The organism is Marinobacterium sp. YM272, assembly GCF_050908845.1.
Taxonomy (GTDB): Bacteria; Pseudomonadota; Gammaproteobacteria; order Pseudomonadales; family Balneatricaceae; genus Marinobacterium_D.
In genome coordinates this window covers 1,559,388-1,674,730 of the sequence record NZ_CP194171.1, presented here as the reverse complement: position 1 = coordinate 1,674,730, position 115,343 = coordinate 1,559,388, and the positions used below count along the sequence as shown (strand labels likewise).

At 59.1% G+C, this 115,343-nt stretch carries 76 protein-coding genes, 1 tRNA gene and 1 riboswitch (2 of these 78 cut by a window edge); of the genes, 23 read left to right on the top strand and 54 right to left on the bottom strand.

Annotated elements, in window-relative coordinates:
* The 6 genes from ACQUQP_RS07570 to ACQUQP_RS07545 form a co-directional block, all read right to left on the bottom strand.
* On the bottom strand, positions 1 to 19,715 hold the start of the coding sequence (locus ACQUQP_RS07570) for an LEPR-XLL domain-containing protein (protein ID WP_432698192.1). The gene continues 20,956 nt to the left of window position 1, outside the view; the window shows 19,715 of its 40,671 coding nt (coding positions 1-19,715); its start codon is at positions 19,713 to 19,715; its stop codon lies beyond the left edge, outside the window.
* Between the two features lie 331 nt (positions 19,716 to 20,046).
* The gene (locus tag ACQUQP_RS07565; protein WP_432698191.1) at positions 20,047 to 22,011 is read right to left on the bottom strand and encodes a DEAD/DEAH box helicase; all 1,965 of its coding nucleotides are present in this window, start codon (positions 22,009 to 22,011) and stop codon (positions 20,047 to 20,049) included.
* Positions 22,012 to 22,047: 36 nt separating this feature from the next.
* Positions 22,048 to 22,836: a SapC family protein gene (locus ACQUQP_RS07560; protein WP_432698190.1), complete on the bottom strand. Its 789-nt coding sequence runs from the start codon at positions 22,834 to 22,836 to the stop codon at positions 22,048 to 22,050.
* Between the two features lie 57 nt (positions 22,837 to 22,893).
* Complete coding sequence (locus tag ACQUQP_RS07555) at positions 22,894 to 25,047, bottom strand: efflux RND transporter periplasmic adaptor subunit (protein ID WP_432698189.1); 2,154 nt, start codon at positions 25,045 to 25,047, stop codon at positions 22,894 to 22,896.
* Positions 25,048 to 25,064: 17 nt separating this feature from the next.
* Positions 25,065 to 26,930: an HlyD family efflux transporter periplasmic adaptor subunit gene (locus ACQUQP_RS07550; RefSeq protein ID WP_432698188.1), complete on the bottom strand. Its 1,866-nt coding sequence runs from the start codon at positions 26,928 to 26,930 to the stop codon at positions 25,065 to 25,067.
* Positions 26,931 to 27,187: 257 nt separating this feature from the next.
* Positions 27,188 to 28,111: a LysR family transcriptional regulator gene (locus ACQUQP_RS07545; protein ID WP_432698187.1), complete on the bottom strand. Its 924-nt coding sequence runs from the start codon at positions 28,109 to 28,111 to the stop codon at positions 27,188 to 27,190.
* 123 nt (positions 28,112 to 28,234) lie between these two features.
* Between ACQUQP_RS07545 and ACQUQP_RS07540 the strand changes: the two genes are divergently transcribed.
* Complete coding sequence (locus ACQUQP_RS07540; protein WP_432698186.1) at positions 28,235 to 28,936, top strand: CoA transferase subunit A; 702 nt, start codon at positions 28,235 to 28,237, stop codon at positions 28,934 to 28,936.
* Positions 28,937 to 28,980: 44 nt separating this feature from the next.
* On the top strand, positions 28,981 to 29,637 hold the full coding sequence (locus ACQUQP_RS07535; RefSeq protein WP_432698185.1) for a CoA transferase subunit B: 657 nt from the start codon (positions 28,981 to 28,983) through the stop codon (positions 29,635 to 29,637).
* A 425-nt stretch (positions 29,638 to 30,062) separates the two neighbouring features.
* Here ACQUQP_RS07535 and ACQUQP_RS07530 read toward each other — a convergent pair whose 3' ends face one another.
* Both ACQUQP_RS07530 and ACQUQP_RS07525 read right to left on the bottom strand, forming a co-directional pair.
* Entirely contained in the window at positions 30,063 to 30,317 is a 255-nt protein-coding gene (locus tag ACQUQP_RS07530; RefSeq protein ID WP_432698184.1) for a CG2 omega domain protein, read from the bottom strand.
* Between the two features lie 104 nt (positions 30,318 to 30,421).
* Complete coding sequence (locus tag ACQUQP_RS07525; RefSeq protein ID WP_432698183.1) at positions 30,422 to 31,030, bottom strand: TetR/AcrR family transcriptional regulator; 609 nt, start codon at positions 31,028 to 31,030, stop codon at positions 30,422 to 30,424.
* Between the two features lie 91 nt (positions 31,031 to 31,121).
* Here ACQUQP_RS07525 and ACQUQP_RS07520 point away from each other — a divergent pair, with 91 nt between their 5' ends.
* The 4 genes from ACQUQP_RS07520 (at position 31,122) to ACQUQP_RS07505 (ending at position 37,097) form a co-directional block, all read left to right on the top strand.
* Positions 31,122 to 32,159, top strand: a complete 1,038-nt coding sequence (locus tag ACQUQP_RS07520) for a Rieske 2Fe-2S domain-containing protein (RefSeq protein WP_432698182.1) — start codon at positions 31,122 to 31,124, stop codon at positions 32,157 to 32,159.
* 383 nt (positions 32,160 to 32,542) lie between these two features.
* The gene (locus tag ACQUQP_RS07515; RefSeq protein WP_432698181.1) at positions 32,543 to 33,589 is read left to right on the top strand and encodes a YCF48-related protein; all 1,047 of its coding nucleotides are present in this window, start codon (positions 32,543 to 32,545) and stop codon (positions 33,587 to 33,589) included.
* 6 nt (positions 33,590 to 33,595) lie between these two features.
* Positions 33,596 to 36,016: an efflux RND transporter permease subunit gene (locus ACQUQP_RS07510; RefSeq protein WP_432698180.1), complete on the top strand. Its 2,421-nt coding sequence runs from the start codon at positions 33,596 to 33,598 to the stop codon at positions 36,014 to 36,016.
* Between the two features lie 139 nt (positions 36,017 to 36,155).
* Positions 36,156 to 37,097, top strand: a complete 942-nt coding sequence (locus tag ACQUQP_RS07505; protein ID WP_432698179.1) for a LysR family transcriptional regulator — start codon at positions 36,156 to 36,158, stop codon at positions 37,095 to 37,097.
* A gap of 84 nt (positions 37,098 to 37,181) precedes the next feature.
* Here ACQUQP_RS07505 and ACQUQP_RS07500 read toward each other — a convergent pair whose 3' ends face one another.
* From ACQUQP_RS07500 to ACQUQP_RS07490, 3 genes are all read right to left on the bottom strand, one after another.
* Positions 37,182 to 37,496: a hypothetical protein gene (locus ACQUQP_RS07500; protein WP_432698178.1), complete on the bottom strand. Its 315-nt coding sequence runs from the start codon at positions 37,494 to 37,496 to the stop codon at positions 37,182 to 37,184.
* Positions 37,497 to 37,823: 327 nt separating this feature from the next.
* The gene (locus ACQUQP_RS07495; RefSeq protein WP_432698177.1) at positions 37,824 to 38,696 is read right to left on the bottom strand and encodes a hypothetical protein; all 873 of its coding nucleotides are present in this window, start codon (positions 38,694 to 38,696) and stop codon (positions 37,824 to 37,826) included.
* A 496-nt stretch (positions 38,697 to 39,192) separates the two neighbouring features.
* Entirely contained in the window at positions 39,193 to 40,083 is an 891-nt protein-coding gene (locus ACQUQP_RS07490) for a LysR family transcriptional regulator (protein WP_432698176.1), read from the bottom strand.
* Positions 40,084 to 40,202: 119 nt separating this feature from the next.
* On the opposite strand from ACQUQP_RS07490, the gene ACQUQP_RS07485 reads away from it, so the two are divergent.
* Complete coding sequence (locus ACQUQP_RS07485) at positions 40,203 to 40,976, top strand: ferredoxin--NADP reductase (RefSeq protein ID WP_432698175.1); 774 nt, start codon at positions 40,203 to 40,205, stop codon at positions 40,974 to 40,976.
* Between the two features lie 332 nt (positions 40,977 to 41,308).
* On the opposite strand, the gene ACQUQP_RS07480 is transcribed toward ACQUQP_RS07485, so the two are convergent.
* The 4 genes from ACQUQP_RS07480 to ACQUQP_RS07465 form a co-directional block, all read right to left on the bottom strand.
* A complete protein-coding gene (locus ACQUQP_RS07480; protein WP_432698174.1) occupies positions 41,309 to 42,946 on the bottom strand; it encodes an arylsulfatase in 1,638 nt (545 codons plus the stop codon).
* A gap of 39 nt (positions 42,947 to 42,985) precedes the next feature.
* The gene (locus tag ACQUQP_RS07475) at positions 42,986 to 44,170 is read right to left on the bottom strand and encodes an MFS transporter (RefSeq protein WP_432698173.1); all 1,185 of its coding nucleotides are present in this window, start codon (positions 44,168 to 44,170) and stop codon (positions 42,986 to 42,988) included.
* Positions 44,171 to 44,348: 178 nt separating this feature from the next.
* On the bottom strand, positions 44,349 to 45,728 hold the full coding sequence (locus ACQUQP_RS07470) for a DUF1329 domain-containing protein (protein ID WP_432698172.1): 1,380 nt from the start codon (positions 45,726 to 45,728) through the stop codon (positions 44,349 to 44,351).
* 12 nt (positions 45,729 to 45,740) lie between these two features.
* On the bottom strand, positions 45,741 to 47,411 hold the full coding sequence (locus ACQUQP_RS07465) for a DUF1302 domain-containing protein (protein ID WP_432698171.1): 1,671 nt from the start codon (positions 47,409 to 47,411) through the stop codon (positions 45,741 to 45,743).
* A gap of 352 nt (positions 47,412 to 47,763) precedes the next feature.
* On the opposite strand from ACQUQP_RS07465, the gene ACQUQP_RS07460 reads away from it, so the two are divergent.
* Complete coding sequence (locus ACQUQP_RS07460; RefSeq protein WP_432698170.1) at positions 47,764 to 48,855, top strand: amidohydrolase family protein; 1,092 nt, start codon at positions 47,764 to 47,766, stop codon at positions 48,853 to 48,855.
* Positions 48,856 to 49,017: 162 nt separating this feature from the next.
* On the opposite strand, the gene ACQUQP_RS07455 is transcribed toward ACQUQP_RS07460, so the two are convergent.
* From ACQUQP_RS07455 to ACQUQP_RS07405, 11 genes are all read right to left on the bottom strand, one after another.
* Positions 49,018 to 49,392, bottom strand: coding sequence for a fumarylacetoacetate hydrolase family protein (locus tag ACQUQP_RS07455; protein WP_432698169.1), 375 nt, complete (start codon positions 49,390 to 49,392; stop codon positions 49,018 to 49,020).
* Positions 49,393 to 49,539: 147 nt separating this feature from the next.
* Positions 49,540 to 50,595, bottom strand: a complete 1,056-nt coding sequence (locus ACQUQP_RS07450; RefSeq protein WP_432698168.1) for a fumarylacetoacetate hydrolase family protein — start codon at positions 50,593 to 50,595, stop codon at positions 49,540 to 49,542.
* Between the two features lie 140 nt (positions 50,596 to 50,735).
* A complete protein-coding gene (locus ACQUQP_RS07445) occupies positions 50,736 to 51,710 on the bottom strand; it encodes an NAD-dependent epimerase/dehydratase family protein (protein WP_432698167.1) in 975 nt (324 codons plus the stop codon).
* Positions 51,707 to 52,693 (bottom strand): fumarylacetoacetate hydrolase family protein, encoded by a 987-nt coding sequence (locus ACQUQP_RS07440; protein ID WP_432698166.1) that lies wholly within the window; start codon positions 52,691 to 52,693, stop codon positions 51,707 to 51,709. The genes ACQUQP_RS07445 and ACQUQP_RS07440 overlap by 4 nt, the downstream gene beginning before the upstream one ends.
* A 43-nt stretch (positions 52,694 to 52,736) precedes the next feature.
* The gene (locus ACQUQP_RS07435) at positions 52,737 to 53,315 is read right to left on the bottom strand and encodes a cupin domain-containing protein (protein WP_432698165.1); all 579 of its coding nucleotides are present in this window, start codon (positions 53,313 to 53,315) and stop codon (positions 52,737 to 52,739) included.
* Between the two features lie 19 nt (positions 53,316 to 53,334).
* Positions 53,335 to 54,138, bottom strand: coding sequence for a cyclase family protein (locus tag ACQUQP_RS07430; protein ID WP_432698164.1), 804 nt, complete (start codon positions 54,136 to 54,138; stop codon positions 53,335 to 53,337).
* Between the two features lie 94 nt (positions 54,139 to 54,232).
* A complete protein-coding gene (locus ACQUQP_RS07425) occupies positions 54,233 to 55,366 on the bottom strand; it encodes an FAD-dependent oxidoreductase (protein ID WP_432698163.1) in 1,134 nt (377 codons plus the stop codon).
* A 26-nt stretch (positions 55,367 to 55,392) separates the two neighbouring features.
* A complete protein-coding gene (locus ACQUQP_RS07420; protein ID WP_432698162.1) occupies positions 55,393 to 55,737 on the bottom strand; it encodes a Rieske (2Fe-2S) protein in 345 nt (114 codons plus the stop codon).
* Position 55,738: 1 nt separating this feature from the next.
* Positions 55,739 to 56,665, bottom strand: a complete 927-nt coding sequence (locus ACQUQP_RS07415; RefSeq protein ID WP_432698161.1) for a VOC family protein — start codon at positions 56,663 to 56,665, stop codon at positions 55,739 to 55,741.
* 45 nt (positions 56,666 to 56,710) lie between these two features.
* On the bottom strand, positions 56,711 to 57,868 hold the full coding sequence (locus tag ACQUQP_RS07410; RefSeq protein WP_432698160.1) for an alpha/beta hydrolase family protein: 1,158 nt from the start codon (positions 57,866 to 57,868) through the stop codon (positions 56,711 to 56,713).
* Positions 57,869 to 58,094: 226 nt separating this feature from the next.
* Positions 58,095 to 58,170 (bottom strand) — tRNA-Thr (locus ACQUQP_RS07405).
* A gap of 201 nt (positions 58,171 to 58,371) precedes the next feature.
* On the opposite strand from ACQUQP_RS07405, the gene ACQUQP_RS07400 reads away from it, so the two are divergent.
* From ACQUQP_RS07400 to ACQUQP_RS07380, 5 genes are read left to right on the top strand one after another with little or no spacing between them, the layout of a single operon-like run.
* Entirely contained in the window at positions 58,372 to 59,481 is a 1,110-nt protein-coding gene (locus tag ACQUQP_RS07400; protein ID WP_432698159.1) for a 4Fe-4S dicluster domain-containing protein, read from the top strand.
* Positions 59,478 to 60,326 carry an FAD/NAD(P)-binding protein gene (locus ACQUQP_RS07395; RefSeq protein ID WP_432698158.1) on the top strand — a complete coding sequence of 283 codons (849 nt, stop codon included), beginning with the start codon at positions 59,478 to 59,480 and terminating at the stop codon, positions 60,324 to 60,326. Before ACQUQP_RS07400 ends, ACQUQP_RS07395 begins: the two co-directional genes overlap by 4 nt.
* A complete protein-coding gene (locus ACQUQP_RS07390; RefSeq protein WP_432698157.1) occupies positions 60,326 to 61,135 on the top strand; it encodes a sulfhydrogenase subunit delta in 810 nt (269 codons plus the stop codon). Before ACQUQP_RS07395 ends, ACQUQP_RS07390 begins: the two co-directional genes overlap by 1 nt.
* Positions 61,125 to 62,423, top strand: coding sequence for a Ni/Fe hydrogenase subunit alpha (locus ACQUQP_RS07385; RefSeq protein WP_432698156.1), 1,299 nt, complete (start codon positions 61,125 to 61,127; stop codon positions 62,421 to 62,423). Before ACQUQP_RS07390 ends, ACQUQP_RS07385 begins: the two co-directional genes overlap by 11 nt.
* Entirely contained in the window at positions 62,420 to 62,947 is a 528-nt protein-coding gene (locus ACQUQP_RS07380; RefSeq protein WP_432698155.1) for a hydrogenase maturation protease, read from the top strand. Before ACQUQP_RS07385 ends, ACQUQP_RS07380 begins: the two co-directional genes overlap by 4 nt.
* Here the strand turns inward: ACQUQP_RS07380 and ACQUQP_RS07375 are convergent.
* The gene (locus tag ACQUQP_RS07375) at positions 62,884 to 63,711 is read right to left on the bottom strand and encodes an ATP-grasp domain-containing protein (RefSeq protein WP_432698154.1); all 828 of its coding nucleotides are present in this window, start codon (positions 63,709 to 63,711) and stop codon (positions 62,884 to 62,886) included. The two genes, ACQUQP_RS07380 and ACQUQP_RS07375, sit on opposite strands and share 64 nt — an antisense overlap.
* 340 nt (positions 63,712 to 64,051) lie before the next feature.
* Positions 64,052 to 64,696 (bottom strand): TetR/AcrR family transcriptional regulator, encoded by a 645-nt coding sequence (locus tag ACQUQP_RS07370; protein ID WP_432698153.1) that lies wholly within the window; start codon positions 64,694 to 64,696, stop codon positions 64,052 to 64,054.
* Between the two features lie 279 nt (positions 64,697 to 64,975).
* Between ACQUQP_RS07370 and ACQUQP_RS07365 the strand changes: the two genes are divergently transcribed.
* A complete protein-coding gene (locus tag ACQUQP_RS07365) occupies positions 64,976 to 66,181 on the top strand; it encodes a multidrug effflux MFS transporter (RefSeq protein ID WP_432698152.1) in 1,206 nt (401 codons plus the stop codon).
* Between the two features lie 40 nt (positions 66,182 to 66,221).
* Here ACQUQP_RS07365 and ggpS read toward each other — a convergent pair whose 3' ends face one another.
* From ggpS to folX, 5 genes are all read right to left on the bottom strand, one after another.
* Positions 66,222 to 68,507, bottom strand: coding sequence for a glucosylglycerol-phosphate synthase (ggpS, locus tag ACQUQP_RS07360; RefSeq protein WP_432698151.1), 2,286 nt, complete (start codon positions 68,505 to 68,507; stop codon positions 66,222 to 66,224).
* 523 nt (positions 68,508 to 69,030) lie between these two features.
* Entirely contained in the window at positions 69,031 to 70,302 is a 1,272-nt protein-coding gene (locus tag ACQUQP_RS07355) for an HDOD domain-containing protein (RefSeq protein ID WP_432698150.1), read from the bottom strand.
* A gap of 152 nt (positions 70,303 to 70,454) precedes the next feature.
* Positions 70,455 to 70,529, bottom strand: a riboswitch (cyclic di-GMP riboswitch).
* Positions 70,530 to 70,772: 243 nt separating this feature from the next.
* Entirely contained in the window at positions 70,773 to 71,480 is a 708-nt protein-coding gene (gene folM / locus ACQUQP_RS07350) for a dihydromonapterin reductase (protein ID WP_432698149.1), read from the bottom strand.
* Positions 71,470 to 72,585 (bottom strand): inorganic triphosphatase, encoded by a 1,116-nt coding sequence (locus ACQUQP_RS07345; protein ID WP_432698148.1) that lies wholly within the window; start codon positions 72,583 to 72,585, stop codon positions 71,470 to 71,472. Before ACQUQP_RS07345 ends, folM begins: the two co-directional genes overlap by 11 nt.
* 42 nt (positions 72,586 to 72,627) lie before the next feature.
* On the bottom strand, positions 72,628 to 73,002 hold the full coding sequence (gene folX / locus ACQUQP_RS07340; RefSeq protein ID WP_432698147.1) for a dihydroneopterin triphosphate 2'-epimerase: 375 nt from the start codon (positions 73,000 to 73,002) through the stop codon (positions 72,628 to 72,630).
* Positions 73,003 to 73,534: 532 nt separating this feature from the next.
* Here folX and gap point away from each other — a divergent pair.
* From gap to ACQUQP_RS07325, 3 genes are read left to right on the top strand one after another with little or no spacing between them, the layout of a single operon-like run.
* Positions 73,535 to 74,545, top strand: a complete 1,011-nt coding sequence (gene gap, locus ACQUQP_RS07335) for a type I glyceraldehyde-3-phosphate dehydrogenase (protein WP_432698146.1) — start codon at positions 73,535 to 73,537, stop codon at positions 74,543 to 74,545.
* A 4-nt stretch (positions 74,546 to 74,549) separates the two neighbouring features.
* On the top strand, positions 74,550 to 75,998 hold the full coding sequence (gene pyk, locus ACQUQP_RS07330) for a pyruvate kinase (RefSeq protein ID WP_432698145.1): 1,449 nt from the start codon (positions 74,550 to 74,552) through the stop codon (positions 75,996 to 75,998).
* 47 nt (positions 75,999 to 76,045) lie between these two features.
* On the top strand, positions 76,046 to 76,501 hold the full coding sequence (locus ACQUQP_RS07325; protein WP_432698144.1) for a methylglyoxal synthase: 456 nt from the start codon (positions 76,046 to 76,048) through the stop codon (positions 76,499 to 76,501).
* Between the two features lie 20 nt (positions 76,502 to 76,521).
* Here the strand turns inward: ACQUQP_RS07325 and ACQUQP_RS07320 are convergent, their stop codons facing one another.
* From ACQUQP_RS07320 to ACQUQP_RS07295, 6 genes are all read right to left on the bottom strand, one after another.
* Positions 76,522 to 81,648 carry a diguanylate cyclase domain-containing protein gene (locus tag ACQUQP_RS07320; protein WP_432698143.1) on the bottom strand — a complete coding sequence of 1,709 codons (5,127 nt, stop codon included), beginning with the start codon at positions 81,646 to 81,648 and terminating at the stop codon, positions 76,522 to 76,524.
* Positions 81,648 to 82,364 (bottom strand): hypothetical protein, encoded by a 717-nt coding sequence (locus tag ACQUQP_RS07315; RefSeq protein ID WP_432698142.1) that lies wholly within the window; start codon positions 82,362 to 82,364, stop codon positions 81,648 to 81,650. Before ACQUQP_RS07315 ends, ACQUQP_RS07320 begins: the two co-directional genes overlap by 1 nt.
* Entirely contained in the window at positions 82,364 to 83,170 is an 807-nt protein-coding gene (locus ACQUQP_RS07310) for a gamma-glutamylcyclotransferase family protein (protein ID WP_432698141.1), read from the bottom strand. Before ACQUQP_RS07310 ends, ACQUQP_RS07315 begins: the two co-directional genes overlap by 1 nt.
* 313 nt (positions 83,171 to 83,483) lie before the next feature.
* Entirely contained in the window at positions 83,484 to 84,431 is a 948-nt protein-coding gene (locus ACQUQP_RS07305) for a substrate-binding domain-containing protein (protein ID WP_432698140.1), read from the bottom strand.
* Positions 84,428 to 87,049 (bottom strand): PAS-domain containing protein, encoded by a 2,622-nt coding sequence (locus ACQUQP_RS07300; RefSeq protein WP_432698139.1) that lies wholly within the window; start codon positions 87,047 to 87,049, stop codon positions 84,428 to 84,430. The genes ACQUQP_RS07305 and ACQUQP_RS07300 overlap by 4 nt, the downstream gene beginning before the upstream one ends.
* Before the next feature lie 10 nt (positions 87,050 to 87,059).
* Positions 87,060 to 87,794, bottom strand: a complete 735-nt coding sequence (locus tag ACQUQP_RS07295; RefSeq protein ID WP_432698138.1) for a response regulator — start codon at positions 87,792 to 87,794, stop codon at positions 87,060 to 87,062.
* Positions 87,795 to 88,157: 363 nt separating this feature from the next.
* Between ACQUQP_RS07295 and pgi the strand changes: the two genes are divergently transcribed.
* Both pgi and ACQUQP_RS07285 read left to right on the top strand, forming a co-directional pair.
* Positions 88,158 to 89,825 (top strand): glucose-6-phosphate isomerase, encoded by a 1,668-nt coding sequence (gene pgi / locus ACQUQP_RS07290; RefSeq protein WP_432698137.1) that lies wholly within the window; start codon positions 88,158 to 88,160, stop codon positions 89,823 to 89,825.
* An 11-nt stretch (positions 89,826 to 89,836) separates the two neighbouring features.
* Positions 89,837 to 90,799: a carbohydrate kinase family protein gene (locus tag ACQUQP_RS07285; protein WP_432698136.1), complete on the top strand. Its 963-nt coding sequence runs from the start codon at positions 89,837 to 89,839 to the stop codon at positions 90,797 to 90,799.
* 57 nt (positions 90,800 to 90,856) lie between these two features.
* On the opposite strand, the gene gntR is transcribed toward ACQUQP_RS07285, so the two are convergent.
* The 9 genes from gntR to edd form a co-directional block, all read right to left on the bottom strand.
* Positions 90,857 to 91,876 (bottom strand): gluconate operon transcriptional repressor GntR, encoded by a 1,020-nt coding sequence (gene gntR / locus ACQUQP_RS07280; RefSeq protein ID WP_432698135.1) that lies wholly within the window; start codon positions 91,874 to 91,876, stop codon positions 90,857 to 90,859.
* A 76-nt stretch (positions 91,877 to 91,952) separates the two neighbouring features.
* Positions 91,953 to 92,456 (bottom strand): gluconokinase, encoded by a 504-nt coding sequence (locus ACQUQP_RS07275; RefSeq protein ID WP_432698134.1) that lies wholly within the window; start codon positions 92,454 to 92,456, stop codon positions 91,953 to 91,955.
* A 10-nt stretch (positions 92,457 to 92,466) separates the two neighbouring features.
* Positions 92,467 to 93,789, bottom strand: a complete 1,323-nt coding sequence (locus ACQUQP_RS07270) for a TRAP transporter large permease (RefSeq protein WP_432698133.1) — start codon at positions 93,787 to 93,789, stop codon at positions 92,467 to 92,469.
* Positions 93,782 to 94,363, bottom strand: a complete 582-nt coding sequence (locus tag ACQUQP_RS07265) for a TRAP transporter small permease subunit (RefSeq protein ID WP_432698132.1) — start codon at positions 94,361 to 94,363, stop codon at positions 93,782 to 93,784. Before ACQUQP_RS07265 ends, ACQUQP_RS07270 begins: the two co-directional genes overlap by 8 nt.
* A gap of 62 nt (positions 94,364 to 94,425) precedes the next feature.
* A complete protein-coding gene (locus ACQUQP_RS07260; RefSeq protein ID WP_432698131.1) occupies positions 94,426 to 95,439 on the bottom strand; it encodes a TRAP transporter substrate-binding protein in 1,014 nt (337 codons plus the stop codon).
* Positions 95,440 to 95,804: 365 nt separating this feature from the next.
* Positions 95,805 to 96,536, bottom strand: coding sequence for a 6-phosphogluconolactonase (gene pgl, locus ACQUQP_RS07255; RefSeq protein WP_432698130.1), 732 nt, complete (start codon positions 96,534 to 96,536; stop codon positions 95,805 to 95,807).
* On the bottom strand, positions 96,529 to 98,001 hold the full coding sequence (zwf, locus tag ACQUQP_RS07250) for a glucose-6-phosphate dehydrogenase (RefSeq protein ID WP_432698129.1): 1,473 nt from the start codon (positions 97,999 to 98,001) through the stop codon (positions 96,529 to 96,531). The genes pgl and zwf overlap by 8 nt, the downstream gene beginning before the upstream one ends.
* A 205-nt stretch (positions 98,002 to 98,206) precedes the next feature.
* Positions 98,207 to 98,836 carry a bifunctional 4-hydroxy-2-oxoglutarate aldolase/2-dehydro-3-deoxy-phosphogluconate aldolase gene (locus ACQUQP_RS07245; RefSeq protein ID WP_432698128.1) on the bottom strand — a complete coding sequence of 210 codons (630 nt, stop codon included), beginning with the start codon at positions 98,834 to 98,836 and terminating at the stop codon, positions 98,207 to 98,209.
* 20 nt (positions 98,837 to 98,856) lie between these two features.
* Positions 98,857 to 100,689, bottom strand: a complete 1,833-nt coding sequence (gene edd, locus ACQUQP_RS07240) for a phosphogluconate dehydratase (RefSeq protein ID WP_432698127.1) — start codon at positions 100,687 to 100,689, stop codon at positions 98,857 to 98,859.
* A gap of 1,232 nt (positions 100,690 to 101,921) precedes the next feature.
* Between edd and ACQUQP_RS07235 the strand changes: the two genes are divergently transcribed.
* Genes ACQUQP_RS07235 through ACQUQP_RS07225 form a run of 3 tightly spaced genes read left to right on the top strand, consistent with a single transcriptional unit; the run spans position 101,922 to position 105,254 of the window.
* A complete protein-coding gene (locus tag ACQUQP_RS07235; protein WP_432698126.1) occupies positions 101,922 to 103,373 on the top strand; it encodes an ATP-binding protein in 1,452 nt (483 codons plus the stop codon).
* Positions 103,366 to 103,890, top strand: coding sequence for a hypothetical protein (locus ACQUQP_RS07230; protein ID WP_432698125.1), 525 nt, complete (start codon positions 103,366 to 103,368; stop codon positions 103,888 to 103,890). The genes ACQUQP_RS07235 and ACQUQP_RS07230 overlap by 8 nt, the downstream gene beginning before the upstream one ends.
* Positions 103,887 to 105,254 (top strand): sigma 54-interacting transcriptional regulator, encoded by a 1,368-nt coding sequence (locus tag ACQUQP_RS07225; protein ID WP_432698124.1) that lies wholly within the window; start codon positions 103,887 to 103,889, stop codon positions 105,252 to 105,254. Before ACQUQP_RS07230 ends, ACQUQP_RS07225 begins: the two co-directional genes overlap by 4 nt.
* 32 nt (positions 105,255 to 105,286) lie before the next feature.
* On the opposite strand, the gene ACQUQP_RS07220 is transcribed toward ACQUQP_RS07225, so the two are convergent.
* The gene (locus ACQUQP_RS07220; protein ID WP_432698123.1) at positions 105,287 to 105,847 is read right to left on the bottom strand and encodes a PRC-barrel domain-containing protein; all 561 of its coding nucleotides are present in this window, start codon (positions 105,845 to 105,847) and stop codon (positions 105,287 to 105,289) included.
* Positions 105,848 to 106,320: 473 nt separating this feature from the next.
* Between ACQUQP_RS07220 and ACQUQP_RS07215 the strand changes: the two genes are divergently transcribed.
* Entirely contained in the window at positions 106,321 to 108,441 is a 2,121-nt protein-coding gene (locus ACQUQP_RS07215) for an ATP-binding protein (protein WP_432698122.1), read from the top strand.
* A 121-nt stretch (positions 108,442 to 108,562) separates the two neighbouring features.
* Here ACQUQP_RS07215 and ACQUQP_RS07210 read toward each other — a convergent pair whose 3' ends face one another.
* The 5 genes from ACQUQP_RS07210 to fadB form a co-directional block, all read right to left on the bottom strand.
* On the bottom strand, positions 108,563 to 110,233 hold the full coding sequence (locus ACQUQP_RS07210; protein WP_432698121.1) for an electron transfer flavoprotein-ubiquinone oxidoreductase: 1,671 nt from the start codon (positions 110,231 to 110,233) through the stop codon (positions 108,563 to 108,565).
* A gap of 392 nt (positions 110,234 to 110,625) precedes the next feature.
* Positions 110,626 to 111,555, bottom strand: a complete 930-nt coding sequence (locus tag ACQUQP_RS07205; protein WP_432695985.1) for an electron transfer flavoprotein subunit alpha/FixB family protein — start codon at positions 111,553 to 111,555, stop codon at positions 110,626 to 110,628.
* Between the two features lie 10 nt (positions 111,556 to 111,565).
* Positions 111,566 to 112,315: an electron transfer flavoprotein subunit beta/FixA family protein gene (locus ACQUQP_RS07200; RefSeq protein ID WP_432695984.1), complete on the bottom strand. Its 750-nt coding sequence runs from the start codon at positions 112,313 to 112,315 to the stop codon at positions 111,566 to 111,568.
* 51 nt (positions 112,316 to 112,366) lie between these two features.
* Entirely contained in the window at positions 112,367 to 114,145 is a 1,779-nt protein-coding gene (locus ACQUQP_RS07195; protein WP_432698120.1) for an acyl-CoA dehydrogenase, read from the bottom strand.
* A 52-nt stretch (positions 114,146 to 114,197) separates the two neighbouring features.
* Positions 114,198 to 115,343: the 3' portion of a fatty acid oxidation complex subunit alpha FadB gene (fadB, locus tag ACQUQP_RS07190; RefSeq protein ID WP_432698119.1), read on the bottom strand. It continues 975 nt past the right edge of the window; the window shows 1,146 of its 2,121 coding nt (coding positions 976-2,121); its start codon lies off the right edge, out of view; it ends in the stop codon at positions 114,198 to 114,200.

Genomic DNA, 115,343 nt, shown 5'->3' with positions numbered 1-115,343 from the left:
GCATTAGCGCCTGCGGCCTGGTAACCCACCAAGCCGCCCCCGGCAGTGGCGGTGTCGGCCTTGGCATAATGGCGGCCCTCAGCGGTCACACTCACTGAACCTGATTCGGTGATATCGCCGTCCATATAGGCGACTACGCTGCCGCCGACTTCAGCAATCGAGTTAACGATCGCTACCGCGGCCAACAGAGCACCGCCAGCGGAGTCAACCTCGGAGTCGGCCCGGTTCTTCTGCCCGATGTGGTGTGCATCTACGGTAACGGTACCGGCCGCGACCTCAGCGTTTGAACCCAGACCCGCGCTGACATCGGCAGAGCTGGTCACCTTACTGATCGCCTTGGCGCCGGAGCCTGCCCCCAGCAGACTGATGTTGGTGATGGAAGCGTCGGCCTGGGCGTAGTTCTCGCCGGTGGCTGTGACCGTCAGGCTGGCGGCATCGCTGTCATCGTCAACCAGTTCACCGTCGAATTCGGCCAGTACCGCACCGCCTATCTCGGCAGTCGGCAACATGACGTTAATGGACACCGACAGCGAGCCACTACCGCCATCGGTATTGGCGGTAGCGAAATTATGACCGGTTGCAGTGACCGCGACGGTTCCGCTGCCCGGCAGATCGATGACGGCATCCGAGCCAACACTGGCTTCCACATCGGCCTGATCGGTGACCTGGGCGAAGGCATCGGCGCCCGCCCCCGCTGCCAGGCCGACAGCAATAGCCAGCGCATCGGCGTCGGCATTGTTGTTACCGCTGGCGGTCACAGTCAGTGAACTGGCATCGGTCACATCACCGTCCATTGTGGCGTATACGCCACCACCAACCAGGGCCTGCAGACTGGAGCCGGTAATGCCGACGATGCCGCCGGAGCCGGCGTCAGAGTCTGTTTCAGCATCATTGTCGCCAGTTGCGCTGATTGTTACCGCGCCACTGGTGGTCAGGTCGCCGCTAGCACCGACAGAGGCTGAGACGTCAGCTTCTGAGGTTACTTCCGCCGCTGCACCGGTGACCGAGAGGCCCAGTGCGCCGATACCAACCGCCAGGGTATCGGTCTCGGCACGATTTTTCCCTGTAGCGGTCACGCTGATGCTGCTGGCATCGCGTACTTCTCCGTCGAGCGAGGCATAGACACCACCGCCAACCTTGGCCTGACTCAGGAACACCGAAGCACCGGCCAGGATGCCGCCGGCTCCACCCTCAATGCTAGCCTTGGCCTGATTGCCAACGCCGTTATAGCCAGCCGAAACAGTTACGGCTCCGGTGGTCTCGATCACCGCAGCGGAACCGACCTCAGCCTGAATGTCGGCGTCACTGGTGACTTCGGAGATCGCCTGGGCACCGGCGCCGCCGGCCCCTAAAGAGACCGAAGCCACAGTTACGTCGGTCTCAGCGGTGTTTTCGCCGCCGGCGGTCACATTCAACAGGGAAGCATAACTACCCTCGGTCATCTGACCGGCAAAACCGGCATAGACACCGCCTCCGACCTTCGCCTCGGGCAGCATTACTGCGATCGACAACGCCAGTGAACCTGCGCCGCCGACAGTCTTGGCGTAGGCGTTGTTGTCTCCGGTGGCGGTGACAGTGATCGGCGCACCGCTGATATCCAACAGCGCGTCACTGCTGACGCTGGCGCTGACATCGGCGTCTTTAGTGACCTCGGCGTAGGCATCAGCACCTGCCCCTCCCGCCAGGCCTACGGTGATTGCAAGGGCATCGGTACGGGCGTCGTTGTTGCCAGTGGCTGTCACGGTAAGCGCCGTGGCATCGGTCAGATCACCATTCATGGCGGCGATTACGGCACCACCGATGCTGGCGCTCAGAGAGGAGCCGGAGATGCCTACAATGGCGCCGGAGCCTGCGTCGCTATCACTGCGGGCATCGTTGTCACCGGTGGCGGTGACGGTTACCGCACCGCTGGTGGTGATATCAGAATTGCTTCCGATGCGGGCAACGACGTCAGCCTGATTGGTAATCTCAGATATGGTTCCGGTACCCGCGGCGCCAAAACCTGCTCCCAGGGCAACCGCCAGAGAATCGGCATCAGCATCATTGCGACCGTTTGCAAGTACCTGCAACGAACTGGAACCGGTAACGTCGCCATTGAATTCGGCCTTCACTCCGCCAGCAATCGTCGCCTTGGCGAGCATCACGGAAACCCCGCCGAGGATGCCGCCGGCTCCGCCTTCGGCTTTGGCGACGGCGTAGTTCATGTCACCACTGTGGTGAGCATCAAGCTTGATGGCGCCAGCACTTATGCTCACATTGCTACCGACCACCGCTTCAACATCCGCGGTATCGTTGATCAATGCCACTGCGTCAGCTCCGGAGCCACCAGCGCCCAGAATCGATACTGCTACCACCAGCGCCTGTGCATCGGCCTTGTTGGAAGCATCGGAGGTCAGGGTAACGTCGCCTGCGGTAATCGAAACCGCGCCATCCATTCCGGTCTGCACCCGGCCGCCGATCTCTGCTGTTGGCAGCGATACACCGACCGACAACGCATAGAGGCTGACGGCAACGCCATCGGTGTCCGCAGTAGCGGTGCGGTCGGCGGTGGCATCGAGGTTGAGAGCCCCACCTCCAGTCACAGTTACCGTGGTGAGCGCCCCCTGTGAGGCCTCACCAACCTGGGTGCCGATAAAGGCTTCGGTGTTGCTAAGGACCTTGGCATTGGCGATGGCGACGTCCGCCGCCGCAGCAGCGCCAAGCGCCACACCAACAGTCTTCGCAGTGGCGTTTTCGGTGCTGTCGGCCTTCAGATCAACGGAGTTGGCACTGACTGTGGTGCTCTCACCGATGTAGGCAAGGGTGTCTCCCTCAATAATGGCGTCAGTCTGGGTGTAGGTGACCGAGATTCCACCGGCGATGCCAATACTTATCGGCGTTGCGGTGGCGGTAAAGATCGAGGTCGCAAAGATATCCAGCGGGCCACCGGTCAGCGTGACATTGGTGGTACCTGCCGGAACTTCGCCAGCCTGAGTACCGAGATAAGCCTCGGTGGTTCGATCGACACCTGCGTAAATCACCGAACCGGATCCTGCACCGCCGGCGCCCAGTGCAACCGACGTCACATCAGGCAGAGCAGTGGCGGTGGAGTCAGCGGTAACCGACATGGAGCCGGCATTGACGGTCAGGCTGCGATCGCCAAAGGCACGGGTGGCACCGCCAATGGTCGCAGAAGCGTTGACGATGGAAACCGAGAGCCCGACTGAAGCCGCTGCACCGATACCGTTAGCCTGGGCAATATAGGTGCTGTCAGCATCGATACTGACATCATTGCCGATGGCGTTGAGGGTTGAAGCACGGGCATAGGCCTGTACCGTGCTGTCGATGTCGGTCACGGCGTTGACACCGGTCCCCGCCAGACCGAACGCGAGCGTGGCGGATACAGCTGTGGCGTTAGCAATGATGGTCTGGTTCGCATCGGCATCGATGAGGATGTCACCCTCGCCATTCGCGGTCAGGGTACTGTAACGCGCAGCTGCCGTGACGGTGTTTTCAATATCGTTCTCGGACAGCGCTATACCGATGGCTACACCGGCAAGCCCGGCGGAGATGGAAACGGCAACAACATCGTTGGTAAATTCAGAGTTATCGTGGGCTTCAACGGTAAGATCGCTGGCTGAGGTGACGTTGGAGTTGCCGGTAATCAGTGCCTTCAACGCGGAGTTGGTGACGTTGCGTGCGGAGGCGCCGGCGCCACTGGCCGAAACCCCGATTGAGATAGATACCGCCAGGGCGATCGCATCGACCGTCACATCCAGATTGGAGAGCGACTCTGCATTGACGATCACGGAGCCCTGTTCCGAGGTTACCTTCGAGTTATGTATCTGGGCGCGGGTCTCACTGTCATTGCTGTTAGAGGACTCGGCAGCGGCCACCGAGATAGAACCACCGACGTAGGAGCCGCTGATCGCCAGGCTCACAGCCTTGGCATCAGCGGTCAGGGTCATATCATCGACAGCGGTGACCTCCACATCCTTGGCGACCACTGAGTGATCTTCACCGCCAGCGCCGTCGATGTCGGCCTCAACCAGGCCTTCCATGGTATTTGAGGTCAAGGCCGCGGTCAGCGAACCGGCCAGGGAGAAGGTGCCAGAAGCGGCTACAGAAATAGCTGCCGCCACACCGAGGACATCGAGTTCAGCGGCCGACTTGGCATCGACCAACAGTGCGCCACCGATATCAACCGACGAGCTGTAAACCCCAGCACGCACCGTACCGTCATAGATATTGTCAGCCAGCGATGCCGCCACGGAAATCGACACAGCCACAGTACCCGAAGCGCCAACAGCCACGCTGGCAGCAATAACGTCGGTATCGATAAAGGTGGTATCGCGAGCAACCAGGCTCAGGCCACTGAGACCTCCGCTGGTATTGGTGAAGTGACTGCCGGCTGTAACCAGGGCTTCGGTCAGGTTTGTGGTATTCACCGTCGCCTGCGAGATGCCAAAGGCGATGGATGGCGCGACTGTACCACTGGCGGCCACTGAAACGGCGGCGCCGACCGACAGAGTCTCGATGTCAGCAGCTGAATGTGCCAGCACCTGGGTTGGCGCGTCGCTGGTGAGATCCACCTCGCTGCCTGAGATCACAGACCGCACGCTGCTGCCGAAGTTGACGGTGGTCAGCGCCACGGCGCCGGCCAGCGAGACCGCTGCGGTACCACTGGCAGCAACGCTGGCAGAAGCCGCGACAGTCGTGGTGCTCAGCAATGCCTGATCGTAGGCGGTGATCGACAGGGTGTCAGCGTCCAGGTCACTGCCATTGGTGACAGAGGCCTCAATGCTGTTGTTCATTTCCGTGGTCACATCTGCGCCGCTGCCGGCGCCGGAGAGTGCGAAATCACCACTGGCGGAAACCGAAAGCGCAGCCGAGATACCCGTGGTGGTTACGCTGGCACGCTTGTCGTCAACATCCTCCAAATCACCATCGGTATTGGCATCGATGAAGTTGGCGGCATTGAGAGTGATATCGTCTGCGCCAACAGTTGAGCCATCAATCGACGCCAGCAGATCATGACTGACGCTGGTTGTCGCGGTACCCACGCTGATCGCCAGACCTATCGCAACGTTGGACGAGGCCGAAACCGTCACACTCGCCGATACGAAGGTGGTATCTACGGTGCTTATATCGATCGCCTCCACCAGCACATCCCCCGCGCTAGTGAGGGTGGAATCTTCGATCACCGCCTCGGTGTTGCCGCCGGCAGCCGCCGTGGCAACCACTACGCTCCCTCCCACGCCGAGCGAGAAGGAACCCGCCGAGGCTGAAGCACTGACACTGGCCGCCACCGCGCTGGTGGTGATATCAGTGGTATTCCAGGCCTGTACGGTGACATCGCCCGGATCGGTGATGGTCGAGCCGGTGATATTAGCGGAGGTAAGCGCCTCGGTCGTGATGCCGTCGACGGTTTCACTCATCGCCACATCCGCGGTCACTGCAGAGATCGCCACCGAGATCGCCGCGGTGTTACCGAACGACAGGCCGACCGAAGCCGATACAGCGGTCGTGGTAAGGGTCGCATCGTTGGTCGCGGTAACAATGACATCGCCCACGCTGTTGACCGTCGATGCATCAATGGTCGCCTCGACCCGGTTAAGCAGCAGGTTATCTACATCACTGCCGGAACCCGAAGCACCGATGGCAATTTCACCACCACCGGCAGCGGATATCGAAGCTGCTACAGCGGTGGCCGTGATTTCCGCATCGTTGAGTGCGGTCACACTCAGCAGGCCGTTACCTGCGTTGATGACAGAACTTTCTTCAACGGCAGCAAGCAGCTCACTCCTCAGGGTATTCTGAGACACTGACACCGCGACCGAAGCCGCAATAGATGCAGAGCCGCCACTGCTGATTGCCAGACCGACCGAGGCGGCGACAACAGTGGAGGTGATGTCTGAACTGTCCTCGGCATGAACAGAGATACCACCGGTACCGGTGACGGTGCTGGCCGAAATTACCGCAGCTACGGTGTTACTGAGATCGTTTGCGGCACCGGCACCCGAGCCAGCAAAGGAGAAAGAGATATCACCGCTGGAAGCGGAGACACTGGCCGCCACACCTGTGGAGGTGATGCTGGTCTCTGCATCTGCGGTAACCGACACCGAGGAGCCGCTGACCGTAGATCCATAAATACCTGCCTCGGTCAGACCGGAGGACTCGTTAAGGGCTGCAATAATCGAAACCCCTATCGCGAACGAAGCCGAGCTACCGACCGATACGGCAACGCTGGCGGCCACAACCGTGGCATTGAGTTCAGTTTCATCAATGGCATCGATAGTGACAGCACCGGTGGCCGTGACCGTGCTGTTTTCGATCACTGCGCGTGACTCGCCAGTGTGGTTGTTGCTGGCACCAGCACCTGCTCCCGCGATAGTGCCGGAAATGTTACCGGAAGCACCGATGCTGACGCTGGCAGCGAAGGCTGTAACGCTGGCATCAACCGAAGAGTTCAGATCGATATCGACGCTGCCGCCGGTCACGATGGTCGAGGCGAGAATTCCGGCAGTAACACTGGTGCCAATTTCATTGGTGGCCGCTGCAGCACTCACATCAGCGCCGAACGAGATAGTACCGTTGGAGGCCGTGATGCCTACTGCCACCGAACCAGAGGTGGCATCGATCATGGTGGTGTTGCTGGCACTGATCACTACACTGCCGACGGATTCATCCTCCGGCGTTGTGCTATTGCGGATTACCGACTCAACCAGGCCGTTAACGCTATTCTGTACCACCGCCACGGTAACGGAGGCGCCGACAGTAATGGTACCGCTGCTGCTCGCGGTGATATTCAACGTGGCAGCAAGCCCGAGCACATCGATGGTACCGGCGGAATCAGCATTGATGTTCACCTCACCGTCGACCAACAGCGTGCTGCCATCGACCCTGGCCCTGGTCTCTGTGTCGATGATGTTATCGGCCGTGGCTACGGTAACAGTAAGACCGATGGAGCCGCTGCTGCCGCTGGTGATCGCAGCGGATGCGGCGACCACATTGGCGTTAATCGTCGCGCTGTTGGTGGCATCGATATCCGCATAGCCACCGAGAGTCAGTGTCGAGCCATTGATCGCCCCAGCGTCAATGCTATTGCCTATGTCGTTAAGGGCACCGGCGCCCGTACCTGTGCCATTCAGGGCGTAGGAGCCACTGTTGGCCACAGTAATCGCCGCAGAGACCGCATTGGTACTGATGGTAGCGGTGGATTCAGCATCGGCGGTGAAGTTGTCCGTGGTCACAGTTGAACCGTCAACCACAGCCCTGGTGGTGTTGTCGACATAGTTCTTGGCGTCGGTGGCGGTAATGCTCAATCCACCGCCGCTACCGCCACTGCTGGAGCTGACACTGATCGAGGCGGCAACGATATCCGCCGTTATCGTTGTATTGTCGGTGGCCGAAAGGCTGACGCTGTCGCTGACACTGACACTGTCAGCGGTGAGGCTGGCGCCGCCTTCGATAACGGCTTCGACAGTGTTATCGATATCGTTGCGCGCCAGCGAAACGTCGGCTGAGAAAGTGGCCGACGTACCACCGGAGGAGGTGCCAATGCCCAGGGATGCGGAAACCGCCAGGGCATCGATGGTGGCATTGGAAAGTGCTGTCAGCTCGGCGCTACCCGCTTCGCTGGTCACCTGTATGTCGTTGATCGCCGCGCGGGCGGTATTTTCGATATCGTTGTCGGCATAGGCCACACCGATATCACCGGACACCGAGGTACTGCTTGAGCTGATTGAGAGGCTGAATGCGGCAGCAGCAGCATCAGCGGTGATTTCCGAATTGTCGGTCGCGCCCAGAATCAGATTGCCTCCAACGCTAATGCTGGCATCGGTGTCAGCGATATCCTCTATCTCGGCAACAGCCGAACTGGTGATCGTGTTAAAGGTCAGGGCGCCCGTAGCAGCGGCGCTGATCGAGCTGGAACTGCTGGACTGGGACAGTGACAGAGCAATACCAAATGCCAGCGCGTCAATGGTAGAACCGGTCTCGGCGGTGACACTGAGCGCACCGTCGGCAGTCACGCTGGTTGACGACAGAAGCGCTTCGGCGGAGGAGTCAATCTCGTTAACTGCAACCGCAAAGCCGAGGGCTACACCTACATTAGTGCCGTCGTTGGATACCGCGACAGAGACCGCAGCAGCACCTGCAGTGGCCGTGATATCTGCCGTATCGGTGGCAGTCAGCGTCATGTCACCCGAGATGTTGAAGCTGCTCGGGTCGATAACTGCTTTGGTCTCGGATGAGATGAAGTTGCCAGAGCCTGAACCGGCACCCGTCAGAGCCAGGGTGCCGCTGTTGGTCAGTGCACCGGCGATACCGAGGGTAAATGCATCGATAATGCCGCCAGCCGTGGCACTCACGGTAACATCGGTAGTGATCGGATCGTCATCGTCGTCCAAGCCGATGGCGCTGACATTCTGCAGCTCCGCGGTGACGGTACGAGTGATATGGTTCTCAGCGGCCGCAGCACCGACAGCGATAGACCCCAGGCTGCCATTGTCGCCCGTGGACACCGCCAACGCGCCGGAGCCAGCGTCGGCATCGATGCTGCTTGTATCACTGGCCAGGACTGTGATGCTGCCACTGGCGTTCAGCACCTTGATGCCCGAGGGGTTCATGATTCCGGCTTCGGTGGTTGCGGAGATAAAGTTGCCGGAACCCGAGCCAGCCCCGCCGAAAGCATCGCCACCGCTGGTGGATACCGCTGCGGAACCGGCAATGGTCAGCGCATTGATCTCGGCATTATTATTGGCAGCGGCGCTGAAGTTTCCGGAGGTTATGCCGGTATCTGTCGCTTTGGCACTGATGGTCTGCGTAAGATCGTTAACTGCCACTGAGGCGCCGACAGAGCCGGCTGTGGTGCCGTCACCACTGGTGATTGTTATAGCCACACCACCGGCATCGGCGGTGATGCTGGAGTTATCATCGGCGGTTAGGGCAACGGCCCCCGTCGTGGAAACTGTACTGTTGGCACCGATCTCGGCGCGCGATGCGGTCTCGACGATGTTGACAGTCACCGCGCCAGCGCCGGCGAAAACCACCGAGCTCGACTGGTTATTGTTGCTGGAGGATCCGGTGTCGATCACGCCGGCTACCGCGATAGTAACCGCGTCGATATCGACTTTCGCATCCGTGTCGAGGCGAACACCTCCGTCAGCAGCGTTCAGGGTGTTCTCGCCAAGCGCCCGCGCCCAGACAAAATTGTCGACCTCGTTGACGGTAACCGACCCGGTAACTCCGGCATCACCGCCCACGGTAATAGCCAAGCCGCCCGTCACATTGGTGAGGTTGGTTTCATCCGCACCGCGCAGCAGGATACCCTGGTCGTCATTGGGATCCGTGTTAACTTCGTTAACGTCGGCATCGACACCCAGGGTGGCCTGGGTTGCCCCCTTGAGCACCGCAACGCCCACCGAGGCGGCGATGCCGACCTGGGTGCCGCCATCGGAACTACTGCCGCCGGATCCGCCGCTGTTACCGCTGTTGTCCGAACCGAGAGAACCGGAGGCCGCCACGGCCACCAAGAGCACATTCTCGTAACTGGTCGCGGTAACCGCCAGACCTCGGATAGATTCGCTGCCCTGATCACCATCGCCGTCGAAAATGCCATCCCTTACGTCGACCGCAGTGCCGTTACCGCCAGCACGAATATCGGCTCCATCTCCAACGATCGCCAGCGTGTTGTCGATATCGACGAGAACGCCAACGCTGATACCCACCGAGCTGCCGCCGCCGAATGACAGGCCCAGAATACCCGCAGCACTGTCGATGGTGGTCTTACTGTTGGCGGCGACGACAACGCTGCCGTCTGCATCGATATTTGCTGTGCCAGCTTCTACCTCATCTGCATTCGGATCCCTGCCAACCAGCGCACGGGTATCGGTCAGATTAACCAGCACGTTAAGTCCGCCGGCACCGGAGGTACTGTCACCCGCCCCGGCGTTAACCGTCAGTTGGAAGAACTCCTCCTGACCATCGGCCTCAACGATGATGTTGCCGCCGGCATCGACGAGTGTTGGAACGTCCACATCGTCTGAGGCTGAAATGATCGCTTCAGTCGTCTTGGTCACCACCGTCACATCAAGGCCGACACCGACCCCGGCGCCCTCTTTCTGGGTACCGAGGGCGATGGCCAGAGCACCGGCAAAATCGATGATATGAGTGCTGTCCCCGGCAACGACTGATACATCCTCATCAGCGGTAACCTGAGCCCCTGCACCGATGCTGGCGCGGGTGACCGGTGTAAAGATATTGATTGCTGCGGAGCCTGCTCCCGCATCACCGCCCGAACCTATAGCTGCACCGATCACCAGGGTAGTGATATCGATGCCGGTCGACGCATCGTCAATAAACGGGGAAATAATTTCCAGGGGTACTATCGAGGTCTGGGCCGACACGTTGACACTTCTGCCGGTACCAAGACCGCTGTCGGCATCAACGGTTGCTCCCGCGCCGATGCTGGCAAATGTCTCGGTATCCACGAAGTTCACGCCGACCGCAGCACCGACGGTTGTATCGCTACCATTACCACCACCGCCGCCACCGCCAGTGGTGCCGAACGCCAGGGCACCGCCGCCTGCTATGTTCTGGATACCGATATTCTGACGCGCCAAAACGTCCACATCACCGCTGAGTGCCGTCAATTCCGCATCGTCAGCAATAATGGCGCTCACGGTGTTGGGGTCAGCCGCCGAACCGATGACATTTATGCCTACTGCACCGGCGATACCATAATCCGCGTTATCACCGGAGCTACCGGTTCCGCCATTGCTACTGCCGCTACCGCTGCCGGTTTGAACCGCGCCACTACCGGCCAGCGCCAGGGTCTTGAATTCGTTGAACTCGCCGTCGGTGGTACCGGCCTCCACCCTGACCGATCCAGCCGTGGTGGAGCCATTACCGAGACGTGCGGTGGTTTCCATCAACGCAACATTGAATGCCACTGCAGCACTGACAGTATCGGCGGAGGTGTCGGTAAACGCGAGACTGATCGCCTCGGTCTGGGAGTCCGCATCACTGATTGCCTTAACGACGAGATCGCCCTCAGCATCGATGGTGACCCCATCGGCGATCTCGGCACTTACATCTGAAACGATTACCGAACCGGCCAGGGATCCGGCTACCCGCAATACACTACCGGAGGTCTGAGTGCTGGACTGCTGGGCATTTCCGCCCTGACCACCCGGATTGCTTGTTTGATTCTGAGATTGCTGATTCGCCCGTGCCACATCGGTTTGCGGTGTGGGCTCCGTCAGCGAACTGTTGGTGCGCGTATTGACGAAGCTGGTCTGACTTGAGGTCTCTTCCTGAGCGGTACTGCCGCCGCTGGATTTGGGTTTCGAGCCAGTAGCACTGCCGGTCGACAGTGCTGTCGCAGTGATCAGGCTACCGGCCTCGACTTTGACGTCGTTGGCCGTAGATTCACCGGTTGAGACATCGCGCGCCAGCGATGCGGTGGTGTCGTCCTCAACCCAACCCAATGACAGCGCTATGCCAACCCCCGTCTGACCGCCATCAACCTCGGCATTGGCTTCGGTTGCCATAACCAGGCCGGCATCGGCAGTGATCGAGAGGTCACCACTTACATCAAGAGCAGCCCCATCCAATACTTTGGCATTGGTGGTGTTGTCAGAGATACCAAGAGCGAGTGATCCACCCACCGAGGTACCGCCACTCGATGCGGCACCCGCCTGGGCCAGAGTCACTGTTCGGTGACTGCTATCCGCGTCAACGCCAAGATCATTGGCACCGGTCACAGTCGCCAAGCTATTGATCTGCGCAGAGGTATCATGCGCTGCGTAGGCGATGGCGAAGGAAAGACCAACACCGGTCGTTGATCCGGTAGCCGCTGTTCCCGGCAAGGCACGTGTCAGCGTATATGTGGTCGCTTCTGCGTGAATACTTGAGGCGCCAACATCGCTGTTGCCGTCGTTATCGGCATCATTGATAACAATGACGACGTTATCAGCATCCTCGGCATCCTCGCCGAAGGACGCCAGGGTCTCACCCCTGGCGATATTGACGGCGACAGAACCGGCCACACCGGTCTTACCGCCAGCAGCACCAGAGCGTGCATCCACATTTGCACCATGACTGGCGTTGATCAGGGCATGGTTAGCACCTGTGCCTGCGTCAATCAGCTCGATGGCATCACCAACCAGCGCCTTTTCATAACTTTCGGCCAGCTTCAGTTGGCCATCCTCGATGATGGCGTAGTAAGTGGTGTCATCAGCCAGCGGCGTGATGGCTGTGCTGGCGGGCCCAACCTCGTAGCGCACCGCATCGCCGGTGGTGAGTCCGTTAGTGTCATCAAAATCAATTTCAAAACGGCTTTCAGCAGGGTTAAAGGTAAAAGCGTCAAACCCGGCCGCTGAGCGGTCCAGCTCATGCGCACCGCCGAGTCCCTGATCGCTGAGATCGATAGCCTTGCCGTCGTTGGCGTCATCTGCGCTGGCGGCAAGCTTGATAAAGCCATCATCACCGACGATCACGTAGTAGGTTTCGCTGTCGCTCAGTCCATCGATAGCGGTGCCACCGCCATCACTGTAGACAACCTCCTCACCGGTGGTAAAAGGATCTTCAAGCTCGCCTACATAGATCGTATCGTCGTCTACGTTGACGACCTGTTTCTCGGTAACCTCAAAGTCGTATTCGCGTTCGGCCATCACCGCTTCTGCGGATACTCCATCACCTTCAACGCTGGCGTCCGTAATAGTTGCCTTGTTGTTGATATTGGAGACGTTTACGCCTACTGCAGCCCCGATATTGGTATCGCTGGCACTGTTACTGGCGGCACGGCCGTCGGCCAGCGCAGCCGCATCGGCGTTGGACTCGCTTCTAACGCTGACCGAATCGTCCGCTACGACATTTGCGGCATCACCCTGCCCTGCAATCTCGGCAACGGAAGAGCTATTGGAAATATTGATAGAGATTGCAGCGGCGACGCTCAAAGATCCGCTTGAGGTCGACGTATCGGGCGAAGACTCCTCAGTACCACCGGTGCTGTTGGCATGTCCAACCTGACTGTCGGTCTGGTTCTGAACGCCGTTTTCTTCAGTACCTTCCGCCCCATCTTCCTTCTCGCCGGTGGCACTAGCCGTTGCGGAGGACTGGCTGGAAGTGAGCGCACGCGACAACACGGTCACGCCACCGGCAGAGGTGGTGACCTCACCCGCGATGCGGGCAAGCACGCTATCTTCGGCAATAGTCAGGGCCAAAGAGGCACCAATCGCTGCCTTGGTGGCGTCGGCGCTGCCTTCGGCATCGGTGGCGGTATCAGCCTGCAGGGAGGCTGAAACGGAAACATCGCCTGAGCCGCTTATAACAGCCGTATCATCGATCAGAGCCGTTACACTGTTCTGGATAACCGCAATAGCAACCACCGGGGTGACCGCAGTCCCCCCCTCGGAGCCACCGATAACATTGGCATTGGCTTCATGCTCCGCATTTGCAGTAAGGGCCAGCTCGTCGATGCTGGACACTGTTGCCAGGTTGGCAACGGTTGCAGAGGTGGTGGTATCGGCTGCGTTGACCGCAACGGAGGCACCAACACCGATGGTGTCGCCGGTTTGCGATGACTGCTCTGTTTGACTGCCCTCGCCATTTGATTCGGAGGTTTGCTCTTCGTCGGCTTCACCCTTTTCCTGAGCTGCTTCAGCCGATGCCAGGCTACCGGTGTTCGAGTCGGCCATGATGGTCACCGACCCGCCAGACATATTCGCGGTCACCTCTGTTGAACCGTCACCAAGCGAAGCCTTCGTCTGAATATCAGAAAGATTGAGCGCGAAGGAACCGGCGACACCCAGGTCACCACCGCTGGCACCTGAAGTCGACTTGGCATAGAAATCATGCATGGCATCTTCGTCGCGCTCAAACATCAACGCGGTGATGTTGAGTCCGTCCGACGTGATGCTTGCATCGGTAACAGTGGAGTCGACGGTACCATTGGCAAAGTTAAGAGCCACTGCAGCGCCCACCGAACCGGAACCGCCATCCGCGGCCTCCCCGCTGGCTTCTGCGCCGGCATCGAAGTTACCTTCGGCAACACTGGACACCTCGCCGTCCGCATTGACAGTAACGCCATCAATCTTCGAGCTGACATCCAGAGAGCCGATATTCAGACTGATCGCCGCAGCCACAGCTATTGGACCGTCTGCAGTCTCTGCATCCGGCGCTGATGTCGTCTCTGTGCCTGAACCTTCAGAGGTACGGGACGCAGTCTGAGTGTTGGCGGTGTTGAGCTGGCTCTGTGAGGCGTCGTTTACGCCATTGTCGTCGGCTGCGCTTCCTTCATCCTCTTCTTCCGCCCCCGCAGCCGAAGCCTCAGCTTCGGTGCGTGATGCAGCAGCTCCCTGTGCCAGAAGGAATAAACCGCCGCCGCTGGAGGTCAGACTACGCAGCAGGGTTGCAGATACCGAATCCTCGGCAACTGTTAGCCCGAACGATATGCCGATGGCCGCGCTAGAGCCGGTGGTATCGCCCTTGGCTGTGGTGACCGTCTCGGCAACATGGAGGGCGTGTACCGTCAGATCGCCGGTAATTGTAAGAGCCGTACCCTCAGCTACTGAAGCGAGGGTGTCATTCTTCGCAACGGAGATGGCAACGACAGGCGAAACCGCTGTCCCCCCCTCGGCGCCGCCTTCGACATCGGTACGCATACCGTAGGTACCGTCTGCGTCGATCAGGATATCATTGGCGCCATTCACCAGGGCCGTACCGGCAAGGGCTGCGTCAGTACTGTTATCCGCTATGTTCAGCGCGAAGGAAGCACCAACACCGATATTGCCGGCGTCGGACTGTTGCGCGCCGGCATCGGCACCGGCGAAGGTATCGGAAGTTGCAGTCGCGGCCAGGATGCCGACGTCAGAATCACCATCATCACCATCCTGCATATTCAGCGTCGAGCCCTCGCCGAGGCTTGCGCTGGCGTTAATCTCCGCCACGTTAATGGCGATTGAGCCAGCGATGCCAAGATTGCCGGCGCTCGCTCCGGAGGTGGCATCTGCTGCGGCCCGGCTGGTGGTTTCGATCAGGGTATGATCGCCGCCGCCGGGGCTGGTAAGTTCGATAGTCTCGCCGTCGAACGCCTCGTCGCGGCTTTCGGCCAGCGACAGCTTGCCGTCCTCGACAACCGCGTAATAGGTCGTGCCGCCGGTCAGTCCGCCGATATCGCCACCACCGCCGTTTTGATAAACCACTTCATCGCCGGTGCGCAGGAAGTCGACCTGATCGGAGGTCAGCAGGAACAGATCCTGCGCCGGATCGAAGGTCATGACGGTTCCGTCCTCGGCAACGCCGTCGGAGGAAACGGTCAGTGTATGGCCAGTACCAGCACCGACGCTGGTGAGATCGATGGCTTCCGGATCGGGCTGCGTCGCATGCGCCTCGCTATCAGCCAACTTGATGCGGCCGTCTTCACCCTGAATCACATAATAGGTGTCGCCGTCGGTCAGGCCTTCGATGTCAGTGCCGCTATTGTTATGGTAGATAACCGCATCGCCGGTCGACAGATCTTCAGCGGCATCGCCCAACAGGATCGAATTATCGACGATATCGACCACTTTCGGATAAAGGTCGTCGTCAGGATTGAAGGCCAGGACGTCGCCGTCCTCGGCAACGCCGTCGGAAGAACCGGTCAGTGTATGGCCCGTACCGGCGCCCACACTGGTGAGATCGATCGCTTCCGGATCGGCCTGGATCGCTTCCGCCTCGGTCTCGGCCAGCTTGATGCGGCCATCCTCGGCCTTGATTACATAATAGGCAGTGCCGTCGGTCAGACCTTCGATGTCAGTGCCGCCGCCGTTATGGTAGATAACCGCATCGCCCGCCGTCAGGTCGTTTGCCGCATCGCCCAGGAAGATCGTATCGTCGCTGACATCGACGACCTTGCGCGAGTCAACCGACAGATCGAATTCACCCTCGGCCATCCCTGCTTCCACCAGCAGACCATCACTGGTGATGGTGCTGTTGCCGGTGCTTGCTGTCGTCTGCACGTCGGCATAGTTGATCGCCACCGCGGCACCGACAGTGCCAGAGGCGCCATCGGCGGCACTGCCATCGGCAATGGCATGTGAATCCACGTTACTCAGCGCCTGCAGGGTGACAGAGTCATCGGCAGTGATCTGGACTGCGTCGCCAAGCTCGGTACCTATCTCGGCATTCTGGACATTGATGGCGATACCGGCAGCCACCGACATGGAGCCATCTCCAGACGAGGCATCAGGTGCGGTGGTGGTGCCGGATCCTGAGCCGCTGCGATCCGTCGCCTGTTCATTTGCGAAGTCTGTTTGAGCCTGGCTTTGCTGATTAACCTGATCGTCATCCGCCGCGTCTCCGGTGTCCTCTTCGGCAGCACCAGCCGCACTGGCGCTGGCTTCTGTGCGGGAACGCATGATGCCGGCGGATGCAAATGCCAGGGCTCCCCCGGTGGTGGTGATATCACGCAGCAGCCGCACCATTGAGGACTGCTCATCAATAGTCAGAGCGAAGGATGCACCTATTGCAGCATTACCGCCTTCTGCATCCCCCTCGGCTTTGGTTGAAGCATTACTGGTAAGGCTGGACTCCACATCGATATCACCGGCAAAGGTCAACAGATCACCGGTGCCGATGGCAGCTTCGGTATCGCTGAACAGCATCGTGATCGCCACAACCGGTGTCAGGACAGTAGCCGATGATCCAGCCGCTTCGGCACCACCCACAGCGGTGGTATCAACCGTCTGAGTGCTGCGGGCACTGACAAAGAGCGCATCTCCGTTAGTAAGCAAAGCGCCGTCATCGACGACGGCACGGGTTTGAACATCGACAATGGCAAGCGCAACCGACGCACCTATACCCAGGCTTTCCGCCGTCACGCCATCCTCATCCGGAATAGCGCTGGTGATGATGTGAACATTAGAATCGGAGTCTATGGCCAGATCCGATCCCATCAGATTTACCGTTCCCCCAACCAGGGCCTCGACGCTGATGGTCACCGTATGGATCGCCAGAGAGCCGGCTACGCCGGTCTGGGCAGAATCGCCACTGCCTGACGTTGCCTCTACCGAGAACGTATCATCGGCATCCATAAATGCAGAGACGGCCACCCCATCCGCTGCCGAAATGCTGCCGCCGGTAATTGAGCTGGAGACAGTGGGATCAACTATTCCGATCGCTACCGCGACGCCGACGCCAGTGGCGCCAGAGCCTGTGTTCGAGCCATTGGCGGACGCGTAAACACTGTCGTTGCTGATGGCGACAACATTCAGGCTGCCAGCAGAAGTGATCGCACCGCTTGTACTGATGGATGTCGTCGTGGTCGGGCGATAGTCGGAAACGACTACGGCGCCAGCAAAGTTGACAGACCCTTCGCTGGTTTCAGCATTATTGCCGGCAAGCTGTTCTTCAGACTCATTGCTGCCGCCGTTTGCTTCAGCACCTCCGGCGGTCGAAGTTGCTGTGGTCTTTATATCTGCAAGAAGTGCGGAAACTAAATCAATCGAGGCAGCATCAATGCCACTATTCCCGGTAACGTAGACCCCGGTATCGGCATTGACCACCGTCACTGCCACAGAGGCACCCGCGTCGCCAGCCGAGCCATCCGCTTCGCTGGTCACCCCCATATCGGTCGCGGCATTAAGCGTTAAAGCGCCATCCGCACTGATATTGCTGTCGCCATAAACACCGACAGTAGAGTCAGTGAATAGGGTGGTAATGGCGATAGCTGCATCCAGCGTTGCCTGATCATCGTCGCTATCAGCAGCATCGTCCGCAATAATGGTGAAATCCACCAGGGTATCGATATCGACCGCGCCCGTTGCGGACAGGCTACCAGCCGCCAAAGCGTTATCAGCATCGCCAAGTGTTACCAACGCTTTAGGCAGCGCAACCACAAGCGCGCCACCTATAGGTCCAAGATCAAAAGAAGAGGCAGTAATATCGGTGAATGCAGTAGACGACAGCGCGACATCACCGGCTGAAGCGACTACCGAGCCAAGGACTTCGATTTCGGCATGGGGAGCCGCAAGGATTACACCTTCGCTCAGCTCAACCGGTATCAATCCGTTACCGCTGGCATAAGCATCAAATTCGACCGATGTACCTGTGACCGAGGCCCCTTCCTCCACAGTGATCTGTTCAGTATTGATGTCGATGATGCCTGCTGTGAAGTCTGCGTTGGTGGCACCATCGAAGATGACGTGGTCTAATCCCGCGTCTCCGTTGACGGTAAAGCTTGCGGCACCGAGGTTCACCGCTCCTTCGACGGTAAGAATATCGCCCTGTACATACGCAATTGGATCCAGGAAACCCAGGTCAAGCGAGATATCGCCCACATAGTCATCAAGATTCGGGAAAACGCCGTCATCAGCCCCCATGTTTATGGTGAGGCTGTTTGTTGGTGTAGCGAAGTCAACACTTTCGAAGGTGCCCAACGAATCGATATAGACTCTTCCGCCACTTTGCGTGACTGTTGCCTCGTCAGATGCTGCTGACAGGTCCACCATCACATCACTGGCAGTCCCACCGACAGTGATCGGTTCCAGCCCCGCATAGAACAGGATATCGCCATCTCGCTCCATGGTTCCCGAATGGGCATCGAAGGCGGTATAGCTGACGCTGTCATAGATACCGCCTGACAGCTCCATACTGTCAAAACCACCCTCGCCGCCATCCAGCACACCAGTCAGCGAGCCGGTGGCGGTAACGATAAAGTAATCCTCGTTATCGGCCTGGCCCTGCAGGTTTTCGATGGAGTCAAAGAATACACCGGCCACATTACCGGCATCGGCGCCATCGATGGTCCAGGTGGTGTTCTCGGACGGGCCGACCAGCGTATCCATCCCCCCTTTGCCGAGAATATTGATCAGCCCTGCCGCACCGGCATCCACGGCATCGATGTAGAAGGTGTCGTTGGCGGCGGAACCTTCCAGGTCTATGTCACCCGCCAGCCCCAGACGGTAGCTGCCGAATGCGGAGGTGCCCGCGGCGTCGATATCGACAAAGTCATCGTTGGCGGCAGAATCCCAGATGCGGATCGCCTGACCGGCCCCGGTATCGTTGACGAAGGCTCGCACGACGACACTGGTGCTGTCCTCAACCGATTCGACCCCACTAAAACTGATCAGGCCGGTTTCAAGACCGGCCGTTTGAGCAACCACACCACTGGTTTCAGTCAATGCCCTCAACACCGACTGATCCAGTCCCGAGCCCGTCAATATCAACGAGTCCTCGCCGCCATCACCGTCAAAATAGATCGGCAAGCCATTCATGAAGCCGTCGGATACATCGATGGTCAGGCGGTCGGAGCCACTGCTGCCGGTTATGCGAATTTCGCTGGTTTGCTGCAGCGCCCGTTCATTGACCAGCTCACCGGTATCATCATCGTAGATCTTGTAGAGCTGGGTCTGATCGTCGTAACTGAGGGTGAAGGCATCGCCATCGGTGCCGGTCATCTCGGCGCTGAGCGGAATAAGATCAGCGGACAGCAGATAGCGCGGTTCGATCGCTTCGAGTTTAACGGCGGATACTGAAACGGGACGCTTGAAGCGGTTTATCCAGGATTTTCGCTGGACACGGTTGCTGCCCCGACCGCTACGGCTGAAAAACTGGTGTCGGGTTCGCCCTGCCAGCCAGGACAGAGTAGGAAATGAATCGGACCGGAATTTCGGCTTGAAAGCCGGGATGACGTTGCTAAAAAACCGGTTACCCTTTGCAGACTCTTTCTGCATACCGAACGGATGAGCCATTACATCCCCCAACCCTTTACGGGTTTTATTGTCGATTCGGTGTCATGCCCCTCCTACTACCTGAGCAACTACGCAACACTGAACAATCCATTGAATACCGACGGAAGGGCCTGAATTCCGAATATCGATTTAATAAAAGGCCCTGCACCGTTTAAAGAAATTCCTAGGCTGGCAGACTAGACCAGCTGACTGTAAATTTCCTGCACAACCAAACGCTTGTATGAAGCAGATCACAGATGCTGTTTCATAGGTGTACCTCTTAGGTAACAAACGCAGTACACACACAAAACAAATGGCTATCTTCTGACGAGAAAAGTGATACCTATTGGCATCATTCGACCCCGCCCGCGAATGCAAGCAGGTTGACCAATTTATGATCCTGACGCAGAAGGTCCCGTCTGGTGCGGGAATGCGAGGCTTCCGCGCGTTTTTGTGCCTTGCGAAGCAATCTCAGGCGCACGGCGTCGGATGAGGAGAGACTGGCGAGCGAACTGGAAAAACTTTCATGGAACAATTCGAGGATAGCGTCTTCCATCGACAGTATGGCCTCACAACTGCCTGGCTGCCCCCGGCGGGCACAACGCCCCTCAAGTTGCCGGTCGATACGGGCCGAATCATGGCGTTCAGTCAGGATCACATGCAGCCCGCCACGCTCAATAACCGTTTCGGGTAATGCGATATCCACACCCCGTCCTGCCATATTGGTCGCTACGGTAATCCGCCCTGCCCCGCCTGCCTGGGCAATCAATTCGGCCTCCATGGCATCGTTTTCCGCATTGAGAACGGCGTGTTCAAGTCCCATCTGAGTGAGACATTCGCTGACCGCCTGCGAGGCGATAACTGAACGCGTCCCGATCAGCACCGGTCTCCCGGCTTGGCTTTCCTCGCGCGCGCGTTCAGTGATCTGCTGCCACTTGGCTTCCTCTGAATCAACGACACGCGCGGGTAATCTGAGCATCAGCGAACGGGTATTTGGCGGGATGCGCACCACCGGCAGGCCATACACATGCCAGAGTTCACTGCGTACCTCTCGTGCGGTACCTGTCATACCGGATAGTTTCAGGTAACGACGGAAGAAACGCTGATAGGTTATCCGCGCCATAACCTCGTTACGCGGCGTCACCTCCACCGCTTCTTTCACTTCGATCAGCTGATGCAGACCATCGGACCAGGAGCGATCCGGTTGAATACGCCCCGTATACTCATCGACGATCTGCACCTTGCCTTCAAGCACCAGGTAGTGATCCCCGCGTTTGAACAGGTAGAGCGCCGACAACGCCTGACGTACCGACTCTTCGCGCCGGATCCGGCTCTCCCAGATCCCCCCGAGTTCGTCGGTCAGTTCTTCGAGATATTCCTGCCCCTTCCGGGTCAGTTCGATACGACGTTCGGTGGCGCGCAGCCGGTAATGAACATCTTCGTCAAGCGCCTCGGCCAGCTGCAGAGCGGTGCCGGCCCAGGCTTTTTCCGCCTCGACATCGCTCTGACGGGAGATAATCAGTGGGGTTTTGGCTTCATCGACCAGTACGCTATCGGCTTCATCGACGATGGCGAAATGCAGGCCCCGCATCACCAGCCGGGATTCCGGCGCCTCTTCGCCAAGCAGGTTGCGGATGCGTCGCCTCATATCACTGGGTTTGCCCGCCAGGGTGACCCGGTCACGCAGATAGTCGAATACCAGCTCTTTGTTGGAGCAGTAAACGATCTCCGTCGCATAGGCCTTGCGCCGCGCCGCCGGCTCCATACCGCCCTTGATAACGGCAACCCGTATGCCCAACGCGGCGTACAGCGGCGCAAGATTCTCGGCATCTCGCTCGGCGAGATAGTCGTTTACGGTCACCACATGCACCGGTATGCCCGCCATCGCCGCCGTAGCAGCAGCGAGAGAGGCGGTCAGGGTTTTACCTTCACCGGTATCCATTTCAGCCAGATGGCCGCCCAACATCGCCAGGCCACCCAGCAGCTGTACATCATGATGTCGCAAGCCAAGGTGGCGCCTGCACAGCTCACGGATGAGCGCAAAGGCCCTGTACCTGGCGCGGGAACGCACGCCATCGCGGCGCAAGCTCATTCTGACACTCTCGACTTCCCGGGCCAGCCCGGCTTCGTCGAGAGGTTCGAATTCCGGCTCAAAAGCGTTAATACGAGCCAGGGCGGAGCGCATACGCGCCCCGTAGGTCAGGCTCCAGAACCTGACCGGCAGGGATGCCACCGCCGTAGACAGGCGCTCCTCCCAGCCGTCGGTACGATCATCCCGTTCCGCACTGTACGAGAGACGTACCTCCGGCAGGAGCATTGACTGAGGAGCCCTGGCTGTCACGGTGAGTGCTCGTTACTGCACAGTTTCAGTGGATCCTGCGGCTTCGTCGGTCAGCACCGGCGCGTTGCTGTCTTCCGCCGGCTTGGTTGCCATCAGACCCACCATATCGTTGAAATGACGCAGCGAGTAAAGGTGCATGAAGGTGCACTCCAGCTCGTCGGTCTTCATCATTTTGGCCAGGTCTTCCTGACCGATCTCTTTCAACTTCTCGCGATTCACCACCTGAAAACCGGACAGCGAGCGTTTTTCACCCTCGGCCAGGTTGAACTGCGCCTGCATCGGCTGCAGCAGATCCAGCTCTTTCAGGCGTTTGCAGTAGGCCTGGGTACGCTGGAAATGGGCCTGGTACTCCTGCAGGAAGTTGAGCACATTTTTCAGGTACTGGGTCTGGGTGCCATCGGAATCGAACAGACGCTCACCACGACCATCCCGGTTGGCCCCTTCAAATCCTTCATCGATATTGAGGATGAACTGCTTGCCCGAGGGATCGCTGGAGAAAACAAACGGGTAACGTCGCACAAAGGCGGGGATATATTTGCCTTTCCATAGGCCGTCGTCACCGACGAAGAGGTTTTCGTTTTCCCGTGCTCCAAGAATCACTGCCGGCATCACGGACTCTTCGTTGCCTGCGAAAACGATCGGGTACTCGGCTGCCGCCAGCGAAAACTCCACGGCAGTCAGCGGTACAGAGTTCACCTCTTTGGAGAATGCGTAGGAGTTACCGGTCTTGACCGACAGGTCACCGTGTTTCTCCTGACTAACGGGTACGGCAGTGTTATAGAACAGCAGTTGTGTAGCCATGGTTACTCTCCTTTCCTTGTTTTAAGCCCGCCCCTTCTGGAGTGCGGTCTTGCTCTTTCACACGCTGAAATAGCGCAGGAATACCTGCATCATCCCGCGGTAAAGGCGCGCCGCTACCGGCTCGCTACCGTGAGAAAATCTGACATAGACACGGTCCCCGTAGGTGGCCACATCCGGTGCATCTGTCAATCTCAGATCCAGTCGCAACAGGCTTTCCAGCGCCTGTATCCGTCCGGGACCGGCAGCCGGGTCCAGCGGGATTTCACCGCCCCCCTCCGTCGCCAGCACCAGGCTCGGCAACTCCGTGGACAGGGCTGGTTCATCGCGGACGATCCGGGCGCTGTATTCTGTCTGCGGCGATGCCGCGAAGCGCACACTCAGGCCCTGGGTGTTGCGTCGTACCTGGTCGGCACTGTTTTCATTCACCACCACCCGTATCATCGGGTCCTGGAAACTGGCCACGTAGGCCAGAGGATCACCGCGGCGGATGAAACGACCGATCAGGTCTTTGTATTCGGGCAGAATGAGATACCCCTGCTCACCGCTTCTGACGATCAACTCTTTGGCCCTGACCCTGGCCGCATCCAGGTTAGCCCGCGCCTGTTTCAGCTCCTCGCTGACCACCCTGGCGGCAGCCTGGTCCACCTGTTGCTCGGCCTGTAAGCGTAGTTCAAGTTCCGCAATACGCGCCTCCAGCATCGCCAGCTGGGCGGCGTGTAAAGGATCATCCAGTCGGATCAAGGGGGTTCCGGGTTGAACCTCTTCGCCGGGCTCGACCAGCAGCTCGACCACCACGCCATCCGCGCCGGCATTCACAGCGGACTGCGGATTCGTCGCCACGTAGCCCTGAGCCAGGGTGTTGTAGGGCACAGGGATGAAAAACAGCACTGCGACGATCAGCATCAACACCGCGGCGGTCATACCCAGGGCCCTGCCCCGATGCCGCCGCAGTGCAGGACTGGTCAACAGGTACCAACCCTGCTTGAGCAGCGGCAACACCAGCATCAGGAATACCGCCCAGATCGCCAGCGCCACCCCGACCGCGTACAACTCCATCGACACCAGCAGCACAATAATGGCGAAGGTAATGAAGAGCCGGTACAGGAAGGAGGAGATCGAGTAGGTCAGAAACCAGAAGCCTTCTCGCGGGGCGGTCACCGGCGATTCGGCATGGGACAGGCCAAAGGCGTAGCGCTGTATCAGATACCCTAGGTAGCGGTTGCCACGGGGCGCCAGGTTGGGGATTTCCAGCAGGTCGCAAAGTACATAGTAACCGTCGAACTTCAGTAGCGGGTTACCGTTAAACAGCAGCGTCGACACGCCGCCTATTAACATGACGTTAAAGGCAAAGGCCCGAACTATGCCCTCTTCCGCCGATACCCAGACCACCATGGCCAGGGCGGCCAGAAAAATCTCGGTCAGTATGCCGGCGCCCGCCACCAGTGCTCGCTGCCACTTGCTGTGAAAAGCGATACTGTCGGAGGCATCCACGTAGGGCACCGGCATAAATACCAGGAACATCAGGCCGATTTCATGGACATCGCCGCCCCAGCGCTTGATGACATAGGCATGCCCCAGTTCATGCAGCGCCTTGGTGCAGGGGTAGGCGATCAGCAGTAGCAGCAGGTTTTCCGTCGCCAGTACCCGGTCAAACACGTTGGCGGTCAACTCATCCCAGTGCAGCGCGGTCAGCGTACCAGCGTAAGCCAGTACAGCGAAAAACAGCAGCGCACCGAACCAGGAGATAAACGGGCGCACCAGTGGCAGGGTCGCGTTGAGGAAGTCGTCCGGATCAAACACCGGCAGGCGCAGCGCCAGCGGATTGAGCACGCTGCGGATCATTTTCTGCCGCTTCATTTTACGACTACGGTCGGACAGTTCGACAATATCGGGCGGTACGTCGCCATAGAGAACATCAGCAGAATAGAGCTTGCCGAGCAGGCCGATCATTTCATCCTGGGTGATCGCATCCGCATCAAGCCGCTCACACACCAGCTCCCAGATCTCTTCCACACTGCGGCTGCCGTCCATCAGGGAGATCACCTGATAGACCTCGGGGGTAAAGCGGTGGAAGCGCCCGGAGGTACGATCCTGGAGGACATACCAGAGCCCACCGCGAAAATGATGCCGGTAGATATTGGCGTGCGAGCGTAACCGCGGTTTGAACTGGGCAACCCTGTACCAGGAGGCGCTATACCAGGAACGCTGCATCTACCTTCGCCCCCGCCTCATGGCAACCAGCGCCAGAGCGCCAGCCGTATCCAGTTGAGGGTTTTCTCGCCCCAGATGCGAATCAGCAAGCGCCGGTCGATATCCGTCCGGGCGACGCCTTCCATACCGGGGCGAAGATCGCTATTGCCCGCATCCAGCAGGGCTTCCACGCGGAAGAAGTTACGTCCCTCTCCCTGGGTCGCCATCGGGGTGACACGTTCGATACTGTAGGGCAGCTCGGTCTCCGGCATCGCCGAGACACGCAGAATGCCGCGCTGATCCGGCGCGATATTCTGCACATCGCGCTCGTCCACCTCCAGCACCACGCGGTAGGAATCCAGCGGCGCGACCTGGAACAGCTCCTCGCCCCGTTCCAGCGATGCACCCACGGACTGGGTCAGATCCCCACTCACCACCACACCATCGAATGGCGCCAGGATACGGGTTCTGGCCAGCTGCTCTTCGACCAGCGCGAGCTGGGCACGGGCCTGTTCAATCTGGGCACGGATAATATTGGACTCGGCGCGATTACGTTCGGCAAGCGCCCGGTCATACTCCGCCTGGCTCTGTCGTTCCGCGGTGATCAGGCGCAAACGCTCAAGTGTCAGCTCGCGGTCATCCAGCACCGCGAGCACCTGACCGTTCTCCACAAGATCACCGGCCCGGGCATATTGCGCCGCCAGATACCCCCCGAACGGCGCCACCAACGTGCGCTGCACCGTGCCCTGCACCAGTGCCGGTGCCGATACCGAGTAGTCATCCTTGGCAACAGAGAAAAAGAGCACCAGCGCGACAACGACCAGGGTTGCCAGCTTGCGGCCAAAATAGCCGGGACCCAGAAGCCGTTTCAGTTGCGTGACAATGCTGAGATATATCTTTACCGGCAGAGCGCGGTCGTTGGCGCGCCGGTCATCGAGAATAGGGCCTACGACGGCGGCGACCGCATCGCACACCTCCACTTCACCGGGGGTAAAGTTTTCGCCACGGCTACGCTCGAATGTCAGCGCGCCGATGAGATCGCCGTGGGCCTGGAGCGGCAGGGTGAGAACCGCCCCGGCCTTGCGGCTTTCGGCGAGTTCTTCATGGGCACGGGTGACGCGGTACTCCCACTCTTCGGGGGCCGGGTAGAGAATCACTGCGTTTTGATCTATCGCCTCGTCCATGGCTACGCCGATATCCCGTACCAGGCTCATCCGCTTGCCAAAACCGGCGCTGAGAGACAGTGCCTTGACGCGACAACGGCGGTGACGCACAAAGCCAACGCTGACGGTATCGCAATCCAGGCGGCTGGCCAGATCACCCACCAGTGCGTTGCAGGCCTCATCAAAACGGGAATGTTCAAGCAGGGTGGCAAGGGTATCAAAGGCGGTGGCACTGCGTTCACGGAGCTCGGCATCCAGTTCACCCTGCTCCCGCAGCGTCAGCACTTCGATCCAGCCGGCGCCCCACTGCAGACGACGAAACAGGTCGATGGTCTGCAGCGACTGATCCGCTACCTGCACGGCGACTACACCGTATAAGCGGCCCTGCACCGTCAGCGGCTGCGCCAATATGCGCTCGCTGCTGCCTTCCGCCAGCACAACACCGCGGCGCTGTTTAACAGCCTGTTGCGCGGCGTCCAGCATATCCGGGTTTTCAGATCCGGTATCCGGCCAGATAGCAACGGGGGAGAAAGGACCGATCTCAGGCTCGCCCATGAGGAGCGCACCGCTAACCTCGGCGCCCAGCTGGCGACACTGCAATGCCAACCAGACAGCCAGATAGGATTGGGCGCTGTCTGCATCACGAAAGCGGGACCATAGGGCCTGATCAAGCATGCCATAGCCGGCCCGGCCCGACTGCCGAAACTCTTCCTGAGGCTGATCAGCCGGCGTCTGCGTCAATACATTCACCTCCTGTGTTACTGACTAGTCCAAAGTGTGCATCTACCTGAGAGTAGTCTGTCGCAATGACAATTCAACAAGTTCACACAAAAAGCGAAACAGCTGACGAAATAGAAGACAAATAGCGACATTTTTCACGAAAATCGATCACCGAACTGCAAACAAACAACGACACTAAAGTGCCCACCACCCTCGATGCGGATGCGACTTGTTTGCCATTGTCTACTCAACGCCTGAAGAGTCTCAGGCAACTCCTGTCACAGCGTCGAAGAGAACGCTGATCGTTCGGCAGCGGTTCCGTCCTGAAACCGCTGCACCATCACCTCAACAAAGGCCTGGGCCGCTGCCGAGAGCCGGTCACGCCGGCGGGTGACGATGCCCACACGCCGGGCCACCCGGGGTTCGGTCAACTCCAGGCAACTGGCGCCCAGCTCCTCCATCTGCTGCCGGCACAGCTTGGGTACAGCACCCACACCGAGCCCGGTAACCACCATTCTGCCCACCGTCACCAGTTGGTGGGCTTCATAGGCCACATTCAGGCTCAGCCCCCTGTCTGCGAGCCGGTGCTCGATCAGGGAGCGCAGCCGTGATGGCCGCTGCAGGGTGATAAACTCGGACTTGAGCAGTTCGCCCCAGGCTATGCAGCCAGCTCCAGCGTAGGGGTGATCTGCGGGAAGCACGGCAATAAACTCATCCTCAAACAGCGGCTGAAACCTCAGATCCTCGCTGCTGCCGGGATCGAAAGTAATACCCACCTCGATCCGATGTTCGCGCACCATATCGACGACTCGTTCGGCGATCACATCGTGTACCTCGACGTTGACCCCAGGATAGTAATCACGATACGCCAGCAGCCCCGGCGGCAGCAGAGAAGCCGCAAAGGAGGGCATCGCCGCGATGGCCACCTTGCCCCGCTGCAGGGTAAAACGCTGATGCAGCTCCTCCTCCAGGTTGTCCCAGTCGGCCAGCAGGCGTTCGCCACGTTCAGCCAGCGCCTCCCCTTCCGGCGTCAGCGCGACACTGCGGGTGGTCCGCGTCAGCAGCGGCCCGCCCAGGCTCTGTTCCAGTTTTTTGATCGCAAGGCTCAGCGCCGGCTGCGACAGATGCACCAGTTCGCTTGCCTCGGCGAAGTTCAGGGTCCGCGCCACCGCCAGAAATGCCCGCAGCTGTTTGACCGTCATCGTCCGTACCTCTGGCTAATTAATAATTTTTTAAAATCAATAAAAATAAAAAACAAAATTAATTTATCAATCTTTCTACTGCAATCTACTCCTCACAACAACAAAAGACCTGGAGGAGACTCAATGGCTGGTTTCGACAAGGTGGTGAGCTGCTACGAAGAAGCGATGGCAGGGCTCGATAACGGCATGACACTGATCGCCGGTGGCTTTGGACTTTGCGGCATACCGGAAAACCTGATTGCCCAGATCAAACGGATGCGCGTGCGCGATCTGACGGTGGTTTCCAATAACTGCGGCGTCGACGGTTTCGGCCTCGGCATCCTTCTGGAAGATCACCAGATCCGCAAGATGATCGCCTCCTACGTGGGCGAAAACGCCCTGTTCGAGAAGCAGCTGCTCGAGGGCGAGCTTGAGGTTGAGCTGACGCCCCAGGGCACCCTGGCCGAGAAGATTCGCGCCGGCGGCGCCGGTATCCCGGCGTTTTATACCGCCACCGGTTACGGCACGCCGATCGGTGAAGGCAAGGAGGTGCGCGAGTTTAACGGCCGCCCGCATATCCTTGAGGAGTCGATCCGCGGCGACTTTGCCATCGTCAAAGGCTGGAAGGCAGACCGCTACGGCAACGTGGTATACCGCCACACGGCGCAGAACTTCAACCCGATGGTGGCCACCGCAGGCAAAATCACCGTGGTTGAAGTAGAGGAGATCGTCGAGCCGGGCGAACTGAGCCCCAGCGAGATCCACACCCCCGGCATCTATGTGGACCGCGTAATCCAGGGCAGCTTCGAGAAGCGCATCGAGAAACGCACCCTGCGCACTGCCTGATCCTTTTACCGAATAATAATTCTCTCAGGAACATGGAGGCCCCTATGGCTCTTTCCCGTGAACAGATGGCTATGCGCGTGGCGCGCGAACTTCAGGATGGTTTCTACGTGAATCTCGGCATCGGTATCCCGACACTGGTGGCCAACTACGTCCCCGAGGGGATGGAGGTGATGCTGCAGTCCGAGAACGGGCTTCTCGGTATGGGCGCCTTTCCCACCGAGGAGGAAGTGGATGCCGATATGATCAATGCCGGCAAACAGACCGTGACGACGATCCCCGGCGCATCGATTTTCTCTTCCGCCGAATCCTTCGCCATGATCCGTGGCGGTCATGTGGACCTGACCGTGCTCGGCGCGTTCGAGGTGGATGTGAGCGGCAATATCGCCTCGTGGATGATTCCCGGCAAGCTGGTCAAAGGCATGGGCGGCGCCATGGACCTGGTCGCCGGCGCGGACAATATCATCGTCACCATGACCCACGCGTCGAAAAGCGGCGAGTCGAAACTGCTGGAGAGCTGCTCCCTGCCGCTGACCGGCGCCGGTTGCATCAAAAAGATACTGACCGATCTGGCCTGGCTGGAGATCGAAGACGGCGCCTTTATCCTGCGGGAGCGGGCGCCCGGCGTCAGTATCGAAGAGATCCAGGAGAAAACCGCAGGACGGTTAATCGTCCCCGATCATGTGCCGGAGATGCGTTTCTAACAGCGGAATATCGGCAAACCGGCAGTTTCCAATACCCGGTGGGAGCCTTCCCGACCGGGTATTTGTTGTGCCGAAGATCCGGGCGATGAGGCAGACCGTCCATCCGCATCGCAGATACAACCCATCATCACTAAGGATTACCCAAAGCTTCGAACCTTGTCTAATCTGAACGGGTGCGGTGGTTCTGTAGCCAACTGCTTTTGGCTCGTGTCGAGGGAAGTCCGGTTACAAGTTACAAGCTGTCGGACACCCCCTCTTTGAAAACAACCGGTGAAGGTGAGCTCGCATACTGAGCGATATCACGAGGTCCTGGCGACCTGCAGCCGGTTCTTTTTTTCTGCTGAAAACGACCGCGTAAACCCTCCCCTGGAGAGTAGCTCCGCGTAAAGCAAAAGGGCCCTGATGAAAAGAGCCCTGCACCTGCATTACTTCTTGTGTTTCTTGTCCTTGTCGTGGCCCTGACCCGGGTTGTCATCACCATGCACGCTACGGTTCTCATGGTCCCCCTTGTCAAACTTGCCCGAGCTACAGTCGTCCGACTTCACCTGGACGTTATCACCTTCAAGCTTGATGCAGTCTTTGCTGATCTCCATCTTGTCGGTGGAGATAGTGATCTCGGCCTGAGCAACGGAAAGCGGAAGAAGTGTCACAGCAGCGATTAACAGTACTTTGTTTTTCATAACGGGCCTGCTTCCTGATAAATGAATCAACTCAAATACTACTACTTTTCTGGTGACAGAATAGCGATTCCCATTGACCCCGGTCCAGCACAGCGGACCTGCCGTTAACCTGCGCGACCAGAAAACGAAAATGCTGTCTCCAATACCGCACGCTCTATCTCCTCCTTGCCCACACCTTCAACCATGTAGGGCTTGAGCATCTCGGCATGACGCAGGTGAGCATAGCCATAGAGCGTCGACCACATCGCCACCATCTGCTGCTTGAGCAGGCTTTCATCATCGATGCTCAGCAGGCTTCTCACCAGTCCACTGACGCGGCTATACACCGCCTCCACGGCATCACCAAGCTCACTGCCCGGCAATGCCTGCGCCATCAGGTGCGTATCGAACATCAGCCGGAACAGCTGCGGGTAGCCCTCGGCAAACTCAAGAAATGCCTGCCCCACTCCGCTCAGGGTAAGGTTGCCATCGGTACTGTTTTCCAGCGGTTCAAGCACTGTTCCCATCAGGTTGAAGCCCTTGGCCGCCACTGCCGTCAGCAGCGCATCTCTGTCCGGGAAATGCCGGTAAGGCGCGCCCCGGGATACATTCAGCGTCGTCGCCAGCTCACGCAGCGACAGCGCATCCTGCCCCTGGGCCACCACCAGATCAAAAGCGCTATCGATCAGCGCCTGACGCAGGTTTCCGTGATGGTAGGTATCGGTTTTTTTCATACTTATTCGTTTGACCAGCTGAATCCACAATACTAATGTAAGCACTGCTCACATCTAAAGAATAACATCCGTAGACGAGGATAATAATAAGATGCCGTTTCTTAAAAACACCTGGTACGTGGCTGGCTGGGATAACGAAGTACCCGCTGAAGGCCTGTTTACCCGCACCCTGCTGAATATCCCGGTGCTGTTTTTTCGGGATGAGAGCGGCAAGGTTCAGGCGATTCACGACCGCTGCCCGCACCGTTTCGCACCGCTTTCCATGGGCCGACACTGCGGCAACGCCGTTCAGTGCGCTTACCACGGCCTGGAGTTCAACGGTAGCGGCGCCTGCAGCAAGAACCCGCACGGCGATGGCAAGATCCCCCGCGCCGCCAAGGTCGAAGCCTACCCGGTGGTGGAAAAATACAGCCTGATCTGGATCTGGATGGGCGACAAGGAAGCTGCCGACGAGGCGCTGATCCCGGACTTCTCCTGTATGGACCCAGAGCGTTTCTACGTCGCCAAGCGCTACCTGCACGCCAAGGCCAACTACGTGCTGGAGTCCGACAACATTCTCGATCTGTCGCATATCCAGTTCCTGCACCCCAGCACCCTGGGCAGCGACCATGTCAGCCAGGCGATCACCAGTATCGAGCAGAACGAAAACACCGTCTGGTCGTTCCGCCAGACCGTCAACGAGATCATGCCAGACTTCCTTTACGCCGCCATGGGTATTCCACAGGACACGCCGGTGGATCGCTGGACCGACGTACGCTGGGATGCCCCGGCCAACATGCTGCTGATGGCCGGCGCCACCCCCACCGGGGCACCACGCAGCGACGGCACCGAAACCCCGCTGCCGCATCTGTTCAGCCCGGAAACCGATACCACTACCCACTACTGGTTCGCCTTCCCGATGCCGATACAGATGGGTGAACAGGGTGCGGCCATTGCCGAGCAGCAGGTCTCGGGCCTGGAGGTACCGTTTAGTACCGAAGATCTGCCGATGCTGGAAGCCCAGCAGAAGATGATGGGCGACAACGAGTTCTGGGATATGAAACCGATTCTGCTGGTGGGCGATGCCGCCGCCGTGCGCGCCCGCCGGGTGCTGGACAAGATGATCGCCGCGGAGCAGGCCGGCGAATAAAGGCTATCGCCTACCCTTTCCTCATCCTCATCAAAACGCCGGTCCTGCCGGCGTTTACTTTTTAAACCTAACTATCGTCTTTATGGATACCTAATCTCGAAATTATCGATTAGACGAATCGGTACCAGTCCACGTATGTTGATCCTTGCCGGATTCAGTGACGGCTCTGCCCAAAAGGCATAACAACAAGAAACGAATGCTGGAGAACAATAATGAAGCAGCATAAACCCAACAGCTCTGCCGACCTGTTCTCCACCAGGACATATCACCCGAGGTCCGCAGTAATGAGTGAACGCTTCTCCCCTTCACACCTGAAACCGAACCGGGCGGCGCTAACCTCCCCCATTTCCCGGGCGATTACAGCCGGGATACGGAACAGCTTGATGACCGCCGGCCTGGCGCTCAGCCTGCTCTCGCCCTCCCTGGCACAGGCCACCGCCCCGAGCGTTCTTGAGCAGCCGGCACGGATGACCTCCATCGCCCAGCGCGCGGTTCTGCTGGGACTGGCCGAAGCCGGCGAGCGTCTCGTTGCCGTGGGCGAACGCGGCGTCATCCTGCTCTCCGATGACAATGGCGAGAACTGGCGCCAGGTGCCCGTACCGGTCAGCGTCACGCTGACTGATGTACAGTTTGTCGATGCAGAGTACGGCTGGGCCATCGGTCACGCCGGCGTAGTGCTGGCGACCCGGGATGGCGGTGAAAGCTGGGAACTGCAGCTGGACGGCACCGAGGCGATCGAGATCGAGCACAGCGCCGCGCAACGCTCCGGTGACGAGCAGCGCCTGAGCAACGCCGAGCTGCTGGTTCAGGATGGCCCGGACAAACCCTTCCTGTCGCTGCACTTCAGCGACCGCCAGCACGGCATGATCGGCGGTGCTTACGGCCTGGCGTTCCGCACCGAGGATGGCGGCGAAAGCTGGAGCTCAATGGTTGGCGACCTACCCAACGACTGGGGAGCGCATATCTATGCCATCACCCGTAACGGCGACTCGCTGTACCTGGCCGGTGAGCAGGGCCTGTTTATCCGCTCACTGGATGGCGGCAAGCACTTCGACAAGATCGACGTGGGCTACCCGGGCAGCCTGTTTACCCTGCTGACACCCTCCCCTGGCGAGGTGCTTGTGGGGGGCCTGCGCGGCACCGTGCTGGAATCCCGGGATACCGGTTACACCTTCGCACCGCTCTCCAATCCGATCCCGGTATCGATTAACGCTGCTCTCAGCAACGAAAGCGGCGGCGACAGCGGCTACCTGTTCGCCAACCAGGCCGGCCATATCCTGCGCCTGCTCGGCGATGGACGCCTGATCCCCGTTGCCGATGCGCATCAACCGCTGACCGATCTGGTACGCGCCGCCAACGGCAAGCTGGTGGGCGTCGGCTTCAACGGCCCCAGCCTGGTGGAAACCAAGCGCAAAGCGGCAGGGGAGTAAGGGTCAATGCAACCAACCGAACAGAATAACAAGATGAAAGATTTCGATTCCAAGTCGGGTTCGCTGCTTGAACGCGCAATCTTCAACCACCGCCCGCTGATCATCTCGATCTGCCTGCTGGTGACTGTGCTGCTGGGCTGGCAGTTGCAGGGACTGAACTTCAACTCCAGCTTCGACAAGATGATCCCGGGCAGCCACCCGTTTATCGAGAACTACCGCAAGCATCAGGATGAGCTGGCGGGGCTTGGCAACGCCGTGCGTATCGCCGTCGCCAACAAATCCGGCGATATCTACGACAAGGATTACCAGGCCACCCTGCGCCAGCTCAACGATGAGATCTACCTGCTGCCGGGCGTCGACCGCGCCCAGATGAAATCCCTGTGGACGCCATCCACCCGCTGGGTTGGCGTCACCGAGTACGGCCTAGATGGCGGTCCGGTGATTCCCGACGGCTACGACGGCTCGCCCGACAGCCTGGAGGACCTGCGCCGCAACGTGGGACGCTCCCGCGAGATCGGCCAGCTGGTGGCATTTGACCAGCGCTCCAGCATCATCTTTGTGCCGCTGCTGGAAACCACCGCCGACGGTACGCCGCTGGATTACACCCAGCTCTCCGAGCAGCTGGAATCCCTGCGCTCGGCTCACCAGAGCGAAAACATCAGCATCCATATCACCGGCTTTGCCAAGGTGGTGGGTGATCTGATCGACGGCCTGAAACAGATTCTCGCCTTTTTCGCTCTCGCTATCGCGATCACCGGCCTGGTGCTGTACTGGTACACCCGCTGTATCAAGAGCACCCTGCTGGTGATGCTCTGCTCGCTCACCGCCGTGATCTGGCAGCTCGGCCTGCTGCCGGTGCTGGGCTACGCGCTGGACCCCTACTCCGTGCTAGTACCCTTCCTGGTCTTTGCCATCGGCATCAGCCACGGCGCCCAGAAGATGAACGGGGTAATGCAGGATATCGGCCGCGGCATGCACCAGTTCGTAGCCGCCCGCCAGACCTTCCGCCGACTGTTTGTGGCCGGCCTGACCGCGCTGCTCAGTGATGCCGTGGGCTTTACCGTGCTGATGTTTATCGACATCCCGGTGATCCAGGACCTGGCCGTTACCGCCAGTATCGGTGTGGCGATGCTGATCTTCACCAACCTGGTGCTGCTGCCGGTGCTGCTCTCCTACCTGGGTGTCAGCCCGAAAGCCGCCGCACGTAGCCTGCAGGCGATGCAGGAAGACAAGGACGGCAGCGCCCGCCACCCGGTATGGCGTTTCCTCGACCTGTTCACGGCGAAAAAGTGGGCCTTTATCTGCATCGGCGTTGCCGGATTGATGGCGCTGGGCGGCCACTTTATCGGCCAGAACCTGAAGGTCGGCGACCTGGATGCCGGCGCGCCCGAGCTGCGAGCGGATTCCCGCTACAACCGCGATAACGCTTTTATTACCTCTAACTACGGCGCCAGCAGCGACGTGTTCGCCATCATGGTGGAAACACCGGCCAACGGCTGCTCCCAGTATGAAGCGCTGAAGCTGGTGGACGATCTGGACTGGCAGTTACAGTCTCTGCCTGGTGTGGAATCCACCAACTCGCTGGCGATGCTGAACCGCCGCGTGCTGGTGGGCCTGTCGGAGGGTAATCCGAGCTGGTACGAGCTACTCAACAACCAGGCCACGCTGAACATGATCACCGCCAGCGCGCCGCGTGGTCTGTATAACGACGCCTGCAGCCTGCTGACCCAGTACGCCTACCTGGCCGATCACAAGGCCGACACCCTGACCCGCGTGGTTGACTGGGTGGAGGACTTCGCCGCCGCCAACAACAGCGAGGATGCCACCTTCCTGCTCGCCGCCGGTAACGCCGGTATCGAAGCAGCCACCAACATCGTGGTTGAGGATGCCAACCAGGATATGCTGATCTGGGTTTACTCCGCCGTGATTATTCTCTGCATGATCACCTTCCGCTCCTGGAGAGCCGTGGTCTGTGCGGTGCTGCCGCTGATGCTCACCTCCATCCTCTGCGAAGCGCTGATGGTAAGCCTGGATATCGGTCTGAAAGTGGCCACCCTGCCGGTGATCGCCCTGGGCGTGGGCATCGGTGTCGACTACGCGCTCTATGTGATGAGTATCGTACTGGCCCAGCTGCGCCAGGGTGAAAGCCTGTCCCAGGCGTACTACCGTGCCCTGCTGCTCACCGGCAAGGTGGTGATGCTCACCGGCGTGACCCTGGCGATCGGTGTCGGCACCTGGATCTTCTCGCCGATCAAGTTCCAGGCGGATATGGGTATCCTGCTCGCCTTCATGTTCATCTGGAACATGGTCGGTGCGCTGATCCTGCTACCGGCGCTGGCCTACCTGCTGTTCCCGTCCGCACGCAAACAGCCCGTGGAGCTCAAGGCGGAACCGCTGATCGAGCAGAAAACGCTGGAATACATCTAAGCCTTATCAAACCCGGCCCCGCTGAGTGCTGGCCAATATTTACCTAATTGGGGATATTGGCCAGCCTTGGTTGGCGGCATAATTCCTTGTAAGGTCAATGTATTAGCGCGCTCTGGCGTATCTCACAGAGGAACAGGCAATGAGACTCAATAAATTCGATATGAACCTGGTGGTTGTGCTGGATGCCCTGCTGACAGAGCGCAACATCACCCGGGCCGGCGAGCGCCTGTTTTTGAGCCAGTCTGCCACCAGCGGCGCGCTGGCACGCTTGAGGGACTACTTCGACGATCCGCTGCTGGTGCAGGTGGGCCGCAAGATGGTGCTGACACCGCTGGCGGAAAGCCTGGTGCAGCCGATCCGTAGCCTGCTGATCCAGGCGCAGACCACGCTGGAAACCCGCCCGGAGATGAACCCGGCGGATGTCAGCCGCAAACTCACCTTCCTGATGTCGGACCACACCTCTACCGTGGTGATGCCTGCCGTGGCCCGGGAGATCAGCAAACAGGCGCCAGGGATCCAGCTGGAGATCGCCACGCCGGGGGATGATCCCTGGTCCGAGCTCGATCAGGGCAAGGTCGATTTCCTGCTGATGCCCAACACCTTTCTAAACGATGACCACCCCAAACTGCAGCTGTTTATCGAGGAGTTCGTCTGCATCTGCAGCGCCGATAACCCCGACGTGGGCGATAGCATCAGTTATGAGCAGTATGCAGAATCCGGTCATATCGGCGTGGGTTTCGGCAGCCAGCTGCGCCCCGGTATCGATGCGGTTCTGGCAAAAAATGCCGGGGTCGAGCGCAAGGTGGCGATGACCGTGAGCGCCTACAGCCAGTTGCCCCAGTACGTGATCGGCACCGACCGCATCGCCACCGTGCACAAGCGCCTGGCGGATTTCTGGGGCGAATTTCTGCCGATCCGGGTCGTACAGCCCGAGATCGACTTCCCCAAGATCCCCTGGTCCCTGCAGTGGCACCAGTACCGGGATATGGACCCGGTCATCCGCTGGGTCAGAGATCTGATGCTTGATATTACAGGGGATGAGGTATCGCGGCAGTTGGCGATGCAGAACACCGCAGACTAACCTGTACGCCGCAACTGCTAGAGAAACCTTCTGGGCAAGGCCAACGAAACCCGGTCTTGCTCTCACTGCCTGAGTATCTGTTTCTCAGCCTTTACTTTCACTCTTCCCGGACAGCTGCCCCAACACGTAGCCGGCAATCCCGCTGAGAATAGCGCCGGTGATATTTCCCTCCAGCCTTCCTGCCAGGCTCAGGATAACCGTGGCCGCGATAACCCCCATCACCGTAACCGTTTTAAAAAACGACGGGGATTTCAGAATATCCATGATGTTTTCCTGGGACTTGGCCACCGCGCTCCAGAACATCCCCCACATGATCAGCAACGCTGCGGTCGCCAGGACGGACAATCCGACGATGTACTCCGGTTTTAACCGAATGGCACCCTCAACCGCGCTTTCCATCCGTGCACTCCCCTGATGTAAGAAGGTATAGGTATGGAGCTAAGGCCTGTTGCTGCGCTCAAGGCCCCTCATCTCATATTGATCCCAGGGGCCGACACGACAGCCCAAAGAGATATAGAAGGTATAGCAAAGGATGTATGCCGGCGTGCCCAGGCACAGGCGTTGTGGCTCTCGCTCCTATAGTACGAAAGCGGAGAGCAAGGCGGCAGCGCAGGTCTTAGTGGGATAATTAAAGCCGCTTTGAAAAGTGGCTTTCAGCAGATGGCTGTCATTAACGGTTAAAATAACCAGACGCAAAAAGCACGCAGGGATTTTTGCGCTGCGTTTTTAACTTTCCTGGTTAGATTCTATATGCTGTTCGCGTATACACAGGTACCCTAGGCCTTGAGGGCTGCACACATAAGAATATACTTTATGCGGGTAAAACGACTGCTCATTTATAACATTAAAACGAGATACCGAGACATTGATCGATTCGAACTCCTCAGCGTCTGTCACAGCAATAATCTCCGGCGCATCATAGGGTTTAAGAACTGCGCAGTAATCACCTTGAAATTCGCATACCGAGTTCCAGTTACCCTCTTCACCAACCACAACCTCTGCAGCAGTTTCCAATGATGATCGGTTTCCGGAGACATGTATGTATATGTATGCTTCTGGTAGCCTATCTTTCGATAGACCGGCCTTTTTCTTCAGTTCCGCAACTTCAGACTTTTTTAACGTCAGCTGTAACTTTAGTGCTTCTAATTCGGCATTCAGTTTTTTTGATGTTTCGCTAGAGTTACTTGATTGCGCTGTGATCTCACGCTGCTTTTTCTCTAATTCCAATCGGAGGTTATTCAATACTTCCTGTCGAGACGCCAGGTCGTCCAGCCTCTCTACCTCTTTCTGCGCCCAACGTTTTCCATCTTTATCATCTAAGGTTTCTGCAAGATAGCGAAGCACAAAAATCCGCTCCGTTCCCTGCTGGGCAAGCGTGTTATTGACGATCTTGAACTCTTGCTCCTGTTTTGACTCCAGGTTTCCAAGTCGCGCAGCTTCAGTTTTTTGTTCAGCCAACCTGATATCCTGCTGCTTTGATAGATAGTTTCCAACGATATCAGGAAGCGTCAGGAAGGCACTCACCAGGCCAACTATAGCTGTAATCCATGCCGGACTATGCCAGATCGGAGGGGTATTCGAAGAGCCATTATTTGCCATTACATCGTTTCCATTTTTTTAAAATGGGGCCGGCATTTTTATCGTTCGCCCCCATATAAATCTAATATTATTTTAGTATTGCATATGCGCGTTGACTGATCTTTATACATGCCGAGAAAGCAGATCTAAATAACTGAATATGAGAGAGAAATCGAAACATCACTGCTATTCACTTGCGATGAAAACGAGCATGCGCATATATCCACTTTGCCATGTACCGTACTCTAAAACGGCATTATTAAATATATTGATACTGGACCAGCTCCCGGCGATTTGCCAGTAGCAATTGAACCCACTCAGGCACCAAAACGCGCATCCAATAGATTGCGCACTCTATATACGTATGAATTCACAGAAAAATAATGCCTCTTATCCACATACGCCTGGGGCAGCTTTGGGCCAACAGAGGTACTTCTGACCGCTCTTCGAGCACATCAACTAAGGGTCGCCCCCCTGCTTTCAGCCCGGGCTCACTTTTAGGAAAACGGTTAACTAGTTATAAATATTCACTCTGCTGCAGGCAGAGATGCAGCCAGGCATTGATACCAGCGCTGCGGTATTTCTGTTTGTGGATGATGAGATACAGCTGGCGGCTAAAATCCCGGCTGGGCACATTCAGACGTTTCAGGCTGCCACGTTTAAAGGCATCGGTCAGGGTTATCATCGACAGGCAGCCAATGCCCAGCTGCGCTTCGACCGCACGTTTGATGGCTTCGGTATGCTGCAGTTCGATGGCAATGGTCAGATCCGGCAGCAGCCCAGACATAGCTCGATCAAAGGCCTGGCGGGTACCGGAGCCGGCTTCACGCAGTATCCAGCGGGCCTGGCGCAGATCTTTATCAGACACCGTCTGTCGCTCCGCCAGTGGATCATCCGGATGACAGAATACCGCCAGCTCGTCCTGCCGCCAGGGAATCATATCCAGATCCGAGTGGTTCAGCTCGCCCTCGATCAGGCCAACATCCAGTTCATAGTTCAGGACCCGCTCAACGATATGTCGGGTATTGGCCACATCCAGGCGCAGACTGGCTTTCGGATAGCGCTCCATATACTGCGCCATCAGACCTACGGCCAAATAGTTTCCGATAGATAGTGTGGCGCCCACATTGAGCGGACCCGCTTCGGCGTGCTGCAGCAGATTCTGTTCGAAATCCAGGGCCTGAGCGAGCAGAGCTTCTGCCTGTGGCCTCAGTAAACGACCCTGCTCGTTCAGTTGAAGGCGTTTGCCGATACGGTCAAACAGCTGCAGTCCAAACTGGCTTTCCAGATCTTTCAGCGAGCTGCTGGCGGCACTCTGAGACATCGCCAGTTCATCTGCCGCACGGGTCAGATTCTGGTGATGAGCGATGGCGACAAAGACTTCAAGCTGCCGCAGTGAGTACCGCATGGGGGGAATCCTTTTTCGGAAAAACCGAATACTGATATTCAAACAACCCGATTTGTCGATATTCTGGACGGCGTTAGTATGGTCTGCAAGCGCAATTTACACAGGAAAGCAGCAAGACTATGAGTAACCTGATCCGCGAAACAGTGACGAGCGTTCACCACTGGAATGACACCCTGTTCAGCTTTACCACCACCCGGAACCAGGGCCTGCGATTTAAAAATGGCCATTTCACCATGATTGGTCTTGAAGTGGATAACAAGCCATTGCTGCGCGCCTATAGTATCGCCAGTGCCAACTATGAAGAGGAGATGGAATTTTTCTCCATTAAAGTTCAGGACGGGCCGCTGACCTCACACCTGCAGAACCTGACAGTCGGTGACGAACTTCTGGTCAGCACTAAACCCGTGGGCACCCTGATTACCGATAGCCTGCTGCCAGGGAAAAACCTGTATCTGCTCAGCACCGGCACTGGTTTGGCACCGTTCATGAGCATCATCAAGGATCTGGATGTGTACGAAGAGTACGACAACGTGATCCTGACCCACGGCGTGCGTTATGTGTCTGAGCTGGCTTATCAGGACCGAATCCAGAACGAACTGCCGAACAACGAATATTTTGGCGATGTCGTACGCGAAAAACTGATTTATTACCCGACGGTTACCCGTGAACCATTCCGCAATCAGGGCCGACTCACTGATGCCATCACCAGCGGCAAACTGACCAGGGATCTTGGTCTGCCGGATCTGAACCCCGACACTGACCGCTTTATGCTGTGCGGCAGCCCGGCGATGCTGGCAGACCTAACGGAGATTCTTGATGCGATGGGCTTTAAGGAAGCGCGTGCCGGAGAAGCGGGTCATTATGTAATTGAGCGGGCATTTGTCGAAAAGTAAGCAACGCCCGCAACCGTTGATCTATCTCTGGACGACAGTTGCAATGCAGCCAGTTAGGTTTCAGACAATACCCCGGTCATTTTGATCGGGGTTTGTTTTTCTGGACGTCCAGCCCAGTTTACCCAGTAACATACCGAGGCGACCGACGTTGCACTGCTGTTTTACTGATACCTAAGATACCGTCCAATCAACACGGCCTGATATCTGCGAAGAGTCGTGGGCGCCCCAATCACCGTTCAGCACAATCACCCCCCGATACTCCACTCTACAAACAAAAAAAAGCCGCGCAAGTGCGCGGCCAAAACGATGAAAACCAGATAATTAAATAGCAATCACTCCGGGCGTCGCACCACCCCGACGCGATCAGCGTATTCCATCCAGGCCTGCTTCAGGCGCTCCAGGGTTTCCGGCTGACTGGCGGACAGATCGTTGGTTTCGCCACGATCTACGCTGAGGTCGTAAAGCTCCCAGCGCATCTCCTTGCTGCGGCGGTCGCGGTAGCCGACCAGCTTCAGATCGCCTTCGTGGTAGTAGAGGTTGCCGAACAGCTCGCCCGCCATTTCGTTTTTCACGCCAGCGTCATCGGTTTCGCCCAGCAGTACCGGCAGCATCGACTGGCCGGTGATCGGGTGCTTGGGCTGTCCCTTGTAGCTATCACCAGGCAGTGGTGTGCCGCTCAGTTCCAGAAAGGTTGGTGACAGGTCATCCACACGCATACGTGTGGTCACCAGTCCGCTACGGGACATCCCCTCGGGCAGACGCACGATGCCCGGTACGCTGATACCGCCCTCAAAGCTGGTGATCTTGAACTTGTTCAGCGGACCCGAGCTGACCTCCGCCCAGCGGATGCCGTAATCTACCTGGGAGTTTTCCCGACCCAGGTTTTCGTAGCTGTTGTCGGTATCGGGGCCATGGGGATAGAAGCGGGTGTGGTTATCACCCGATGCACCGTTATCCGACATGAACACGATCATGGTGTTGTCGTACTGACCGCTCTCTTTCAGGTAGTCGATCACCCGGCCCACGTTATCGTCCAGGTTATCCACCATGGCCGCGTAGACTTCCATCAGGCGGGCCTGGTATTGGCGCTGCTCCTCGTCGAGCTGTTCCCACTGCGGCAGTTTGGGGTTACCCGGAATACGGTTGGCCGGCTGCATATCGGCGGGATAGAGACCCAGCTGTTTCATCCGCTCGATGCGGGCATCGCGTACCTCGGCATAGCCGCCATCGTAAACGCCCCTGTACTTGTCCAGGTAGGCATCCGGTGCCTGCAGTGGCCAGTGCGGCGAGGTGTAAGCGGCATAGGCGAAGAACGGCTTGCCACTGCCCTCGTTGGCCTTGAGATAGTCGATCAGCTTGTCGGTGTAGAAATCGGTGGAGTAGAAGTCATCCGGCAGTTCCACAGGCTGGCCGTTTTCCCTGTAGGTGACCTTATCCAGTCGTGCCGGGTTGGTCGTATTGGGTTTGAAATGGACAGCGCCCCCTTCAAACAGGGCGAACGAACGTTCAAAACCTCGGGCATCCGGGCCTTGATCCACGCCCTTACCCAGGTGCCATTTACCGACCATATTGGTGCTGTAACCCGCGTCCTGAAGCAGTTCGGCCAGCGAGTGAGCCTTTTCGTTCAGGTAGCCCTCGTAACCGGGCTTACCCTGGTGGAACGGTTCGTGGGGCAGCGCTTCCGCCATGGTGCCAAGACCCGCCAGGTGGTTGTCGGTGCCGGACATCAGCATGGAGCGTGTCGGCGAGCAGCTGGCCGCCGCATACATGTTGGTGAGCTTGAGGCCTTCATCAGCGAGCCCGTCGATGCTTGGAGTTTCGATCTCGCCGCCGAAGCTGCCCAGATCCGAATAGCCCAGGTCGTCAGCCAGGATCAAAAGGATGTTGGGTTTATCCACGGCCGCCTGGGCGCTGAGAGAGCCGGCCATCGCCAGGGCGAACATGGCACCCACCAGAGGTTTAACTGTCATTTAACTACTACTCCATTTCGTTCTTATTAGAGGTGTCGCTCAGGACGCTGCCGGCACCGGAGCCCGGAATCGAATCAGCGTCACGCACAGCAGGGCAACCAGCAGCTGCGCCAGGCCTACGGCCATCAGCGCGCTAGTCAAAGCCACGCCGATCCCGCCCGTCATCGCCAGAACAACGAGGGGGCTGGCAAATTCACCACCGAAAAGGGTTGCGGTGAAGCCTCCGGCTGCGCGCCCACGCTGCCGGAGTTCAACCTGCGACATGATCCGGGTAATCAGTGTCGGCAGCATAAGGCCCACACCCAGCCCGTTGATCAGGACCGCCAAGGTTACCAGCATATGAGTCTGAGCGAACGCCATCAGGATGCCGCCGGCTCCGGCCAGGCTAAATCCGAGCATCAGCAGCGACCCGCTGGAACGGCCGGATATCAGGCGGAAACCCAGCGCACCGAACAGCACGCCGAGCTGGTTGGCACCCATGGTCATGCCGATATCCTGCGGGGCATCGATCTGCAGCTGGGTCAGCAGGAAGCCCGCCTGCACCGGCACGATAAACAGGCTGATGCCGGCCAGGAACGAAAGCAGATACAGCGGCGCAAGCCCGCCCCAGGGAAAGGTTTCATCCTGCCCGGCAGCCGCATGCGCGTGATGTTTGATCGGCTCCCACAGCAGCCAGGCCATCAGCGGCAGGAAGATAAAGCCCGCCGCGTAAAGCACGAACGGCGTGCGCCAGCCCTGCTCGCCCAGAATGCCGCCGACGGAGATAAATACCGCCGCGGACAACGAGGTGACCACGGCCTGAAGCGCAAAGAGTTTTTCACGCCGCTTGCCGCCATAGTAATCACCGATCAGCGTGGTGCAGCAGGTCATGATGCCGGCTTCGGCAAAGCCCAGACCTGCCCGGCTGATAACAATGCCAACCAGGGAGTCGAGCCAGAACGGCATCAGGCCAAAAATGCTGTAAACGATCATCGACACCAGCAGTAAACGACGGCGCCCGAAGCGGTCGGCGACCAGTCCGGCAAAAGGCGCGGTCAGCGCGATCACCAGCGCGGGGATGGTCAAGGCGATGGGCACCAACGCTTCCACGCCCGGCGTTCCGGCAAAATGGGTCTGCATTCGCGGCAGCACCGGCGCGATCAGCACCGCCCCGAGCACCGGCAGACAACTGCCCAACAGCAGCAACAGGGATTGCGGCAGACCCGCCTGACGTTCAGTGTTCATGTTTCTCTCCTTCGGCAACCACCCCGGCCGTACCTAACCGCCTGGGCCCGATATTCGGCGCCGAAAAAATGGCCCGCGATCAGCTTTCGAGGGCCTTTAAAGGAAGGGGGGAAATACTTTGAAAACCGGATGCTATAGCGCCTTGCAGTCGGCGCTATAGCACCCCTTTAACTCCGATTTAGCGCACGCCCCGGCCAGCCATGATGGCGGGGTTGAACTCGGTCGGGCTGTGACGATCCACCAGTCGGTAGGTGTGGTCATCGCCGACATAATAGTTCTGCACAAACCAGGACTTGGAGGTCAGGTCGTAGAAGCCACTGGTCATCGGGATGGTACCCGGCGCTTTCGGAATCACCGCGTTCAACGCCCAGAGGGTCTTGGCCAGTTCACCCTGCGCATCCCAGCGGTCGGCCAGGGTTGCAGACCAGGTATCTTCATCGATGTAGTAGCGTGAGCGCGGCAGCTGATGACGCTCCCCCTCTTTCAGGTTTGCCTCTACCACCCAGACACGGTGCATCTCCCAGCGGACGTGATCCGGATTCAGGTGGTGCTTGTCAAACAGCGCCTCCGGGCCGTCCAGGTGCTGGATGCCGTTGTTGTTGTACGGGATCAGCATCTCCTGCTTGCCCACCAGCTTCCAGTCGAAACGGTCCAGGCGGCCCGAGAACACGGTCAGCTCGTCAAAGGACATCACACCTGCAGTGGCCGGTGTCGGCGTATCGCAGCAGGCGTTGGGCAGTTTACGCACCCGGCGCTGTCCGGTCAGGTAAACGTGGGACTGGCTTTTCTGCGGATCCACGTTGTTGCGGCCCATGATCTGCTCACCGGCACGGATCGGCGGGCCGATGTTCTTAAGACGGAACAACCAGCGGTCACCATCCTTGTCGAACTCTTCGACAGAGCTTTCACGATCATAAAACGGCATCTGCATCACCGACTCACCATCGGTGGTCATCACCGGCTGGCCATCGGCGGTGATCAGGTAGTGGCGGAAAATCATATCCGCCGCGAAGCCGCGCCAGAACATCAGGTGGTTCCACATCACCTCGACACCGGCCTGCGGAATCGGGAAAGGCGTGCCAGCGAAGGCACCTTTGACTACCGGCGCTCCGTTAACATCTTCCACAGTCGCCCGGGTGGCGTTGGCAGCGGTGTTCTCGTAGACCCAGTCCGGTGCCTTGGCGGTACGGTGAGTCGGGTACACATCGATGCGATAGGTGTCCGGATAGAGCTCGAACATCCGCTTGGTGCCTTCGGTCAGCTTGTCAGCATACTCGGCCAGGTTGGCGGCAGTAATGCTGTACAACGGCTTTTCGTCAGTGAACAGGTTGGGAATATCCTGCTCGGTTTCCGAGGCATCTTTGGGCGTATAGCCACCGGTCCAGGCCGGAATCAGGCCATCGGCACTGCCCGCCATCTCGGCACCCAACGGGGTCAGGGTGTCACCCAGTTTGGCTGCTTCTTCGGCACTGACGCCGGCCATACTCAGTTGGGCACTCAGGGAACAGACGCCGATAACGGCGACACTCAAGGCTTTGAGTTTAGTTGTAGTTATCATGCTCAAGTCCTCTTAAAAGGTGGTCTTGATGAAGAATGAAACGAAGTCACGGTCAGCACGGGCCTGGTCGAAGGTCAACTCCTGTACCTCGTCCCGCGACGCGCCTTCACTGCCGTAGTAGTGGGTATACTGCAGACCCATCTGGATATCGTTCAGGTAGGTAGCGTTAACACCGAGGCTGATATCACCGCCCTCATCAACACCAAAGTTGCTGAGTACCGAAGACTTGCCTCTCGGGAAGTAGCTGATACCCACCGGCACACTGAGATCCCAGCCCGGGAACGCCTGACGATAGGTCGGGGTGTACACCACCTTCAGACCATAGGCGTCACGTTCTGCCTTGGAATCGAGCATTTCGGGGTTATCGGTGATGCTCAACAGACGGTGCCAGGCTATTTCGCCTACCAGGCTTGCTTCCTTGGAGATAAAAGACGGGCCGAGGGACGCCAGCATGTTCAGGTTGACATGGGCTGTGCGGCCAACGGCGTGCAGCGGATCATCCACATGGTCGGACGGCAGACTACCGTCATGCAGCTCTACTGCGTTCGACACCAGCGGCATATCCCAGCGCAGTGAGCCCTCACCGGCGATATTCACGTTGCCTACCGTGGTAATGAAGCTGGCACCTACGGTCTTGATATCCTCCTGGTAGAGCCAGGCGTACTTGCCCGGATCACCGATGGCGTAGTTGGCGCCGTACTCATAGAGGGTTGGCGTGCGCGCATGGGTCTGCATGACGTAGAAGCCATAGTCTGTGGCTTCACCGGCATAGCGCAGCTGAATACCGCCCTGGCCCGAATCACCCGCTTCCGCATCCCCGACTCGGGATATATAACCGGCTGGTCCGGCTACTATATTTTCGGCACCGGCGCCGATGATATCGGCGGTGGAGAAGTAGCTGCCGGAACCGGGCAGACGTGTTTTTTCCCACTCCAGCTGGTAGAAGGCACCGAGTGTCAGGTCATCGGTCAACTGGAAGGTACTTGAGAGCTGATTGACCGGACGGATCAGCTCCTTGAACTGGGTGTTCGGTACGGATAGTGCCTTAACCACATCCACCGGCGCCATGGCGCCTGCGATGGCGTTTGCACCAAAGAACAGGCTCTCACCCCAGACCAGGCCATGCTGACCGGCACGCACTGACAGAGCACGATCACCAATCAGGCCGTTCCAGTAAACGAAGGCATCGAGCAACTCGATATCGCCGCCGTGCAGATCCTTGGTCTCATCGGTGAATTCGTTGTAGGGAACCGAGGTGGCGTTGGGTGTTTCAAGGAACGAAAGGAACGGAGGAAACCCTGCAGAACCGGGCGCACCGCGATCGGTTTTCTGGTGATAGACATCGTCATACCAGGCGGCGCCACTGAAACGTGCACCGAAGTTTTTATAACCGATATCCAGCTCCGACAGGATATCGACGCGGTTGGAGATCAACCCCTTGTCAAAGTTAAGATCGCCATCGTTACCGTTCAACCCGCCAGTACCGTAGATCAAAGCGTCGCTTTGATCCTCCATACGAAACGCAGTGCTGTACTTCACGGTGTTGTCCCACCGCAGGTACACATCCCTGTTGTCAGTGTCGATCTCAAATGCCTGGGCGACCGGTACCCCCAGTACGAGAGCCGCTGCCAGTGTCAGCCGGAACGGCGCAGTTGGCCGGGAAACCGCCTTTTTATTGGTCATGAGAACTGAGCCCCTGTTGTTGTTTTTAATGGGAAAACGTCGCCAGTGCTCCAGACGCTCCCCAATCACCCGGGGTGTGCTGCGTCTAGCGCTATCCAGCGATGGGGAAAAGGTTCTCTCTAAACGAGGCATCTGACCAATCGTTTATAAAAATGTAACCTATCGGTTTCGCAGGTAGTAAAACCCTCCTTTTTATATCCATGTAATCGATGGCTTACATGTTTATAAACGATTTATTGGATTGTGACGGGATTGCATAGATTTATAGCCTCTCGAAAAACTTCCCGGGCGGAAGCAGCTTTCACATGAGCTATGGCTGTTGCGCCCTGATAATCATAAAAAAGGGAACCCAATGGACGCCATCCAACTGCATATCTGCGATTCCCGCTGCCCTCCCTCCTGCTCGCTGTCTGACAAGGCAAAGCAGGCGGTTGACGCGCGATCCCGTACCACCCAGGTTATCGATCTGCACTGTCATGTGTTCGTACCTGAGGTGGAGAAACTGACCGCGCGGGAGCAGCAGCGGCAACAGGAAAACGCCCGCATGCGGCTGACTACAGGCGAAGCCTCCTCCCAATACAACGATGAGCGGATGCTTCCCGCCATCGGCGGTAAGCTCGTTGATCCGGGCGCGCGACTGGAAGATATGGACCGCCTGGGAATCGACCTGCAGGTGCTCAGCCCCTCACCCAGCCACTACTGCTACTGGGCAGATGAATCACTCGCCGAAGCGCTGGTGGATGTACAGAACAACGCGATCCTGTCACTGATCGATCAGTATCCGGAAAAATTCAGCGGCTTCTGTGCGCTCTCGCTGCAACATCCTGAGCTGGCGGTCGCCCAGCTGGAAACGGCGGTCAAAAACGGCTTTCGCGGTGCGGAGATCTCCACCCATGTGGAGGGTGTTCCGCTCAATTCACCTTCACTGGAGCCGCTCTGGGCCTGTGCGGAAAGACTTGGCGCGGTGATCTTTATCCATCCCTTTGGCGCCGACCTGGGTGATCGTCTGAACACTCATTACCTATCCAACGTGATCGGCCAGCCGCTGGAAACCACCATCGCGCTGTCACAGCTGATCTTCGGTGGCGTGTTCGACCGCTACCCCAACCTGAAGATACTGGCCGCCCACAGCGGCGGTTACCTGCCCTTCTACCCGGAGCGCAGCAACCACGGCTACCGGGTGCGCCCGGAAGCACAGGCCATCAAACATGCACCCAGCGAATACCTGCGTCGCATCTGGTTCGACACCCTGGTCTACACCCCGGAAGCAGTGCAGGCGTTGATCAATTCGGTAGGTGTGGATCAGGTGGTTGTCGGTACCGATTACCCGTTCGATATGGGCGCATACGATATCCATGCCCTGGTGAATGAACTGACGGAACTCAGCCCTGAGGAGCGGGAGAAGATTCTCTCAAACAACGCCAAGCGACTGCTTGGGCTTTAATAGAGAACAGACTTTAATAGAGATAGGACTTTAATACAGATAGGGGCCAAGGCGTAACCGCGCTTGGCCCCTGAGTCATCAGAGCGCTTTACAGCGATTTCGCATCACACCAGGTCCGCTGATCTCTTCTTCCAGACAGCCCCCATCCGTCAGGAAACGACCCTAGTGACTGCCATTTCCGTATGGAGAGCCGGACGGAGAGCCGGACGGTGAACCGGTAATCAGGATATCGCCCGGCATCAGGCGGATACGGGAGCTCAGATAGGCGATCAACTTCGCAACCGGGAAGATCAGATACTGGCGGCCCACAGCGGCGGTAATCTGTCCTTCTATCTGGAGCGCAGCAATCAGGGTTACCGGGCACGACCGGAAGCACAGGCCATCAAACATGCACCCAGCGAATACCTGCGTCGCATCTGGTTCGACACCCTGGTCTACACCCCGGAAGCGGTACAGGCGTTGATCAATTCGGTAGGCGTGGATCAGGTGGTTGTCGGTACGGATTACCCGTTCGATAGGGGCGCATAGGATATTCATGCCCTGGTCAATAAACTGACAGAGCTGAGCCAGGAAGAGCGGGAGAAGATTCTGTCACAGAATGCCAAGCGACTGCTTGGGCTTTAATACAGTAGGGCTTTAATACAGATAGGGGCCAAGGCTTAACCGCGCTTGGCCCCTGAGTCATCAGAGCGCTTTACAGCGGTTTCGCTGCACGCCGATACCGCTGATTTCACCTTCGAGACAATCGCCATCCCTCAGGAAACGATCGTAGTGACTGCCGTTACCGGACGGTGAACCGGTAATCAGGATATCGCCCGGCATCAGGCGGATACGGGAGCTCAGATAGGCGATCAGCTTCGCCACCGGGTAGATCATGTCCGAACAACCCTCGTCCTGCATCACCTCGCCGTTCAGGCTTAGTCTGATATGCAGTTGCTGTGGGTCGCCGATCTGCGCTGCCGGCACCAGGAACGGCCCCATCGGGTTGTAGGTCGGCAGACCCTTGCCCATCACCCAGTCGGTACCGATCGCTTTCATATCGGTACGGTGGATCAGCTCACGGTTGGAGATATCGTTGATGATGGTGTAACCGGCCACGTAGTTGAGCGCCTCGGCCTCGCTGACCTGAAACGTCTCCTGCCCGATCACAACGGCCAGTTCCAGCTCCCAGTCCGGTTGCTCCACGTCGGGCTGCAGCAGGATGTCATCATAAGGCCCGCAGATAGAGCCCACCGGCTGGGTGAAGACGTAGGGTTCGCCGTTTTTCATCCGTTCGTCCATCGCCTGTTCAGCGGCGCGGCGGGTCTCCTCCTTCGACAGATTCTGCAGCCCAGGGTCCCGCGCCTGATCTACGATCAGGTCGATCACATGCTTGCGGTAGTTGGCTCCGGCGCAGAAAAACTGGCGAGGGTTTTCGATCGGCGCATGCACCCGCAGATGCGCCAGCGGAACCCAGGGAAGATTGGGCGAAGCGCTGTTCAGATCGGCGTACAGATCAGCCGACACCGCTTCCAGCGCGGTACTGTTCTGATCCCAGTGATCGAGCAGATCACGCATGGATGACACGGCATAAAGCGGCTTGCCCAGATTACGGCAGAGCGGCAGCAGCGCGTGGAGCGCCACCACGGAGTCGCCGAGAACAATACCGGGAAACGCGGGCGCACCCGCCACCGAGAAGGTACCGAGCGCGTACTCTAGAGGTAAAGAGCCATCTGGAGACGAAGAGTAATCTTGAGACAAAGAAGCAGCCTTATTATTCTGTGAATTAAGCTGTTGGCCGACTGTATCCTTTCGCCAACCAACAGATAGAAGCATCAACGATAATCCGGTTATCAGCCTATGCCAAGCGTAATTCCGAGTATTATACTCGGGAATACTGTTCAGACCACCTGTTGATACAAAGCGCGGCCGATCAGGCTCTGCACATCTCCATCATGTTGAAAGCCTGCTGACAAAGCAGCCGAGGCATCCAGCTCTGGAAAACGTCCAAACACCTTTTCCAGCGACTCATCGGGCTTATATTCAACCAGCGCCGCCCGGTTGTCACCAAAGCGTTCGGCAAGCCCTTTTACCACGTCGGCGACCGTTAACCTGAGTACCGGCAGCGTGTAATCGCAACGCTTCTGCCAGGCTGGATCGCGATTGGTCGCGGCATGGATCAGGTTATCCACACAACAGCCCACCGACATCCACCAGGCCACTGCATCCGGCGACACCGGACAGACCATTGCCTCTCCGGCGGCAAGTTTCCAGAACAGGTCGCTCATAAACGCAGAACGCAGCCCGGACGGCTGCGGTGGCCTGGCAACGATGCCGGGCAGCCGCAGGATACGGGCATCGATCCAGCCGCGACGGTGATAGTCTTTCACCAACACTTCGGCAGCCAACTTCTGCGCGCCATAACTCAGCAGCGGGTTCATGGTTGAGCCATCAGTGACCGGATCCGGCATCGGCGCGCCATAAACGGCGATAGAACTAGAGAACAGGAAGACAGGACAACGGCCCTGCTCTTGTGGCTGATTTTGTGACAGCTCTTGTGACTGGAGCCGCGCCAGCTCCAGCATCGCCAGCGTGGCGCGCAGGTTCACATCCAGCCCCAGCTCGTAGTTATCTTCAGCAGCACCACCGGGGATGCTGGCCAGGTGATAGATCACATCCGGCTTACAGGCAAACGCCTGCGCCAGCACCTCGGTATCGATGATGCTGCCGCTGATCTTGTGCAGGCGCGAATCGTCTGGCAGGCCATCGACGGTGCAGTCCACAACGGTTAACTGCTCTATTGACCTATCCTGCAGCAAACGCTGAACCAGCGCCCTACCGACAAAGCCGTTGCCACCGGTGACCAGCACCTTCATCTTTTTGCATCCGCCTGGACGAAGCGGTGATCGATGGCGCCAAAGACCGACTGACCATCACGACCGAACATCTCAAAGCGCAGCCTTTCGCCGAAATGCAGGAAGTCGGTCTTCGGCTCGCCGCATTCGATCATATCGATGGCGCGACGCTCGGCGAGGCAGGCAGAACCCACCTTGTTGTATTTCTCGTTGGAGAAGGTGCCGCTACCGAGCACCATACCGGCGCGCAGGTTGCGGTTGTAGCACAGGTGCGCAATCAGCTCGCCAAAGCTGAAGTCCATCTCACCACCGTTGGGGTTACCGAACCACTCACCGTTGCGCGATACGTTCATATTCAGATGTACACGGCCCTCTTTCCAATCCTCGCCCAGCTCGTCCGGGGTGACAGCAACCGGACCGAATACCGTGGCCGGCTTGGCCAGCAGGAAGCCGAACCCCAGCTGGATCTCCTTGAACAGATGGGCACGCATGCTGACATCGTTCATCAGCATCAGCAGGCGGATCTTGCTCTCGGCTTCCGCCGGGGTGACGCCCATGGGCGTGTCGTCCAGGATCACCGCGACTTCGCCCTCGAAATCACCGTTGTCCGCCTCCGACGGGAACGGGTAATCCTCGCAGGGACCACGGAAATCGTCGCCCTGGCGCTGAATCATGATCGGACGGTTGTCTTCGTTTTTGACGGTCAGGTTGAACGCCTGCTCCATAATGCGGCCGTGGCACAGGAACGCCGAGCCATCGACAAACTGATGCGTACGCGGCAGCGGCGCCATCATCTGCGCCGGATCGAAAAACAGGGTGTCGCTGAGTTCACCCTTGTTGAGCTGGGCATATTGCTGCTGCAGTGCGGGCTCGTAATCGGACCAGTGCTCCATCAGCTGCTGCATGGTGTTCACGCCCTGCGCCTTGACTGCGCGGCTCAGATCACGGGATACGACCAGCAGCTGTCCGTCACGGCTGCCGTCATTAAGAGTGGCCAGTTTCATACTGTATATCTCTCTTTTTTGAATTTTTATTTTTTGCCGGGCATTAACGGCCCTGTAGCGCTTCTGCCAGCGCCGGATCGTAGCGGCCATCCACCAGAATAAAGGCGATGCGGCAGGGTTTGCCGGAACGGTTGGCCCAGGCGTGATTGGTACCGCGCTGCACCACGACGCTGCCCGGCTTCAGGGTCACCTCGCCCCTGTCGAGTACCAGTACCAGCTCACCTTCCAGCAGAATGCCGTAGTCCACCGTTTCGGTACGGTGCATCAGCGGATGGGGCGAATCCCCCTTCACGGTGGATGCTTCCGCTTCACCGATCTGGCTGAACGCCGCATCCATCGCCTCGGCGCCGCGGGCGAGAAACTCTTCGCTATCCGGCGGAATATCGACGATGCGAATACGGGTGCCGGACGCTGGCGGTGACAGCTGAAGATCACCGAGGGTGGGGTCTTCGCCGTTATCGACCGCTGCCGGCGTCGCGTCTGTGGCCCAGATTTCGTGGAAAACCGTGCCGGGAATCGACTCGATCTCGACCACCTTGGGCAGCTCGCCTTCGCTGGCAACCTGGGCATTGCCCTCTGCATCATGGCCGGTGACAACCCTATGAATCGGAGGAAAGCTCATCTCTTACTCCCTGCTCTATTCACTCTTCGTCAAAGATCGCCACGGCACGGGTCCAGCCCGCGGAGGCGCCACGGATCTTGTGCGGGAAGCAGCTGATCATAAAACCGGTGGCCGGCAGGGCTTCCAGGTTGTGCAGCTTTTCCAGGTGGCAGTAGCCGATATCACGGCCGGCCTTGTGCCCTTCCCAGATCAGGCTTTTGTCACCGGTTTCGCGGATACGCTCGGCGGTGTAGCTGAACGGGGCATCCCAGCTCCAGGCATCGGTGCCGGTGAGACGTACACCACGCTCCAGCAGATACATGGTCGCTTCATAGCCCATACCGCAGCCGGCGTTTACGTAGTCGTTGTTGCCGTAGCGGGAACCGGCGCGGGTGTTCACTACGACGATATCCAGCGGCTGCAGCTCGTGGCCGATCCGCTCAAGCTCCTCTTCAACCTCTTTGGCAGAGACCACATGGCCATCCGGCAGGTGACGGAAATCAAGCTTCACGCCCTGCTGAAAACACCACTCCAGCGGCACCTGGTCGATGGTCATGGAGGGTTTTTTCTCGCCCAGTTTGGCATCCTGGGTGGAGTGAAAATGGTAGGGCGCGTCCAGGTGGGTGCCACTGTGGGTGGTACAGGTGACCCACTCGGCAGCGGCGGCCTCGCCATCAGGAAAATCTTCCGGTGTGGTGCCCGGCAGCATCTGCACAAACTCATGCACGGTTTCTTCATGGGTCTGGTAGGTAATCTTCGGCGCCAGCGGCGGCGGGTCCGAAAGCACATCGTTTTCCAGAAAGATCGACAGATCGACGAAACGACGATTGGGATTGATCGCCATTGTTTGTCTCCTTAAAACTGTGGGGAGCAACGCCCGGGAGAAGCCGGGCGTTTGATCGGGCTCTTGATCGGGTGCTTATCAAGAGCGGATGGCGTCAGATCGGTTGCGCCAGCGTAGCCATCGACTCACGCATGATGCTCGCATGCTCGTCGCGGCTGCCGCCGCTCTTCTCGATCTCGCACAGGGCCGCGGAGTTCTCGATCACCATACGGCAACGCTCCCAGCGACGCGCTTCGAACGCCTTCAGACCCGCTTCGATATCGGCATTTTTGTCCAGCTCTTCGGCCAGTACCATGGCGCTCTCGATACCTATGCCAGCACCGGAAGCCAGATGTGGAGTGGTGGCGTGGGCGGCATCGCCGATCATGACGATCCGACCGGTGTGCCAGGGCAGCGGCACCAGCAGGTTGGCCAGCGGGCGGTAGTCCACGTTCGCCTCTGGCTTATCCAGCTCATTGGCCAGTTCCTGCAGCATCGGCGCCGGGAATTCGCGCACCAGACCTGCCAGCACTTCGGCCTGGTTTTCCGGTTCCACACGATCATCGATGGCACGATCTTCGGTTAGGAACATGTACATCTGGGTCTCGGAGATCGGGTTAACCCCAACCTTGGTGCGGCCCATCCACATGCGCGGACGCACTACATCTGCCGGTCGCGGCAGCACGGCGCGCCAGACACTCTGGTGAATCGGCTTGGGCTGGGGCGCATCGGGGAAGTAAGTTTTACGCACGCTGGAGTGCACGCCATCGGCGGCGACCACCAGATCGTATTCACCCTCGCTGCCATCGGTAAACTGAACCCGGGCGCCAGTGCCGGTCTGGGTAATTTCGCTGTAGCTGAGCCCCAGGCGTACGTTAGTACCGACTTCTACACACTTATCCGCCAGAATTTTTGCCAGTGCAGGGCGCAGAATACCGCCACCGCCTGGCAGCTCACGCTCATGTACCGGCGGGCGTGTAGGCAGCTGAACGACGAACTCACCGGTGGCCGCGAAAACATCGAAGTTTTCGCTGACGTAGCCATGTTCCTTGAACTGCTCATAGACGCCCAGTTCGTCAAGCGCACGCAGCGAGGGCCCGTTAATGGAAATACCTGCGCCTTCGGGGCGCCATTTTTCGTCGATCTCTACCAGATCGACCTCAACACCGGCCTTGCGAAAAGAGATCGCCGCCGACATGCCGGAAAATCCGCCCCCGATGATGAGGACCTTGTTCAAACCCGCTGCCATGATGACACTCCTGTTGTTTTTATCTTTTACTCGGTCAGGTAGACGTTTCCATCCGGGTCCTGCGACAGGGGCACGGCGGTCAGGGAATCGCCCTGACAGGGCCCGTCGATGCAGAGACCGGATTCAATATCGAATTGCGCGCCGTGGGCAAAGCAGACGATCAGCGAACTCTCTTTATTGAGGTAGGCGTGCCTGCGCCAGGCCATGGGAGCGCCGGGCTGGTGGGGGCAGCTGTTGCGGTAACCGTACAAAGTACCTGCGCGATTGACCACAAACAGCTCGTCCTGACCGTCCCCATCCAGATCGAAGCCTCTCGACTCCCCTTCCGGCAGCTCACCGACGGCACACAACCGCTGTCGGCTGGAGGACAACTTACTTGCCTCCGCCCGGCCCCGGGATCCACTTCTCGCGATACTGGAACAGGAATGCCTGGGAGATTTCCGCGCTGATCGGAATTTCGCGGGCCACCCACTCCTCATCGTGCAGATCCATATCCGCGTCCATCTCCATGCGGGCACCGAACGGGCTGTTGAAATACCAGAACCAGTTGGAGCCCATCTGGTGACGGCCCGGCCCCCAGAACGACTGGTAGCCTTTTTCGACCATGCGGCTGCCGGCGAGCATCACCTCGGTGGGGCCACCGAAGTGGAAGGTAAAGTGCTCCAGACCGCGCATGAACTCAGGCGCTTCGATCATGAACAGGGTGTGGTGATCCCGGGTGCCGGCCGGCTGCATAAATGGACCTGCACCAACCAGACGGTCGGTGACGCGGAAGCCAAGGCGATCACGGTAGAAGGCTTCGGCCTTGGCGCCATCCGGCACAAAGTAAACCAGGTGTGACAGGGAACGCGGAGTAATCTTGACGTTGGGATCAACGCCAAGTTCATTCAACTGGCGCGTGGGCGCGCCGCTACCCGGTGAGTGAACCACTTCCGCAGGCGCTTCATAAGCGCGTCGAATAGTCAGCTGGAAGCCAAGAGTAAAGCCCATATCGTCCACGGACTCGATAGAACCATCATCCAGACGACGAACCTCTCGGTCCTTGCCCAGCTCTTCAGCCACGGCATTAAGGGTTGCCTCATCAGCAACGCCATAGATGGTTTTGCGCAGCTGGCAGCCGTTGCCCATATCGGCTGGCAGGCTGGCATCCTCTTTGGGCGCGATCAGGATGGCGGTGCCATCCATCGCTTCAAAGCGGCCATCGCCGACCGGGGTCAGGCCATAATCTGTCAGGTACTGGGTGCAGGCTTCCAGGTCATCGACCCCGAAGAGCAGCGCGTCCGGTCCTATAATATTCATGCTTGATCCTCTTTATTCTTGTTAAGCGCTGTATGTGGACAAGGCTTATGAGGTGTGGCCACCCAGCTTTTCGGCGACCCAGTCTACGATATATGCGCCGCTGTTGGCGGAGTTATCGAAGCTGCCATGCTGAATCCCGCCTTCCCGCTTGGTGAAAATCTTCAACTCACGATCCGGGCTGTTAACCAGCTGCTCGTAGGTGCGCTTGGCATATTCCAGCGGAATCTGTGAGTCCTTCTCGCCGTGAGTCACCAGGAATGGCACCTTGATGTTCTCGACAACGCCATCCAGATGGACCTTCTCGGCGATCTGCATAAACTCATCGACATCCTTGGCGCCCCAGACCCAGCAGACGTGCTCCCAGTAATGCGGCACCGGGAAATCACCCTCGCGTTTCAGGCGGGCCTTCTGCACCGCGCGCCAGTCGTGGTTCGCACCCCAGACAACACCGCAGGCAAAGCGCGGCTCATAAGCCACCGCACGGGGACAGAAATAACCGCCGAGAGAGACGCCTTCCATGCCGATCCGCTTGGCATCCACCTCAGGATGCTGCTCCAGCCAGTCCACCACCTTGGAAGCCCAGTGCTCAGCGTTGTAGATCGCTTTCAGCCCCTGCAGACGCAGCGCCTCGCCGGTGCCCGGCTGATCGATAACCAGAGAGGACACACCACGCTTGGCAAGCCAGCCGGGCATGCCAACGAAGTACTTCATCTCTTTGGTGGAATCCAGGCCGTTGACCTGCACCAGCAGCGGCGCCTCGCCTTCGACGCCTTCGGCGCGGACATAAAGGCCGGTCAGGAAGGAATCACCGTAGGGGATCTCGACACGGACACAGTTATCTTTTGCCAGGTCGATCCCGCGCAAAAACGAGTCCAGGAAACGCTGGTAGAGTGCTTCGCGACCTTCGGAGCCATGCCCCTGCAGACGTTCGGCCGTGATGTAGTAGTTGGAAGCGCGCTTGTACTTGTCACCGGCGGAGATCATCCGGCCGCGCTCTTCATCCTCTTTGGCAAGCTCACACAGCTTGTCCGCCATCTTCTCCCAGCTTTCACGGAATGCCCGTGTACCCTCGGCATCCTGCTGCTTGGCGGCCTCCTGAAGCGGCCCGCACATCTCTTCGATTTCACCGATTCTGGCGCCCATCTCGATCGACAGATCGACCGACAGGTTCCAGACATAATTGGTTGGAAAGTATTTGAACACCGCAACTACCCCGATAGCTATTATCTAAACGTCACCCTGAAGGTCGGGTGACTTTGCGACTTTCACAGGCTACTCGGAGCGCTGACATCGTAAAAATCGTTTGACCGGATGACATATATCGGTATCGCAAATACCTCGAGAAGCGACGAGCTCAGTGGATTGCAGTTACTAACCAGCTTGATATTGCCTGGATAACACAAAGATGAGCGGCAGAGGTTAAGCCAGATGGTGCCGTTAAGAGGACTCGAACCTCCGACCTGCTCATTACGAGTGAGCTGCTCTACCAGCTGAGCTACAACGGCAATATGTGGAAGACCCGGGAGTAAACCAAGTCAAAGTGGGCAAAAAAATATTAGCAACGGCCCCAACCCGCGGCAAGACTCCAACTTGTCGTGACGCGCACAACCTTCTATTTTATGTGGGAATAATCTATTGCCGATTTCCGCTGCAGATTCTCAAGTAACTGTAATAATAAAAACACTAACACCCAGGAGTGAGTTGCGATGGAAACACCGGGTTTCCTGCCGATGGAGCGGTTTCAGAGCTTGCTGGAAGAGCTGACGCGGGACGGTTTCCGCTGCGTGGCACCCCAGATCAAGGATGGCGCCCTGCTGTTTCAGACCATCGAGCACATCGACTCACTCCCAAGCGGTATAGAGCAAACCCAGGCGCCGGGTCACTATCGCCTGCAGCAAACCGACTCACCTCGCCATTTCAGCTGGGCCAACGGCCCCCAGGCACTGAAACCCCAGACCTTTGCGCCGCGCGAGACGCTCTGGGTTTCAGAAGTCACCGCAAACGGCGAACTGCGCTTTCACGAAGCCCCCACTGAAACCGAGCCGCTGGCCGTCATTGGTGTACGTGCCTGTGATCTGTCCGCGCTGCGACTGCAGGAGCAGCACTTTCAGGGTGCCCAGAGCGACCCGTACTTCAGCGCCCGGCGCCGGCGCCTGTTCCTGGTGGCGGTGCACTGTACCCATCCGGCCGCTACCTGCTTCTGCGCGGCAACCGGCGACGGCCCCGAGGCCACAGAGGGTTTCGACCTGTCGCTGTACGAAACCGACACCGGCTACTTTGTCACCTCCGGCAGTCTGAAAGGCGAAACACTGCTGCACCGGCTGGATGTCGACCAGGGCGATGCGACGCAGTATGCCAAAGCACGGGATGAGGTGATTGATGCCGCCGGGCTGCAATCCCGACAGTTACCCGAAGGGGATCTGCAGCAGAACCTGTTCAACAACCTGGAGCACCCGCGCTGGCAGGAGGTCGCCGAACGCTGCCTCAGCTGCGGCAACTGCACCCAGGTCTGCCCGACCTGTTTCTGCCACAGTGAAAATGACGTGCCGGATATTTCGGGGTTGAAAACAGCCCACGAGCGCCAGTGGGACTCCTGCTTTACCCCGGGGCACAGCTACCTCCACGGTATTACGCTGCGCCAGGAAACCTCGCAAAGGTACCGCCAGTGGCTGACGCACAAATTTGGCAGCTGGCATGAACAATACGGCCGCAGCGGCTGTGTCGGCTGCGGACGCTGCATCGCCTGGTGCCCGGTGGGAATCGATCCCACCGAGGAGCTGGCGGCGATCTGTAGTGCCGAGGCTAAGCAGCCATGACCGTGAACCCCTATCTGCCAATGGAAGCGGAAGTGGTGGAGCGGATCCAGGAAACGCCCACCATTGTCACCCTGCGTCTGCGCCTGACCGACGCTGATGCACGCCACCGTTTTTACTGCGCGCCGGGACAATTCAACATGCTCTACCTGTACGGTGTGGGCGAGGTGCCGATCTCGATCAAATCCGGTCCCCAGGGGTTTCTCGACCAGACACTGCTGCTCGATCACACCATCCGCGCCGTGGGCCGGGTCACCCGGGCACTGGTCAGGCTTCAGCCCGGTGACCGGCTTGGGCTGCGCGGCCCCTACGGTCAGGGCTGGCCGATGCAGCGTGCCCGCGGCCAGGATCTGCATATCATCACCGGCGGGCTGGGCTGCGCCCCGGCGGTATCCGTGGTCCATGACCTGATGCGCCAGCGTGAGTACTACGGCCATATCTCGGTGGTACAGGGGGTTAAACATGCCGATGATCTGATCTGGCGCGAACAGTACGAACACTGGTCGGAACAGCCGGACACCCAGGTTTTACTGGCCGCGGACCAGGCGGATAGCCGCTGGCAATGGCACACCGGCATGGTCACCGGCCTGCTGGATAAACTGAAGCTGCAACCGGAGCGCTCCATCGCTTTTCTGTGCGGTCCCGAGCCGATGATGCGGGCCTCAGCGGAGCGACTGATCGAGCTGGGCCTGGATGCAGACCGGATATGGCTCAGCATGGAGCGCAACATGCAGTGCGCCGTCGGTCACTGCGGCCACTGCCAGTTCGGCGCCGCCTTTATCTGTCGCGACGGTCCGGTCTTCAACTACCCGCGGGTGCGCGACCTGCTCGGAACAAGGGGATTTTAATGAAACCCTTTGACGAAAATCCCCGCATTGCGGTGCATAAATTCAGCTCCTGCGACGGCTGCCAACTGGCGTTTCTGAATCTGGGCGGTGATCTGCTGACGCTGACACAAAGAGTCAAACTGACCCACTTTCTTGAAGCGGGACTGGACGATCCCGACACGCCGGTGGATATCGCCTTTGTCGAGGGCAGCCTGTCCACACCCGACGAGGTGAAGCGGATTCATCAGGTTCGCGACAACTGCCGCTACCTGATCAGCATCGGCGCCTGTGCCACCGCCGGCGGACTGCAGGCGCTGCGTAACCTGGATGACAAGCACGATGAGTGGCGCGACGCGATCTACGCCCGGCCGGAGTTTATCGATACCCTCACACATGCACGGCCCATCGCCTCTGAAGTCCGGGTGGACTATGAGCTCTGGGGCTGCCCGATCAACAGCCGCCAGCTGGTGGCCACCATCAACTCGCTGCTGTTCGGTGTGCCGCCCTTCGACGATTCCGAAAAGCTGTGCCTGGAGTGCAAGCGCCAGCAAAAGGTCTGCGTCATGGTCACCGAGGACAAGCCCTGCCTGGGGCCGGTCACACGCACCGGCTGCGGTGCAATCTGCCCGAGTTTCGGCCGTGACTGCTATGGTTGTTACGGTCCCGCAGAGAACACCAATACGGCGAGCCTGAGCCGGCGCTTCGCCGGTATGGGGCTGGTACCCGAAGCGATAGCGCGGCGCTTTCTGCTGATCAACAGCGCCAGCGAGGCGTTCAACCGGGCGGGCCTTGCCGCACGCACTGCCGGGGAGGATGAGGATGGGAAATAAGCGCCGCATCCAGATCAACGTGCCCGCGCTGACCCGGGTCGAAGGTGAAGGCTCTCTGACCCTGAAAATCGAGCAGGGCCGGATCGAGCAGCTGCAGCTGTCGATCTTTGAACCACCACGCTATTTCGAAAAATTTCTGGAAGGCCGCGCCTGGCACGAGGTGCCGGATATCGTCGCCCGTATCTGCGGAATCTGCCCGGTGGCCTATCAGATGAGTGCCGTGCAGGCGCTCGAAATGGCCTTCGATCTGACACCATCCGACTGGGTCCAGCGCATGCGCCGGCTGTTTTATTGCGGCGAATGGATACAGAGTCATGCGCTGCATATCCACTTGCTGGCCCTGCCCGACTACCTGGGCTTCGACAGCGTGATCGGCATGGCGGCAAAACACCCGGAAGAGGCTCAACGGGGACTCGCGCTGCAGGCGCTGGGTAATGATCTGATCAAGCTGTTTGGCGGACGCTCGGTACATCCAGTGGGAGCCCGTGTGGGCGGTTTTCACCATGCGCCGGACGTGGACGCAATGGCCCGGCTACATGAACGCTTGCTGGCTCTGCGTCCGCAGGCACAGGCGCTGACCGACTGGTGCGCCACCCTGCCGATGCCCGACGTGACCGACGACTTTGTCTCGGTGGCGCTAAAGCATGAGGCCGAGTATCCGTTCCACACCGGTCGCCTGGTAAGCTCAGCCGGCCTCGACATCGACTCGACAGAATGGGAGCAGCATTTCCGCGAGGAACATGCCCCCCACTCCACCGCGCTCTGGTCGTTGCTTGAGGACAAGCCCTATCTGGTCGGCCCGCTGGCACGGGTGAATCTGAACGCCGCACAACTCCCCGCCGCCCTGGTAACAAGGCTTGAACGCCTGGGGCTGCGCTTTCCCAGCGACAACATGTTTCACAGCATGCTCGCCCGGGCGGTGGAGATCGAGATCGCCATTGAGGAGGCGCTGGCGATCAGTGGCAGCTACCGCTTGCCGGAGCGCCCCTTTACCGAGGTAACGCCCAAAGCGGGTATCGGCTACGGTATGACAGAAGCGCCGCGGGGACTGCTCTGGCACCGTTACGAAACCGATGACGCAGGACTGATTCGATCGGCACGTATCGTCCCCCCTACCAGCCAGAACCAGGCGCGAATCGAGCAGGATCTGCATCACTCACTGCAGGCGTTCGGACTGGATCAGGACGAAAACGAGCTCAGGCTTCACTGTGAGAAAGTGATCCGCAACTACGATCCCTGCATCTCATGCGCCACGCACTTTCTGCGCTTAAAGCTCGATAGAGGATGAACGCCCGCCTGAGGATTATCGGAATCGGCTCTCCCAGTGGTGATGACCGCCTGGGCTGGGAGTTGATAAGTCGTTTGTCCGCCAGACTTGGCGACAGGCCTGATGTGGAACTGATTGCGCTGGATCGACCGGGGGTCGCTCTGATCGATTATCTGTCAGGTCAGGAGGAGTGCTGGCTGGTGGATGCGGTGAAGAGTGAACAGGCCCCTGGCTGCTACCTGCAGCCGGGGCTTGATCAGCTGCTGCAGGCGGGAAGCGCTACAGCTGGATCACATGGCGTTGGCCTGGCCGAAAGTCTGAACCTGGCCGCTACTCTTGGCCTGCTTCCGCACCATCTCGAACTCCACTGCATTACGATCGGCACGGCGGACCTCCTCAGCGAGCAGCTGAGCACGACGGTTGACGCAGGTGTTGACGGACTGACGCAGCGCTTTGTTCAGCGCCTGGAAAAAGATGTTGTTCATACAGCTACCTTCAAAGGTGGAGTGGGTTCTTTCGGATCGTCATCCGGGTCGTCAGACTGACCCTCTGCGATCAAATACGCTTTTATCGCTTCTGCCACTTTCCCGTTCAGCCCCGGCAAACCGGTATTCCCGAACAGGCGGTTGAACTCCAGCACATAGGGATGGCCATCAACCATCGCAATATCAAAGCCGGCATGGTTGATCTCCAGCGTCTTCGCCAGACGCAGCGCCAGCTCTATCACGGCCTCGGGTATCGGTGTCTCACCGTCCACGCGGCCACCCTGTGACAGGTTGTTCAAAAATCCATCGAAACCCTGCAATCGCCAGAAGCCACCGACCACCCGCTCACCAACGACAATGATCCGCAGATCCCTGTCGATCGGTAACCATTCCTGCGCATACAGCACATCGGTCCGGGCACGATAGGCATTCCAGTCCTGTAACGAGCGTATCAGCCATACCCCCTGCCCCATCGACGCCTTTGGCAGCTTGGCGACAAATGGCAAGGGCATAAGTGACCAGATACGTTCCGCACCGCTTTCGGTATTTGGTTCGATCAGGGTCCAGGGTGTGTTCCCGGGAGCCACCATCTCGAAAGCCCGGCTCATCTCCACTTTGTCGTGACCGATCAAATAGGTCGCAAGACTGGGGAAGATCCGTCCTTTTAAACCATAAAGGATACCGCCGAGTTGCCAGTACTCGGGAAAAAGCACCCACTCAGCATCCGTGATCTCCGCCTTGTGCCGGAACATATACTCCGGTTTGATATAGCGGACATCGGGCAAGCCGAGTGCACGAAACGCATCAAAGGATACGCACTGCATTAGAGTTTCTCTGGATGTAAACCCGCCGGCGGATCACCGGTCGGGGGCGTTAAGCAACTGGACCAGGAATCTGGTCAATTGGTCAGAAGCGGGGCGCATTGTAAGCGCCCGAGAGGCCGCTTGTCAGTCTTTTTATTGGTGAATTTTTTTACACTTCTTCATGACGATTGATTGATATTTAATCAGTATCAAAACGCGTCAGTAACTTAGATTCAGCAACCCGATTTTAACCGCAGCAATCGGTTTCAACAGTTCTTCTATTACTGTTAGACTCGCCTGATTAACAGTTTCTTCCCAGGTCGGTGGATGGTGATACCACACCGGCCTTTTTTCTTTCCGATCACTGTCGATCTGCCGCCACGCCATTGAGGAACATCTCAATGCCCTGCTCCAGACTTTTCTCCGGCAGATCCGCTGGAAACTGGATACCGAACAAGCCCTGTTGATGCCAGGGCTGCTTGATCAGCTCGATAAACTGGCAGGCGGCCAGCTCACAACTATCGACCCGCAGATGCCCCTGCTGCGCCTGAGTCTGCAAGAATTCAGTCAGCCTGGCTCTGACCCGTTCGGGTCCGTTGGCGTAGAAAATCCGCTGAATCTCTTCACGGTCCGCACCGTTGACGGAGATAACCAGCCGAAACAGCGCGATCGCCTGCGGTCTGCTGATATGTTCAATGAAACGACGGCCAAAGCTTCTGAGCCCGCTCTCCAGATCCTCATCCCAGACGACACGGTCATCAACGCTGTCGAACAGGTCGTTGGTCGCCTGCTGCGTCATCGCTTCAAACAGGCCCAGCTTGTTGCCAAAACAGCGGTAGAGGGTACTCATCGAGCCACCTGCACGTTTCATAATTTCGCTGATACTGGCGTTCTCGAACCCCTGCTCAAGAAACACTTCGCGGGCCGCATCCAGTATCCGCCGCTGGCGCTCACGCCCTTTCGGCGTCAACTTCTGGGTATCGCTACACTGCTCGGAACTGCTCATATCTCCCCACGGATTCCCGCCACAAGCGGACAAAGTGCCAAGTATATCGGTTATACCGGTGAGTCCCCATCGCTACTGGACTCAGATCAATAGTGTAATGTATATTACATTATCTATATTTACTTTACACCGGCCCGTCACTACATCATCACGCCCGGGCCCGATACTCAGCCATCTGGCACAAATACCCCGGCACGCCCGTGCGCCCCTTTAGCACTATTCTGCACCTGTTCGACTGCCTGTCCGGTGGCCGGACCTGTTACTTTATCGGAGACACGCATGAATCCAGGCTCGACCAGCCGACATATTCCCGGCTTTATTTTTATACTCGCCGCCCTGACAGCGCTGGCCCCCCTGGCTACCGATGCGTACCTGCCCGCGGTGCCCACCATCGCGCAATCACTGGGAGCCAGTGTGCATCAGGTCGAAATGTCGATCAGCTTTTTCCTGTTCGGCTTTTCCATCGGCCAACTGTTCGGCGGCCCCTTCTCCGATCATTTTGGCCGCCGAATCGGTATCTTCACCGGCCTGGCCCTGTTTCTCACCGGCTCACTGGCGATCATGTTCACCCCCAACGTGGAATGGCTCTGGGGCTTTCGCATCCTGCAGGCTCTCGGGGGCGGTATGACCGTAGTGAACACCCCGGCGATCGTAAGGGATCTGTACAGCGGCCGGGAGAGCGCCCAGACACTGTCACGCATGGCGGTGATCCTGATGCTGGCACCGCTGATGGCACCAATCCTCGGCAGTGTGGTGCTGCAGACGCTCGGCTGGCATATGATTTTCGGCTTACTGCTGATCTATGGCGCGATCATCGCCACGCTGATCTACCGGGCACTACCCGAGACAAGAGAGATTCAGAAAGACCGGCCCAATGCGGTCAAACGCTACTGGATGGTGCTGCGTAACCGCCATGCTGTCGGTTACCTGGCCTCGGCCTGCTTCGGATACGGCAGTCTGTTCGCGTTCATAACCCATTCGCCCTCGGTGTACATGGGATATTTCAACCTGTCGGAGTCGGTCTACCCCTTCGCCTTCGGTGCGAATGTGTTTTCCGTGTTGATCATGAACAAGATCAATATCCGCATGCTGGCAAAGCATGCTCCCAGGAGGCTACTGCTGGCAGGTCAGCTGATACAGCTGGTGACCGGTATCGGGTTGGTACTGTTTGTCGCTTTTGGCGGCAGTGAGCTGAACATTTTCCTGTTCATCGCTCTGGTGATGCTGTTCTTTGGCTGTCACGGGCTGGTCAGCGCCAACTCGATGGCCGGTATTACCGACTTTTTCCCGCGCAACAGCGCGACGGCAACCGCTCTGATGGGCGCCTGCGGCTTCGCATTCGGTGCAATATGCGGCTCGGTCACCAGCCTGTTTGCCGATGGAACACCGCTGCCCATGGCGATGATGATGTTCGCCTGCGCCCTGCTTTCGCCACTTGTCCGTATGCTGCTTCAGATGGGACCGGCGCCGGCTCCCTCCGATTAAGGCGGGACCCGGGCCGGCATTTAAGACCTGAAGTCAGGCCTCAGGCAGGCTCACCGAGCTCCATTTTGCCGGACACGGCTTCATCCCGTTTATCCTCGTTGCGGGCGCCGGCGATAAACTCGCTGCCCCAGCGACGGATATCATGGTAGGTGACGATATCGTAGAGCAGACGGATACGGGTCGCCGCTTCACTCGGTGTCATCACCAGCCCCTGGTAGCAGCGCTCCGCCAGGTCATGCAGGTCATGGGGGTTGGTCAACAGCGCACCATGCAGCTCGGCGGCCGCGCCGGTAAACTCCGACAGAACCAGCCGTCCGGCGCCACCGGTGAGCCCCTGAATCGCGACAAACTCCTTGGCAACCAGGTTCAGACCGTCACGCAGCGGAGTGATCCACATCACATCGGCCCGCTCATAGAACGCCGTCAGCTGCTGCATCGGGAAACCGCGGTAGTAGTAGCGGATCGGCGTCCAGCCCACCTGGGCGAAACGGCCGTTGATACGCCCCACCGCCTGCTCAATATCGGCCACCAGCTCCTGGTACACCTTGATCTCCTGGGCCGCCGGCACACAGATAATTACCAGGGTCACTGCGTTGATCATATCCGGGTGAGCATCGAGCATTTTTTCGAACGCCAGCAGCTTCGGCAACACGCCCTTGGTGTAGTCGAGACGCTCCACCGACAGGATCACCTGCCCGTCGCCCTTTTTACCCACATCCTCTTCCAGCAGGCGCTTCTGTTTGCGGTAGGCGCTGGAATCCAGCGCCTGTTTCATCCGGTCGATATCCAGGCCCACCGGATGAGCACCCAGGCGGATGGTACGATGAGTGGTTTCGATCTCGGTGGTCATTTCGCCAAGGCCGGCGGCGCAGCCATAGGTCAGGAAGCGAGGCGCACAGGGCTGGCGTTCCTGCACCTGGAACGGCATGACACCGCGCACCACGTCGACAAAGTTTTCCACCTGTCGCGGGATATGGAAGCCGACATAGTCGCACTGCAGCAGGCTGCCGACGATCTCGCGGCGCCAGGGCACCACGTTGAAGATATCCGCTGACGGGAAATGGGTATGGTGGAAAAACGCGATCTTCAGGTCGGGGCGGCGCTCACGGAGGTAAGCCGGCACCATCCAGAGGTTGTAGTCGTGAATCCAGACCAGCGCACCTTCAGCCGCCTCTTCCGCCGTTTTTTCGGCGAACTTGCGGTTCACCTCACAGAACACTTCCCAGTGATCTTCACGGAACTCCGCGCGTTCCCAGAAGGTGTGAAGCATCGGCCAGAACGCCTCCTTGGAGAAGCGCTTATAGAAGATATCCACGTCTTCCTTGACCAGCGGTACGCGAGAGCAGATCAGGTTGGGATAGGCTTCCTTATCCACACTGGTGTGGGTGACGAAAGGATCTTCGGTACCGTCATCGATACTCCAGGCGATCCAGGCACCGCGGGTACCGTCGGCAAAAAAGCTTAGCAGCGTCGGCAGAATCCCGTTGGGCGAGCTGTGCGGCTGGCGACGCACCTTGCCTTTCTCACGTACCTCTTCATAGGGCAGACGGTGATACACCATCACCAGGTCCGATGTGCCGCGCTCGGTATCGTCAAACCCCTCGTGGGCCACACCCTGAGGACCAAGAAAGCCGAAGTGACTCATCGCATCCAGGATACCGCTGCAGCCGGGCTCATCCGAATGCAGAATCCAGGCATTCTTCTCGGTGGCATCCAGCAGGTCCTGTTCCGAGCCCCCTACACAAACCCCCTTGAACTGCCCTTCGAGCATCGGCAGATCATTCAGCGTATCGCCGGCTGTAAGAACATCGTCCTCATGCTCGCCCATGTACTCGACCAGGCGCTTGAGTGTCGCGCCCTTGTTGGCCCCCTTAGGAAGAAAATCCAGGTAGTAGTTGGATGAGTACAGCAGGTCACAGCCCAGATCCTCGGCGATCTGACGAACTTCATCGGTGACCGCATCGCGCTCACAGAACCAGGAACTACGACGTGTCTGTGGCACCTCCTGGCGGCGGATATTTTCGAACCGCTCCATCGCCTGAACAATAGGGATATCACCGGGCCAGTTCTGCTCAATCTCTTCAAGCAGCTCGGACACCGGCTGCAACGTAGCGCCATCGATGACCGTGGCACCCACATCACAAATAATATACTCCGGCTCGGGAATCCCAGGATCGGAGAGCAGCGGCATCACCGCCTCAAGGCCACGCCCGGTAACAAAGACCAGGCGAATCCCCGGGTGGGCATTGATCAGTTGATAAAGGCGCGCCCTGTCATCGGGGTTACCGCTGAGAAAAGTACCATCGAGATCGGTCGCTAAAATCATATTTTGGACTCCTTCACGTGGATAGAGGCCGGACGCGGCAGAAAACCGGAACCCTCGGTCAGCCACTTGGCGGCAGGCGGGTTCGACGGTTTGAAACAGCGCAGGTTTTCCAGAACCTGCCATCTTATGCACAAAAACAGTGCAGGCAGGCCTGACGGAAAACCGACATCCGGAATGAGAATAGGGTATGAAAGGCTGGAATGGGGTGAAGACAGGCTTGAGGAGCGACCCACCCAAGCGGTGCGCGCTGGCGTAGAGATAAAACTTGAAGGGGTATTTCGATTACAAATCAAATACATAACTTGCCAGCAAGCCGATATGTTCGAAGATGCTGATCGGCTCTACCCAGCGTGGCTGCTTAGCGGCGACGTGTCAACGTGGCCCCAGCATTCAAAGCAACCTCTGTTATTACCTCCTGTTAGAAAAACGACGCGCCCGGGGATGTTCTCCTCGTACGTTTAGGGAATATGCAATTTGCGAACCACCGCTTGGGCGAGCGGTGGTCTGGCAGGAAGGGAAATACTCAGGCTGACTCGGCCTGTTCAGACTTGCGCATCCGGACACGATAGGCATTGGCGGCCATCTTCCAGCCCGGCAACTCCCCTTTCAGATCCAGGCGCTCGATATATCCCTCGCTCAGCGTCGCGGACAGGTCGACCCCGAGCTCGTTGTCGATGGTCGGCAGCAACGCATCGGCGATATGCACGGCACAGAGCGGGCTAAAGGTTTGACCGACTGACTCCTCCGGAGAGTGGTGCAGCATCACCGCCTCCACCACCTGAGGTGACAGGTTCCACATATCCAGCAGATAGGCACCCAGCTCCGCGTGAGTCACGCCATACGCCATGCGCTCCACCAGATGCAGCGGCTGCTTCTTGCGTGCCGCAAAACGCAGCACCTTGAGGTATCCCTCACCCTGCTCGGCGGCGAGCATCAACATGCCGATATCGAGCAGCAGTCCTGCCAGGAACGCCTGATCCTTGATCGCCGGGTTCCCCTTGGCGAAAGGTGTGGCAATCTCCTGGGACAGACGTGCCACGCTGAGGGCACGCTGGTTCATTTTATCGAAGGAGAAAAGTTTCCAGCCATCTCCCTGCGGGTAATGGGCGTTGAGATGCCCGGCAAGTGCAAGACCACGTACCGTGCGCACGCCCAATAGCGTCAGCGCTTCTGTCAGGCTTGAAATGTGCCGGCTCAGGCCGAAGTAACTGGAGTTCACCAGCCGGATTATCCGCGCCGCCAGGGCCGGATCACGCTCAACGATCAGGGCGATATCACGGGTGCTGGTGCGCTCACTGCTCAGCGCGTTACTCAGTTCCCGGTAGATCGAGGGGGATGAGGGAAGCCGGCGGAAAGCGGCAAAGGAGCGCACCACCTTGTCACGGTAGAGCTGACGGGTCACCTGAACCGTCTGCTCAACGGAGCTTACGATCTCGGCAATACTCGCGCCCTGGAAAATGGAGCGGTGCACCACATCCAGGGCTTTCGCCAGCTTAGCCGAGCTGAGTGGCGGAGAGAGCAGAATACGGGCGACTTTCGGCTTGACCTCTCCCACCTGCTTGAGGATACCGATCTCGCGCTCAAAACTGGAAATGGCGCCTACGATGACGGCGTCAAAGGCGGTCTGCCGCAACAGCTGGAGGGCAACACGGGGATCATCACTGCGCACCACATCCCAGTTACAGCCTTCCTGCACGAGGCCACTGCCCCAGGTTACAAATGCAGAGTGTGGATCGATCAATAGAATTTTCAGTGGCCCGGAATCCTTGGTGCCACCTGTGTCAGCCCTGTCCATATCGCGCTCGTCAATTAATCGGTACCCGGCGATAACCGGCGCACCTGTAACCCACAGACTCGCTCAGAGCAGTTGTCAGTTCTGAGCGTCTCCCAAAGTAAAAAGCATACTTCAGATCCTCAGAAGTGGTGGACTCTTCTAGTTCACTCTCCTTCGACAGCCCGGCCATCCCAAAGGGATCCGTGACTTTGCGTCACCCGATTGCTCGGGGTTTGCCTTTTCGAGAAAGGATCCGGATTAATGATGATCAGAGGGAGCAGACACGCGTTACCACGCAGTGCTTGGTAACCACTCCCTGTTTAGGGGAATATAGCACAAGGCTGTTCGAAGAATGAACAACGTTGCCATTTAACTCCACTAAATCCCTGTCTGGCATCAAGGCGACGGGCGCCCTGCAGATCCGTCTATGTATCAAAACCGATACAACTGAATAACGGATTATGCCTAAGTCCTTTTATTCCACTCGTCGATCAGCGGGGTTTGACGTTACGTCCGCCATTAAGTTCCATACAACTCCCCGTGACGTAGGGGTTATCCAGCAGATAGCGAACCGCCTGGTAGACCACTTCAGCGCCGGGTTCGATCCCGAGGGCAGATTTTTTCAGGGTTTTCTCACGATAGGCCGCATCGTCATCCGGGTTAAACAGGATCATCGAGGGCGCAATACTGTTGACCTTCACATCAGGCGCCAACAACCCTGCAAACGAGAGCGTCATATTTTCCAGTGCCGCTTTCGTGGCGGCGTACGCGATGTGCCTCGCGGAGCCCTGCCCCGCAACCCAATCCGTCATATGGATGATGTCGCCCTGACGGTCCGCGCCGAACCAGCGTCGGGCGGCCTGATTGATCAGATAAGGCGCCTGCATGTGCACCATCATCATCTGCTGCATCGCCTCTGCACCCTCGCTGTCATCCATCCAGGTTGAGGCATTGTGAATAATTGCCCGTAACCGCAGAGCGCGCCGATCGATATCGGCAATCAGCGCTTCGATCCCCTCGACGGTGGAGAAATCAGCCAGCAGCACCTCAACGCCCTCCAGAGGTTCGCCCGCCCACTCCTGCCGGTGGGAACGGCAGGTGATCATGACGTTAAAGCCATCCTCGACCAGGCGCTTCGCACAGTGCAGCCCCAGCCGTTGAGCGCCGCCGGTAATCAGCACCCAGGATTTAGTCTCCATGACACTCCTTTCTCAGACTTTCAAACAGGCTGATCTCTTCAGCACTCAGGCTGACGCCCTGCAATTTTTTCTGCTCTTTCTGCGCCCGCCCAGGCTGATGCCACCGCAGTAACCACTGCGAGAGACTGAGGGTTAAAAGCCCCCAGTCACAGCCCCGCTCCAGCAATGCCAAAGCGGCCTGGGCGCTCGATTTTTGCGAAACAGAAAGATCGAGACAGGCCAGAGCGCGCTGCAAGCGTACAATTCGATCCACACTGTCAGGCGGGAAATCCTCCCCCAGACGGATCGCCAGACCACTGAACACACGCAGATAATCCAGCGTCCTTTCAACCTGTGCCAAAGCCCGGGAATCGCCCATCGCCAGCAGTTCCGAATCGGTCAACGCCAGGCTGAGCAGGTAGCGACAGAGTTCGGTCAGCGCGTCATCGACAGGCAGCTCGGTCACCCGCTCCCGAAGCACCGGCGGAAGTGGCCTTCGCCCCGCCTCCACCAGCCGATAGCCCCGCTCAGCCTTGGCACTGTCCCAGGGCATAACGGGGAGCTCGCGGGCAACCTCCATGGCAAATTCCAGCAGCGCTTCCTGGGGACCCTGGCGCAACTCCAGCTCCAGCTCCCTGAACGGTTCGATACGCTCAGGAGTACGTGCATCACCCCGGTCCAGCGCCACCTCGATTTCCACCGGCTCGCCGTCGCGACGCCATTGCAGGGAGCCCTTGGTACGGGTGAAATCGGTGCGAAACAGCGGCGTCAGCTGCTCAAGGACCCTGGCATCCACGCCGGATGGCAGGTCGAACTCAAGCAGACGTTCGGGCTCCAGCAGCTCCTGCTGCAGATACCAGTCCCACTCGGCACGTACAGACAGTCCGGCAAGGCTGTCACCGCGGCCCTTGAAGGTTTGAATCACCTGGTCGCCATCCCGCCGCAGACGCAGGGCGAACCCCGCGCGATCAAGCGCCAGATCGGGCGTATCGAAGTACTGATTAGTGAGTTCGACCTGCTGCCAGTGACCAACAAGCCGCTGCGCAAACACCGGCAGCGCCGACAGCTCCAGCGTCAGGGAAGCGGACAGGCGCAGCTTGATTTCCGTTTCGGTCAATACGCCCACATCAGCCTCCCCCGCAGTTAAAACGCTCGACTCCAAGCCTGCTCAATCGCGGCGATCGCACAGCGTGATCGATACCGAATCAGCAAAGCGCAGTGCGTGCGGCTTATCCACCTCGACCTGGGCAAAGCAGACCATCGGATCCTCCATCACCAGTGCCAGCACCTCGCTGACCAGGCGCTCCAGCAGCAGGAACTTGCCATCTTCGACATGGTTGATGATCGCCTTGTTGATGGTGCGATAGTTCAACGCATGATCGATATCGTTGTGCTCGATAGCACTGCGCACCCGGTACCGTACCAGCACATTGATAATCACGTCCTGGAGCTTCTGTTTCTCCTCATCGTTAATGCCGATGTAGGTTCGCAAACGCAGATTCTTGATTCTGATCGTCGCCTGTCCCGGCTCCGCCTGATTCATACACCCTTCCCTATCAACTGCTGACATTCCTCACACTCTGCGTTCGGATAACGCAAAGGCTTGAACATCATACACATATGCCATGCCGCTATCACAACGGCAAAGCGCCCTGACGACAGCCCATGTTCGACCAGCGATCTACGTACCCAGATCCCTGACCGATCAACCCAGCAGCATACCGCCCCCTGGCAAAGCCGCTGACAAACTCTCTGTTGCAGTCAATCAAGCCACCTAATCTCATCTACACTTTAAGTCAGGCAGCGATAGGGCGATCAACGGCTACAGGGAATATGTAAGTAAATTACGTACTGCCAGCCAGAGTCTCCTCGCCGGGTTCCGCCAGGCAGACAGCAGAGCCACAGGCTCTCAGACACAAAAAAACAGCAAACCTGCCGATAAAACAAAACTGTTCAGTGAGTTAGCAGCCCCTTCTCGAAACAAATTTACGTAACTTAAACAAAATAAAGTTGACAATACCGCGCTTACAAACCCTATAATTACGTAAGTTTTACAATATTTTCAGAGGTGACCCATGACTATCCGTGTAGCAATCAACGGCTACGGCCGTATTGGACGTAACGTTCTGCGTGCACTCTATGAGTCCGGCAAGCGCGATAAAATAGAGATCGTCGCAATCAACGACCTGGGCGACGCGGACATCAATGCTCACCTCACACGTTTCGACAGTGTGCATGGCCGCTTTCAGGGCGAGGTGATCGTCGATGGCAACAACCTGGTGGTTAACGGTGACAGCATCCGCATCCTCGCCGAGCGCGACCCGGCAAAGCTGCCATGGAATGAACTGAACGTGGATGTTGTCTACGAGTGTACCGGCCTGTTCACCTCCCGCGACAAGGCCGCTGCCCACCTCGAAGCCGGCGCCCGCAAGGTGATCATCTCAGCACCGGCCAAGGGCGCCGACGCTACCGTGGTTTACGGTATCAACCAGAACAGCCTGACCGCCGACCACCAGATCATCTCCTGCGCCTCATGCACCACCAACTGCCTGGCGCCGATCGCCAAGCCGCTGAATGATGCCATCGGTATCAACAACGGCCTGATGACCACCATCCACTCCTATACCAATGACCAGAAACTGTCCGACGTCTACCACTCCGACCCCTACCGTGCACGTTCTGCCACCCAGTCGATGATCCCGACCAAAACCGGTGCTGCCGCAGCCGTCGGCCTGGTACTGCCGGAGCTGAACGGCAAGCTGGACGGCATGGCGGTGCGGGTGCCGACGATCAACGTCTCGCTGGTGGACCTGACCTTCGAGGCCGCCCGCGACACCAGCGTTGAAGAGGTCAACTCTATCATTGCCGAGGCCGCCAACGGCCCGCTCAAGGGGATTCTCGCCATCAACCAGCTGCCCCTGGTATCCATCGACTTTAACCACGATCCGCACTCATCCATCTTTGATGCAGCCCAGACCCGCGTAAACGGCCGCCTGGTCAAGGTGATGAGCTGGTATGACAACGAGTGGGGCTTCTCCAACCGGATGCTCGACAACACTCTGGCACTGATGAAAGCGGGGGCCTGATCCGATGCAGCGAAGAACAAAGATAGTCGCAACTCTTGGCCCCGCCACCAGCTCTCCCGAGGCGGTCGAAGCGCTGGTTGAGGCGGGTGTTAACGTGGTCCGCCTGAACTTCTCCCACGGCAGTGCCGAGGACCATCGACAGCGGGCTGAGCTGGTGCGCCAGTTTGCCGCCAAGCACGGCCGCTTTGTCGCCATCCTCGGAGACCTCCAGGGCCCGAAGATACGTATCGCCCGCTTCAAGGATGGTCCTGTACAACTGCACAACGGTGCCCGCTTCGCGCTGGACGCGTCTCTCGATAAAACCGCCGGCACCTCCACCTGTGTCGGTATCGACTACGAAGAGCTGGTCAGTGACAGCAGGCCCGGCGACATCCTGCTGCTGGATGATGGCCGTGTGGAGCTGAAAGTGCTGGAAGTGGCCGGCAGCCGGATCGAGTGCGAGGTACTGATCGGCGGCCCCCTATCCAACAACAAGGGGATCAACCGCCAGGGTGGCGGACTCTCCGCCGGCGCGCTCACCGACAAGGATTTCGAGGATATCAAAACCGCCGCCAGCATCGGTGTCGACTACCTGGCCGTCTCTTTCCCCCGCAGTGCCAGTGATATGCACCAGGCACGGGAAGCCCTGCTGGCCGCTGGCGGCAAGGCAGGCCTGGTCGCCAAGATCGAGCGCGCAGAAACGGTACAGGACAGCGACACCCTGGATGAGATCATTCTCGCTTCAGAAGCGGTGATGGTCGCCCGTGGGGACCTGGGCGTGGAGATCGGCGATGCCGAGCTGATCGGTGTGCAGAAGTACATCATCGATCGCACCCGCACACTGAACCGCGTGGTCATCACCGCCACCCAGATGATGGAATCGATGATCACCCAGCCGATGCCGACGCGGGCCGAGGTGTTTGATGTGGCCAACGCCGTGCTCGATGGCACCGACGCGGTGATGCTCTCCGCCGAAACCGCAGCCGGCGCCTACCCGATCGAAACGGTCAAGGCGATGTCCCGGGTGATCATCGGCGCAGAAAAGCACCCCCGTGCCCACGTATCCAAGCACCGCCTGAACGAAGCGTTCACCCATATCGATGAGTCGATCGCGCTGTCGGCCATGTATACCGCCAACCACCTTGAAGGAATCAAGGCGATCATCTGCCTGACCGAGACCGGCGCAACGCCCTTGCTGATGTCACGCATCCGCTCATCACAGCCGATATTCGCCTTCTCGCGGCATCCGGATACACAGACCCGCGTAGCGCTTTACCGCGGCGTGAAGACCGTGCCCTTTGTCGCCACAGAGGTTCCCAACGCCGAGATCAATCAGCGCGCGGTTGATGAGCTGGTGCGCCGGGAGATCGTCAGTGATGGCGACCTGGTCATCATCACCAAGGGCGATTACATCGATGCCCAGGGCGGTACAAACACCCTGAAGGTGGTCCGCGTTGGCGACCGCGTCAATTAACACCGGCCAGAACGTGCCGCCCAAGTGACCCACCCGGAGTAAAGCTGATGCAGACCACGCTCGTGGAAATGGGAGCCAGCAAAAAGCTGGCCCTGGTCGCCCATGACAACCGCAAACCGGACCTGCTTGCCTGGGCCGATAAACAGAAAGCGGCACTGTCAGAGCATCAGCTTTACGCCACCGGCACCACCGGCCACATGCTGAGCCGGCAGCTTGGTCTGCCGGTCCATTCCCTGCTCAGCGGCCCCATGGGGGGCGACCAGCAGCTCGGCGCCCGTATCGCCGAAGGGGAGATCGACCTGCTGATCTTTTTCTGGGATCCACTCGACGCACAGCCCCATGACCCGGACGTAAAGGCCCTGCTCCGAATCGCCGCTGTCTGGAATATCCCCGTCGCCTGTAACGAGGCGTCCGCCGACTTTATCTTCGGCTCCGGTTACCTGAACCAGCCCTACCAGCGACGGGTGCCGGACTACAGCGACTACCTGCAGAAGCGGACCTGAAAAGACCTGTCTCCTACCCTCTAGCCCGGCTCGCTCTGCAGCCAATGCGACCGGTCCGCCGGTGCAGGCTGCACCTGGTTACGCCCGGCATGCTTGGCCCGGTAGAGCGCCGTATCCGCTGCCCGCAACAGCTCCGACACCGACCCGCCTGCACCTGGCACTGCGGTGGCCACACCGACACTTACCGTCACCACTGCGCCCAGCGGCGAGCGGTCGTGGGTAATAGCCAGCTGCTCTATCGCCCTGCGCACTTTCTCGCCGACGAAACAGGCCCCCGGATTAGGGGTATTGGGCAGCACCAGGACAAACTCCTCGCCACCGTAACGCGCCACCAGGTCAGCTGGGCGCAACAGATGGCTTTTCAGCTCAGCAGCAACCGCCGACAGGCAGTCGTCGCCGGCCTGATGTCCGTAGGTATCGTTGAACGTTTTGAAGTAATCCACATCCAGCATGATGATCGACAGCGGCTCGCGCTCCCTGCGCAGGCGCACCCAAACCTCTTCCAGGTAGCTGTCGCTGCGGCGCCGGTTCGCCACACAGGTAAGACCGTCCAGATCCACCAGCCCCTGCAGTTCCAGGTTCGCCTGTTCCAGCCGCGCGGTACGCTCCGCGACCTTCTGCTCCAGCCTGTGAGTGTAATTCTGAACCTGCTCATAGAGCCGCGCATTCTCGATCGAGACTGCCGCCTGGGCTGCCAACAGCCGCACCAGCTCCACCCGCGCCTCGGTGAACACGCCGGAGGATAGGTTATTTTCCATATAGATCACGCCCTCAAAGCGATCCCTGCGCACCGGCACACAGAGAACCGACAGGGGTCCCCCGGAAAGGATGTAGGGGTCCTGCTGAAACGCTCCCTCGCGCGCAGCATAGTCCAGCACTACCGCTGCATCGCCACTGAGCGCCGCGCTGATGAGCGTCACCGGCAGTGGCAGCTCTTCCCCGTCGGCCAGAGCGACCCGGGACAGTGCAGGCAGATCCAGCGCCGGCGCATTATCCGGTCGATTCAGTGCTGCAACCCTTAACTCCCCCGCCTGCCGGGTGACAAGACAGCCCCACTGCCCGCCAGCGCTTTCGAGGAGGATATCCATGCTCTTGTTGAGCAGCTTCTCCTGCACCATTTCGCCGGAGATCTCCCTGGACGCTTTCATCACCGACGCCAGGTCCAGGTCACCGGTGTCGATCCCGTGCGCAGACTGAGTGCGAGCCGATCCCCATTCACGCAGCAGCGGGAACTCCCGCTCCATCAACTCGACCTTGCGATGCGCCCCCCAGCGGTCGAACACGCGATAGGCGGCACGCAGATAGCCCTCGGCGCTGCGCCTTTTCCCCAGTGACAACAGATGCCGTGCGGCACACTCACTGGCGACGGCTTCATCGCGCAGGAAGCCCGCCTCCCTGGCGGTATCGATAGCCAGGTCGTAGCGGTCGCAAGCCTCAAAGTGCTGCCCCTTCAACCGCGCCAGCTCAGCCTCCATCAGGTATTGCAGATGCCTGAAATTAGCCTCGCAGTTATCCGCCCAGCGGGTCATTCGCGCCAGGTCATGCTCAAGCCTTTCACGGGTGCGCTGCTGCTCCGCCGGCGTCATTTCAGGGTAGTGCCTGGCCAGCGTCAGGCAGGCAACAATATAAAATCGGGTCAGTTGCGGCAGCGACATGGCCGACTTGATCAGCTTGTCCTGTGCCTGCACATGCCTGAGCGCTTGCTCATAGCCACCGTGCAACAGGCACACTTCGGCACTGTAGATATGGTAATTCGCGATACCGGTCATAAACCGACGCTGCTGCATCCCCTGCAGACAGGCCTGCACATCAAAGTTCGCATCGCTGAGACTGAAAGGCGTGTCGGTTAAGCCGAGAAGATTACGCTGCATCTGCAGGAACAGTGACCCTGAATCCAGCGAATCCTGGTAGGCACACTCACGCACTATTTTCAGGTTTTCCGCATGCAGCCGGTGCGCCGTTTCCAGGTCCAGCGTCGGATCCCAGATAACGCAGTCCTGGGCACTGTAAGCCAGGTAAAGCAGGTCACCGGACTGGTAGCCAGCCTCGATGCCACGCTGAAACAGCGGCGTCAGGCTTGCCCAGTGGTTACTCCAGTGATGGACAAACATGGCGTACACGTAAACAACCCGCGCCCGCAGCGGCAGGTCATCAATACGCTCATTGATTGCCAGCCCGACGCGACCGTATTCATAGCCCAGCGCCGGTTCATCCAGCTCGCCACACAGCAGCATGCCGTATGCAGCGTAGGCAAAGGCCGACTCGGGGCTGTTGCCATGACGCAGCGACAGATTGACCGCTTTAAGCACCAGGTAGGGGAAAATATTGCCACTGCCGGAGAGAAAAGCTGCAGCAAAGATTTCGTTGAGCAGGCGCATGGCCATCAAGACCGCGTCATTATCAACCTGGGGAGCATCCACAAGATCAGCAATCCGACGCCCGGCCAGATTGGCGATGACCTGCGCCTTCTCCCGCTCAATATCCGCGACGCCGGGCGTCTGGGTAAATTCCACACCCAGTGCCGCCAGCCCCAGAATGGCAGACTGGATCGACTCCTCCATCCGCCCCAGCGTTGCGCACTGACGCGTCCGGGTCGCGAGAATATCGGCACGTTCCAGTGTACTGCCGGCATGATCCAGCATCACATCGATCCAGCGGTCAGCCTCAGCGGTCATTCCATTCAGGTAGGCGCACAACTGGGTCTCGGCTGCGAGCGCCTGCATCAACGCAGGCAGTGTCTGCCAGGGTTGCTGGGGTAACAGTTCGTGGGCAACCTGCAGATAGTCATAGGCCGACCGGTACGCCGACGAGCGCCGTGCACGCCGCCCTGCTCGCAGGTTCAGCTCGGCCAGCTGCAGCCGTTCACCGGAATCATCGATCAAGCCACGACCGGCATTCAGGTGATCGATGATCTCGACCAGGCGTGAGTCATCCAGCGCAGCACCTTCGCCCCTGAGCATCAGCCGCCCGATGCTGAGATGCACCTCATCCAGATGCTCCGCCTCGATCAGCGCATACGCCGCCTGCTGCACCCGGTCATGCTGGAACCTGTAACTCGGGCTAACACCCCAGTCACCGCTGCCTTGTTCCGTCAGGCAACCACCGAACAGACGATAGTCACTGTGCAGGGGCAACACAGCATGCTGTTTCAGTGCAGGCAGCAGCGCCGCCGCCGTTTCGTCCACCGTCAGCTCGGAGATGGTGGACAGGGTCTGCAGATCAAAGGTCCCGCCGATACAGGCCGCAAGCTGCAGCACTTGCTGCGTTTGCGGCTCAAGCTGGCGAAGACTTCCAACCATGAACTCAACTACATCCTCACTGACGCTGGCCCAGCTTGCGGCATCAAGATCCCAGTCCCAGCCGGCACCGGAAGCCGCCGGGAAAATCGCCCCGTCCTTATGCAACTTGCGCAGCAGCTCATTGGTAAACAGCGGATTGCCCTGTGCCTTGGCGAACAGCATCTCACTCAGAGGCCGCGACTGCGCCTCGTCGCGACAGAGCGCTCCGGCGACCAGCTGCGCCACCGCATCGGCCTGCAAAGGCGCCAGCGGCAGATGGCAAATCTCACGCTGCTGCTCCAGTTGATCGAGCATCAGGCTCAACGGGTGCCCGGGGCCGACTTCGTTGCTGCGATACGCCGCTATAAGCAACAGATGGTTAAGCTCATGGGACGTGACAAAACGCTGCACTAGCTCCAGCGTCGGTACATCGCTCCACTGCAGGTCATCGAGGAAAAGCACCACCGGGTGACCTTCCCCGGCAAAGGCGCGCAGAAATGCCGTCAACACAATCTGCAGCCGATTGCGCGCCTCCGCCGGCGGTAACGAGGGCACCTGAGGCTGGGGGCCCAGGATCAGTTCCAGCTCCGGCACCCGCTCTATAACCAGACAGGCGTTGGGCGCCAGCGCACTCTGCAGGCGTTCACGCCACTGCTCCAGGCTCTCTTCGGGTTCAGCCAGCACCTGCTGAACCAGGCTGCGAAAGGCGCTACAGAGGGCCTTGTAAGCTTCGCCGCTATGCAGTTGATCAAACTTGCCCTGCACCAGAAAGCCGCGCTCTCTCACCAGCGGGCGGTCGATCTCGTTGACCAGGGCCGATTTACCGACACCGGAATAACCATGGACCAGACAAAACTCGTTACGCCCTGCAGCGGCCGACTCAAACAGCTCAAACAGGGTGGCAAGTTCCGGGGTGCGCCCGTACAGTGTCTGCGGAATAAGAAACTTCTGTACGCCGTCCTTTTCGCTCAGCTCAAAAGGCGCTAACTCTGCACCTGAAGCAACGCATTGCGCACACTGGCGCAGATCATGTAAAAGACCGGCGGCGCTTTGGTAGCGCGCCTCGGGGTTCTTCGCCAGCAGTTTGAGTACGATGGCCGACACCGGTGCCGGCAGCCCGGGCCTCAGTTCATGCGGGGCCGGAGGCTCACGGCTGATATGGCTATGCACCCACTCCAGCACACCGCGAGCCTGGAAAGGATGTCGACCGGTAAGCAGCTCAAACAGCAGGATACCCAGGGAGTAATAGTCCGAGCGGTAGTCCAGATCCCGGTTCATCCGCCCGGTCTGCTCCGGTGACATGTAGGCGAGCGGCCCTTCAAGTCGCCGTGACAGCTGTACCGCCTGGCGCTCCTGGTCCAGTTCAGAGGCGATACCAAAGCCGCACAGTGCAATAGCGCCGCTGACCGGATCTACCTGCACGTGCTCGGGCATTAGTGCCTTGTGGACTAGATCCCGACCATGAATACCGCTCAGAACAGTGGCAATACGGATGCCCAGATCGAGCACCTCGCCAACCCCGAGACTGGAACCCTGTGCGTTATCCAGGCGATGCCTCAGATTACTGCCATAGAGGTCGGCCACTAACGCCAGGTTACCGCTGCCATGGGGAACAAGCGCATGTACCCGGCGCACACCGTCCACAAGGTTCAGGCGCTGTGCAATCAGCCCCTCGCGGCGGATTCTGGCAACCTGGTGGCGGTTGGGGAATTCAGCATCGATGGTTTCCACCGCCAAGACCGCCGAATCGGCTTCTCTGCGAGCCCGGAAAATCACGCGATCATCGACGCGCTCCAGCACTGACAGCAGCTGGTAACCGGGCAGCGAAATCCCCGCCCCGCCCAGGTAGGCACTCACCTCAGAGTTCATCAGACACCAAACACCCGGTTGAAGCGGTCGCTGAAGTCACTGTGCGCCGTCTCGTACAGGGGTTGGCCATGGCCACAGAGGACATGCTTGAACGCCAGGGCCTTGAGGCGGGTGAAATCCTCACCCGCCGGCGATGCCGCCTGCATCCAGACAGGCCCAAGGTTAGCCGGTGTGAAAAAGCCCATCTCCTGCATCAACGCCCGGGAGGTATCGGAGAAGTATTCGTCTGGTGCATGCCAGTTCTGCAGCGCGTCGCAGGCGATCAGGATGCCGCCGGAGCGCTCCAGGCGCAAAATGCCCTCGGGAATACCGGTGGTAGCGAAAACGAACAGCGATGCATCGGTAATTGGAAGTGGGCCATCACTGCTCAGTATCCGCACCGCCTCGGCCGGTACCTCAGACTCCATGCCCGGCAGCACCCAGTACTGCGCCTTGTAACGATCCACATAGAAGGCATCATCACGCCCATGCAGACAGCCCAGGCGCACCACATCGGTCACCTGTCCCAGCTGATCCAGCCGTGCCAGCCCGTCCTCATCCAGACGCACACTGTTGATAACAATCAGCCGTTCACCGTCACGCACCACGATCATGTTGCGGCTGAACTGCCAATCCATCTGCTGAAGAACGGTTTCCATGGAGCCCGTTACAAAGAAGACGTCCGGAAACACCTCTTCGAGTGAGCCATGCGGCAACGCCGGGGTAAATTGGTCCATTACTGCTCATCCTTTAATGTCTTGTAAGTGAAGCGCCCCACATAGCGGTACTCACGGGCATACTCATTCAGATAGGCATTGAGGTAGCGCCGTTGCGCCTCGCTGAGACGCCCATGACGTATATCCTCATCGGTTTCAGTGCCATCACTGCTATCGAGCCGCTTAAGATGAAACAACGTCATATCCCGGCCGCCGAAAAAGTCCTTCAGGTAGTCGTGATAGGGACGCGCCCGGGACATATCGAATACCGCCCCGTAAAGCGCCGTATATAGCGGCCTTTGCGCCAGCGACAACTGGTCATACTCTGGATAACTCCCGTTCGGGGGCTGAAACGGTGGGTAGGGTTCGGGCTCAAACACAGGCTGTTTTTCCAGCTTGTGCACATAGTCCGGGTCCAGCCCGGCCTGCTGCGCGCCCTGAATCAGAATATTGAGATAGCGCCGGCTTGGTTTGCAGTCGTGATTAATAAAGCCGGGCAGCCCCACATAGACGATCGCGGGGACAACCGCACCGGCGGCGTCGACTTCTACCTCGATACGGTCATAACCGTGCCCATAGGCTTCCGTGGCGTCCAGCGGCGCCAGCGCCTCGTCCGGGCAGTCATGCAGCACACCCAGAACGCGATCGGAGGGATCATCACTGGGAACAATATTGCCCACCCCTCCCTCGTGACGGAAAAAATGCTCGACGTTGAAACACAGGCGCCAGCCATAAAGTACCGCCGGACGCGAAGCCAGAGGCTCCACACCCTTGGCCCGCAACGCCGTGATACTCATGTTCGAGCCGAACCCGAAATAACGAAACATGCCGCAATCAGCTCCCTTGTGCGGGGCAAACTATCCAGCGGGTAGTAAAAATTTGCCCTATCCTGCGCGCTGTTTCAGCGGTCGTTAGCTGCCAGGTTGCGCGTCATTCGTTAAAGCCCCATGCGGGCAGATACCCGATAGTACCTAAATGCCGACGAAGATAAACACTCACACCGCGATCGCTGTCCACTATCGACCTTGTCAGACTCAGCCTGCCAACAAAGTCGCTGCAGCAAACGCCTCAAGCCGCAGTGTGACCTGACAGGCCACCCTGGTGCCATCCGTTTATTGCACAAGATTATTGCGGGCCGGGCTAGTTCTGATCCTGCGACTGCAGCGAGGTGGCATCAATCAGCTCAGGTGCGATTAACCAGGTTTTTTTCTCCAGCGCCTCACCGTCAAGCAGACGCAAACCGAGCCTGACCGCCAGCCGTGCCACCAGGTCCGGTAACTGGGATGCGGTGGATACAAGCAGCGAGTCAGGCTCCGCGATTCTTGCTGTCGCCGCCGGCGAGCCATCGACACTGGTGATGATAAAGCTGGATCGTCCCGCGAGGCGGGCCGCTCGCTCGGCCCCCAGCGCGGTGGGATCGTTGATGGTGAATACGCCGTCCAGATCGGGGTAGGCGGTCAACAGGTGGGTCATTTTCTCAAAGCCCCCTTCGACACTGCCGCCACCGTTTTCCGTTGTGGAGAGCAGTTGCAGCGCGGGATGCTTGTTCAGCTCCTCCAGACACCCCTCGACGCGGGCCAGTATCGAGGAGACCGGCGGCCCATTCAGAATCACCACCTGCCCCTGCCCGTTCAGCCTGCGGGCCAGATCATCGCAGGCGATACGCCCCGCCTGCCGGTTATCCGTGGTGACGGCGGCATCGAGCCCCGCGGCCTGCACATCAAAGCCGATCACCGGAATGCCGGCCTGCTTTGCCCTGAGTATCGCTGGCGTCACGCCATCGTATGTCGCCGCCGACAGCAGAATCAGATCCACCCCCTGGACGATAAACCGGTCCACCTGACCAATCTGACGCGCCACGTCGTAGGCGCTGGAGACCACTTCCACCCGCACAGCATCGCCCGCCTGGAGCCGCGCCTCCCGATCGATGGCACGACCGATGCGCTGGAAATAGCGGTTACCCAGATCCGACACCGAGACGCCAACCTTAAGCACATCAGGCCCGGGCACATCAGCTCTGGGCGCATCGGCTCCTGCTGGTAGCGACAGCAGCAGGGTTAACAGATTGAGCAGCGACCAGCGCCTCATCGCCGCTCTCCCCGCAGCCGCGCCGATACCGCCTCGGCGAGCGCCTCGCGGTGATAGGGTTTCTTGAGTACAAACTGCGTTTCGCCAAGACCATAGCGCTGACTCAGCTGCTCCGGTGGCAAACCGGAGGTGAGCAGTACCGGCAGCCCGGGGTCGACCTCAGCGACAAAGCGCGCAAACTGCAGGCCGTTAACACTGGTGCCCAGGTTAATATCGCTGAACACCAGTGCATAGACGGTAGGCGACTGCAGCGCGGCCTGCGCTTCTTCCACGGTTTTGCAGACATCCACCCGATAACCCAGGGATTCCAGCATATCCAGCGCCATGTCGCGCACCGGTTGATCGTCCTCCAGCAGCAAAATACGCTCCCCGGCCCCCAAGAGCAGTGGGGAACCTTCACTTTCCGCCGCAGATGCCGGGCAGTCAGGCTGGGAGCGGGGCAGAACGATATCGATTTGCGTCCCCTCGCCAACCTGGCTGTCGATACGGATATCGCCGCGGGACTGTTTCACAAAGCCATACACCATGCTCAAGCCGAGCCCGCTGCCTTCGCCCACCTCCTTGGTGGTAAAGAAGGGTTCGAACACCCTTCCAAGGTGGGCTTCGCTGATACCACACCCGGTATCCGCCACCTGGATCAATACACTTTCCTCGCCCGAGACCGGATCGGTTTCATGCCGGGTGGAAAAGCTCAGGCGACCGCCCTCCGACATCGCCGACGCGCTGTTGATCGCCAGGTTCAACAGCGCATTTTCCAGCTGCCCCGGATCCACGTTGATCAGCCAGTCATCGGCCTGAAGGTCGAACCGGATCTCGATATCGCCCCCCACGCTGTACTCGATCAGGTCTCGCATCTCCTCGACTAAGCGGTCTACTGGAATGGTTTCCGGCTGCAGACGCTGCTTGCGGGCAAAGGCGAGCAGCCGCTGGGTAAGGCCTCCTCCGCGCTCGGCGGCGGCAAGGGCCCGGGCCGCATTGCGCGCCGCCCGGCTATCCGGCTCCAGGCGGGTCTCCAGCAGCTGAAGGTTGCCGATAATCGCCGCCAGCAGGTTGTTGAAATCGTGGGCGACGCCACCGGTCAGCTGGCCGAGCACCTCCATCTTCTGTGACTGACGCAGCTGCGCCTCGATCGCCTTGCGCTCGGTGAGATCACTGTAGAGGGTTACGAAGCCGCCACCGGGCAGGGGCGAGCTGTGAAACTCCACCACCCGGCCATCGGCAAAGTGGCGTTCAAACCTTTGCACCCGCTGACGCCGCAGGTTATTGATCGTATCCCGGTCCAGCGCTACGCCGTTCAGCCCCCAGCTGCTGCGTGCCTCTTCAGGCAACAGCGCCTGGATCTCCTCCAGCGCCAACCCCGGTTTCAACTGTTCCGCAGGCAGGTTAAGCATCTCGGCATAGCGAGGGTTCCAGGCCAGCAGGCGACCATCGGCATCAAACACGCTCAAGCCATCGTTGATGTTCTTGAAGACGGTTTCCAGCAGCCGGCCCTGTTCGCGCAGAGACTGGCTGATACGGGTGATCTCGACGGCATTCTCACGAAACACCTGGAACGCCCGGGCCAGATCACCGATCTCGTCATGGCGGCCTATAGCCGGCGTCTGTTGATCGGTATCGCCGCCGGCAAGCCGGGTCATCAACCGGGTCACCGCGCCGAGATCCCGCGCCAGCCGCCGCACCACCCAGATCCCGCCCAGCACCACGACCACACACAGCAACGTGATCAGCAGAATACCGCTTTTGCCCGAGGTCACGGCGATACCTACCCGCCGGCTCTGCTGCGCGACTCTCTCCTCCACGTGGCCTACAAACAAGCCGACCTCGGTACTGAGCTGCTCACTGATGGCGCGGGTGGAGGCGAGCAGAAAGGCGCTGTGCTGGCCGAGTTCCAGTTGCTGCCGCCGTAGCCTGAAAAGGCTGGCATCCCCCTCCCCTATAGCGACGATCTGATCCAGGTCAGCAGCAATACCCGAGGCGTCGGGCATCATCCGCAGTGCATCCAGTGCCGCCCGGTAACGGGTTTCTGTCCGCGCCAGTTCATCCGGACTGCCGATCTGCGCCGCCAGCGTGAGGCGCTCCGACTCACGCACCAGGGCAGCGGCAACCGGCGAGCGATCTGCACTGCCGCCGTAACGATCACTCAACAGGCTCAGTTTGAATTCGAGCTGCCTCAGGTCCTCACGCAGAAAAAGCTGTTCCCGGGTCAGAGCCACCAGGTCATTGACCGCCTGCTCCAGCTGATAAAGCAAGGCCTGCAAACGCGGCGCGGCGGTATCAAGCTGCGGAATCTCATCCGCCAGTGCCAGCACGCTGTTAATGCGGTCACGCAGATTCTGGCTTTCGACCTGCAGCAGAGAGGGACTGCTGGCACCGGCCACATAGGGCGCCACGGCTGCCAGGTTCGCGGTGCGCTCGGCCAGCTCCAGCGAACGGGAGATATCCGGCAGCGCCTGCTGCTCAAACTCATTCAACGCGCGGCCAGTATTATCCAGGCCGCTCCAGCCCACCAGCGCAATCACCAGCGTCGCCGCCAGCAGGATGCAGAAGGCGATCAGCAGCCGCGAGCGCACCCGCATGGTTCGCCAGCGCGACGCTCGGGAAGCGATTTCCGCGCTCATAGGCCGTGTCTCAGCACTGCACCACCGGCTCACAGAACTGATAGCCAAGACCGCGTTCGGTGCGGATATAGCGTGGCTGGCTGGGGTTGGGTTCAATCTTGCGGCGCAGCCGCAGAATCAACACATCGATGGTGCGGTCGAACACGTCGGTATCTATGCCCCGGGTCTCTTCCAGCAGCTGCTCGCGACTCAGCACCCGACCATGGGCCTGCACCAACGCCTCCAGCAAGGCGTATTCCGCCGCTGTCAGCATTTCGGCGCTACCGTCCGGCCGGGACAGCACCCGCGCGGTGAGGTCGAGTATCCAGCCGTCGAAGCTCAAGCGCTCATGGCGGTACTCATCGTTACGGGAAACCGGACTGCTAAGCTCAGTACTGCGCCGCAGCATCGCCCTGACCCGGGCCAGCAGCTCACGGTTATTAAATGGCTTCATCAGGAAATCGTCGGCGGCGATCTCCAGACCCAGAATACGGTCTGTTTCATCGCCCTTGCCGGTGAGCATCATGATCGGGATGCTGGAGCGCTGACGCAGCTCTTTCGCCAGCTGCATACCATCCTCGCCTTTCAGGCGCAGATCGAGAATCACCAGGGAGTAGACCGAATCCTTCAGCGCAGCCCGCATCTGCTCCCCACCCGGTGCCGTGTGCACCTCGTAACCGCTGTCCTCCAGCAGGTCCTGCAGCAACTCACACATGGCCGGTTCATCGTCGACCACCAGTATCCGGTAACGAACAGACTCCGCCATTATCTCTCCTCTTTACTATCGCGCGCCCTGAATATCACAGATGCCGTCTTTTTATGTGTCAATTGTTAACAGCTTTCGTCACAACCAGTATGAACCCTGGCCGGCAGAGCGTAAAAATTACCCGTCCTTCAGGGGCGCGCTTCCCGCAGACAACGGCATGCTGTCAAAGCGCATTCAGACCGAGGCCAGGCTATATGCCAGAGCCGCATCGGTATTTCTGCTCAGGCGCTGCAGGTTACAACTGTTACAAAATCGGCCCTGCGCAATCATTTGCCGTTTACTCACCACGGCTATTCTGACAGTGATAATTAGAATAAGCGCTGCCCAGCCGGCTGACGCTGCTGATCGGAGAGTGACGCCACCATGTACCAGCTCAGTTCCTCCGTCACCTGGAAGAAACTCCAGACCCTGGCGGAAAAAACCCAAGACGACCGCATTGCCGATTACTTTCGAGAAGACCCCGAGCGCTTCGACAAGATGAGTCTGCGCCTCGGCGAGTTGTTTCTCGATTTTTCCAAGAACAAGGTCAGCGACGAGGTACTGAAAGCGCTCATCGCCCTGGCCGAGCACTCTCCGCTGCGCCAGCGCCGTGCGCAGATGTTTTCCGGCGATATCATCAACACCACCGAGAACCGCCCGGTGCTGCATACCGCCCTGCGTAACCGTGGTGACGAGCCAGTGGTCGTCAACGGCAAGGATGTGATGCCGGATATCCAGGCGGGGCTAAAAAAGCTCGAAGCGTTCAGTAAGAAAGTACGTAGCGGCGAGTGGAAAGGCTTCAGCGGCAAGCGCGTCCGTGACGTGGTTAATATCGGTATCGGCGGCTCCGATCTGGGCCCGAACATGGTCTGTCGCGCCCTGCTCAACTACAACCACCCGGAGATGAAATTCCACTTTATCTCCAATGTGGATGGCCAGCACATCAAGAAGGTTCTCTCCGGTCTGAACCCGGAAACCACCCTGTTCATCGTCTCCACCAAAACCTTCTCCACCCAGGAGACGCTGCTCAACGCCAAGACCGCGCGCCGCTGGTTCCTTGAGAACACCAGCGCGCAGACCGACATGACCCAGCACTTCATCGCCGTCTCCACCAACCAGGCGGCGGCCATGGAGTTCGGTATCAAGCGTGAGAACATCTTCGAATTCTGGGCCTGGGTCGGTGGCCGCTATTCGCTCTGGTCCAGCATTGGCCTGCCGATCGCTCTGAGCATTGGCTATGACCGTTTCATCGAGCTGCTCGAAGGCGCCTACGAGATGGACCGTCACTTCATGGAAGCGCCGCTGGATCAGAACATGCCGGTGCTGCTGGCACTGATCGGCATCTGGTACATCAACTTCCTGGACGCGGAAACCCAGGCGATCATCCCCTACGATCAGGCACTGCATCAGCTGCCGGCCTTTTTACAGCAGCTGGATATGGAGAGTAACGGCAAGTCCGTCGATCTGGACGGTCACCCGGTGGATTACGCCACCGGCCCCATCGTCTGGGGCCAGACCGGCTCCAATGGTCAGCACGCGTTCTTCCAGCTGCTGCACCAGGGCACACGCTTTGTGCCGATCGACTTCATCGCCTCGCTGGAATCCGATGAGAAAACCCAAGAGCACCACTTTGCCCTGCTCACCAACATGCTGGCCCAGGCCAACGCCTTTATGAATGGCGATCAGAAAGACGGCATGCTGGACTATGCGTCCTGTCCGGGTAACCGTCCCAGCAACATCCTGTTGATGGACCAGCTCAGCCCGCGCAACCTGGGTGCCCTGATCGCCCTGTATGAGCACAAGGTGTTCGTCCAGGGTGCCATCTGGAACATCAACTCCTTCGACCAGTGGGGCGTGCAGCTCGGCAAGCGCCTGGCCACGGAGATCAGCCGCAACATTGAGCTGAAGAGTTCGGAGTACGACCCCTCCACCCAGGGGTTGATGGAGATCGTGCGTCAGAAGATGCAGACTCAGCATAAAGAGAGTAATGCCGGCAACAGCTCTTCATCAGCTGCGGCATCAAAAAAGACAACAAAGGCTGCTAAGGCCTAAGGCTCGATGTCATGAACAAAGTTATCTGTTTTGGCGAAGCATTGATCGATATGCTCTCCAACCGGATCGGTGGTGCCGATCCGGCAGGCCCGGAAACCTTCACCAAGTATCCCGGCGGCGCCCCCGCCAATGTGGCGGTTGCCGTGGGCAAGCTCGGTGGCAACAGTTATTTTGCCGGCAAGGTCGGCCAGGACATGTTCGGCGATTGTGTCCGCGACGCCATGGCCAGCGCCGGCGTGCGCACCGACTACCTGCTGCAGAGCGATGAAGCCAAAACCCCCCTGGCGTTCGTATCCCTGGACCAGCACGGCGAGCGCTCGTTCGAGTTCTACCGCGATAACACCGCCGACCTGCTGTTCCGCGCGCAAGAGTTTGAGGATGACTGGTTTGCAGAACCCGGCGTGTTCCATTTCTGCTCCAACACCCTGACCGAAGCGGGTATCAGGGAAGCGACACTGGCGGGCGTGCGCAAGGCACGCGAGGCGGGCTTTATCGTCAGCTTCGATATCAACCTGCGGCATAATCTCTGGCCGGCCGACTTTGACCCGCTACCCAGCGTCTGGGAAGCGATCGAACAGTGTGACCTGCTCAAGCTCTGCAGCGAAGAGCTCGAGTTTCTCTGTCGTGATCAGGAAGAAGAAGCGGTTATCCAGCGCATCCAGGATGCCGGGGTGTCACTTATTCTGATTACCGATGGCGGCAACCCGCTGCACTACATCGGTAACCATCTGGCAGGAAAACTGCAGCCACCAAGCGCAAAAACCATCGACAGCACCGCCGCTGGCGATGCCTTTACCGGTGGTGTGCTGTACGCGCTCTCAACGCGAAATCTGGGCATCGACCAGCTGAGACAGCTGAATGACGAGGCGATGCTGGAGGAGATACTGAACACCGGCATGCTCTGCGGTGCCTTCGCCGTGACCCGCAAAGGCGCCTTTGACGCGCTGCCTACCCAAGCCGATATCAGCGCATAAAAAAATACCACCCTGCAGATGCGGGGTGGCTGCACTGACATTGGCTTAACTGGATTCTCAGCCCCGTTCAGGGCGGCGCAAACTTTCCCCGTCTTCCAGCTGGAACGGCAGATCGAGCACCCGGTCTGCCACCGGTTTGCCGTTCAGTCGATTCAGCAGCTGCTCGGCGGCGATCCGTCCCATCTCTTCACGCGGCGTCACCACTGTCGCCAGTCGCGGCACAATCACACCGGAGATGTCGTGGCCGTGGAAACCGGCAATACCGATCTGACCGGGGACAGAAATCCCCCGTCGCTGACATTCGAACAGCGCGCCGATCGCCAGGTCATCGTTGGTACAGAACACCCCGTCCAGGTCCGGCCACTCGGCGAGCGCCTGTTCCAGCAACAGGGAACCGCGACTGAAGGACGAGGCTTTTTCTGTCTGCAGGGTAAAAGACTCAAGCCCATGGCTTTTCATGGCCCGCTCGTAGCCCTTAATCTTGAGACGGGTGCGCGCATCCATCCGCGCTGCAAAATAGACGATCTTGCTATGACCGCAGGCGATCATCCGCTCGGTCATGGCAAAGGAGGCGGCCTCGTTATCGAAGCCCACCGCCTGTTCGATGGGCGGCGAGACCGAGTCCATCACCTCCACCACCGGCACACCCGCCGTCTTGATCATTCGACGCACGCGCTCGGTGTGGAAACTTTCCGACAGGATCAGACCGTCCACGTTGTAACCGAGCAGAGTAGCGATGCGCGCCTCTTCCGCGTCCTGGCTGTAGCCGTAGTGGGCCAGCATGGTCTGGTAGCCGGCGGGCTCGGTCACCGATTCCACGCCCCGTATCATTTCGGCGAACACCTGGTTGGTCAGGGACGGCACCAGCAGACCAATCGCATGGCTTTTTGCACTGGAGAGAATGTCTGGCACCTTGTTGGGGATGTACCCCAGCTCATCCAGTGCCTGCTGGATTTTCTCGCGCAGCGCTTCAGACACCTGCTCCGGTTTCTTCAGGTAGCGGCTGACCGTCATCTTGGTCACCCCTACCCGGTCCGCCACATCCTGAAGCGTGGGCCGTTTACGTTTTTCTGACATGCTCAAACCTGGCTACATTGTTACGCGTAACATCATACCGGTTAGCCTGCTGCGGAACAAAGCGACCCGCTCCAGACTAACCGGAGGCTTCGGCTTTTTTCCGCAGCGCGACGAGTATCGCTTCAACCACCGCCTCGCACGGCTGATCGATGCAGACCTGAACCGCCTCATCGGCGCCGGGCTCGATCAACTCGCTGAACTGGCTCTCCAGCATCCCGCGGCCGTTGAAATAGTGCCCCTCGCGCTGGCTGTGACGCTGCCAGATGGTGTCGATATCCCCTTTCAGATAGATAAACACCGCATCATTGCCCTGGCGCAGGGTCTGCCGGTAAGCGGGCTTCAGGCTGGAACAGGCCAGCACCGCGCTAGGCTCGTCACAAAGCAGCTTGTTTAATGTGGCGAGCCATCCGGCCCGGTCATCATCATTCAGCGGCTGACCGCTGCGCATCTTGGCCACGTTCTCGGGTGGGTGGTAATCATCGCCATCAAAAAACTTCAGACCCAGCTTTTCAGCCAGCATCTGGCCGATGGACGACTTGCCGCAGCCGGAGACGCCCATGACTACATATCTCTTCGTCATAACGGTTCTCCTACTGCCACCAGAGCGCAAGCTGCGGGAAGGCAACTACCAACGCCAGTGCGATAATCTGCAGAAAGATGAAAGGCACCAGTGCGGAGAAAATCTCACCCAGACTGATATCCTTCGGCGCTACCGACTTGAGATAGAAGGCAGCAGGACCGAACGGCGGCGACAGGAAGGAGACCTGCATGTTCAGACAGAACACCACGCCGAACCAGATCGGGTCGAGACCCAGGTTGGTGATGATCGGCACGAAGATCGGCATGGTCAGCAGCGCCACGCCCACCCAGTCCAGGAACATGCCCAGCACCAGCAGGATCGCCATCATGATCAGCACCGTGGTCATGACATGACCGTCGCTCAGCGACAGGATCACGGACTCGACGAAGTCGATACCACCCATCAGGTTGTAAACCCCGACCAGCGCACTGGCACCGATACCGATCCAGATGATCATGCCGCAGGTCTGCATGGTTGAACGGGCACTTTCCCAGAGCATGCGGCCATTCAGTTCGCCACGGATCAGCGCACTGATCATGATGCCGACCACGCCCAGCGCCGACGCCTCGGTGACGGACGCAACACCGGTGTAGATACTGCCCAGTACCACCGCCACGGTCAGACCCGGGAACAGCAGCGCCTTGAAATAGTTGATATCGCGGGCGTCATCGGCGGCAAGTTCTTCAGCCGAGGGCAGAGGCGCCAGCGACGGGTTGAGATAGCTGCGGATCAGCACATAGGCGACATAGAAACTGGCCAGGATAGCCGCTGGCAGGAAGGCTGCCTTGAACAGGTCACCAATGGAGACGCTTGCGGTCATACCGTAGATGATCAGCACGATACTCGGCGGCATCATGGTACCCAGCGCACCACCGGCACAGGTGGTACCAATCGCCAGTTTGCGGTTGTAGCCAAGACGCAGCATCTGCGGCAGTGCCAGGATACCGAGCAGCACGGTTTCGCCACCGATGACGCCGGACATGGACGCCAGGATCACGGCAACGATCAGCGTCTGCACCGCCACCCCACCGCGCAACTTGCGCGCCACACGTTTCATCGCATCGAACAGATCCACGGCGATACCGGAGCGATCCAGCAGCGCGGCCATCAACACGAACATCGGTACCGCGAGGAACACGTAGCTGTCGACAAAGCTGTACATGCGACTGGTGATCAGCGGCATCGCATCGACACCGAACCAGCCGATGGTGAATATCAGGGCCACAAGGCCTGTGACAAACGCCAGCTGCATGCCGGTGAGCAGCAGCAGGATCAGCAGCGCCAGCATCAGCAGGCTGCCATAGCCGATCCCGATTACGGATAGATCAAACATTATCGCTACCTCCGCGCTTCAACCGACGCAGGTTGCGGATATCGGCCAACAGGTGCAGGAAAAACTGAACAAACATGACGCAGACCACCACTAAAATGACGCCTTTCAGCAGCGCCGGGAACGGCGGATTCCAGGCGGAGCCGGAGGTTTCAAGGCGCATACCGCCCCAGGGCGCGAGCCAGGAGTTGGTGACCATCATCCAGGAGCCGTAGGCGAGCATGGCAGCAAACGCCATTCCGGCCAGGGAGTGGAAGATATCCAGGCAGAGTCGCACCCGGGTGGATACCACGTCATAGATCAGCACGACACGCACGTGCTTGTTATTGGCCAGCGCATAGGCACCGCCGATAACGAACAGGGAGCCGCCGGTAAACGCCGCGGTTTCATGCACCCAGATGGTCGGTGCGTTGAACACGTAGCGCATCAGTACTTCGTAGAACGAAATTACGACGGTGACGATGAACAGCAGGCTGAGCAGGTTGCCGACCTTGAGGATGCAACGATCCAGCAGGGTGCGCCCGTGCTGCTCCACCTCCCGAGTCTCGGCCTCGTGAAGTTTGTCAGCAGGTTTCATAACAATGTCCAGGATGGGCGGCGGTGCAGGACGCCCCGCCGCAAGCTAGGGTTCAGGAAGGATCAGAGCAGACCGTTGACTTCCAGGTAGCCGGTGACCGACTCGTAGACTTTCTTGGCGTTGGGTGATTCGTTGGACATCTCTTGCCACTGGCCGCGCGCGATTTCACGGAACTTCTTGCGCTCTTCGGCTGACCAGTCGTGGATAGTGATCTCAGGATTCGCCTGCGCTTCCTTCACCGCCTTCTGGTCGGCGATACGCAGCTGCGTAGTAATATCCTTGGCGAAATCGCGCACCGATACGGTCAGGATCTGCTGAATATCTTCCGGCAGCTGATCCCACTTTTTCTGGCTCACGGATACATCGATCAGCGGCAGTGAGTGGAAACCGGGCTGCACGGGATGCTGTGCGATATCGTTCATGCCCGCCTTCTGGTTGGTGGAGAACACGGTGTAGTCAGCCGCGTCGATAACGCCCTTGCTAAGCGCGGTGAACACTTCGGAGCCCGGCAGGTTAACCGGTGCAGCGCCGGCTGCAGCGAACACCTTCTGCACCAGACCTTCCGGCGCACGCAGTTTCAGACCTTTAAGATCATCCACGCCATCCACCGGCACCTTGGAAACAAAGGACTCCACACCGGTGGTGGATGCGCCGACGAACTTAACACCGTAGGGTGCGTACAGCTCGGTCATCAGCTCGTTGCCGCCACCGTAGTTCATGTACTGCAGCAGCTGGCGGGTATCGGACCAGGCACCGACGGTGTTGCCGATCAGACCGAAGGCGGGATCCTGACCGGAGAAATAACCGGTTGCGGTCAGCTGACCATCGAGAATACCCATCTTGATCGCGCCGAGGGTTTCGGTGTGCTTGACCACACTGCCCACCGGCAGCAGTTTGATCTCCAGGCGGCCGCCAGTCATCGCCTCAACGCGATCGGCCCACTCCTGCTGAACCTGGAAGTTCTTGTCACCGGACGGATCGGACGACTGTATTTTGAAGGTGTAATCAGCAGCAAAGGCAGATACGGAGATCAGGCTGGAAAGAGCTGTTGTGATGAGCGTTTTTGAGAAATTCATTGGATTGTTCCTGACTTTTTTATTGTCGAATTTCACCTGGCAACCTGTGACACAGTCGTTCTTTAAGCTGCGTTGTTACCGGTAACAAAACAAACTTTACCGGTAACATTCGTTCTTTTCAACAAAACGTTGATTAATTTTTAACTATCGAAAGGACTGTGTCAGATAGAAAGAACAGATAACGGGATACCAGCATCTGCCACCTGTTACTCCCCAGGTCCTGAAAGACCACCCCGGAGGATAATCAGCGCCAGCATCGAGGTGGAACAATCACAACGCGAAGGAGAAAAAACAAACGCCGCTCCCACATAAATGCGGGAGCGGCGCCAGTGAGGTGTCCAATCAGCGGGGGTCGCCAGGTCCGGTCAGGGCGCCCAGCAGATCGCTACCGGGGTTTGGCTTTGGCGCAACACGGAGCGGATCGGCATCGCCTCGACGGCCCCCTGCTCCAGCGCCTGCTGCAGCACCGGCAGCTTGGATTCGCCGCACAGATGGACATAGATGGCATGGCTCGCGAGCAGCCGCGGCAAGGTCAACGTCATGCGCGGCCAGGGTGCCACCGGCGGCGTAACCGCCGCACAGGCAACAGCGGGCAGGGGCTCAAGTGCCCGGCCCAACTCCTCGGCGTCGGGGAAAAACGAAGCGGTATGGCCATCCTCGCCCATACCGAGAATCACCGCATCGATTTTCTCCGGCAAGACCGCCAGTTCACGCTCCAGCTCCGCCTGGCCGGCGACCGGCGTCTCGGCACCGTTGTAGAGCGGCAGAAAACGCGCTGCGGCGGCTTGATTCTGCAGCAGATGAGTACGCACACTGCGCTCATTGGAATCGTCGTGCTGATTATCGACCCAACGCTCATCCGCCAGCGTGACAATCACCTTCGACCAATCAAGCGGTTGCTGCGACAGACGCTGAAACAGCGCCGCCGGCGTGCGCCCACCGGAGACAACCAGCACCGCCTCGCCCCTGGCCTCCAGTCCTTCGCTCAGTCGTTCGACGATGCGCTCGCACAGAAACTGCTCCAGAGCCTCGCGGCTGTCATAGGACTCAAGCGCCACCAGCGGATTCAGTTCGGAATGTAGATTCAGTTCATTCATGCCAGGATTTCCCGTCTCGTTCTATCAGAGCGATGGAGCCGATTGGCCCCCAGCTACCGGCGGAATAGGGCCGCACTTCGTCGCCAATATCGGCCCAGGCGTCGATCAGCGCATCACACCAGCGCCAGGAGGCTTCCACCTCGTCGCGGCGCACGAACAGTGACTGGTTCCCCCGCATCGCCTCAAGCATCAAACGCTCATAAGCGTCCGGCGTGCGATGTCCCTCTTCACCTTCGGAGAAGTTCAGGGTCAGACCGCGGCTCTGCAGCGCCATCCCCTTATCCAGGCTCTGCTCCTTGGTCACCACCTGCAGGCGGATCCCCTCGTCCGGTTGCAGACGGATGATCAGCTTGTTGGTGACCACGCTTTTCTGCTTCGGATCGAAGATATAGTGCGGCTGATTCTTGTAGACGATGACGATCTCCGACATCTTGGTCGGCATCCGCTTGCCGGTGCGCAGGTAAAACGGTACGCCGGCCCAACGCCAGTTGTCGATACTCGCGCGCAGGGCAACAAAGGTTTCGGTGTTGCTGTGCCCCTTGCTGCCCTCTTCTTCCTGGTAGCCCGGGCAGGAGACGCCGTTAACAGCGCCGGCGGTATACTGACCACGCACCGCCCGCCGCGCGACGTTATCGGCGGTGATCGGCCGCAACGCCCGCAGCACCTTGAGTTTTTCATCGCGGATGCCGTCCGCAGTCAGCTGGCTCGGCGGATCCATCGCCACCATGCAGAGCAGCTGCAGCAGGTGGTTCTGCACCATGTCACGCATCTGCCCCACCTGGTCGTAATAACCCCAGCGGCCTTCGATACCCACGGTCTCGGCCACGGTAATCTGCACGTGATCGATATAGTTCTGGTTCCACTGGGAACCAAACAGGTTGTTGGCAAAGCGCAGGGCAATCAGGTTCTGCACCGTTTCCTTACCCAGGTAGTGGTCGATGCGATAGACCTGCTCCTCGGTAAAGTACTGGCTCACCGTATCGTTGATTTCGATGGAGCTTTCCAGATCGTGACCGATCGGCTTCTCCAGGATAATCCGGGTACTTGGCTGCACCGCGCCGGACAGGTAAAGATTCTTGCAGATATCACCAAAGATCGCGGGGGGCGTTGCCAGGTAGTTGACCATCGTGCGGCCGGAGTCCTTCACCGCCTCGGCGATCGCGGCAAAGTCCTCCGCCACCGACATATCAACCTTCAGATAGCGCAACCTGTCTCTGAACGTCCCCCATACCGCTTCATCATATTCACGGGGCTTCACGAATCGTTTAAGCGCGTCATGCACCGACTCAATGAACTCGTCCTGAGAACACTCCGTGCGGGCCACGCCGTAAAGCACCGTATCGGCATGCAGCAGGTCGGCTTTGTGCAGCTGATAGAGCGACGGAAACAATTTGCGCATCGCCAGGTCGCCACGGGCACCAAAAAGCACAAAATCACAGGCATGGCCGTTCAGCATGGCACTCATTTTTTAACGACTCCTATTGGTCAGTCGAACTGACGATCCGGCGCTCCCCCAAAGGTAGACAGCTAGCCGGACCGTTTCTGGTAAAAAAAACCGCCTCAGGCAGGCGGTGTAAAAACGCTATGGAAGCGTGCGAACAAAAGCTGGCCGTGAACACCACAGGGGTGTCGCTAACGCTTCGATGGAGTTCACGGCAGTTGGCATAGACTCAGCCGATCAGGGCAACCGCCTCGCTTGCCAGACCGGTAATGCCCTCCCAGTCCTTGGCGTCGATAAGATCGGAAGGCACAACCCAGGAGCCTCCGACGCAGCTCACGTTGGGCAGCTTCAGGTAATCCAGGTAGTTTTTCGGCCCGATTCCGCCGGTGGGGCAGAAACGCACATCCGGGAAAGGCCCGGCGAACGATTTAAGCGCTGCGGTGCCGCCGCTAGCCTCGGCCGGGAAGAACTTGAACGCGCTGTAGCCCGCCTCCAGACCGCTCATCAGCTCGGACACGGTGCTGATGGCCGGCAGGTAGGGAAGCTCCCACTCCATGCCCGCCTTGAGCAGCGCCGCCGTGGCGCCGGGGCTGATCGCAAAGGTACCACCGGCCTGCTGTACCAGCGCCAGCTCCTCTACCCGGGTGACGGTGCCGGCACCGACGATCACATCATCCACTTCAGCGGCGATGGCACGGATCGCATCCAGCGCCGCCGGAGTGCGCAGAGTGACTTCCAGTACACGCAGTCCACCTGCCTTGAGCGCTTTGGCCAGGGGAACCGCATCCTCCACCCGTTCAATCACCAGCACAGGCATGATCGGGGAGGTGTTCAGCACCGCATCAACTTGAGTTGTCATCGATAGTTCTCCAGGCCGCGTCAAAGCGCAGATTTGGTTTCGTTTGCAAACAGGAAGCTCGCACCTTCTTCGGCGCCGGATACCAGCTGCCGCATACCGCCAAAGAGTTCGCGTCCCATACCGAAGTGGCTGCCGCTCAGGTCAGCGTCCGCCGGCTCCCGTGCGGCCAGATCCAGAGCATCGACCAGCAGGTTAAGCTCGCCGGTTTCGGCATCCAGTCTGAGCATGTCGCCATCGCGAACCTTGGCGATCAGGCCACCCTTGGTCGCTTCCGGCGTCAGATGAATCGCCGCGGGCACCTTGCCCGATGCGCCTGACATACGGCCATCGGTCACCAGGGCCACTTTGAAGCCACGATCCTGCAGCGTACCGAGGTAGGGCGTCAGCTTGTGCAGTTCCGGCATACCGATCGCAGACGGTCCCTGGAAGCGGACAACCACGATGCAGTCCCGATCCAGCTCGCCCTTCTCAAACATCGGCTTCAGCTCATCCTGATCGTGCAGCACCACCGCCGGTGCCTCAACGATGCGGTGCTCCGGCTTGACCGCCGAGACCTTGATCACACCGCGTCCCAGGTTGCCCTGCATCAGGCGCAGTCCACCATTGGCAGAGAACGGCTCACTGACGGACGCTACCACCGAGGTATCCAGAGACTGGGTCGGACCATCGCGCCAGGCCAGCTTGCCATCCTCCAGGTACGGCTCGCGGGTGTACTGATCCAGCCCCTCGCCAACGATAGTGGTGACATCTTCATTCAGCAGGCCGGCACTGAGCAGTTCGCGGAACAGCAGCGCCATGCCGCCAGCGGCGTGGAAATGGTTGATATCGGCCGTACCATTCGGGTAGATCCGGGTCAGCAGCGGCACCGCTTCGGACAGGTCGGCGAAATCATCCCAATTAACGATGACGCCGGCCTGACGCGCGATGGCGATGATGTGCATGGTGTGGTTGGTGGAACCACCGGTGGCCAGCAGTGCGACTATGCCGTTGACGATCGATTTTTCATCGATCACGTCACAGAGCGGACGGTAGTTCGGCCCCAGCTCGGTGATCCGGCAGGCCTGCTCGGCGGCGGCACGGGTCAGCGCTTCGCGCAGCGGCGTATTCGGATTGACGAAAGAGGATCCCGGCAGATGCACGCCCATCGCTTCCATCAACAGCTGGTTCGAATTGGCGGTGCCGTAGAAGGTGCAGGTACCGGGACCATGGTAGGAATCGGATTCACACTGCAGCAGCTCCTCGCGACCGACCTTGCCTTCGGCATAAAGCTGGCGGATGCGGGATTTCTCGCTATTCGACAGCCCGGTAGTCATGGGACCTGCCGGCACAAAGATCACCGGCAGATGACCAAAGGCCAGCGCGCCGATCATCAGCCCGGGGACGATCTTGTCACAAACGCCCAGACAGAGCGCCGCGTCGAACATGTTGTGAGACAACCCCACCGCCGCCGCCATCGCGATGGTATCGCGACTGAACAGGCTCAACTCCATGCCCGGCTGGCCCTGGGTCACGCCATCACACATGGCCGGGACGCCACCGGCGAACTGGGCCACACAGCCCATCGCCGAGACTGCATCCTTGATCTGCGCGGGGAACTCCTCGAACGGCTGATGGGCCGAGAGCATATCGTTATAGGCAGAGATGATGCCCACATTCGCCTGATCCATCTTTTTCAGGCGGCCTTTATCCTCACCACCGCAGGCCGCAAAGCCGTGAGCCAGGTTGCCACAGGAGAGCACCGAACGATGCGGTTTGTTTTCCCGTGCCTGAGCCATTCGCGCCAGGTAGTCGGCCCGGCTGTCACGACTGCGCTCGATGATACGTTGAGTAACGGCTGCAACTGTAGAGTTCATAAGATAGGTCGAGCCCCGCTTCGATGTAATATAATTACGTAGTATAACCACATAAAACGGTATTTCAACCGGTATATACCCGGTTTATTTTGTTTTTATTACGTATCAAAGCTACCGTTTTTTTGCAGTGCGAAGTTAAAAGATGGCTCAGAACACGCCATCTGTCATCAACGGCGACGCGATTGGGCAGGTCCGGTCAGCTTCAGACCGGGCGGACTGGAAGTCGCATGACGGCTAGACGACCTTGGGAGGGAAAGCTGAAAGAGAAGTGCTGGGGCAAGAAAAAAGCGGCGCGCCAGTGCAGGGGGGCAACGCCGCTGAAAAAAGCGCATCCGAAGATGCGCCGGGCTGGGTAAACGTTTGCAGATCCGGGTACACAATCCCCCTTCGATCTGTACCAGGACCGGGAGCCGCACCTTTCCATGGGGACCCCCGGCCAACGAACACTGCATCCGAATACCCAGCCCGGAACCTGAGGGCTAAGGGCTGTGATCACACACTGAATAGACAGCAGGTGATCAGACGCTAAACCTGTTTATGTTTGCTGACCGCGCCTCCTTGGCGGCCTGGTCCATCTATTCTTCGGCGGACAGTTCCATTTCCGGCGGGAGATCCAGGGACTCCAGCGCACCGGATTCGAACGGGTCGATTTCTCCGCATCTGTCTGCATCAAGACGACTCCACAACTGGTTTAACCGGGAATCCGGGCTGATCTCGTCCGCCGTAAACGCGCCCTAATGGTTGCGGTCGAAAGATTCGAAACCCGCGGTTCCGCCGGCAAGCGCAACCGAGGCGGACAGACAAGCTGGGTCCCAGAATGTGAATCACTCGCGGCCGGGTCCTACTGACTCCTCAACGCAGATCGCAACGACGGACCTGAATACTTCAAAATACTTACCCATGCTGGATAGCACACTTCATGCCAAAAACATTTATCCATTTTATTTCAACAATTTAAAATCAAACCCGCCATTCCAGACGCAACCGGCAACACCAGACTGTCACCTGCAGGCGACTCCTTTCGAGGCAAAATATCTAAGTATCTGAATTTAAATGACTTACCCTGTCGCCCAGAGGCGACATGCCACTTTTCGGCTGAAAACCGGCGCTGAACTGCCCTGTTTTCCCGGCGTCTCAAGTAAGCTAGGCAGGCGATACCTGGCTGCATCCTCATCGAGACAGCCAGGATGCTCACAACCGAACACACCGGCTCAACAGAAGACAGCTCACTTATGCAGCTAAAGCCCCTATCCCTTCCGTCCTTTCCCGGCCTGCTTATCGCCGGCTTTATTCTCGTGGTACTGCCTCTGCTGGGCGGTATTCTTGGCATGACCTACGCCTTGGAGAAAATGGCGTTCGAGGGACGTCGCTCGGTCACGATCAGCGCCGAGATCACCCTGGCCAGCCGCCAGCTGGGGGAAGCCGAAATCACCCTGAAACGCGCAGCCGGCCAATATCTCGTGCTTGGAGACCCGGCGCTGAAAGAGCGCCTGGAGCGCGCCCATGCCCGCTTCGTCCAGGTACTCAACAGGCTTGAGTCCCTGCCGCTGGATATTGCCCAGGCCCATCAGATTGCCGCACTGGCCCGCACGGAATCAGCGCTTTACCGGCGCCTTTCCGAAGCTTCAGCCGATGCCGGTTTTGATACCTACAGCGAGGATTTCGAGCACCTGAGCCTGGCCACCCAAAGCTTGAACGAGGGCACCACCGGCTATATACGGGAACAGCTCGTCACCGGCATGAACCAGACTGCCGAGCGAATCCAGGGCGGCATGATCTACCTGGCGGGCGCCATGGTCCTGCTGTCACTGCTGTTAGCCGGCGTGTTTGCCTGGCTGCTCGGCAGACCGGTCAAGCAGCTGTCATCCGCCATCCGCCAGCTGGGACAGAACGATCTCGGTAGCGAGATCAGTATTCACGGCCCCCGCGATCTGGAACGCCTGGGCGATCAGCTCAACTGGCTGCGCCAGCGTCTGCAGGCGCTGGAGGAGAAAAAACTCAACTTCTTCCGCGAGGTCTCCCATGAGCTGAAAACTCCGCTGACCAACATGCTGGAGGCGGTTTCACTGCTGCGCGACCAGGTCACCGGTCCCCTAACCGAGGAGCAGAGCGATATTGTCGAAATCATGCATGGCAGCGCCTCAGACCTGCGTCTGCGGATCGAAGACCTGTTACGCTACAACGAAGCCACCTCGGAGCCCGAGCTCAAGCCGGAATGGTTCGAGCTGGGTCCACTGATCAGCGAGGTTAAAAAGCGCTTCGACCTGACCCTGCGTAACCATTCGCTGAACTGGTCGGAGCAGCTGGACCCGATCCGTCTGCACGCCGACCGTGGCCGTCTCAGCGTGGTGCTGGAAAACCTGACCAGCAATGCGATTCGATTCAGCCCGGAACAGGGTACCGTCCAGATCGATGCCCGGGCCGAAGATCAACAGATCAGTATTCGCATCAGCGATCAGGGGCCCGGTATACCCGCATCGCAAAGAGAGATGCTGTTTCAGCCGTTTTTCAAGGGAACCCGGCAACCCCAGGGCACTCTTAAAGGCAGTGGTTTGGGACTGGCCATCGCCAGTGCCCATATCCAGCTGATGGGCGGCAGCCTGGCTGTCGTGCCCACCTCCGGCCCCGGCGCCTGTTTTGAAATCAGATTACCAAGGAACAAGGAGACTCCCCCGCGTGGTTAGGAGGAAATACGCACTGCCGCTTGTCATCGCCTTACTGCTGGGCGGCTGCGCATCACAGGACAAAAGTCAGAGTCTGGCGTCGATTGCCGGTGCCTTTAACTTCTCGGGCCAGCCATTAACAGCGTCGATGCTCGCCTGCCTGGCATCCCAGGAGCGTCTCTCCGGTGCGCAGCGCCGGCAGCAGATGGCCGCCTCGACCTCGGCCAATCCCGCATCGGCGGAGCAGCGTTTCAGCCAGGCCTGCCTGCTCGGCCACGCCCAGGCATCCGATGCCGAGCTTGCCCAGGCCGCACAGAGACTCAAGGTGCTGCTCGCCGACCCCGATTTCGCCGAGCCCGAGCAGCAGCAGCTGATCGCCATCTACCAGCGCAAGCTGGAGTTGATGCAGGCGCTGCGAAATCAGGTGCGTGAAACGCGGGCGTACCGTCAGAAGATTGAAGAGCTCAAAGGACTGGAAGAGGCACTGGAGCCCGCCTCTCCGAGCCTGGGAACAACCACTCCGGAGAATGGCCTGTGACTGACAGACACCCCAGAGTCCTGCTGGTGGATGACGATGCCGGGCTGTTGAAACTGCTGTCGATCCGGCTGCGCGCGGCCGGTTTCAAGGTGGACAGCGCCTCGAGCGCGGAGCAGGCCCTGGCGCACCTGGCGGTCTCCCGACCCGCCGTTGTGGTGACCGACCTGCGCATGGACGGCATGAGCGGAATGGAACTGTTCGACCGCATCCACAGCGATGACCCGGCGCTGCCGGTGATCCTGCTGACAGCTCACGGCACCATCCCCGATGCGGTAGACGCCACTCAGCGCGGCCTGTTCGGCTACCTGACCAAACCCTTTGATGATGGCGCCCTGCTGGAGCTGCTGCAGAAGGCTGTGGCCGCCTCCGGCTCCACAAACGGCAGTCCGCGGGAACAGGACGCTCCCTGGCGTGCCGAGATTGTCACCGCAAGCCCGAGCATGGAGGCCCTGTTGGCCGATGCGCAACTGGTCGCGGCCAGCGAAGCCAGCGTACTGATCCAGGGGGCCTCGGGCAGCGGCAAGGAGGTGCTGGCACGGGCGCTGCACAAGGCCAGTCCGCGAAACAACAAGCCGCTGGTAGCGATCAACTGCGCGGCGATCCCCGAGCAGCTGCTCGAATCCGAGCTTTTCGGGCACGCTAAGGGCGCGTTTACCGGCGCAACCAGCGCCCACAAGGGCCTGTTCCAGTCCGGCTCGGGAGGTACTGTTTTTCTTGATGAGATCGGCGACATGCCCCTCGCCCTGCAGGCCAAGCTGCTGCGCGTTCTGCAGGACCGCGAGATCCGCCCCGTCGGCTCCAGCCAGGCGATCCCGGTGGATGTCCGTATCGTCTCGGCCACCCACCGTAATCTCGAGCAGGCGATCGCTGACGGTGAGTTTCGTGAAGATCTCTACTACCGCTTGAACGTAGTCACGCTCACCCTGCCGCCGCTGCAGCAGCGCCGCGAGGATATCCCGCTGCTGGCACGTCATTTTCTGACTCAGCTGCGGGAAAAACACCCCCACAGGGCCAACGACTTCACCCCGGAGGCGATGGAGCGCCTGGTCGGTTATGCCTGGCCCGGCAATGTACGCCAGCTGCTGAATGTGGTCGAACAGTGCTGCGTTCTCTGCACCACCGCACTGGTACCCGCCTCACTGGTGGAGCGCGCGCTGAAGGAGAAGACCACGACTATTCGCACCTATGCCGAAGCGAAAGAGGCGTTTGAGCGCGACTACCTGGTGCAGCTGCTGAAGATTACCAATGGACAGGCCGCCCAGGCGGCACGTCTGGCGGGCCGTAACCGCACCGAGTTCTACCGCCTGTTGCAGCGTAACCATCTGTCGCCGGGGATGTTCAGGCAATCGGAGGAGGAAAGCTGATCCGCTGACATTAAAGCAGCGGATCAGAGGGATCAGTTAAAGCTGGTCTCGAAGGCGGAGAACTCGCTGATGGGGTGGGACTCAGGCTGAACCCTGATGTAGCGATCAGTGGTAAACTCCTTGCTCATTTCAAACTGGGAAGCGGTCATATCCGCATGCATCGCGCCCTCACCCCGGCGCAGATTGTCCAGCGGTACCGCATAGCTCGATGCGCCGAATCCCAGAAAGCCACCCCGACTGACAACCGCGTAAATGCGTCCGCTGATACGGTCGCTGACGATCTCCGATACCTTGCCCAGCAGCTTTCCCTCGGCGCCATACAGCTGCTCGCCCTTCAGGTCTTCCGGCGCCTGGTTATAGAGTTCCAGCGCCTCCGGTGCCGCCAGCAGGAAACCCGGGGTCTGCTGCGGATTCTCCGCCAGGTTCGGCATCAGTATTTTCGTACCTGCCGCGGATACTTTCTCAACCCTGACGATCTGAATACCCGGCAGGTTCTGGGTGTTGACGTCTAACCCCTCCCCGGCCCAAACGGGTATCGCCACCGAAGACAGCAGCGCGCCAGCCAGCAACAGGGGATGAAAGACCTTTTTCATGGGAACCTCCTCTTTATTCTGTGTTGCGTCTTCCCGACGGTTAGCCCGGACGCTTTCGCGACTCTTCGTATTCGCTGTTTATCCGCCTCTCCAGCTCTATTTCGCAATAACCGGGCCAGACAGGAGCAAAACAGCCAACGAACGCACAAACAAAGAAAAACCCCAATACATTCATAAGGTTATAAAAATAACCGCAGTTAAACCGGATCAATATCGGATACAGCAGAGAGTCGCCCCTGTCGTCCCCAAACGACGGGCTTACCGATGGACAAATGGGCAGTTAACCCGCAGCAGGTGCTTTCAGCCCCTCGCCAGGTACTATCTCTCGAAAAGAGCTGGCTATTCCTTGATCGAGACCACCCCCTGGGGCAGATTAGTCGTTACAATAGGCGGGGTAAGAATACTGCCACCGGGATCTGTATGGGCCAGACCGGCTGGCGTATCGTTTTTTGACTGATTGGGCAGGTTAACTGATGGGGTCAGCGCCACTATCTGTATGCGAGAAAGAGCGGTTAAAGGCGCTTAACAGCTACCGTATTCTCGAGACAGACACCGAATTCTGTGAACTGACACGGCTTGCCGCCTATCTATGCGGCACGCCGGTGGCGCTTATCAGCTTTATCGATACCGACCGTCTCTGGTTTAAATCCCGCGTCGGCCTGGAGATACTCCAGACACCGCGAAGCAACTCATTCTGCACCCAGACCATCCTGCAGAGCGACGTCCTCGAGATCGAGGATGCCTCAAACGACAGCCGCTGTGCCGATAACCCGCTGGTCAGACACCGGCCCCATATCCGCTTTTATGCCGGCGCACCGCTGATCACCCCCGAGGGACTGGTGATCGGCACGCTTTGCGTCATGTCTCCGACGCCGATGAAAACCACTGCGAAGCAGCGCAAGGCACTCCAGACCCTGGCGCAGCAGGTGATGGCCAGACTGGAGCTGCGCAAAAAAACCGAAGAGTTAAGCCGCTCGGTGCTGAAATCCGAGCAGGAAAACAGTCGCAAGGCACGTTTTCTGGCCAATATGAGCCATGAAATCGGCACTCCGATCGATGGCCTCATGGGCGCACTGCAGCAGCTGGAGTCCGAACTGACCAGCCCGGAGGCACAGCAGAATGTGCGCCACGCTCTGCTGTCGGCCCGCCACCTGACCCAGATCGTCGACGATATACTTGATTACTCCCGCATCGAGAGCAACGACCTGCAGCTGGACATGGCCCCCATGGAGCTGGATAACCTGCTGCGCAAACTGGCGGCTCTGCTCTCTTCCCAGGTGGGCGACAAGCCACTGGATATCTGGTTCGATATCGATCCGGATGTGCCGCAACAGCTTATTGCGGACGAGTTCCGCCTGTCACAGGTACTGCTGAACCTGGGCGAAAACGCGGTCAAGTTTACCGAGCACGGGCGCGTGGTGATCAAGATCCACTGCGAGAAAAAGAGCAAAGGCCAGGTGTCACTCTATTTCGAGGTGATGGATACCGGCATCGGCATATCACCGGATCAGCAGCACCGCGTATTCGAAGCCTTCCGTCAGGCGGATGCATCGATCAGCAAACGCTTTGGCGGTTCCGGCCTGGGACTGGCGATCAGTCGCGAACTGGTTGAGATGATGGGTGGCAAGCTGGCATTCAAAAGTGAATACGGCCTCGGTGCCCGCTTCTACTTCACGCTTCAGCTCAAACGGCCCACACCCGATGCGGTGACCGATCAGACGGCCGAAGAGACCCGGTCACCGGAAGTCCTGTTGCTCAGCAAGTCGGAAGTGAGCAGGCGTATCCTTGCCAATTTCTGCCATACGCTGGGCTGGAGCACCAGCCAGGCGGGCTCGGGCCGCGCGGCACTGAGCCTGTACCAGGAGCGGGAAGAGTCCGACACAGCCCCTGAAATAGACCTGGTGCTGATCGACTCGCCGACCCTGGTAAAAAGCGATCACTGCCTGCTGGAGTATTTTGACTCTCTGCCAAAGACCCAGCGCCCGGTATGTGTATACCTGTCACGCAAGTACCGCTCTTTATCCAGCCTTTCGCTGGAAGAAAACAGCAAAGAGATACAGCTGATAAAACCTCTGGTCCCCTCGATCCTGCAGGATAGGGTCGCACAGGCACTTACCCCGCCGGAGCCCGATGCCGAAGAGGTTCCAACCCTCACCGAGCAGGTGGCCGCTGAGGATCCGCTGGCCGGCGTGCGTCTGCTGCTGGTGGAGGATAACCGCGTCAATGCCACGGTCGCGACACTGCTGCTTGAGACCCAGGGCGCCCAGGTTATCTGGAAACGCAACGGCGAGGAGGCCTACCGCTTCTTCACTGACGACCCGGAGCCTGTGGATATTATCCTGATGGACCTGGATATGCCGGTCATGGATGGCTTCTCTGCCACAGAGAACATCCGCCGTGAGCGCCAGTGGGATAGAATTCCGATCGTCGCCCTGACCATCAATGGCGACGAGGCACTGCGCAACCGCTGCCTGACCACAGGTATGCAGGACTGCCTGGATAAGCCGTTCGACAGTGCCCGACTCACCCACACCATCCTTGGCCAGCTGAAAGGCAGCTCGGAAGGTCCCGGGCACAGCGCGGCGCCGATCTAGTCAGAGCCTGACGTCCATCGACTTGTCGGCGCAGTCTCAGGGGCTTACCTGGAAGCCCCCGCCTCTTACTCCTTTTAAGCAAGCGCCCGTTATATATTTGGCCAGTTATGTATTCGGCCAGTTACATATTGGGATAGTTGGGGCCGCCAGCGCCTTCGGGTACCACCCAGGTGATGTTCTGCGCCGGGTCCTTGATGTCACAGGTTTTACAGTGCACGCAGTTCTGTGAGTTGATCTGGAAGCGCGGGCCTGACTCCTCCTCTATCACCTCGTAGACACCGGCCGGGCAGTAGCGCTGCGCCGGTTCCGCGTAGGTTGGCAGGTTCTGCGCGACCGGGATACTCGCGTCTTTCAGTTTCAGGTGACAGGGCTGATCCTCTTCGTGGTTGGTGTTGGAGATAAACACCGAGGAGAGCTTGTCGAAGCTGAGCTTGCCATCCGGCTTGGGGTAATCGATCTTGGTGCACTGGTCCGCCGGTTTCATCTGGGCATAGTCCGGCTTGTCATCGTGCAGGGTGATCGGCAGTTTGCCACCAAAGATATTCTGGTCGACAAAGTTGAACGCACCGCCAAGGATCGGGCCGAACTTGTGCATCGCCGGGCCAAAGTTACGGGAACGGAACAGCTCGTCGTAGGCCCAGCTGTCTTTGAACTTGGCGCTGAAGCTGCCGAGTTCTTTGCCGCCTTCATCACCGGCCGTGATCGCCTCGAACACCGCTTCGGCCGCCAGCATGCCGGATTTCATCGCGGTATGGGTGCCCTTGATCTTGCTGAAGTTCAGGGTGCCGGCGTTACAGCCGATCAGCAGACCGCCCGGGAAAGTCATTTTCGGCAGGGCGTTGAAACCGCCCTTGGTGATGGCGCGGGCGCCATAGGCCACGCGGTTGCCGCCTTCCAGGTGTTCGGCCAGCACCGGGTGGTGCTTCAGGCGCTGGAACTCGTCGAACGGGCTGAGCCAGGGGTTGGTGTAGTTCAGATCGACGATCAGGCCGACCACCGCCTGGTTGTTCTCCAGGTGGTAGAGGAAGAAACCTCCGGTTGTATCACCTTCAAGCGGCCAACCTGAGCCATGCACCACCAGACCCGGCTGGTGCTTGGCGGGATCGATATCCCAGAGTTCCTTGATACCGATACCGTAATGCTGGGCATCGGCTTCGTTATCGAGCTTGAATTGCTCGATCAGCTGCTTGCCGAGATGACCACGGCAGCCTTCGGCAAACAGGGTGTACTTGGCGTGCAGCTCCATCCCTTCCATGTAGTTCGGGCCCTGCTCGCCTTCAGCAGTAATGCCCATATCGCCGGTGGCGATACCCTTCACGGAACCATCGTCGTTAAACAGGATTTCAGCGGCGGCAAAGCCGGGAAAAATTTCCACGCCCAGGCCTTCCGCCTGTTCCGCCAGCCAGCGGCAGACATTACCGAGGCTGACCACGTAATTGTTAAGGCCATGCCCGGTGTTGTGCATGGTCTTGGGAATCAGTGCGTTGGGCAGTTTTTTCGCTGCCGTATCGCTTTTCAGTAGGTAAAGCTCATCGGAGACCACCGGAGTATTCAGCGGTGCACGACTCTCTTCAGGAGCGTCCTGCCAATCCGGGAAGAGTTCATCCATGGCGCGGGATTCGATGACAGCGCCGGAGAGAATATGGGCACCCACCTCGGAGCCTTTCTCGACGACACAGACGGTAAGCTCCTGTTCCGCTTCCTGAGCCTGCTGCATCAGGCGGCAGGCGGCAGAGAGCCCGGCAGGGCCGGCACCGACGATAACTACATCAAATTCCATGGATTCGCGCATATAAACCTCTTTGTTATTTCCAGCGCACTTTTCGTATCCGGCGCTTCTATTTTTTTGATGCTAGCCTGACGAGCCCCTTCTCACACAAAAGCGGATTAAGGACTCAGAGGGCGGGGTCAAATCCCCTTCAGTGCAGCCGAGCATCGCAGGCTGAAAGCGATGAAGGGACCGGCTGTTTGAGGCGTAGCCGAGTTTCCGGTCCCGCGCTTTCAGCTGAGAAGCACAGGGCAGTCGGCGCAGCCGACCCAACTGCAGGGGCGGCTTGGGATTGTTAAGGGACTTACTTGGTAACGAAAGCCGTACAAGTCCCTTAACTCGCCTGCAGGCGAAACCTGCGTCTCCGGTGGCAACCAGCCATCAGGAGAGACACCGGCACTTTCAGCCAGAGAAGCTTATAGCTTCGCTTCCAGCTCCGGCAGGATCTCAAACAGATCACCTACCAGACCGTAATCGGCCACCTGGAAGATCGGCGCTTCCTCATCCTTGTTGATCGCCACGATCACCTTGGACTCTTTCATGCCGGCCAGGTGCTGGATCGCACCGGAGATACCCACGGCGATGTACAGCTCAGGGGCAACGATCTTGCCGGTCTGACCGACCTGCAGATCGTTGCTGACAAAGCCGGCATCCACCGCGGCACGAGAGGCACCGATGGCGGCGCCGAGCTTGTCGGCCACTTTTTCCAGCAGGGCGAAGTTTTCACCGTTGCCCATACCGCGACCACCAGAGATCACCACGCCTGCGGCCGCCAGATCCGGACGGTCGGATTTGACCATCTCTTCGCTGACAAAGCTGGAGGTACCGGCATCGCAGGCGGTGCCCACGGCTTCAACGCCGGCACTGCCACCTTCGGCGGCGGCCTTGTCGAATGCCGAGGTACGTACGGTGATCACCTTGACCGCGTCCTGGGACTGCACGGTGGCGATAGCGTTACCGGCGTAGATCGGACGCTTGAAGGTATCGGCAGACTCAACGGCGATAATCTCGCTGAGCTGGCCCACGTCGAGCAGGGCAGCGACGCGCGGCATAGTGTCTTTGCTGGTGCTGCTGGCCGCTGCAACGATGTGGCTGTAGCCGGAGGCCAGTTCCACGATCAGGGCGCTGAGGTTTTCCGCCAGGCCTTTCTCGTAAGCGGCGTTATCGGCCAGCAGGACCTTGGATACACCTGCAACCTTGGCGGCTTCATCGGCCACGGCCTGGCAGCCGTTGCCTGCCACCAGAAGGGTAATGTCGCCACCGATCTGACTGGCGGCGGTGACTGCACTCAGGGTCGCCGGGTTGAGTGCGCTGTTGTCGTGTTCAGCAATCAGTAAAATGCTCATCCCAGCCTCCTTAAATGACCTTGGCTTCGTTCTTCAGCTTATCGATCAGCGCATCCACGCTGTCCACCTTGATACCCGCTTCACGCTGGGCCGGTGTTTCCACCTTCAGCTGAGAGATATGCTGCTTGAGCTCGACACCCAGGTCCGCCGGGGTCTTCACATCCAGCGGCTTGCGCTTGGCTTTCATGATGTCCGGCAGCTTGGCGTAGCGCGGCTCGTTGAGGCGCAGGTCGGTGGTGACGATGGCCGGCAGGTCCAGGGAAACGGTACGCAGACCGCCATCCACTTCGCGGGTCACCTGAGCCTTATCGCCGTTGATTTTCACTTCAGAGGCGAAGGTACCCTGGGGACGACCGGTCAGGGCTGCCAGCATCTGGCCCACCTGGTTGTTGTCGGAATCGATGGACTGCTTGCCGAGGATCACAAGGCCCGGCTCTTCCGCTTCAACCACCTTGGCCAGTAGCTTGGCCACGTTCAGCGGCTCGGGCAAGTCATCGGTCTCAACCTGGATGGCACGGTCGGCACCCAGGGCCATGGCGGTACGCAGCTGTTCCTGTACCGCTTTCGGGCCGATGGAAACCACGATGACCTCGGAGGCCACACCGGCCTCTTTCAGGCGGATCGCTTCTTCAACCGCGATCTCGCAGAACGGGTTGAGTGCCATTTTGACGTTGGCCAGATCCACGTCGGAGTTATCGGCCTTGACGCGTACCTTGACGTTGTAGTCGATGACGCGTTTTACGCTAACGAGTATTTTCATTGTTTTAAGCCTCTACCGTTAGAGATTCTGTTCAGGGGCAACCCGGTTCACTTAGAACTGGGACTCCGGTAGTTCCATCACGCTGTCGCTGCCTCCGGTTACGGTCTGCAGCAGCCCCTCCGTCCGGGGCAGAAGATGTTCACAGTAGAACCGCGCGGTCGTCACCTTGGCGCGGAGGAAGTCGCTGTCGCCCTCCCCTGCCGCCAGCTGCTGCTGTGCGCTCTGTGCCATGCGGGACAATACCCAGGCGCCACAAAGGTAACCCATCTGCATCATGAAAGGCACACTGACCGCTCCAGGTGCGCTCGGCGACTGACTGCCCTTATCCAACAGCCAGGCGCAGGCCTGACGGGCATTTTCCAGCCCGGCGCCCAGACGCTCCGCCAGTTCACCGAGACTCGGCTCAGTGCGCAGCTGCTCAACACTCTGTCCGATCTCATCCAGCAGTGCCGTCACGGCAACGCCGTTATTGCGCAGCATCTTGCGGCCCACCAGGTCCAGCGCCTGGATACCGGTGGTGCCTTCGTAGATGGTCAGAATCCGGGCATCGCGATAATGCTGGGCGGCACCACACTCCTCGACAAAGCCCATGCCACCGTGAACCTGAACCCCCAGGTAGGTGACCTCCTGCGCCAGCTCGGTGAGCCAGCCTTTTACAATCGGCGTGAACAGCTCAACCCGCTCCTGATGCCGGGCAGCAGCTGTCTCGTCCTTAGAGGCTGACACCCGGTCCGCTTCCGCAGCGGCCAGCAGCTCCACGCCGCGCATCGCTTCGATGGAAGCACGCATCTGCATCAGCATACGGCGCACGTCCGGGAACTCGATGATCGCGATCTTGCTGCCATCCCTGCGCGTGCCCTGGGTACGCTCGCGGGCATAGGCAACCGCCTGCTGGTAGGAGCGCTCGGAGATCGCCAGTCCCTGAAGGCCCACGGCCTGACGGGCGTGGTTCATCATGGTGAACATGTAGGCCAGCCCCTGATGCGGCTCACCGACGAGGTAACCGATCGCACCGCCGTCATCGCCGAAGCTCATGGTGCAGGTCGGGCTGCCGTGGATACCGAGCTTGTGCTCGATCGATACGCAGCTCACGTCATTGCGTTCACCCGGCTCACCGTTTTCATCCAGCAGGAACTTGGGCACAACGAACAGGGAGATCCCTTTAACACCGGCCGGCGCATCCGGCAGGCGCGCCAGCACGAGATGCACGATGTTATCGGTCATCTGGTGGTCGCCCCAGGTGATGAAGATCTTCTGGCCGGTGATGCGGTAATGCTCACCTTCAGGCACTGCCTTCGACTTGATGGCAGCCAGATCCGAACCGGCATCCGGCTCGGTCAGGTTCATGGTGCCGGTCCACTCGCCGGAAACCAGCTTCGGCAGCCAGGTTGCCTTAAGCTCCTCGCTACCATGGTGATTAATCGCTTCCGCCGCGCCCTGGGTCAGCATCGGGCAGAGACCAAACGCCATGTTGGCGGACTGCCAGATTTCGTTGGCAGCGGTACCCAGCACGTTGGGCAGTCCCTGACCACCGAACGCTTCCGGGAAGGTCAGCGTCGGCCAGGCGCTTTCGACAAATGCCTGGTAAGCCTCGGCAAAGCCCTCGGTCTCACGAACGCCAATTTCATCCAGTGTCGCGCCGTTCTGGTCGCCAACCACGTTCAACGGTGCCCAGATTTCACTACCGAATTTCCCAGCTTCTTCAAGAATCGCTTCCGCCAGCTCGCCATTGATTTCATCGAGACCGGCGGCTTCGCAGAGCGCGTCAAATCCAACCAGTTCACGCAAAACAAACGCGGCATCACGGTAAGGGTGCAGATACTCGGACATTCTGTTTACCTCGTTTTTCAGCGCCGCCTCTGGCGGCAATCGGTGATTCGGATCAGAAGAAACGCTTAGCGCCACGACAATGGGCGCGAAAGCTCTCCGGCAATCGGTACAGGGGACCCTGAGCGCCCCACTTCTCGACTCGGGCGGCAAACTCGTCTGCACCGACGTGGTCGATGTAGCGCAGCGCACCGCCTCTGAATTTCGGGAAACCAAGGCCCAGGATCAGCGCCATGTCGAGCTCGGCGGGCGAGGCCACAACGCCCTCATCCAGGCAGAGGAACGACTCCAGGCACAGCGGGATCATCATGCGATCGACGATCTCCTGGTCGCTCAGCTGAACCTGGCGTTTGACCTGTCCACGGATCAGTTCGAGCACTTCGGTGCTGGCCTGCTTGTTGTGCGGACCCTCGGCGTAGTCGTAGAAACCACGTCCGTTCTTCTGGCCCAGCGCGCCCTGCTCCAGCAGCCGCTCGATGATCGGCTGATTCTCATGCCCCATCCGCTCCGGGTAGCCGGCCTGCAGTACCTGATCCGCGTGCACCATGGTGTCGAGCCCGATCACGTCAGCCAGATAAGCCGGCCCCATGGGCCAACCGAACGCCTCCATCACCCGATCGATACGCTGGAAGTCGACGCCGTCGTGCAGCAGGCGGTTGAATGCGTTGAAGTAGGGGAAGAGCACTCGGTTAACCAGGAAGCCCGGGCAGTCGTTAACGACGATCGGGGTCTTGCCCATTTTGACCGCGCAGTCCACCGCCGTCGCAATGGCAGTTTCACTACTCTGCTCACCGCGAATCACTTCGACCAGCGGCATCATCGGTACCGGGTTGAAGAAGTGCATGCCGCAGAAGTTCTGCGGCCGCGTCAATGCGCCCGCCAGGGCAGAGATCGAAATAGTCGAGGTGTTGGAGGTGAGGATCGCATCCGGCGACAGTTTGGCTTCGGTCTCGGCAAGCACAGCGCGCTTTACCGCCTCGTTCTCAACCACCGCCTCCACCACCAGACCGACACGCTCGAAACCCTCGAACGCCAGTGTAGGCTGGATCAGCCCCAGGCAATCGTTCTTGCCGGCCTGATCCATGCGGCCTCTCTTGATCAGTTTATCCAGCACCTTGCTGGCGGTGCTCATGCCCAGGTCGAGCGACTCCTGGCGGATATCCTTCAGGATCACCGGCGTACCGCTAACAGCCGACTGGTA

Bases quoted from the DNA above. Each gene is read 5' to 3' on its own strand.
- ACQUQP_RS07565 (WP_432698191.1), bottom strand. From the start codon at position 22,011: ATGCTCCTGCCGGAGGTACGTCTCTCGTACAGTGCGGAACGGGATGAT.
- ACQUQP_RS07560 (WP_432698190.1), bottom strand. From the start codon at position 22,836: ATGGCTACACAACTGCTGTTCTATAACACTGCCGTACCCGTTAGTCAG.
- ACQUQP_RS07555 (WP_432698189.1), bottom strand. From the start codon at position 25,047: ATGCAGCGTTCCTGGTATAGCGCCTCCTGGTACAGGGTTGCCCAGTTC.
- ACQUQP_RS07545 (WP_432698187.1), bottom strand. From the start codon at position 28,111: ATGACGGTCAAACAGCTGCGGGCATTTCTGGCGGTGGCGCGGACCCTG.
- ACQUQP_RS07540 (WP_432698186.1), top strand. From the start codon at position 28,235: ATGGCTGGTTTCGACAAGGTGGTGAGCTGCTACGAAGAAGCGATGGCA.
- ACQUQP_RS07535 (WP_432698185.1), top strand. From the start codon at position 28,981: ATGGCTCTTTCCCGTGAACAGATGGCTATGCGCGTGGCGCGCGAACTT.
- ACQUQP_RS07530 (WP_432698184.1), bottom strand. From the start codon at position 30,317: ATGAAAAACAAAGTACTGTTAATCGCTGCTGTGACACTTCTTCCGCTT.
- ACQUQP_RS07525 (WP_432698183.1), bottom strand. From the start codon at position 31,030: ATGAAAAAAACCGATACCTACCATCACGGAAACCTGCGTCAGGCGCTG.
- ACQUQP_RS07520 (WP_432698182.1), top strand. From the start codon at position 31,122: ATGCCGTTTCTTAAAAACACCTGGTACGTGGCTGGCTGGGATAACGAA.
- ACQUQP_RS07515 (WP_432698181.1), top strand. From the start codon at position 32,543: ATGACCGCCGGCCTGGCGCTCAGCCTGCTCTCGCCCTCCCTGGCACAG.
- ACQUQP_RS07510 (WP_432698180.1), top strand. From the start codon at position 33,596: ATGCAACCAACCGAACAGAATAACAAGATGAAAGATTTCGATTCCAAG.
- ACQUQP_RS07505 (WP_432698179.1), top strand. From the start codon at position 36,156: ATGAGACTCAATAAATTCGATATGAACCTGGTGGTTGTGCTGGATGCC.
- ACQUQP_RS07500 (WP_432698178.1), bottom strand. From the start codon at position 37,496: ATGGAAAGCGCGGTTGAGGGTGCCATTCGGTTAAAACCGGAGTACATC.
- ACQUQP_RS07495 (WP_432698177.1), bottom strand. From the start codon at position 38,696: ATGGCAAATAATGGCTCTTCGAATACCCCTCCGATCTGGCATAGTCCG.
- ACQUQP_RS07490 (WP_432698176.1), bottom strand. From the start codon at position 40,083: ATGCGGTACTCACTGCGGCAGCTTGAAGTCTTTGTCGCCATCGCTCAT.
- ACQUQP_RS07485 (WP_432698175.1), top strand. From the start codon at position 40,203: ATGAGTAACCTGATCCGCGAAACAGTGACGAGCGTTCACCACTGGAAT.
- ACQUQP_RS07480 (WP_432698174.1), bottom strand. From the start codon at position 42,946: ATGACAGTTAAACCTCTGGTGGGTGCCATGTTCGCCCTGGCGATGGCC.
- ACQUQP_RS07475 (WP_432698173.1), bottom strand. From the start codon at position 44,170: ATGAACACTGAACGTCAGGCGGGTCTGCCGCAATCCCTGTTGCTGCTG.
- ACQUQP_RS07470 (WP_432698172.1), bottom strand. From the start codon at position 45,728: ATGATAACTACAACTAAACTCAAAGCCTTGAGTGTCGCCGTTATCGGC.
- ACQUQP_RS07465 (WP_432698171.1), bottom strand. From the start codon at position 47,411: ATGACCAATAAAAAGGCGGTTTCCCGGCCAACTGCGCCGTTCCGGCTG.
- ACQUQP_RS07460 (WP_432698170.1), top strand. From the start codon at position 47,764: ATGGACGCCATCCAACTGCATATCTGCGATTCCCGCTGCCCTCCCTCC.
- ACQUQP_RS07455 (WP_432698169.1), bottom strand. From the start codon at position 49,392: ATGAATATCCTATGCGCCCCTATCGAACGGGTAATCCGTACCGACAAC.
- ACQUQP_RS07445 (WP_432698167.1), bottom strand. From the start codon at position 51,710: ATGAAGGTGCTGGTCACCGGTGGCAACGGCTTTGTCGGTAGGGCGCTG.
- ACQUQP_RS07440 (WP_432698166.1), bottom strand. From the start codon at position 52,693: ATGAAACTGGCCACTCTTAATGACGGCAGCCGTGACGGACAGCTGCTG.
- ACQUQP_RS07435 (WP_432698165.1), bottom strand. From the start codon at position 53,315: ATGAGCTTTCCTCCGATTCATAGGGTTGTCACCGGCCATGATGCAGAG.
- ACQUQP_RS07430 (WP_432698164.1), bottom strand. From the start codon at position 54,138: ATGGCGATCAATCCCAATCGTCGTTTCGTCGATCTGTCGATCTTTCTG.
- ACQUQP_RS07425 (WP_432698163.1), bottom strand. From the start codon at position 55,366: ATGGCAGCGGGTTTGAACAAGGTCCTCATCATCGGGGGCGGATTTTCC.
- ACQUQP_RS07415 (WP_432698161.1), bottom strand. From the start codon at position 56,665: ATGAATATTATAGGACCGGACGCGCTGCTCTTCGGGGTCGATGACCTG.
- ACQUQP_RS07400 (WP_432698159.1), top strand. From the start codon at position 58,372: ATGGAAACACCGGGTTTCCTGCCGATGGAGCGGTTTCAGAGCTTGCTG.
- ACQUQP_RS07395 (WP_432698158.1), top strand. From the start codon at position 59,478: ATGACCGTGAACCCCTATCTGCCAATGGAAGCGGAAGTGGTGGAGCGG.
- ACQUQP_RS07390 (WP_432698157.1), top strand. From the start codon at position 60,326: ATGAAACCCTTTGACGAAAATCCCCGCATTGCGGTGCATAAATTCAGC.
- ACQUQP_RS07385 (WP_432698156.1), top strand. From the start codon at position 61,125: ATGGGAAATAAGCGCCGCATCCAGATCAACGTGCCCGCGCTGACCCGG.
- ACQUQP_RS07380 (WP_432698155.1), top strand. From the start codon at position 62,420: ATGAACGCCCGCCTGAGGATTATCGGAATCGGCTCTCCCAGTGGTGAT.
- ACQUQP_RS07375 (WP_432698154.1), bottom strand. From the start codon at position 63,711: ATGCAGTGCGTATCCTTTGATGCGTTTCGTGCACTCGGCTTGCCCGAT.
- ACQUQP_RS07370 (WP_432698153.1), bottom strand. From the start codon at position 64,696: ATGAGCAGTTCCGAGCAGTGTAGCGATACCCAGAAGTTGACGCCGAAA.
- ACQUQP_RS07365 (WP_432698152.1), top strand. From the start codon at position 64,976: ATGAATCCAGGCTCGACCAGCCGACATATTCCCGGCTTTATTTTTATA.
- ggpS (WP_432698151.1), bottom strand. From the start codon at position 68,507: ATGATTTTAGCGACCGATCTCGATGGTACTTTTCTCAGCGGTAACCCC.
- ACQUQP_RS07355 (WP_432698150.1), bottom strand. From the start codon at position 70,302: ATGGACAGGGCTGACACAGGTGGCACCAAGGATTCCGGGCCACTGAAA.
- folM (WP_432698149.1), bottom strand. From the start codon at position 71,480: ATGGAGACTAAATCCTGGGTGCTGATTACCGGCGGCGCTCAACGGCTG.
- folX (WP_432698147.1), bottom strand. From the start codon at position 73,002: ATGAATCAGGCGGAGCCGGGACAGGCGACGATCAGAATCAAGAATCTG.
- gap (WP_432698146.1), top strand. From the start codon at position 73,535: ATGACTATCCGTGTAGCAATCAACGGCTACGGCCGTATTGGACGTAAC.
- pyk (WP_432698145.1), top strand. From the start codon at position 74,550: ATGCAGCGAAGAACAAAGATAGTCGCAACTCTTGGCCCCGCCACCAGC.
- ACQUQP_RS07325 (WP_432698144.1), top strand. From the start codon at position 76,046: ATGCAGACCACGCTCGTGGAAATGGGAGCCAGCAAAAAGCTGGCCCTG.
- ACQUQP_RS07320 (WP_432698143.1), bottom strand. From the start codon at position 81,648: ATGAACTCTGAGGTGAGTGCCTACCTGGGCGGGGCGGGGATTTCGCTG.
- ACQUQP_RS07315 (WP_432698142.1), bottom strand. From the start codon at position 82,364: ATGGACCAATTTACCCCGGCGTTGCCGCATGGCTCACTCGAAGAGGTG.
- ACQUQP_RS07310 (WP_432698141.1), bottom strand. From the start codon at position 83,170: ATGTTTCGTTATTTCGGGTTCGGCTCGAACATGAGTATCACGGCGTTG.
- ACQUQP_RS07305 (WP_432698140.1), bottom strand. From the start codon at position 84,431: ATGAGGCGCTGGTCGCTGCTCAATCTGTTAACCCTGCTGCTGTCGCTA.
- ACQUQP_RS07300 (WP_432698139.1), bottom strand. From the start codon at position 87,049: ATGAGCGCGGAAATCGCTTCCCGAGCGTCGCGCTGGCGAACCATGCGG.
- ACQUQP_RS07295 (WP_432698138.1), bottom strand. From the start codon at position 87,794: ATGGCGGAGTCTGTTCGTTACCGGATACTGGTGGTCGACGATGAACCG.
- pgi (WP_432698137.1), top strand. From the start codon at position 88,158: ATGTACCAGCTCAGTTCCTCCGTCACCTGGAAGAAACTCCAGACCCTG.
- ACQUQP_RS07285 (WP_432698136.1), top strand. From the start codon at position 89,837: ATGAACAAAGTTATCTGTTTTGGCGAAGCATTGATCGATATGCTCTCC.
- gntR (WP_432698135.1), bottom strand. From the start codon at position 91,876: ATGTCAGAAAAACGTAAACGGCCCACGCTTCAGGATGTGGCGGACCGG.
- ACQUQP_RS07275 (WP_432698134.1), bottom strand. From the start codon at position 92,456: ATGACGAAGAGATATGTAGTCATGGGCGTCTCCGGCTGCGGCAAGTCG.
- ACQUQP_RS07270 (WP_432698133.1), bottom strand. From the start codon at position 93,789: ATGTTTGATCTATCCGTAATCGGGATCGGCTATGGCAGCCTGCTGATG.
- ACQUQP_RS07265 (WP_432698132.1), bottom strand. From the start codon at position 94,363: ATGAAACCTGCTGACAAACTTCACGAGGCCGAGACTCGGGAGGTGGAG.
- ACQUQP_RS07260 (WP_432698131.1), bottom strand. From the start codon at position 95,439: ATGAATTTCTCAAAAACGCTCATCACAACAGCTCTTTCCAGCCTGATC.
- pgl (WP_432698130.1), bottom strand. From the start codon at position 96,536: ATGAATGAACTGAATCTACATTCCGAACTGAATCCGCTGGTGGCGCTT.
- zwf (WP_432698129.1), bottom strand. From the start codon at position 98,001: ATGAGTGCCATGCTGAACGGCCATGCCTGTGATTTTGTGCTTTTTGGT.
- ACQUQP_RS07245 (WP_432698128.1), bottom strand. From the start codon at position 98,836: ATGACAACTCAAGTTGATGCGGTGCTGAACACCTCCCCGATCATGCCT.
- edd (WP_432698127.1), bottom strand. From the start codon at position 100,689: ATGAACTCTACAGTTGCAGCCGTTACTCAACGTATCATCGAGCGCAGT.
- ACQUQP_RS07235 (WP_432698126.1), top strand. From the start codon at position 101,922: ATGCAGCTAAAGCCCCTATCCCTTCCGTCCTTTCCCGGCCTGCTTATC.
- ACQUQP_RS07220 (WP_432698123.1), bottom strand. From the start codon at position 105,847: ATGAAAAAGGTCTTTCATCCCCTGTTGCTGGCTGGCGCGCTGCTGTCT.
- ACQUQP_RS07215 (WP_432698122.1), top strand. From the start codon at position 106,321: ATGGGGTCAGCGCCACTATCTGTATGCGAGAAAGAGCGGTTAAAGGCG.
- ACQUQP_RS07210 (WP_432698121.1), bottom strand. From the start codon at position 110,233: ATGCGCGAATCCATGGAATTTGATGTAGTTATCGTCGGTGCCGGCCCT.
- ACQUQP_RS07205 (WP_432695985.1), bottom strand. From the start codon at position 111,555: ATGAGCATTTTACTGATTGCTGAACACGACAACAGCGCACTCAACCCG.
- ACQUQP_RS07200 (WP_432695984.1), bottom strand. From the start codon at position 112,315: ATGAAAATACTCGTTAGCGTAAAACGCGTCATCGACTACAACGTCAAG.
- ACQUQP_RS07195 (WP_432698120.1), bottom strand. From the start codon at position 114,145: ATGTCCGAGTATCTGCACCCTTACCGTGATGCCGCGTTTGTTTTGCGT.